The 111,876-nt window shown below is 69.1% G+C and carries 104 protein-coding genes and 2 pseudogenes (1 of these 106 only partly in view); 60 read left to right on the top strand and 46 right to left on the bottom strand.

Translation table 11 applies throughout. The annotated features are described in order from the left end of the window. A protein-coding gene (rimO, locus tag MKK63_RS12610; RefSeq protein ID WP_244002142.1) for a 30S ribosomal protein S12 methylthiotransferase RimO crosses the window boundary here: on the top strand, positions 1-816 show its 3' portion. Its footprint begins 561 nt before the window's first position; the window shows 816 of its 1,377 coding nt (coding positions 562-1,377); its start codon lies off the left edge, out of view; it ends in the stop codon at positions 814-816. A 156-nt stretch (positions 817-972) separates the two neighbouring features. Further along, positions 973-2,115, top strand: a complete 1,143-nt coding sequence (locus MKK63_RS12605) for a hypothetical protein (RefSeq protein ID WP_244002140.1) — start codon at positions 973-975, stop codon at positions 2,113-2,115. A 122-nt stretch (positions 2,116-2,237) separates the two neighbouring features. Here MKK63_RS12605 and MKK63_RS12600 read toward each other — a convergent pair whose 3' ends face one another. Beyond that, complete coding sequence (locus MKK63_RS12600; protein ID WP_244002138.1) at positions 2,238-3,773, bottom strand: sensor histidine kinase; 1,536 nt, start codon at positions 3,771-3,773, stop codon at positions 2,238-2,240. Positions 3,774-4,045: 272 nt separating this feature from the next. Between MKK63_RS12600 and MKK63_RS12595 the strand changes: the two genes are divergently transcribed. The 3 genes from MKK63_RS12595 to MKK63_RS12585 all read left to right on the top strand — a co-directional run bounded on the left by MKK63_RS12595 (position 4,046) and on the right by MKK63_RS12585 (position 7,496). Continuing rightward, the gene (locus MKK63_RS12595) at positions 4,046-4,501 is read left to right on the top strand and encodes a (2Fe-2S)-binding protein (RefSeq protein ID WP_243916478.1); all 456 of its coding nucleotides are present in this window, start codon (positions 4,046-4,048) and stop codon (positions 4,499-4,501) included. A gap of 49 nt (positions 4,502-4,550) precedes the next feature. Next, positions 4,551-6,746, top strand: coding sequence for a xanthine dehydrogenase family protein molybdopterin-binding subunit (locus tag MKK63_RS12590; protein ID WP_244002136.1), 2,196 nt, complete (start codon positions 4,551-4,553; stop codon positions 6,744-6,746). Positions 6,747-6,881: 135 nt separating this feature from the next. Beyond that, positions 6,882-7,496, top strand: coding sequence for a uracil-DNA glycosylase family protein (locus tag MKK63_RS12585; protein WP_244002134.1), 615 nt, complete (start codon positions 6,882-6,884; stop codon positions 7,494-7,496). A gap of 179 nt (positions 7,497-7,675) precedes the next feature. On the opposite strand, the pseudogene MKK63_RS32215 reads toward MKK63_RS12585, so the two are convergent. Both MKK63_RS32215 and MKK63_RS12580 read right to left on the bottom strand, forming a co-directional pair. Continuing rightward, a pseudogene (locus MKK63_RS32215) lies at positions 7,676-8,146 on the bottom strand (zeta toxin family protein); the annotation flags it as partial. After that, entirely contained in the window at positions 8,130-8,348 is a 219-nt protein-coding gene (locus tag MKK63_RS12580) for a hypothetical protein (protein WP_244002132.1), read from the bottom strand. The gene MKK63_RS12580 and the pseudogene MKK63_RS32215, both read right to left, overlap by 17 nt. A gap of 182 nt (positions 8,349-8,530) precedes the next feature. Between MKK63_RS12580 and pyrF the strand changes: the two genes are divergently transcribed. Further along, a complete protein-coding gene (pyrF, locus tag MKK63_RS12575) occupies positions 8,531-9,223 on the top strand; it encodes an orotidine-5'-phosphate decarboxylase (protein WP_244002130.1) in 693 nt (230 codons plus the stop codon). An 83-nt stretch (positions 9,224-9,306) separates the two neighbouring features. Further along, positions 9,307-9,651: a DUF1330 domain-containing protein gene (locus MKK63_RS12570; RefSeq protein ID WP_244002127.1), complete on the top strand. Its 345-nt coding sequence runs from the start codon at positions 9,307-9,309 to the stop codon at positions 9,649-9,651. A gap of 70 nt (positions 9,652-9,721) precedes the next feature. On the opposite strand, the gene MKK63_RS12565 is transcribed toward MKK63_RS12570, so the two are convergent. Both MKK63_RS12565 and MKK63_RS12560 read right to left on the bottom strand, forming a co-directional pair. Next, complete coding sequence (locus tag MKK63_RS12565) at positions 9,722-10,000, bottom strand: type II toxin-antitoxin system RelE/ParE family toxin (protein ID WP_244002125.1); 279 nt, start codon at positions 9,998-10,000, stop codon at positions 9,722-9,724. 300 nt (positions 10,001-10,300) lie between these two features. Then, positions 10,301-10,930 carry a TetR/AcrR family transcriptional regulator gene (locus MKK63_RS12560; RefSeq protein WP_244002124.1) on the bottom strand — a complete coding sequence of 210 codons (630 nt, stop codon included), beginning with the start codon at positions 10,928-10,930 and terminating at the stop codon, positions 10,301-10,303. Positions 10,931-11,082: 152 nt separating this feature from the next. Here MKK63_RS12560 and MKK63_RS12555 point away from each other — a divergent pair, with 152 nt between their 5' ends. Next, positions 11,083-11,853 carry an SDR family NAD(P)-dependent oxidoreductase gene (locus tag MKK63_RS12555; protein WP_244002122.1) on the top strand — a complete coding sequence of 257 codons (771 nt, stop codon included), beginning with the start codon at positions 11,083-11,085 and terminating at the stop codon, positions 11,851-11,853. A 66-nt stretch (positions 11,854-11,919) separates the two neighbouring features. Here MKK63_RS12555 and MKK63_RS12550 read toward each other — a convergent pair whose 3' ends face one another. The 3 genes from MKK63_RS12550 to MKK63_RS12540 all read right to left on the bottom strand — a co-directional run bounded on the left by MKK63_RS12550 (position 11,920) and on the right by MKK63_RS12540 (position 13,149). Further along, positions 11,920-12,117, bottom strand: coding sequence for a hypothetical protein (locus tag MKK63_RS12550; RefSeq protein ID WP_243916471.1), 198 nt, complete (start codon positions 12,115-12,117; stop codon positions 11,920-11,922). 193 nt (positions 12,118-12,310) lie between these two features. Further along, a complete protein-coding gene (locus MKK63_RS12545) occupies positions 12,311-12,484 on the bottom strand; it encodes a hypothetical protein (protein WP_244002120.1) in 174 nt (57 codons plus the stop codon). Positions 12,485-12,639: 155 nt separating this feature from the next. Beyond that, positions 12,640-13,149 (bottom strand): ferritin-like domain-containing protein, encoded by a 510-nt coding sequence (locus MKK63_RS12540; RefSeq protein WP_244002118.1) that lies wholly within the window; start codon positions 13,147-13,149, stop codon positions 12,640-12,642. 382 nt (positions 13,150-13,531) lie between these two features. Here MKK63_RS12540 and MKK63_RS12535 point away from each other — a divergent pair, with 382 nt between their 5' ends. Beyond that, positions 13,532-15,223: a hypothetical protein gene (locus MKK63_RS12535; protein ID WP_244002116.1), complete on the top strand. Its 1,692-nt coding sequence runs from the start codon at positions 13,532-13,534 to the stop codon at positions 15,221-15,223. Positions 15,224-15,347: 124 nt separating this feature from the next. Next, the gene (locus tag MKK63_RS12530) at positions 15,348-15,521 is read left to right on the top strand and encodes a hypothetical protein (protein WP_244002114.1); all 174 of its coding nucleotides are present in this window, start codon (positions 15,348-15,350) and stop codon (positions 15,519-15,521) included. Between the two features lie 66 nt (positions 15,522-15,587). On the opposite strand, the gene MKK63_RS12525 is transcribed toward MKK63_RS12530, so the two are convergent. After that, positions 15,588-16,187, bottom strand: a complete 600-nt coding sequence (locus tag MKK63_RS12525; RefSeq protein ID WP_244002112.1) for a PAS domain-containing protein — start codon at positions 16,185-16,187, stop codon at positions 15,588-15,590. A 173-nt stretch (positions 16,188-16,360) separates the two neighbouring features. Here MKK63_RS12525 and MKK63_RS12520 point away from each other — a divergent pair, with 173 nt between their 5' ends. After that, on the top strand, positions 16,361-16,534 hold the full coding sequence (locus MKK63_RS12520; protein WP_244002110.1) for a hypothetical protein: 174 nt from the start codon (positions 16,361-16,363) through the stop codon (positions 16,532-16,534). A 138-nt stretch (positions 16,535-16,672) separates the two neighbouring features. Then, positions 16,673-17,242: a hypothetical protein gene (locus tag MKK63_RS31695; protein WP_267426190.1), complete on the top strand. Its 570-nt coding sequence runs from the start codon at positions 16,673-16,675 to the stop codon at positions 17,240-17,242. Between the two features lie 36 nt (positions 17,243-17,278). On the opposite strand, the gene MKK63_RS12510 is transcribed toward MKK63_RS31695, so the two are convergent. The 3 genes from MKK63_RS12510 to MKK63_RS12500 form a co-directional block, all read right to left on the bottom strand. After that, complete coding sequence (locus tag MKK63_RS12510) at positions 17,279-20,725, bottom strand: PAS domain S-box protein (protein WP_244002108.1); 3,447 nt, start codon at positions 20,723-20,725, stop codon at positions 17,279-17,281. 164 nt (positions 20,726-20,889) lie between these two features. Continuing rightward, positions 20,890-21,564, bottom strand: a complete 675-nt coding sequence (locus MKK63_RS12505; RefSeq protein WP_244002106.1) for a hypothetical protein — start codon at positions 21,562-21,564, stop codon at positions 20,890-20,892. A gap of 61 nt (positions 21,565-21,625) precedes the next feature. Further along, the gene (locus MKK63_RS12500; RefSeq protein ID WP_244002104.1) at positions 21,626-23,362 is read right to left on the bottom strand and encodes an outer membrane beta-barrel protein; all 1,737 of its coding nucleotides are present in this window, start codon (positions 23,360-23,362) and stop codon (positions 21,626-21,628) included. 519 nt (positions 23,363-23,881) lie between these two features. Between MKK63_RS12500 and MKK63_RS12495 the strand changes: the two genes are divergently transcribed. The 7 genes from MKK63_RS12495 to MKK63_RS12465 all read left to right on the top strand — a co-directional run bounded on the left by MKK63_RS12495 (position 23,882) and on the right by MKK63_RS12465 (position 31,051). Beyond that, on the top strand, positions 23,882-24,142 hold the full coding sequence (locus tag MKK63_RS12495; protein WP_244002102.1) for a hypothetical protein: 261 nt from the start codon (positions 23,882-23,884) through the stop codon (positions 24,140-24,142). Positions 24,143-24,292: 150 nt separating this feature from the next. Next, on the top strand, positions 24,293-24,616 hold the full coding sequence (locus MKK63_RS12490; RefSeq protein ID WP_244002100.1) for a hypothetical protein: 324 nt from the start codon (positions 24,293-24,295) through the stop codon (positions 24,614-24,616). 471 nt (positions 24,617-25,087) lie between these two features. Next, the gene (locus MKK63_RS12485; RefSeq protein WP_244002098.1) at positions 25,088-26,221 is read left to right on the top strand and encodes a branched-chain amino acid ABC transporter substrate-binding protein; all 1,134 of its coding nucleotides are present in this window, start codon (positions 25,088-25,090) and stop codon (positions 26,219-26,221) included. A gap of 179 nt (positions 26,222-26,400) precedes the next feature. Next, positions 26,401-27,291 (top strand): LysR substrate-binding domain-containing protein, encoded by an 891-nt coding sequence (locus tag MKK63_RS12480; RefSeq protein WP_244002096.1) that lies wholly within the window; start codon positions 26,401-26,403, stop codon positions 27,289-27,291. A 126-nt stretch (positions 27,292-27,417) separates the two neighbouring features. Then, entirely contained in the window at positions 27,418-28,188 is a 771-nt protein-coding gene (locus MKK63_RS12475) for an HpcH/HpaI aldolase family protein (protein ID WP_244002094.1), read from the top strand. Between the two features lie 11 nt (positions 28,189-28,199). After that, positions 28,200-29,768: a galactarate dehydratase gene (gene garD, locus MKK63_RS12470; protein ID WP_244002092.1), complete on the top strand. Its 1,569-nt coding sequence runs from the start codon at positions 28,200-28,202 to the stop codon at positions 29,766-29,768. A gap of 80 nt (positions 29,769-29,848) precedes the next feature. Continuing rightward, positions 29,849-31,051, top strand: coding sequence for a PepSY-associated TM helix domain-containing protein (locus MKK63_RS12465; RefSeq protein ID WP_244002089.1), 1,203 nt, complete (start codon positions 29,849-29,851; stop codon positions 31,049-31,051). 111 nt (positions 31,052-31,162) lie between these two features. On the opposite strand, the gene MKK63_RS12460 is transcribed toward MKK63_RS12465, so the two are convergent. The 5 genes from MKK63_RS12460 to MKK63_RS12440 form a co-directional block, all read right to left on the bottom strand. After that, a complete protein-coding gene (locus tag MKK63_RS12460) occupies positions 31,163-31,351 on the bottom strand; it encodes a hypothetical protein (protein WP_244002088.1) in 189 nt (62 codons plus the stop codon). Beyond that, on the bottom strand, positions 31,348-33,528 hold the full coding sequence (locus tag MKK63_RS12455) for a TonB-dependent siderophore receptor (protein ID WP_244002086.1): 2,181 nt from the start codon (positions 33,526-33,528) through the stop codon (positions 31,348-31,350). The genes MKK63_RS12460 and MKK63_RS12455 overlap by 4 nt, the downstream gene beginning before the upstream one ends. A 309-nt stretch (positions 33,529-33,837) precedes the next feature. After that, positions 33,838-35,688 (bottom strand): NADPH-dependent assimilatory sulfite reductase hemoprotein subunit, encoded by a 1,851-nt coding sequence (locus tag MKK63_RS12450; RefSeq protein WP_244002084.1) that lies wholly within the window; start codon positions 35,686-35,688, stop codon positions 33,838-33,840. A gap of 152 nt (positions 35,689-35,840) precedes the next feature. After that, positions 35,841-37,610, bottom strand: coding sequence for a sulfite reductase flavoprotein subunit alpha (locus MKK63_RS12445; RefSeq protein ID WP_244002082.1), 1,770 nt, complete (start codon positions 37,608-37,610; stop codon positions 35,841-35,843). A gap of 111 nt (positions 37,611-37,721) precedes the next feature. Continuing rightward, positions 37,722-38,237: an Lrp/AsnC family transcriptional regulator gene (locus tag MKK63_RS12440; RefSeq protein ID WP_161393443.1), complete on the bottom strand. Its 516-nt coding sequence runs from the start codon at positions 38,235-38,237 to the stop codon at positions 37,722-37,724. 267 nt (positions 38,238-38,504) lie between these two features. Between MKK63_RS12440 and MKK63_RS12435 the strand changes: the two genes are divergently transcribed. Genes MKK63_RS12435 through cysN form a run of 3 tightly spaced genes read left to right on the top strand, consistent with a single transcriptional unit; the run spans position 38,505 to position 41,718 of the window. Then, positions 38,505-39,356 carry a phosphoadenylyl-sulfate reductase gene (locus tag MKK63_RS12435; RefSeq protein WP_244002081.1) on the top strand — a complete coding sequence of 284 codons (852 nt, stop codon included), beginning with the start codon at positions 38,505-38,507 and terminating at the stop codon, positions 39,354-39,356. Next, a complete protein-coding gene (cysD, locus tag MKK63_RS12430) occupies positions 39,353-40,312 on the top strand; it encodes a sulfate adenylyltransferase subunit CysD (protein ID WP_244002079.1) in 960 nt (319 codons plus the stop codon). The genes MKK63_RS12435 and cysD overlap by 4 nt, the downstream gene beginning before the upstream one ends. Further along, complete coding sequence (gene cysN / locus MKK63_RS12425) at positions 40,312-41,718, top strand: sulfate adenylyltransferase subunit CysN (protein ID WP_244002077.1); 1,407 nt, start codon at positions 40,312-40,314, stop codon at positions 41,716-41,718. Before cysD ends, cysN begins: the two co-directional genes overlap by 1 nt. 140 nt (positions 41,719-41,858) lie before the next feature. Here the strand turns inward: cysN and MKK63_RS12420 are convergent, their stop codons facing one another. The 3 genes from MKK63_RS12420 to MKK63_RS12410 all read right to left on the bottom strand — a co-directional run bounded on the left by MKK63_RS12420 (position 41,859) and on the right by MKK63_RS12410 (position 43,570). Then, positions 41,859-42,896, bottom strand: a complete 1,038-nt coding sequence (locus tag MKK63_RS12420) for an LLM class flavin-dependent oxidoreductase (protein WP_244002075.1) — start codon at positions 42,894-42,896, stop codon at positions 41,859-41,861. A gap of 67 nt (positions 42,897-42,963) precedes the next feature. Next, a complete protein-coding gene (locus tag MKK63_RS12415) occupies positions 42,964-43,299 on the bottom strand; it encodes a type II toxin-antitoxin system RelE/ParE family toxin (protein WP_244002073.1) in 336 nt (111 codons plus the stop codon). Next, a complete protein-coding gene (locus MKK63_RS12410; RefSeq protein ID WP_313901766.1) occupies positions 43,286-43,570 on the bottom strand; it encodes a type II toxin-antitoxin system ParD family antitoxin in 285 nt (94 codons plus the stop codon). The genes MKK63_RS12415 and MKK63_RS12410 overlap by 14 nt, the downstream gene beginning before the upstream one ends. Positions 43,571-43,735: 165 nt before the next feature. On the opposite strand from MKK63_RS12410, the gene MKK63_RS12405 reads away from it, so the two are divergent. Beyond that, on the top strand, positions 43,736-44,938 hold the full coding sequence (locus MKK63_RS12405) for a pyridoxal phosphate-dependent aminotransferase (protein ID WP_244002071.1): 1,203 nt from the start codon (positions 43,736-43,738) through the stop codon (positions 44,936-44,938). Positions 44,939-45,016: 78 nt separating this feature from the next. Here MKK63_RS12405 and MKK63_RS12400 read toward each other — a convergent pair whose 3' ends face one another. After that, positions 45,017-45,259, bottom strand: coding sequence for a type II toxin-antitoxin system PemK/MazF family toxin (locus MKK63_RS12400; protein ID WP_244002069.1), 243 nt, complete (start codon positions 45,257-45,259; stop codon positions 45,017-45,019). 74 nt (positions 45,260-45,333) lie between these two features. On the opposite strand from MKK63_RS12400, the gene MKK63_RS12395 reads away from it, so the two are divergent. Genes MKK63_RS12395 through MKK63_RS12380 form a run of 4 tightly spaced genes read left to right on the top strand, consistent with a single transcriptional unit; the run spans position 45,334 to position 47,856 of the window. After that, on the top strand, positions 45,334-46,287 hold the full coding sequence (locus MKK63_RS12395) for an IS1595 family transposase (RefSeq protein ID WP_244002068.1): 954 nt from the start codon (positions 45,334-45,336) through the stop codon (positions 46,285-46,287). Further along, positions 46,271-47,080: a hypothetical protein gene (locus MKK63_RS12390; protein WP_244002065.1), complete on the top strand. Its 810-nt coding sequence runs from the start codon at positions 46,271-46,273 to the stop codon at positions 47,078-47,080. Before MKK63_RS12395 ends, MKK63_RS12390 begins: the two co-directional genes overlap by 17 nt. Before the next feature lie 3 nt (positions 47,081-47,083). Continuing rightward, the gene (locus MKK63_RS12385) at positions 47,084-47,650 is read left to right on the top strand and encodes a type II toxin-antitoxin system VapC family toxin (protein ID WP_244002063.1); all 567 of its coding nucleotides are present in this window, start codon (positions 47,084-47,086) and stop codon (positions 47,648-47,650) included. After that, positions 47,647-47,856: a hypothetical protein gene (locus MKK63_RS12380; protein WP_244002061.1), complete on the top strand. Its 210-nt coding sequence runs from the start codon at positions 47,647-47,649 to the stop codon at positions 47,854-47,856. The genes MKK63_RS12385 and MKK63_RS12380 overlap by 4 nt, the downstream gene beginning before the upstream one ends. On the opposite strand, the gene MKK63_RS12375 is transcribed toward MKK63_RS12380, so the two are convergent. Together MKK63_RS12375 and MKK63_RS12365 are read right to left on the bottom strand one after the other, a co-directional pair. Beyond that, complete coding sequence (locus MKK63_RS12375) at positions 47,853-48,116, bottom strand: hypothetical protein (RefSeq protein ID WP_244002059.1); 264 nt, start codon at positions 48,114-48,116, stop codon at positions 47,853-47,855. The genes MKK63_RS12380 and MKK63_RS12375 overlap by 4 nt on opposite strands. A gap of 167 nt (positions 48,117-48,283) precedes the next feature. Continuing rightward, positions 48,284-48,505 (bottom strand): antitoxin MazE-like protein, encoded by a 222-nt coding sequence (locus tag MKK63_RS12365; RefSeq protein ID WP_279574636.1) that lies wholly within the window; start codon positions 48,503-48,505, stop codon positions 48,284-48,286. Positions 48,506-48,590: 85 nt separating this feature from the next. Between MKK63_RS12365 and MKK63_RS12360 the strand changes: the two genes are divergently transcribed. The 3 genes from MKK63_RS12360 to MKK63_RS12350 all read left to right on the top strand — a co-directional run bounded on the left by MKK63_RS12360 (position 48,591) and on the right by MKK63_RS12350 (position 51,305). Next, on the top strand, positions 48,591-49,433 hold the full coding sequence (locus MKK63_RS12360) for a DUF1932 domain-containing protein (protein ID WP_244002055.1): 843 nt from the start codon (positions 48,591-48,593) through the stop codon (positions 49,431-49,433). A 417-nt stretch (positions 49,434-49,850) separates the two neighbouring features. Next, positions 49,851-50,237, top strand: a complete 387-nt coding sequence (locus MKK63_RS12355) for a hypothetical protein (RefSeq protein WP_244002174.1) — start codon at positions 49,851-49,853, stop codon at positions 50,235-50,237. Between the two features lie 114 nt (positions 50,238-50,351). Then, the gene (locus MKK63_RS12350) at positions 50,352-51,305 is read left to right on the top strand and encodes a DMT family transporter (RefSeq protein WP_244002053.1); all 954 of its coding nucleotides are present in this window, start codon (positions 50,352-50,354) and stop codon (positions 51,303-51,305) included. A gap of 19 nt (positions 51,306-51,324) precedes the next feature. Here the strand turns inward: MKK63_RS12350 and MKK63_RS12345 are convergent, their stop codons facing one another. Further along, entirely contained in the window at positions 51,325-51,594 is a 270-nt protein-coding gene (locus MKK63_RS12345) for a hypothetical protein (RefSeq protein WP_244002051.1), read from the bottom strand. 359 nt (positions 51,595-51,953) lie between these two features. Here MKK63_RS12345 and ileS point away from each other — a divergent pair, with 359 nt between their 5' ends. From ileS to MKK63_RS12320, 5 genes are all read left to right on the top strand, one after another. Beyond that, complete coding sequence (gene ileS / locus MKK63_RS12340; RefSeq protein WP_244002049.1) at positions 51,954-54,920, top strand: isoleucine--tRNA ligase; 2,967 nt, start codon at positions 51,954-51,956, stop codon at positions 54,918-54,920. Between the two features lie 244 nt (positions 54,921-55,164). Continuing rightward, entirely contained in the window at positions 55,165-55,677 is a 513-nt protein-coding gene (lspA, locus tag MKK63_RS12335) for a signal peptidase II (RefSeq protein ID WP_244002048.1), read from the top strand. 160 nt (positions 55,678-55,837) lie between these two features. Further along, positions 55,838-56,500, top strand: a complete 663-nt coding sequence (locus MKK63_RS12330; protein WP_244002046.1) for a hypothetical protein — start codon at positions 55,838-55,840, stop codon at positions 56,498-56,500. A gap of 160 nt (positions 56,501-56,660) precedes the next feature. After that, entirely contained in the window at positions 56,661-58,070 is a 1,410-nt protein-coding gene (locus MKK63_RS12325) for a M16 family metallopeptidase (RefSeq protein ID WP_244002044.1), read from the top strand. A 112-nt stretch (positions 58,071-58,182) separates the two neighbouring features. Continuing rightward, entirely contained in the window at positions 58,183-59,475 is a 1,293-nt protein-coding gene (locus MKK63_RS12320; protein ID WP_244002042.1) for a M16 family metallopeptidase, read from the top strand. A gap of 3 nt (positions 59,476-59,478) precedes the next feature. Here MKK63_RS12320 and MKK63_RS12315 read toward each other — a convergent pair whose 3' ends face one another. Continuing rightward, positions 59,479-59,799 (bottom strand): HigA family addiction module antitoxin, encoded by a 321-nt coding sequence (locus MKK63_RS12315; RefSeq protein WP_244002040.1) that lies wholly within the window; start codon positions 59,797-59,799, stop codon positions 59,479-59,481. Between the two features lie 36 nt (positions 59,800-59,835). Next, positions 59,836-60,120 (bottom strand): type II toxin-antitoxin system RelE/ParE family toxin, encoded by a 285-nt coding sequence (locus tag MKK63_RS12310; protein ID WP_313901765.1) that lies wholly within the window; start codon positions 60,118-60,120, stop codon positions 59,836-59,838. A 208-nt stretch (positions 60,121-60,328) separates the two neighbouring features. On the opposite strand from MKK63_RS12310, the gene MKK63_RS12305 reads away from it, so the two are divergent. Next, positions 60,329-61,279: a ring-cleaving dioxygenase gene (locus MKK63_RS12305; protein WP_244002036.1), complete on the top strand. Its 951-nt coding sequence runs from the start codon at positions 60,329-60,331 to the stop codon at positions 61,277-61,279. A gap of 284 nt (positions 61,280-61,563) precedes the next feature. Beyond that, positions 61,564-62,337 carry a ferredoxin--NADP reductase gene (locus tag MKK63_RS12300; RefSeq protein ID WP_244002034.1) on the top strand — a complete coding sequence of 258 codons (774 nt, stop codon included), beginning with the start codon at positions 61,564-61,566 and terminating at the stop codon, positions 62,335-62,337. Positions 62,338-62,569: 232 nt separating this feature from the next. On the opposite strand, the gene MKK63_RS12295 is transcribed toward MKK63_RS12300, so the two are convergent. Then, positions 62,570-66,004, bottom strand: a complete 3,435-nt coding sequence (locus MKK63_RS12295; RefSeq protein WP_244002032.1) for a DUF3971 domain-containing protein — start codon at positions 66,002-66,004, stop codon at positions 62,570-62,572. Between the two features lie 183 nt (positions 66,005-66,187). On the opposite strand from MKK63_RS12295, the gene MKK63_RS12290 reads away from it, so the two are divergent. The 7 genes from MKK63_RS12290 to MKK63_RS12260 all read left to right on the top strand — a co-directional run bounded on the left by MKK63_RS12290 (position 66,188) and on the right by MKK63_RS12260 (position 72,535). Continuing rightward, positions 66,188-66,655 carry a peroxiredoxin gene (locus MKK63_RS12290; protein WP_244002030.1) on the top strand — a complete coding sequence of 156 codons (468 nt, stop codon included), beginning with the start codon at positions 66,188-66,190 and terminating at the stop codon, positions 66,653-66,655. 85 nt (positions 66,656-66,740) lie between these two features. After that, complete coding sequence (locus MKK63_RS12285; protein ID WP_244002028.1) at positions 66,741-67,928, top strand: M23 family metallopeptidase; 1,188 nt, start codon at positions 66,741-66,743, stop codon at positions 67,926-67,928. A 57-nt stretch (positions 67,929-67,985) separates the two neighbouring features. Then, positions 67,986-68,546, top strand: a complete 561-nt coding sequence (locus MKK63_RS12280) for a Uma2 family endonuclease (RefSeq protein ID WP_244002026.1) — start codon at positions 67,986-67,988, stop codon at positions 68,544-68,546. 60 nt (positions 68,547-68,606) lie between these two features. Next, a complete protein-coding gene (locus MKK63_RS12275; protein WP_244002024.1) occupies positions 68,607-69,170 on the top strand; it encodes a Uma2 family endonuclease in 564 nt (187 codons plus the stop codon). Positions 69,171-69,226: 56 nt separating this feature from the next. Further along, entirely contained in the window at positions 69,227-69,568 is a 342-nt protein-coding gene (locus tag MKK63_RS12270; protein WP_244002022.1) for a hypothetical protein, read from the top strand. A 100-nt stretch (positions 69,569-69,668) separates the two neighbouring features. Next, entirely contained in the window at positions 69,669-70,520 is an 852-nt protein-coding gene (locus MKK63_RS12265; RefSeq protein ID WP_244002021.1) for a DUF1206 domain-containing protein, read from the top strand. Between the two features lie 77 nt (positions 70,521-70,597). Beyond that, entirely contained in the window at positions 70,598-72,535 is a 1,938-nt protein-coding gene (locus MKK63_RS12260) for an SDR family NAD(P)-dependent oxidoreductase (RefSeq protein WP_244002019.1), read from the top strand. 71 nt (positions 72,536-72,606) lie between these two features. On the opposite strand, the gene MKK63_RS12255 is transcribed toward MKK63_RS12260, so the two are convergent. The 4 genes from MKK63_RS12255 to MKK63_RS12240 form a co-directional block, all read right to left on the bottom strand. Next, a complete protein-coding gene (locus MKK63_RS12255; RefSeq protein ID WP_244002017.1) occupies positions 72,607-73,536 on the bottom strand; it encodes an NAD-dependent epimerase/dehydratase family protein in 930 nt (309 codons plus the stop codon). After that, entirely contained in the window at positions 73,533-74,570 is a 1,038-nt protein-coding gene (locus MKK63_RS12250) for a glycosyl transferase (RefSeq protein WP_244002172.1), read from the bottom strand. Before MKK63_RS12250 ends, MKK63_RS12255 begins: the two co-directional genes overlap by 4 nt. Before the next feature lie 71 nt (positions 74,571-74,641). Continuing rightward, positions 74,642-76,327, bottom strand: a complete 1,686-nt coding sequence (locus tag MKK63_RS12245) for a methyl-accepting chemotaxis protein (protein WP_244002015.1) — start codon at positions 76,325-76,327, stop codon at positions 74,642-74,644. Between the two features lie 110 nt (positions 76,328-76,437). Next, a complete protein-coding gene (locus tag MKK63_RS12240; RefSeq protein ID WP_409564507.1) occupies positions 76,438-78,480 on the bottom strand; it encodes a protein meaA in 2,043 nt (680 codons plus the stop codon). Positions 78,481-78,942: 462 nt separating this feature from the next. Here MKK63_RS12240 and ccrA point away from each other — a divergent pair, with 462 nt between their 5' ends. Next, positions 78,943-80,229: a crotonyl-CoA carboxylase/reductase gene (ccrA, locus tag MKK63_RS12235; RefSeq protein ID WP_244002011.1), complete on the top strand. Its 1,287-nt coding sequence runs from the start codon at positions 78,943-78,945 to the stop codon at positions 80,227-80,229. Between the two features lie 175 nt (positions 80,230-80,404). Further along, positions 80,405-80,704 (top strand): annotated as a pseudogene (locus tag MKK63_RS12230) (alkylphosphonate utilization protein). 148 nt (positions 80,705-80,852) lie between these two features. On the opposite strand, the gene MKK63_RS12225 reads toward MKK63_RS12230, so the two are convergent. The 3 genes from MKK63_RS12225 to MKK63_RS12215 form a co-directional block, all read right to left on the bottom strand. Continuing rightward, positions 80,853-81,053, bottom strand: coding sequence for a hypothetical protein (locus MKK63_RS12225; protein WP_244002009.1), 201 nt, complete (start codon positions 81,051-81,053; stop codon positions 80,853-80,855). A 68-nt stretch (positions 81,054-81,121) separates the two neighbouring features. After that, positions 81,122-82,441, bottom strand: a complete 1,320-nt coding sequence (locus tag MKK63_RS12220) for an MFS transporter (RefSeq protein WP_244002007.1) — start codon at positions 82,439-82,441, stop codon at positions 81,122-81,124. A gap of 117 nt (positions 82,442-82,558) precedes the next feature. After that, complete coding sequence (locus tag MKK63_RS12215) at positions 82,559-83,119, bottom strand: cupin domain-containing protein (RefSeq protein ID WP_244002004.1); 561 nt, start codon at positions 83,117-83,119, stop codon at positions 82,559-82,561. A gap of 167 nt (positions 83,120-83,286) precedes the next feature. Between MKK63_RS12215 and MKK63_RS12210 the strand changes: the two genes are divergently transcribed. Both MKK63_RS12210 and MKK63_RS12205 read left to right on the top strand, forming a co-directional pair. After that, entirely contained in the window at positions 83,287-84,621 is a 1,335-nt protein-coding gene (locus tag MKK63_RS12210) for an aspartate aminotransferase family protein (protein ID WP_244002002.1), read from the top strand. Positions 84,622-84,861: 240 nt separating this feature from the next. Then, positions 84,862-85,923, top strand: a complete 1,062-nt coding sequence (locus tag MKK63_RS12205) for an SDR family oxidoreductase (protein WP_244002000.1) — start codon at positions 84,862-84,864, stop codon at positions 85,921-85,923. A 102-nt stretch (positions 85,924-86,025) separates the two neighbouring features. On the opposite strand, the gene MKK63_RS12200 is transcribed toward MKK63_RS12205, so the two are convergent. Beyond that, the gene (locus tag MKK63_RS12200) at positions 86,026-87,318 is read right to left on the bottom strand and encodes an ArgE/DapE family deacylase (protein WP_244001998.1); all 1,293 of its coding nucleotides are present in this window, start codon (positions 87,316-87,318) and stop codon (positions 86,026-86,028) included. Positions 87,319-87,641: 323 nt separating this feature from the next. Between MKK63_RS12200 and MKK63_RS12195 the strand changes: the two genes are divergently transcribed. The 3 genes from MKK63_RS12195 to MKK63_RS12185 all read left to right on the top strand — a co-directional run bounded on the left by MKK63_RS12195 (position 87,642) and on the right by MKK63_RS12185 (position 89,731). Next, on the top strand, positions 87,642-88,271 hold the full coding sequence (locus MKK63_RS12195) for a L,D-transpeptidase (RefSeq protein ID WP_244001996.1): 630 nt from the start codon (positions 87,642-87,644) through the stop codon (positions 88,269-88,271). A 432-nt stretch (positions 88,272-88,703) separates the two neighbouring features. Further along, complete coding sequence (locus tag MKK63_RS12190; protein ID WP_243919873.1) at positions 88,704-89,189, top strand: SRPBCC family protein; 486 nt, start codon at positions 88,704-88,706, stop codon at positions 89,187-89,189. Positions 89,190-89,386: 197 nt separating this feature from the next. Then, positions 89,387-89,731: a hypothetical protein gene (locus MKK63_RS12185; protein WP_244001994.1), complete on the top strand. Its 345-nt coding sequence runs from the start codon at positions 89,387-89,389 to the stop codon at positions 89,729-89,731. Positions 89,732-89,882: 151 nt separating this feature from the next. On the opposite strand, the gene fdhE is transcribed toward MKK63_RS12185, so the two are convergent. From fdhE to MKK63_RS12160, 5 genes are all read right to left on the bottom strand, one after another. Next, positions 89,883-90,866 (bottom strand): formate dehydrogenase accessory protein FdhE, encoded by a 984-nt coding sequence (fdhE, locus tag MKK63_RS12180; protein ID WP_244001992.1) that lies wholly within the window; start codon positions 90,864-90,866, stop codon positions 89,883-89,885. A 3-nt stretch (positions 90,867-90,869) separates the two neighbouring features. Continuing rightward, complete coding sequence (locus tag MKK63_RS12175; protein WP_244001990.1) at positions 90,870-91,592, bottom strand: formate dehydrogenase subunit gamma; 723 nt, start codon at positions 91,590-91,592, stop codon at positions 90,870-90,872. Between the two features lie 312 nt (positions 91,593-91,904). Beyond that, positions 91,905-92,840 carry a formate dehydrogenase subunit beta gene (gene fdxH / locus MKK63_RS12170; RefSeq protein WP_244001987.1) on the bottom strand — a complete coding sequence of 312 codons (936 nt, stop codon included), beginning with the start codon at positions 92,838-92,840 and terminating at the stop codon, positions 91,905-91,907. Positions 92,841-92,853: 13 nt separating this feature from the next. Continuing rightward, complete coding sequence (fdnG, locus tag MKK63_RS12165) at positions 92,854-95,934, bottom strand: formate dehydrogenase-N subunit alpha (RefSeq protein WP_244001985.1); 3,081 nt, start codon at positions 95,932-95,934, stop codon at positions 92,854-92,856. Between the two features lie 164 nt (positions 95,935-96,098). Continuing rightward, entirely contained in the window at positions 96,099-96,440 is a 342-nt protein-coding gene (locus MKK63_RS12160; protein WP_244001982.1) for a hypothetical protein, read from the bottom strand. Between the two features lie 193 nt (positions 96,441-96,633). Between MKK63_RS12160 and MKK63_RS12155 the strand changes: the two genes are divergently transcribed. From MKK63_RS12155 to MKK63_RS12125, 7 genes are all read left to right on the top strand, one after another. Next, on the top strand, positions 96,634-96,819 hold the full coding sequence (locus MKK63_RS12155) for a hypothetical protein (RefSeq protein WP_244001980.1): 186 nt from the start codon (positions 96,634-96,636) through the stop codon (positions 96,817-96,819). Positions 96,820-97,183: 364 nt separating this feature from the next. Continuing rightward, positions 97,184-98,221 (top strand): sulfate ABC transporter substrate-binding protein, encoded by a 1,038-nt coding sequence (locus tag MKK63_RS12150; RefSeq protein WP_244001978.1) that lies wholly within the window; start codon positions 97,184-97,186, stop codon positions 98,219-98,221. Between the two features lie 12 nt (positions 98,222-98,233). Continuing rightward, complete coding sequence (cysT, locus tag MKK63_RS12145; RefSeq protein ID WP_244001976.1) at positions 98,234-99,088, top strand: sulfate ABC transporter permease subunit CysT; 855 nt, start codon at positions 98,234-98,236, stop codon at positions 99,086-99,088. A 25-nt stretch (positions 99,089-99,113) separates the two neighbouring features. Then, the gene (gene cysW, locus MKK63_RS12140; RefSeq protein WP_244002170.1) at positions 99,114-99,962 is read left to right on the top strand and encodes a sulfate ABC transporter permease subunit CysW; all 849 of its coding nucleotides are present in this window, start codon (positions 99,114-99,116) and stop codon (positions 99,960-99,962) included. A gap of 70 nt (positions 99,963-100,032) precedes the next feature. After that, a complete protein-coding gene (locus MKK63_RS12135) occupies positions 100,033-101,016 on the top strand; it encodes a sulfate/molybdate ABC transporter ATP-binding protein (protein ID WP_409564508.1) in 984 nt (327 codons plus the stop codon). 140 nt (positions 101,017-101,156) lie between these two features. Beyond that, positions 101,157-102,206 carry a cysteine synthase A gene (locus MKK63_RS12130; RefSeq protein WP_244001972.1) on the top strand — a complete coding sequence of 350 codons (1,050 nt, stop codon included), beginning with the start codon at positions 101,157-101,159 and terminating at the stop codon, positions 102,204-102,206. 121 nt (positions 102,207-102,327) lie between these two features. Beyond that, positions 102,328-102,483, top strand: coding sequence for a hypothetical protein (locus tag MKK63_RS12125; protein ID WP_007563230.1), 156 nt, complete (start codon positions 102,328-102,330; stop codon positions 102,481-102,483). A gap of 237 nt (positions 102,484-102,720) precedes the next feature. Here MKK63_RS12125 and MKK63_RS12120 read toward each other — a convergent pair whose 3' ends face one another. After that, positions 102,721-104,127, bottom strand: coding sequence for a serine protease (locus MKK63_RS12120; RefSeq protein ID WP_244001970.1), 1,407 nt, complete (start codon positions 104,125-104,127; stop codon positions 102,721-102,723). Positions 104,128-104,333: 206 nt separating this feature from the next. Between MKK63_RS12120 and MKK63_RS12115 the strand changes: the two genes are divergently transcribed. Next, positions 104,334-104,510: a hypothetical protein gene (locus tag MKK63_RS12115; RefSeq protein ID WP_243919840.1), complete on the top strand. Its 177-nt coding sequence runs from the start codon at positions 104,334-104,336 to the stop codon at positions 104,508-104,510. 184 nt (positions 104,511-104,694) lie between these two features. Here MKK63_RS12115 and MKK63_RS12110 read toward each other — a convergent pair whose 3' ends face one another. From MKK63_RS12110 to MKK63_RS12100, 3 genes are all read right to left on the bottom strand, one after another. Beyond that, positions 104,695-105,564, bottom strand: a complete 870-nt coding sequence (locus MKK63_RS12110; protein ID WP_244001968.1) for an amidohydrolase family protein — start codon at positions 105,562-105,564, stop codon at positions 104,695-104,697. Positions 105,565-105,566: 2 nt separating this feature from the next. Next, the gene (locus MKK63_RS12105) at positions 105,567-106,871 is read right to left on the bottom strand and encodes an MFS transporter (protein WP_244001966.1); all 1,305 of its coding nucleotides are present in this window, start codon (positions 106,869-106,871) and stop codon (positions 105,567-105,569) included. Between the two features lie 130 nt (positions 106,872-107,001). Further along, positions 107,002-107,517, bottom strand: coding sequence for a hypothetical protein (locus MKK63_RS12100; RefSeq protein WP_244002168.1), 516 nt, complete (start codon positions 107,515-107,517; stop codon positions 107,002-107,004). A 209-nt stretch (positions 107,518-107,726) separates the two neighbouring features. Between MKK63_RS12100 and MKK63_RS12095 the strand changes: the two genes are divergently transcribed. Further along, positions 107,727-108,479: a phosphodiester glycosidase family protein gene (locus tag MKK63_RS12095; RefSeq protein WP_244001964.1), complete on the top strand. Its 753-nt coding sequence runs from the start codon at positions 107,727-107,729 to the stop codon at positions 108,477-108,479. 130 nt (positions 108,480-108,609) lie between these two features. Here the strand turns inward: MKK63_RS12095 and MKK63_RS12090 are convergent, their stop codons facing one another. Both MKK63_RS12090 and MKK63_RS12085 read right to left on the bottom strand, forming a co-directional pair. Further along, positions 108,610-110,088: a methyl-accepting chemotaxis protein gene (locus tag MKK63_RS12090; RefSeq protein ID WP_244001962.1), complete on the bottom strand. Its 1,479-nt coding sequence runs from the start codon at positions 110,086-110,088 to the stop codon at positions 108,610-108,612. Between the two features lie 365 nt (positions 110,089-110,453). Then, positions 110,454-111,572 (bottom strand): NADH:flavin oxidoreductase/NADH oxidase, encoded by a 1,119-nt coding sequence (locus MKK63_RS12085; protein ID WP_244001960.1) that lies wholly within the window; start codon positions 111,570-111,572, stop codon positions 110,454-110,456. Positions 111,573-111,876 lie beyond the last annotated feature (304 nt).

The raw sequence follows: 111,876 nt of genomic DNA, 5'->3' as shown, positions 1-111,876 counted from the left end.
GCCGCCGACGTGCTGCGCGAGGCGGAAAAGCTGGTCAAGGCCGGCGTGAAGGAGCTGCTGGTGGTCTCGCAGGATACCAGCGCCTACGGCGTCGATATCCGCTACAGTGAAAGCCCGTGGCAGGACCGTCAGGTCCGCGCGAAGTTCTACGACCTCACCAAGGAACTCGGCGAACTCGGCGCCTGGGTGCGGCTGCACTACGTCTACCCCTACCCGCATGTGGACGAGGTCATCCCGCTGATGGCCGAGGGCAAGGTGCTCCCCTATCTCGACATGCCGCTCCAGCACGCCAGCCCCGCGGTGCTCAAGCGCATGCGCCGGCCCGGCAACCAAGAGCGCCAGCTCGACCGGATCCGCAGCTGGCGGCAGATCTGCCCGGACCTCGCGATCCGCTCGACCTTCATCGTCGGCTTCCCCGGCGAGACCGAGGCCGAGTTCGAGGAGCTGCTGGGCTGGCTGCAGGAGGCCAAGCTCGATCGCGTCGGCTGCTTCGAATACGAGCCGGTGGCGGGCGCCACCGCCAACGCGCTGGGCGACCTCGTGCCGCCGGACGTGAAGGCCGAGCGCAAGCGCCGGTTCATGGAAGCCCAGAACGGCATCGCGCTCCGGCTCCAGCGGGCCAAGGTCGGCAAGCGGATGCCGATCATCGTCGACGCCGTCGAGGGCGGGGTCGCCCACGGCCGGTCGAAGGCCGACGCGCCGGAGATCGACGGCACCGTCCACGCCGCCTTCCGGCGGCCGGTGCGGGTCGGCGACATCGTCACCGTGAAGATCGAGCGGGCCGAGGCGTACGACCTGTACGGCAGCGTGGCCTGAAAGCGGTCACGCGCCACGGCGCAATTGTCCAACCCGCTCTCTCATCCTGGGAATGTCCCCTCCTTGGGCAGGGAAGCGTCATAAACCTTCCTGGGCGCTCATAGAGCTATTATAGGCCACATGAGGATAAATTCTTCCGGCTGATTCGGGATGAGTATGGCTAATCAATCCGGTGTATTTCTTATACAAAACGATGAAACACTTGTGGCTATGCAGCCCGCAGAATTTTCCAAAGAAGTCGATTTCCAGACCCTTCTATCGAAATTTCCGGCCTTGCTGGTTGGTGATCAAATCAATCCTGAGCAGCCTCGACGCTTTGTCTTGGTAAAACAAGAACAGGCGATCGGCCACGAAGACAATGAGGCGCGATGGTCAATCGATCATCTTTTCCTGGACCAAAGTGGCACGCCCACATTGGTTGAGGTCAAGCGTCAAAATGACACAAGATTACGCCGGGAAGTCATAGGGCAAATACTCGATTACGCCGCGAACTATCAAGTCTCCTGGACCTGGGAGACCATCAGGTCGGCGTTCGAGAGCACCTGCGCGGACAACGGGGCGCAACATGACGTCGTATTGGCTGAATTCCTCGACAAGGACGTAACGCCCGACCAATTTTGGGCCAACGTGAAAACGAATCTGCAGGCCGGCAAAATCCGTATGCTGATCGTGGCCGACCATATTCCGACGGAGGTCCGGCGCATTGTCGAATTTCTGAACAAGCAAATGGATCCGGCGGAATTCCTTGCTGTGGAACTTAGGCAATACGCGGCCGGCAATCTGAGAACACTCGTTCCGATGGTGTTCGGACAGACGCAAGAAGCCACAAAGAAGCAAGTTTCGTCCTCAGGGCCACGCTGGACGGAGGAGAGGTTCATCGAGGCTCTGGCATCGAAATGCTCGCCTGCCGAAGTTGATGTCGCGCGCGCCTTGATCGCCTGGATGAAGGCCAGCGGTTTTCCGCTGGTTTACGGGGTCGGCCGTGAATTCGGGTCTGTCTATCCCTTGATGAAGGTGCGGAACGTAACGATCAATCCGGCCTACTTATCCACCGATGGTAAGATATGGTTTCAGATTAATTCACTATCCAACAAGCCGTTATTTGATAATCTGGAGACTAGGCGTGAATTGATCTATAAATTTGCCTCCATCGATAATTCAAAAATAACCGACAAGCTGCTGGATCGTTTCGGTACGTTGCCTTACGGCACGGTTGCGCTCGACCCCGATGGCACGAAGAAGCTCATCGACGCCTTCGAGTGGATCGCCACCAAGATCAGATCCGCACCGCAGGCCTGATGGGCCTACGCACTGCCCATCCGATGCGGGCGGCGCAGCGACATCCACGAGGCCTGCACCTCGCTGCAAGCCTGATCGCCGTCAACCAGATCAGCGATTCTGTCAGGCGCTTGAAGCGGAACTCACGCTGCTCGGTTGAGGGCACCCCGAGCCGGTGCCGAGGGCTCGGGGTCGATCTCGACCGGCGCCAGCGTGTCCATCACCCGGGAGATCGGCAGGGTCACCACCACCTCGGTGCCCTCCCGGGGCTTCGAACTGAGCTGGAACTGGCCGCCATGCAGCTCCACCAGCCCCTTCACGATCGGCAGGCCGAGCCCCGAGCCCTGCTCGGCGGTCTTGATCGCCAGCGAGCCGCGCCCGAACGAGGACAGGACGGTGCCGAGCTCGTCCTCGGGGATGCCGGGGCCGCTGTCCTTGACCGAGACGTATTGCCCGCCCGAGGCGGTCCAGCCGACTTTCAGCCAGATCTCGCCGCCGGGCGGCGTGAACTTCACGGCGTTCGACAGGAGGTTCAGCACGATCTGGCGCAAGGCGCGCTCGTCCGCCCAGAGCCGCGGCAGGGCGTCGTCCACGAGGTCGTGGAAGGTCTGGTTCTTGGCCTTGGCGCGCAGGCCCATCATGTGGCGGCACTCCTCGACCACGTGGGCGAGCTGCACCGGCTCCTCGTTCAGCTCGTACCGCCCCGCCTCGATCCGCGAGAGATCGAGGATCTCGTTGATCAGGTTGAGCAGGTGCATCCCGCTGTCGTGGATGTCGTTGGAGTATTCCCGGTAGGACGGCGCGGTGTGGGTGCCGAACACCTCGTTCTTCATCACCTCCGAGAAGCCCAGGATGGCGTTGAGCGGCGTGCGCAGCTCGTGGCTCATCGTGGCCAGGAACCGGGACTTGGCGAGGTTCGCCTCCTCGGCCCGGCGGCGGGCCTCGTCGGAATTGGCCTTGGCCTGCTCCAGTTCGCCGAACACCGCGTCCTTCTCGGCGCGCGAGCGCAGGGCGCCCATCGTGGCGGCGTAGAGGCGGCGAGACAGGCCGAGGAAGAACAGCTGCGCGCCGCCCGCCATCGTCACGAGCAGGAGCCCGTCCGCCGAACGGGAGAAGCTGGCCAGCGACGCGGTGGCCAGCGCCAGCGGCACCAGGGCGGCGACGGCCGCGAGCGGTACGGTCGCGGCCAGCATGGTGGTGACCGCCGAGGCGATGACAAGGCCGAGCAGCGCGAAGGTCCAGCCGCCCGTGGCGCCGAGCCCGATCATCGCCGCCCACGACAGGCTCTGCAGCACCTCGCCGATCAGAAAGAGGCGGCGCCAGTGCCTCAGGGGGATCGTCTCGGGATCGGCGTGCAGGAAGCGCCGGCTCAGGGTCGTGTTGAGCAGGATCATCAGGACAACGCCGAACGCCCAGCCCATGGCCACCGGCGGCGCGATCCAGAACGTCGCCGCCGCGGCGAGCGCCGCCGCGAAGCCCGCCAGCGGGATGCCGGCCCCGGCCCGGTACTGCGCGTAGTGGCGCAGCAGCTCGTAGTCGAAGGCCCGTTCCAGGCCGGTCAGCGAGGTCAGCTTCTCGCGCGCCGAGCGGATCTCGCGGGCGACCCCGAGGCGGCGGGCGGCCTCCTCCGTCGAGGGGCCGCGACCGCGCTGGACCATCTCGACAGTGAGATCGGGCATACGCGTCTTGAAACTCGGAGGTGGCGGTGTCGACCGGGATTCGCTCCTCAAGGATGCGGCGGATATGTTAAGAAGCCGCTGCCGGTATCGCTCGGATCTTAAGCATCCCGGGCTGTGGCGAGGCTGACCGACCTCCGGGCTCCGTGTGCGATCGCGCACATCCCGCCGGCGGCAGCGCTCGTTACGGTCGCGGGCTCGACGGTCCGGCCAATCACGCGGTGCGCCGCCATCCGGGGCGCCCGGGCTCACGTGACGATCAGAGGGCGCCGATCATGCCGAAGCTCACCGTCAACGGCGTCGCGCACGAGATCGACGCCGATCCCGACATGCCATTGCTCTGGGTCCTGCGCGACCGGCTCGATGCCACCGGCACCAAGTACGGCTGCGGCATCGCGCAATGCGGCGCCTGCACGGTCCATCTCGACGGCCAGCCGGTCCGCGCCTGCCAGACCAAGCTCGGCGATGTCGGCACCGCGCAGGTGACCACCATCGAGGGCGTCAACGGCCGGGTCGCTGATGCCGTCCAGGCCGCGTGGCGCAAGCTCGACGTGGTCCAGTGCGGCTACTGCCAGTCCGGCCAGATCATGTCGGCGATCGGCCTGCTCGCGGGCAATGCCAAGCCGAGCGATTCCGACATCGACGGCGCCATGGACGGCAACATCTGCCGCTGCGGCACCTATCAGCGCATCCGCGCGGCGATTCACGAAGCCGCGCGCAGCCTCGCCTGATCCGCCCCGGCGCCCACCTTCCCTCCGCGGTCCTGACCGGAGCCTCGCCATGCTGAACGCCCGTCGACCGAGCCCCCTCCCCGCCCGTCCCAGCCGCCGCGGCCTTCTGGCCGGCGCCGGTGCCCTCGTGGTGGCGTTCCGGCTCGACCCGAAATCCGCCCGCGCGGCCGCCGGCCCGAACCTCGCCGACGTGAAGGCGCAGCCCAACGCCTTCGTGCGGATCGGCGCGGACGACACCGTGACGGTGGTGATCAAGCACCTCGACATGGGCCAGGGGAACACGACCGGGCTCGCCACGATCCTGGCCGACGAGCTCGGCGCCGACTGGGCCAAGGTCCGCACCGAGTTCGCCCCCGCGGACGCGACGCTCTACAACAACAGCCTGATGGGCCCGATCCAGGGGACCGGCGGCTCCACCGCGGTGGCCAATTCCTGGTTCCAGTTGCGCAAGGCAGGGGCCGCCGCCCGCGAGATGCTGATGGCCGAGGCCGCCTTCCGCTGGAAGGTGCCGGTCTCCGAGATCACGGTCGCCGACAACGTCGTGCGCCACGGCCCGTCCGGCCGGCAGGCCCGGTTCGGGGAGCTCGCCGCCTCGGCGGCTTCGCTGCCGGTGCCCTCCGAGCCGCGGCTCAAGGACCCCAGCGAGTGGCGGCTGATCGGCCAGAAGGTGCCGCGCCTCGATTCCGTCGCCAAGACCGACGGCACGGCGGTCTACTCCCTGGACATCCGCCGCCCGAACCAAGTCACCGCCGTGGTGGCCCGGGCGCCGCGCTTCGGCGCCACGGTGAAAAGCTTTGATGCCGCCGCCGCCCGGAAGGTCGCGGGCGTCCTCGACGTGGTGCGGGTGCCGACCGGCGTGGCGGTCATCGCCCGCGACACGTGGTCGGCCATGAAGGGCCGCGAGGCGCTGACCGTCGCCTGGGACGACAGCACCGCCGAGACCCGCTCGTCCGACGCGATCCTGGCCGAGTACCGGGAGCGGGCCAAGGGCCCGGGCCTCACGGCGTCCGAGCGCGGCGATCCGCAGGCGGCGCTCAAGGGCGCGGCGAAGGTCATCGAGGCCGAGTTCACCTTCCCGTACCTCGCCCACGCCGCGATGGAGCCCCTGAACGCCACGATCGAGAAGGCGGCCGACGGCGGCTACGACGTCTACGCGGGCTTCCAGTTCCAGACCGTCGAGCAGGCCACCATGGCGGCGATCCTCGGCGTGACGGCCGACCGGGTGCGGCTGCACAGCAACTGGGCCGGCGGCTCGTTCGGGCGCCGGGCGACCCCCACCGCCGACTACCTCGCGGAGGCGGCCGCCGTCTTCAAGGCGTCGGGCGAGAAGGCTCCGATCCACCTCGTCTGGACCCGTGAGGACGACATGGCCGGCGGCTATTACCGCCCGACCGTGCTCCACAAGGTCCGGGCCGGCATCGACGCCAAGGGCGCGGTGGTCGGCTGGGACCACGTCATGGTCGGCAAGTCGATCATGATCGGCTCGCCCTTCGAGGCGATGATCGTCAAGAACGGGATCGATTCCACCACCGTGGAGGGCGCCTCCGACACGCCCTACGCGCTGCCGGCCTACCGGTTCGGCGTCCATAACGGCCGCGAGGGCGTGCCGGTCCTGTGGTGGCGCTCGGTCGGCCACACCCACACGGCCCACGTGATGGAGGTGATGATCGACGAACTGGCCCATGCCGCGAACGTCGATCCGGTGGCCTACCGGCTCTCGCTCCTGGCCCAGGCGCCGCGGCTGTCCGGCGTGCTGAAGCTCGCCGCCGAGAAGGCCGGCTGGAGCGCCAAGCCGCGGGAGCCGGGCCGCGGCCTCGGGGTGGCGGTCCACGAATCCTTCGGCTCCTACGTCGCCATGGTGGCGGATGTGACCGCGCAGGACGCGGCGATCCGGGTCAACCGGATCGTGGCCGCGGTCGATGTCGGCGTGCCGGTCAACCCGGACGTGATCCGGGCGCAGGTCGAGGGCGCGGTCGGCTTCGCCCTGTCGGCGGTGCTGCGGAACCGCATCACCCTCAAGGACGGACAGGTGCAGGAGCACAATTTCGACGCCTACGCGCCGACCCGCATGAGCGAGATGCCGAAGGTCGAGGTCCACATCGTGCCGAGCCAGGTCGCGCCGACCGGGATCGGCGAGCCGGGGGTGCCCGTTCTCGGTCCGTCGATCGCCAACGCGGTCTTCGCCGCCACCGGCCGGCGCCTGCGCTCCCTGCCCCTCGACCTCTCCGGCGTGAAGGGCGCGTGAGAAATCGCACCGCCCGCCGCCGCGCGGCGGCGTAGGACGGTTGGGTCTTCCCCCAAGACAAGAGACCGACTGACAACGGCGCGGCGCGACACCGCGCCGTTTCTTTTTTGGGCCGTCCGGCGCCATCTCCGGGGGATGCCGTTCGAAGACACTGCCGCCCGCCTGCGCGCCTGCCGCCTCTGCCGGGACAGCCCGCTCTACGGTCCGCCGCTGCCCCAGGAGCCCCGGCCGATCGTCCAGGGCAGCACCGGCGCGCGCCTCTGCATCGCGAGCCAAGCCCCCGGCACCCGCGCCCACCGGACCGGGATGCCGTTCCGAGATCCCTCGGGCGTCCGGCTGCGGTCCTGGCTCGGACTCGACGAGACGCGGTTCTACGATGCCGCCCGGGTCGCCATCCTGCCGATGGGCGCATGCTTCCCCGGGTTGGACGCCAAGGGCGGCGACCGGCCGCCCCGCCGGGAATGCGCCGAGCGCTGGCGGGCGGAGCTGTTCTCCGGGCTGCCGGACCTCGCGCTGACCCTGGTGATCGGCCAGTACGCGCAAGGGTGGCACCTGGGGAAGCTGGAGGATGGCCTCACCGGCACGGTGCGGCGCTGGCGGGAGATCCTCGCCGAGCCCCGGCGCCCGCGGGTGCTCCCCCTGCCCCACCCGTCCTGGCGCAACAACGGCTGGCTCAAGCGCGAGCCCTGGTTCGAGGCGGAGCTGCTGCCGGTGCTGAAAGCGGAGGTGGCGCGGGTGCTGGCGGGGTGAGGCGGAAGCCTCACGGATCGCGCGCCGCCCCGAACACGGCCTCCGGACTGATATCCGTCGCTTCCGCTACGGCCCCGCAGATGAAGGGGCTGAGACGCGTCGAGCCGGTTCTCGTCGATGAGGCCGCCGACGATACGCAGGGGCAAATTCGGCGCACGCCCGGTGTTGTCGAAGATCGCCGTCGCGTCGGAATAGCGTATGGCACGCGCAAGCTTCTCGAAAGCCGCGTCGTAACGGCGCCGAATGACGGTCTCCGGGATAGGGGGGCCGCCTTGGCTGACTCTCTGAGCGACACGATCCACATTCAGATCCACGCCGGCGAGCGTAACGAAGACGGGTCCGATTTCATAACCGGCATCGAAAGCCCGGCGCATGAGCGCGAGCGCTTGGTTCGAACTGAGCGTGGTCTCCCAGACGAAATCGCGCCGTTGATCGATAAGCTCTTCGAGGCGGCGAAGCACCGCTCGGCCCGCCTGAAGCGACGCACCGTCCGGGTTTTCGGGGCTCAACGCGCGCGCGATCAGGTCCGTGTTCGCGGACTCTCCGGGTGGAGCGAGCGCCCGGTAGAGACTCGACTTTCCGGATTCGCTGGGACCACCGGGGATGGTACAAACCGGGCTGGATTCGCGTCCCTCAGGTCCGCGGGTCATAAGTTTCGACGACGGTTCTTCGGCCGTCACGACGTTCGACGCGCTCACATGTGCCGTCGGGCATGTCACGGACGATACCGTCCCCGAGGGCTGGATCCATGTAGTAGGCCGGTACGCCCGCCCGCCGGGCCTCGTCGCGGGCATCGGTCCCGACCCGTCGGATGGCCTCCGAGTTCTGGCGAAGCAGTGTCGTGAGGATCATGACCGGTTCCTGGTGTTGACCCCAGCATCCTGCGACGCCTGCACCATATTCCCGGGGCCCGCCGCCTGAAAGCCTCTCCGTGTCACGCGTCACCGGAGCAACCCGGATCGCCGGCCAGAACCCTGTCGCATTGACAGGCCTCGCCCGGCCGTGATCCGTGCCGCGACCCGGAAGGACGCCCGATGCCCGAGACCGCCGACCCCCGCGACCGCCTGATCGTGGCCCTCGACCTGCCGGGCGTGCCCGAGGCCGAGGCGCTGATCGACCGGATCGGCGATGCCGCGACCTTCTACAAGATCGGCTATCAGCTGGGTTACGCGGGCGGCCTTGCGCTCGCCGAGCGTCTGGCGGCGCGGGGCCTCAAGACCTTCCTCGACCTGAAGCTGCACGACATCGGCAACACCGTCGAGGCGGGGGTGCGTGCGGTCTCGAATTCAGGGGCCACCTTCCTCACCGTCCACGCCTACCCGCAGACCATGCGGGCGGCTTTTCGTGGTCGGGGTGCGGACCTGAAGATCCTCGCCGTGACGGTGCTGACCTCCTACGACGATGCCGACGCGGCGGAAGCCGGCTACGGCCTGCCGGTGGCGGAGCTGGTCGCCCGGCGCGCCGCCCAGGCCGCCGAGATCGGCATCGACGGCCTCGTCTGCTCGGCGGCGGAGGCGGCCGCGGTCCGGCGGATCGTCGGGCCGGACCGGCTGATCGTCACCCCGGGAATCCGTCCGGCGGGCGCCGAGGCCGGCGACCAGAAGCGGGTGATGACCCCCGGCGAGGCTAGGCAGGCCGGGATCGACCATGTCGTGGTCGGGCGCCCGATCACCGGCGCCGCCGACCCCCGTGCGGTGGCGCAGGCGATCTTGGCCGAGATGGCCTGATCAGAACGGGGATTGCTTTCGTGCGGCCCGGAGCCACTTCGCCCGGCAAGATCCAATTGGCTCGGCAAGGCAGGAGACGCAGCATGACGAAGGGCTACTGGATCGCGCGGGTCGATGTCCGCGACGCGGAGGCCTACAAGGACTACGTAGCGGCCAACGGCGCGGCTTTCGCCAAGTTCGGCGGGCGCTTCCTCGTGCGCGGCGGCGCCCACGAGGCGGTGATGGGGCCGGCCCGCTCCCGCAACGTGGTGATCGAGTTCCCGAGCTACGCCGACGCCCTCGCCTGCTGGAACTCCGATCTCTACCAGGCCGCCAAGGCCAAGCAGCGCGGCGGCGTCGAGGCCGAGATCCTGGTGATCGAGGGTTATGACGGCCCGCAGCCCAAAGCCTCCAAGCCCGTGCCGGAGGCCGGGGCGGCGTCCGAGTAGGTCTCTCCGCGGAGAGGATCCGTCCGTCGCATCGTCCCGGAAGATGGAAGCCGCCTTTCGGGACGATGCTCTAACCATCCCGCGATGGATGCAGGATCGCGAGCACCTGAACGACGCCGTTGCCTGCGTCGACGGCGTAGAAGATCCGGTATCGGTAGCTCGGCGAGACGGCCTTGCGCACGGTCGCCTCGTCCTGCTGCCGTCCGCTGAAGGGGTGCACGGTCAGTCTGTCGATGGTGGCCCTGATGTCCCTCTCGACCTTGGCTGCACCGTCGGGATTGCGATGGATGAGGTAGTCCGCGATGCCGTTCAGATCCGTGAGCGCTGCCTGAGTGTAGACGACGATCACGGCCTGAAGCGTCGGAACGCGGCCTCGATCTCCGCCTCGGTGGCGAGGTGGCCCGCCTGCACGTCGGACAATCCGCGCCGGACGGCAGCCCGCTCCTCGACCGTCATTGTCTCCGGCAGCGTGACGTCCGTATCGGCGGTCGACGGCGCGCCAGCGCTCCTGTCCGGCGGGACAGCGCGGGGGGGCGTGCCGATTCTGGGACGGCGCATCATGCGAGCACCATACCGCAGGGCCTCACGTATCGAAACGGGGGTAAGGCCGTGCTGCGATCGACCGTATCGGGTCCCTGCGCCCACAGCCCTATGGCCGGCGCCGGGCCGGCGCCAGGCTCCGCAGCAGGAACGCCGTCATGGCCTCCACCGACGGCGCCGGCTGGAGCGGCGACTTCCCGACCAGGACCGGGTGCGTGTAGCGGGCGATCGCGGCGTGGACGCAGGCCGCCGCCTCGGCGGGATCCGCGGCCTCGAAGACGCCGCGGGCCACGCCTTCGACGATGATGCGCTCGATCCCGGCGGTGATCCGGGCGACGTGGTGGCGGCAGACATCCCAGCTCTCCGCCATCGCCGCCTCGATCATCTCGTGCAGCCGGGGAAACGCCTCGCACCGCCGGGTGCAGTCGCGGTGCAAGGTCTCGATCGCCGCCACGAACCGGGCGGTCGGATCGAGGCCGGGCCGGTCGGCGATCTCCGAGATCAACGCCTCGACCTCGCCGATCAGGCGCTCCAGCACCGCCTCGTTGATCGCCTTCTTCGAATCGAAGAAGCGATAGACGTTGGCCGGGCTCATCTTGAGCGTACGGGCAATGTCGGCCACCGTCGTCTTCTGGTAGCCGATCTCGCGGAAATACGCGTCCGCCGTCGCGAGGATGCGGCTGCGCGTATCGGGGGCGCTCTCCTCGGTCGGGCAGGGGATCGTGTCAGCCAGAGACATGCTCCTCACTAGGACATGCGGGCGCGGAGCGTCAAAGACGCCGGCCCGGCTGAGGTTCCCCTGCGGCCGGTGCGCACCGCGCGGAACTGCGCCGGGCGGCGCCGATTGCTTCGGCATCCGGCCGCGACCGCGGTGCACCCCATGGATCGACGATGAGCTTCACCGACACCCGTGCCCTGATCACCGGAGCCGATTCCGGCATCGGGCAGGCGACCGCCGAGCTGTTCGCCCGGGAGGGGGCTGACGTGGCGATCACCTACCACACCGACGAGGCCGGCATCCGCGAGACCGCCGCCCGGGTCGAAGCCGCCGGGCGCCGGGCCTTGGTGCTCCAGCTCGATGTCGGCGATCCGGCGGCGGTCAACGCAGCCTTCGACCGGATCGGCAGCGAGTTCGGCACCCTCGACGTCCTGGTGGCGAATGCCGGCCAGGCCATGAGCGGCGTGCCGGTGGCCGAGATGGACGACGCGCTGCTGGAGCGGATCCTGCGGGTGAACCTGATGGGCCCGCTGTTCTGCGCCCGCCCCTTCATCAAGATGCGCAAGGCGCAAGGGGGGAACGGCAAGATCGTGTTCGTCTCGTCCGTGGCCCAGCACCTGCCGACGCCCGAGAGCGCACCCTACGGCATGTCCAAGGCCGGGCTCGGCTCCCTGTGCCGCTCCCTATCGCGGGAGCTTGCCGAGGACCGGATCAACGTCAACAGCGTCGCTCCGGGCCTGATCGAGACCCCGATGACCGCCGACCGGTTCGAAAATCCGGAGACGCTCGACCAGTCCCTGGAGCGGATCCCGTTCCACCGGGCCGGCCAGCCCGAGGAGATCGCCCGGGCGATCCTCTATCTCGCCTCGGACGCCTCCGCCTATGTGACGGGCCACACCCTGGTGGTCGATGGCGGGCTGACCATGCAATGGGGCGGCGCCTGAACGCGAAAAGGCGCCGGACCCGGTCCGGCGCCACGCATGTTCGACGTGTCGGAAGTCGGTTCGCGCTTACGAACCGAACTGCGAGCCCAGGCGCTCCAGGTATTCGGCGAGATCGACGCCGCCGATCCGCTTGCCATAGTCGAACCGCATGCCCTGGCGGATATCGATGCTGGCATCCCGCGTCGTCAGGGTGAAGGGCCGGGTGCAGATCCAGGCGCCGTCGCGGCGGTGCTCGAAGTAGCCGAGGATCTCGTGCTTGGCCATAACCTGTCCTCCGGTACGGTGTTTGGAGACATAACGGTCACATCGGCCACAGGTTCGCGCGGTGCGACTGTTTTTCGTGCCTGGTTTCGGAGGTCTCGCGTATTCGGAGGTCGAAGGTCGACGGAACCGACCGGTGCTGATCTCGTTTGAGCTTGACCGTAACTGGTTCGGAGCCGTGCGCGGCCCGCGCCGCTCACCGCCAGCGGTCGAGGATCTCGGCGGTGGTCGGCGTCTCGACCTGATGGCCGTAGCGCATGCGGTACATCAGCAGCAGCGCGTCGTGCGCCTCGTCGCAGGAACTGCGCAGGGTGTCGGTGGCCAGCACGATGCGGTAGCCGGGTGAGTGTCGTACGAAGCGCGCTGCCACGTCGCACCGGAGGCGCGCGGCGTGCCCTCCGGCTGGATGCGGCTCGACCATGCGCAAGGCTGCGCCCGATCGCGTCGCGACCGGGCGCAGCCCTGAAGCCTTGCGTCGACGTGCTCTCGTGTGCCGAGCCGGTGTCCGCCTCGACGAAGCGAACCCTACCGGTCGGCCTTCGCGCCGGACGTGGTCAGCTGGAGGTAGCGCTCGGTGGTCGGCCCGATCAGCTTCCGCACCGCTTCCGCCATGCCCTGCTCTTCCTTGAGCGACTGCTGAAACGCCGTCCGGTGCCCCTGCTGGCCGGCGGCATCGGCGATGACGAGCAGCGACTCGTAGGCCGCGATCTCGAAGTTCTCGAAGGCATGGTTGGCGTAGGTGTTCTTCAGGATCTCGTCCTGGGCCGGGGCATGACCGAGAGCCATCATGTTGCCGACGAAGCCCAAAAACCCTTCCTTGAGGGCCGAGGGGCTGTCGCCCAGGCTTTGGAGCGCCTCCTCCAGGCGGTCGCGCTGGCCGTGCGTTTCCGCGATGTGGCGGCGCAGGGCCTGCTCCATCTCCGGATAGCGCTCCAGGCGCTCGACCTGCCGCTCCATGATCTGCAGCGCCTGCATCTCGACGGCATGGGTGTTCTTGAGGGCCGTGACGTAGATTTCGCGTACGTCCGTGGTCATGGCGTTACCTGTGTTGCGGTGCGGGCTCTGGGGTCCCATTCGCTCAGGGAACGCGGGCGCCGCATGGCCAAGTTCCTGGCTGCGCACCCCGGGCAGGAGATCGCGGGCGCCGCCATGGCGATGGCGCGCCGACCCGACGCCGTGGCGGCGCCGCCCGCGGGCCGCGATCCCTGCGACTTTAACATGTGTTTTGACAACGGGTTATTCGCCGTGGCGGCAGCGCCACAGCGGTTTGGAACCAGCGGCCGGCGGACGGTTTCCCACCGCCGCCGGGGTACCCTGCGGCGAGTCGTCGTGCGAGCGTCGTATGTGGCATCCCACCACTTTGGGCTGTTCGCCCCGGATCCGACCCCAGGGATCCCACCTCCTCGGCTGAGTGCCCATGCTGCGCCTGATCCTGCCGAGCACCCGCGCCACAGCGGCCGCGACCGGGCTCGCCCTCGGCCTCGGGGGCCTGCCGGCCCAGGCTCAGAGCGTCGCCGAGATGGCGGCCCGGATGGACGCGATGCAGCGCCAGATGCTGGCCATGCAGCAGGAACTCGCTGCCCTGCGCCGGCAATCCGGAACGCAGCGGGCCGCGATCGCCGGGGAGGCCCGGGAGCGCCGGGTGCTGTCGCGGGAGCAGGCGCGCTTGGCCGCCCGCACCGAGCATCAGCAGCGCGTGGCCCAGGTGGGTGGCCCCGGTGGGGCGCGCCCGGCCATGAGCGCGCACACGCCGGTCATCCTCGCCAACGACCTCGCCTGCAACGTCGGCAGCTACGCCCTCGGGCCGGCGGTCTGCTTCACCCCGGGCGGCTTCTTCGAACTGGCGGGCATCGTCCGCCATCCCAACCTCGACTCGGATGTCGGCACCGATTTCGGCGGCATCCCGTTCCGCAACGATCCCCGCTCGCGGGAGAACGAGTTCCGCTTCTCCGCCCGGCAAAGCCGCCTGAGCGGTTTGTTCACCGCGAAGGTCGAGCCCACGCTCCAGGTCTCGGGCTATTACGAGATCGATTTCCTGGGGGCTGCCACCAACGCGAACTCGCGCGAGAGCAACAGCTACAACCCACGCATCCGGCAGCTCTTCGCCACGGTCGAGACCCTCGATTCCGGTTGGCACGTCCTGGCCGGCCAAGCCTGGAGCCTGCTCACCACGGACCTGTCCGGCATCACCCCGCTCAAGGAGCAGATCCCGCTCACCATCGACGTGCAGTACGTGCCGGGCTTCAACTGGACCCGGAACCCGCAGCTGCGCGTGGTCAAGGACATCGCGCCGGGCCTCTGGGCCGGCCTGTCGGTGGAATCGCCCCAGAGCGTGCTGCCGCCGAGCCCCTTCGCGGCGCCCGGCATCGTCAACGTCAGCAATGCCGGCGACGCGGTCGGCCAGCTCAACACCTCCACCACCTACTCGAACAACAGCGTCCCCGACGTCATCGGCAAGCTCGCCCTCGAGCCCGGCTTCGGCCACTTCGAGCTCAAAGGTCTGGTGCGGTTCTTCGACGACCGGCTGAGCCCCACCAACCTCACCGCCGCGACCCGCCTCCCCGGCCGCACCGACACCGCGCTGGGCTACGGCATCGGCGGCGCCGCGACCCTGCCGGTGATCGACAAGCGCCTGGACCTGCAGGTCAGCGGCCTCGTCGGCCAGGGCATCGGCCGCTACGGCTCGGCGCAATTGCCGGACTTCGCCCTGAAGGCCGACGGGTCGGTCGCCCCGATCCCGGCCTTCCAGCTGCTCGCCGGCGGCGTCGCCCACATCCAGCCCGGCACCGACGTCTACCTCTATGCCGGCTGGGAGCACGCCGCGCGTGCCGGCGCGCTCAACGCCACCGGCTACGGTTCGCCGACCCTGGTGGTGACCGGCTGCGACGTCGAGGGCGCGGCGAGCGGGACCTGCCAGGCGGAGAGCCGCGACATCCGCCAGATCACCGGCGGCTTCTGGCACGATCTCTACAAGGGCGATTTCGGCCGCCTCGTGGCGGGCGCGCAGGTCTCCTACACCGAGCGCGACGCCTTCCGGGGCGCCTACGGGATCGCCCCGTCCACCCACCTCGTCACCGGCCTGACCTCGCTGCGCTATTACCCGTTCTGATCGACGGAGCCGGGGGAGTCCGCCAACCCCTCCTCCCGGAGCGCACGCCGCACGGCCGCGCGACCGCCGACCGGCGCAGTGCGGGTTGAGCCGAGGCGACGCTGTCCCGCGCCAGGAGGGGCCGATGGATCAGGAACGCGACAGGTCGAAGGAGCCGCCGATCTCGGACGGGCAGAGCGGGCGCCCGCGCGACGCGACCATCGCGCAGACGGGGCCCGGCCTGCCCGACGACACCGGGCGGCCGGTGGAGGTCGACGAGGCCGCGCGCATCGCGCGGACGATCCGGGAGCTTTATTAGGGCGCTCTCCGCCGAAGTGGCCCCCGGTTCGGCGCAGAGCGTGTCACGACAAGGGCTCGGGGCCGGTCAATGCAGGGCATGGCCGCGCGCGATCCGCTGCCGCGCCGCCAAGTGCCGGCCGATCTCGATCAGCAGGGTCTCGGCCAGCGCCAGCATGGGCGCCTCACCGAACTTCGAGAGCGCGTCGTGCAGGGACAGGCACAGGTCCGCGGCTCGGTTGAGGGCGTCGATCAGGGTTCCATCGCGTTGCGCGAAGGCCGTGCCGGCGGACTTGCTGTCCGAAATCTCGACGATCACCCCGCAGCCCGTGGTCGGGCGGCCCTGCTCGTCCAGGTGGAAATGCCCGCGGGTGAAGAGCCAGCGCAGCCGGCCCGTCGGCGAGCACACGCGGTACTCGGCCGTGTAGGAGCCGCCGGACTGAACACAGTCCAGGATGACCTGCGAGATATGCGCCTGATCGCCCGGATGGACCGCCTTCAGGATCTCCGAGAGGCTGACGCCGGCGCGCGAGCGGGCGGGGCTGATGTTGAACAGCAGGGCACTCACCGGATCGGCGCGCGCCGTGTCCTCGGGAATGTCCCACCTCCAGAAGCCGACGCCGCCGGAGGCTTCGAGGGCTGCGGCGAGCGCGGCCTCGGATACGACGTCGTCCGCCGCTTGATCCATCTGAACCGTCCCTTGCCCGACCAGGCCGTCCCGTTTCCCGTCGCCCGTGCGCCCCCGCGACATTTCAACTGGAAATCGATGATCGGGCGCAGCCTGTCTACAGCAGGTGTATGCCTCGCCTGCATTCAGCCTGCGCGTGCGGCGCCGGGCTCGACGGGCGGCACGCGGCGGCGATGCGTTCCGATCCCGGACCGCGCCGCGGCAATCGCCGGGCGACCGTTAGACGGCAAACCTGGGTACAGGCTCTGTCCTTCGCGCAGGACATGAATGCCCGGCCCGGGTTCGCACGGATCCCGGCCGCCGCCCTGCGCGGTCTGTGCCTGACTGATCTCCGCAACCGCTACTGAGACGCAGTCGTATTCTTAGTGTTGGCCGTGAGTTGGCGGAACTGGCGAGTGATTTTGGATATTCCGCAGAAAAATTAGGTGTAGGGAACCTGCAGATTTGACGCTATGTGAAGAGGTCCACGCAGACCGGAGACCAGGATGCGCCGTTTCGCGCTCAAATCCGCAGTGCTGTCCCTGCTGGCGTCGATGGTCGTCCTCCCGGTCCCGGTCCATGCGAAGCCGAAGCAGGTTCGGCTGCCGATGCTGGAGGTGCCCGACGATCTCGGCCTCATCCTCAAGAAGCCGAATTTCGGAAGCCGCGCGACGCTGCTGCGGTCGCCGGTCGAATTGTCGGACGTGAAGGACCGGCATGTCCTGGAGCGGGAGCAGCGCCTCTGGAGCCGCCTCAACGGGTCCCTCTGCGTGGGCTGCGGCGGGGCGCCGAGCGCGATCTATAGCAGTGCCTCGGCCGTGCGCCGGGTGAACTACGTGGATCCGGTCGCCGTCCTGAACGCGAGGCCCGCCGCCGTGGCGCCGACAGCCCTGGCGAGCCGCGTCGCCGCCCCGGCGCGGTCCGCCCGCATCCATCTCGCTCACCGGCGCCAGCACCGGTCGCGCCTCTACGCCTATTACAGCCGGCTGCGCTATGCCGTGCTGAAGTGGCGCCGGCACCCCCACCACCGCCGCCGGATCCGCGCCGTCCAGCACGTGCCGCTGTCGCCCGCGTAGGCGCCGGTCCGGCCGGCTTCAGGCCGCCCCCGGCCTTCAGGCCGCCCGCAGGGCCTCGATCTCGGCGAGCGTGACCGCCGTGCGGGCCCGGAGCGTGCCGAGCATCGGCGCGACATCCGCCCCCGTCCGGCAGGCGGCCTCGACCGCCCGGCAGGTCTCGGCGAGACCGGCGAAGCCCACCATGCTGGCCGCCGACACCATCGCGTGGGCGTCGAGCATGAGCCGGTCGCGGCTCGCCTCCGGCGCGGCCGCCCCGAATCGCTGGGTGAGTTCCTTCGCCAGCATCGCCAGCAGGTCGTTCATCCGCGCGCGGCCGACCATTTCGGTCATCTCGTTGAGGACGGCGTGGTCGATCGTGCCGGCGGGGCGCTCCGGCTCCCCAGGCGCGCCGGTCCAGCGGTCGATCACGGCGAGCAGGGTCTGGACCCGGAACGGCTTGCCGACATGGTCGTCGAGGCCGGCGGCGCGCAATTCGGCCACCTGCTCCGGCAGGACGTTCGCGGTCATCGCCACGATCGGCAGCCGGCCCCGCGGGGCGCCCAGCGCGCGGATCCGCCGGGTCGCCGCGATCCCGTCCATCACGGGCATCTGCACGTCCATGAGCACGAGGTCGTAGGTCCGGGCCTGGACGGCGGCGACCGCGTCGACCCCGTCGCCCACCACGTCCACCGCGTGCCCCGCCCGTTCGAGGATCGTCCGGGCGAGATCCTGGTTCAGCGGCACGTCCTCGGCCAGCAGCAGGCGCTTGCCGGTCGCGCGGACGGTCGCGGCAGAGGCCGCCGCGACCGGGGCTGCCGGCATTGCCGCGGGCAAAACCGCCTCGAACCAGAAGATCGAGCCGCACCCCACCGCACTCGCGACGCCGATCGTTCCGCCCATCAGCTCCACGAGCGACTTCGAGATGGCGAGGCCCAGCCCGGTTCCGCCGTATTCGCGGCTGATCGAGCCGTCGACCTGCGAGAACCGCCGGAACAGGCGGTCGCACTTGTCCGCCGGGATGCCGATCCCGGTATCGTGGATCTCGAAGCGCAGGCTGTGCAGGCCGGTCAGGATCGTCAGACCGATGCGTCCCGCCGCGGTGAACTTCACCGCGTTGGTGAGCAGGTTGAGCAGAACCTGACGCAGGCGGTCCTCGTCGCCCTCGACCCAGTCCGGCAGGTCCGACCCGCAGGTGACGGCGAGGGTGAGGCCCTTGCGCTCGGCCGAGGGGCGCACGATCGAGACCGCGTTGTCGATGAGCGCTTCGAGGGCGAACGGCCGGGGCACGATCTCGATCTGCCCGGCCTCGACCTTCGAGAAGTCGAGCACGTCGTTGACCACCGTCAGGAGCGCCGCCCCGGCGGTGCGGATGCGGTCGGCATGCCGGCGCGCCGCCGGCCCGAGATCGGTCTCGTCGAGGAGCAGGTCGGCATAGCCGATCACACCGTTCAGCGGTGTGCGGATCTCGTGGCTCATCGCGGCCAGGAACTCGCTCTTGGCCGCGCTCGCGCGCTCGGCCTCCAGCCGCGCCGCGTCCGCCACGGCCTTCGCGGCGAGGAGGTCCGCCTCGGCGACCTTCCGGGCGGTCACGTCGAGGTTGAGGCCGATGACCCGCCGCGCGCGCCCGTCCGGTCCGGGGGCGGCGCGCCCGACGCCGTTGATCCAGCGCACGCCGCCCTTCGGATCCGGGACCCGGAACTCGATCGAGAACGTCTCGCCCGTTTCGGCGGCCGCCGCGGCGGCCTCCAGGGCGCGGGCGCCGTCCTGCCGGTCGATCAGGGTCAGCCAAGTCTGCGCGTCGAGTTCGTACTCCCGATCGGTCTCGATCCCGTGCAGGCGCGCGCTCTCGACGGACCACGTGATCCGGCCGCTGTCGAGGTCGAGGTGCCACGTGCCCGCCTTGGCGGCCTGCTGGGCGAGGCGCAGCAGGCCGCTCGCCTCCTCGACGGCGCGCCGGGCCGTCACGATCTCGTCGATGTCCAGGGCGGTGCCGAGCATCCCGACCATCGCCTCGCCCTGCCAGATCGGCAGGACCACGACCTTGTGCCAGCGATAGGCGCCGTCGTGCCGCCGCATCCGCCCCTCGACCTCGTAGCCGGTCCGCTGCGCGCGCGCATTGCGCCACAGCTGCTCCATCCGCTCCGCATCCTCGGGATGGTTGCAGGCCAGGCGTGCGGCCCGGGACGGCCCGATCGGGCCGTAGTAATCCTCGAAGCGCCGGTTGACGTAGGTCGCCTCCCCGGTCTCGGTGCTGGCGATCCAGACGAGCTGCGGCAGCGCGTCCGCGAGCGCCCGGTAGCGCGCCTCGCTCAGGCGGAGCGCATCCTCGGCGGCCTTGCGGCCGCTCACGTCCCGCAGGGTCGCGACGTAGCCATCGGCCGCCCCGGTCGCCCGATCGTGGGTCAGGCTGAAGGAGATCTCGAGCCAGACCCACGTTCCGTCCCGGTGCCGGTAGCGCTGGCAGGTCAGGGCCTGTTCGGTGCGGCCGCCGGTGAGGTCATCGAGGACGGCGCGGTAGGCCGCCACGTCGTCGGGATGGACGAAGTCGAGGGGCTGCGTGCCGACCAGATCCTCCGGATCGTAGCCCAGGACGGCGCGCATGGCGGGCGAGACGTAGCGGCGGCAGGTGCTGAGGTCCGACCAGATCACGATGTCGGTGCTGTTCTCGGTGAGCAGCCGGTAGCGGCGCTCGCTCTCCTCCATCGCCTGCTCGGCGATCCGGTGCTGCGTCACGTCGGTGAAGGTCAGGACCGCGCCGCCATCGGCCAGGGCCGAGCGGCGCACCTCCAGGGTGATCCCGGTGGGCAGGCGCCAGTCGAACAGCGGCGGGAGCGCCCCCAAATCGCGGCCGGCGAGCCCGAGCCGCAGACCGGATTCCGCCGCCGCGAAGTCGCCCCGGGCGCGCTGGTAGGCGTGGATATCCGGGAAGGCGACGCCGACGCGCAGCACGTCGCCCGGCAGGTCGAGCAGGTCCGCGGCGCTGCGGTTGAACACGCGGACCCGCTGCGCGGCGTCGAGCACCACAAGGCCCTGGTCCATGCTGTCCAGCGTCCCGTGCAGGAGCCGGTCGGTCTCGTGGGCGCGCCGCTCGGACCGGACGAGGTCGCTCACGTCGAGGAGCATGCCGTGCAGGGCGACGAGCGCGCCGTCGGGCCCGCATTCGGGCACGCCCTGGATGATCGCGTCGAGGACGGTCCCGTCCGGACGCACGATGCGGGTTCGCACCTGATAGGGAACCGCCGGCCGGTCTCCGGACAGGATTTCCTCGACCCGCGCGATCACGGCGGGGCGGTCATCCGGATGATAGCTGGCGAAATGGTCCTCGAACGCGAGATCGCGGCTCTCTGGCACCCCGAGAAGGCGCGCGAGCCCGGCCGAGCGGGTGACGCGGCGCGTGCGCGGGTCCAGGCGCCACTGGCCGAATCCGGCGGCGGCGTCCCAGGGCTCCGGTCCGCGCGTGGCCTGTGGGCCGTCAGAGTCCGGTGGCGGCGCGTCTGTGTGCATCTGCGCCGGCGGATCCGTTCGACCGGCGCGAACCGCGCCCCAACGCACCGACGGTGCTGTTGGGCCGCAGCTTTCTCACCCGATAGTTGCGGATTCCTTGCCAGCTCCCTGCGGCATCCGCGCCGGACGATCGCGCCGCGATCGGGCGCGGCCCCGGACACGCGCTACTGCCGGGCCGTGCACCGCTTCGTGCCGCTGCCCTCGACCGTGCCGCTCGCAAAACGGAACACCGACCGCTCCTCGAGCGCGGCCGAGCCGGTGGTCTTCATGAAGCCCGCATAGCCCCGGCAATTCTTGGGCGTGGGCTTCTCGTCGATCTGCCGCCAGAAGGTGAGGCCGGTGTCGTCGATCCGGAAATCGTCGCTCTGGCACCCGGAGGTCGGTTCGCAGGATCCCGCGACCGAGTAGCCGACAGCGAGGCGCTTGCGGCCCGCTGGAACCGCGTAGATCACGAGCCCCCGGTCCGGCCCCGTCCCGTTGTCGAGGATCAGGAACGCCTTGGCGAGGGCGATGTAGGTGTACGACCCTTCGTCCGTGGTGTCGTCGACGCCGAGCACGCGGTCGCTCGGCCGCTGCTCAACGGCGCAGTCGGTCTTGAGATCGGCCGTGGGCTTGCGCACCAGGAGCTTGCTGCCGACCGAGTCGGTCTTCTCGGTCGCCAGCACCGTAGCCGCGCCGTTGCGGTAGCAGTGCCACGCCACAATGGTCTCGGGGACGGCCTGCGCCCGGGCGGGGGCGAGGCCCGGGATCAGGCCGAGCCCGAGGCCGGCCGCGAGTCGGACGGCGCGTCCCGCGGCGCGCCGCAGGGCGGGCCGCCGCGATGGGTGTCGGAACGGCATCGTCGTCTCCTCGGGCCGGGGGCTGCCCATCCTGTACGGCAGACAGCCTGTGTCGCGCGCCTCAATCCTTGCGGATCAGGGCCGGCTGGGCGCCCGCTTCGCCGAGACCGAAATCAGCCAGCCTGTAGGAGAGCTGCACGAAGCCGCCGTAGCGGTTGGTCTCGAACCTGATCGGGCTCGGCGGCGAAAACGGGAACGTCGTCTGCGCCTTGTCGGCCTGCATCCGCCAGTAGCGCCCGCCGACGCCGACGCTGACAGCGGGCGTCAGGTCGTAGGAGACGATGCCCTCCAGGAAATAGCCGTCGCCCCGGCCCCCTTCGGGCCCCGGGTTGATCGATGGCCGGAGCCAGTGGCGATCGACGCCGTCCACGGCCACGACCGGCAGGTAGGCGCCCTCCAGGCTCAACCGGACGCGATCGAACCGCGCCTCGCCGATCACGCCGACGCGCAGGGCGTTCCACTGCATGGTCTCGCCGAGGCTTTTGAGGTTGGCCGGGTATGAGGGGACGCAGCCCGGGCTCTCGGCGATCTGCCGGCAGCCGTACCCGTTGTACAGCTCTGAGAAAGACTGGTAGCCGAAGAAGCCCCCGAGCTTGAAACCGTCCCGGTGCAGCAGATCGTAACCGAAATCGACCGCGCCATAGCTGATGTCGCCGTCCTTGATCGTCGAGATCGTCTTGGAATACGGATTGAGAGCGGGCGGGAAATCCTCGTCCGAGAGGCGGCCGTCCGTGACGCCGCCCGTCCCGAGGAAGCCCTTGACGAACAGGCCGGTGGGATTGTGGTCGAGCCGGGCGAAGCTCTCGCCGGCATGGGCCTGCGAACCGCCGTAGATCAACCGGGAATTCACCTGCGTCGGTCGGTAGTTGTCGTTCAGCGTCTCGCGGGGGCTGCCGGAGCTGAAGAAGTAGCGCAGCCCGCCCTCGAGCGTCCAGGTTACGGGGCCGGCGAGTCCGTCGGCTGCTGTCGGCGGCAGATCGGGCGCGGCTCCGAACCGGTAGTTCAGGCCGGCCCGGGCCAGGAAGCCGTCCGTCGTGACGCGGGTGCCGGCGCGATAGCCGGGCAAGTCTCCGGCCGTCTGCCCGGGCACGACCGCCCGGGAGCCGAGATCGTAATACAGACCCTCGACCTTCGCGGAGAGGCGCGCACCCAAGGCATGCTCGATGCCGGCGCCGACCACGTAGCCGAGGCGCACCGCACCGCCGCGACCGTCGAACGTGGCCACGGGCGGCAGCCTCAGGCCATCGCGCAAGACCAGGGACAGGTTGTTGTCGATCCGGACGTTGCCGACGGCCAAGCCGGCGGTCGCGTAGACGAAGGTCCGGTCGATGGCGAAGCCGAGCTTACCCCGGACCGTCGTCAGGTCGTCCAGCCGCTGACCGAAATTGGCGACGCTGTCCGGGATGGGGAAGCCCCCGGCGGTCGAGAAGTCGCCCTGCTGTCGGCGGTAGCCCCACAGCCGGGTGAACTGGTGATCCGCGGCGGCACCGGCCACGAGGCCGACGGGCGCCTGCCAGTTGTAGCCGATCTCACCGCCCCCGATGAAGCTCCCATCCGTGGCTGACCGCGACGGGAGGATCGGGCAGTCGCCACCCGCTCGACCGGCCTGATCCGTGCAGATGAAGCGCGCGGCGCCGCCGAGCGCACCGTACCCGGCGAACAGGCCGCCATAAGCGCCCGACCACGTGAAGTGCGGCGCCAGGACGAGATCCGGCTGCGAAGCACGCGGGAGATCCGCGGCCAGCGCAGTCTGCGACAGCAGGATGAGGAGGAGTCCCGAACCGACGGTGCGATGCATTGTAGAGCCTCCAATCGTGCGCAGACTTAATCGCGCGGCGATTGTTGTGGATTCGTTTATCGAATGCAATATATTGCCAGTAACGCATGGTCCATTGGTCATGCGTCGGTCTTGGCGCGTGTCTCGCGACCTACGATGGAAAACTTGATTTGAAAAGTCATCTTTTCGATCAAATATGACGTCGGTTTCTGGAAAGTATAAGTCATATGTACCAAATTATATCCGTAAAATAATTGGAATTAGAATAGATGTAGTAATCTAAGGCTGGGTTCTTCGAGGAAAATTCCAATCCTCGCCGTTCCTGTGTTCCGGGTTGGGATGCGGAGCTTGGCGAAGTCGGCGATCCCTGATGCAAGTCGGCATCACCGGCCCCGGACGCGCGAACGGCGATCCGGATCCGGCCGTGGAACCATCCTGTCGGTCCGCGGCTTCCTGGGCGGTGCCTCGGGATATTCTGCTCCCGCGACGGCGCCACAAAGGATGTCCGTCCCCTCCGGGGCGGCGAGAAAGGATGCTTCCGTGCGTCGTTCGATCATTACCGCCGCCCTGATCGCCGTTCTGGGCAGCGCCGTCGCGGTGCCGGCCTCGGCCGCGCCGATCGCCCCCGGGGCCGTTGCCGCGCCCGCCGACATGGTCAGCACCGTTCAGATGGACCGGATGGAGCGCCACATGATGCGCCGTCGTATGGAGCATCGCATGGAGCATCGGATGATGCGCCATCGGATGGAGCGCCGCATGATGCGTCGCGACATGCGCCACCGCATGATGCACCGGATGTAAAGTCCGACCCGCCGCGGACCGGGTCGACGGCCTGTCCGCGGCGGCCACGATGGGGGCGGGACGTCGCTGCCTCTACGGTCAAGACGCTCGAACCATTCCCGGCGCGGTGCGTTTCAGCCGACCGATTTGAGGATGGGGAGGATTAAAACGATGAAGGCGCTTCTGACGGCGGCTGCGGTGAGCATCGGCATTCTGGGCGTGGTTGGCCCGGTCACCGCGCAGCCCCGCCCCTATGATGACGGTTACGGCTACCGCGACCGTGGCTATCGGGACCGCGACTACGATGACCGGGACCGCGGCTACCGCGACCGGGACGATGATCGCGGCGGGCGGGCCGCCTACGGGTTCGACGAGCGCGAGTATCTCCGCTGCAACCCGGATGTCCGGCGCGCCATCGCGAACGGTCAGATGGAATCCGGCGCCGCGCATTGGCGCGTCTTCGGGCGCAAGGAAGGCCGGCGGCTGAGCTGCTGATCGAGCGCCGATCGCGCCGGCTCCGGACGGATCGCCCCCGGGACCGCAGGACGAATCCATGATGGTCCGGCTGGGAAGCCGCCCCCGATCGCGCAACGATCGGGGGCGGCTTCCGTTTGTCTGCCCTTGGAGTGCGCGGATAGAATCCGGAGCGCGCGGATCGAATAAGGCCCCGGCTCCCCCGGATGAACGCTCGGGCATCGCCCCGCGCCCGGCCCTGCGGGCCCTCGCTGGCGGGCGGCATTCCTCCTGACATTGGATCGGCTGCGGCGATCCTCTCAAGCCGGCAAGGACGAGCTCTTATCGCCGCGCGTGCGAGTATGGAAATACACAACTGGAAGTATAGTCAAGAATTCTTGACGTTGAATGCCCTGCGCTTCAGGATGACGTACGCTGTATGATGGCGTCGGGCCCGGATATCCTTCGCCGACAGGTTCCGCGTCCCGTGTCGTCTTCTCTGCCGGGGGTGATATGAGGCGATTGCTGCTGTCCGGTCTCGTCGTCCTGTCTGCCGTGACCGGATCCCTGGCTCAAGGGACTGGTGCGCCGGGGAAGATCGGTATCGCCCTGGGACTCACGGGTTCCTATGCGGCCTTCGGTGCGCAGGTCCGGACCGGCGCCGCGCAGGCGATCGAGGACATCAACAAGGCCGGCGGGATCAAGGGGCGCCCGCTGGAACCGGTGATCGGCGACGACGCGTCCGATCCGAAGCAGGGCGTCTCGGTGGCCAACAAGCTCGCCAGCGCGGGCGTGACGATGGTCGTCGGATCGTTCAGCTCCGGCGTGTCGATCCCGGCCTCGGACGTCTACCTCGATGCCGGCATCATCCAGGTCACCCCGGCCTCCACGAGCGTGAAGTTCACCGAGCGCGGCCATTGGAACACCTTCCGCACCTGCGGCCGCGACGACCAGCAGGGCAAGGTGGCGGGCGCCTACCTCGGGGAGCACTTCAAGGACAAGAAAATCGCCCTCGTCCACGACAAGTCGCCCTACGGGAAGGGCTTGGCCGAGGAGACGCAGACCGCCCTGAAGGCCAACGGCGTCAAACCCGTGCTGTACGAGGGTATCAACCCGGGCGAGAAGGACTATTCGGCGCTCGTCTCCAGGCTGAAATCCGCAGGTGTCGATGTCGTCTATTACGGCGGCTACCACATCGAAGCCGGCCTGATCGTGCGGCAGATGCGCGGCCAGGGCCTCAACGCATTGCTGGCGGGCGGCGACGGCCTCGCCCCCAAGGAATTCGTGCAGATCGCCGGCCCCGGCGCGGACGGGACGCTGATGACCTTCGCGCCGGATCCGCGCAGGAACCCGGGCGCCCAGGCCACCGTGGCGGCGTTCAACGCCCGGGGCATCGATCCCGACGCCTATACGCTCTACGGCTACGCGGCCGTGCAGGTCCTGGCGCGGGCCATGGCGGAGACCAACTCCAGCGACGGCAAGACGCTCGCCGAATGGCTGCACCAGGGCAAGACGATCGATACCGTTGTCGGCCCGATCGCCTACGACACGAAGGGCGACATCACCCGGCCCGACTATGTCGTGTACGCGTGGAAGAAGGGCCCGGACGGCAAGATCGACTACGCCGGCAACGAGCTGACCCCGTAGAGGCCGGCCCCGCGGCGGCGTGACAGGCTGGCGCGGGTCGGCTGCGGACGCACCCGAGGCCCATCTTCGACGGCCGCCGCCAGCATCCGGAAAAGATGATCGGCTTCAGGTCTTTGAGGGAGCGTTCGGGTTTCCGGCGCGATCCCTTATGGTCCCCCGCGGCACGCCTGGGAGCCCCCATGTTCGACTTCAGCCAGCTCCGGTGCTTCGCGGCGGTCGCGGAGGAGTTGCACTTCGGGCGCGCGGCCGCCCGGCTGAACATGACGCAGCCGCCCCTGTCGCGGCAGATCCAGGTGCTGGAGCGCATCCTCGACGTGCAGCTCCTGGAGCGCACCAGCCGCTCCGTCCGGCTGACCGCGGCCGGGCGCAGCTTCCTGCCCGAGGCCCAGCGGATCCTGCGGCTCGCCGAGAGCGCGACTCACGTGACCCGGCAGGTCGCGGCGGGGCGCGGCGGCATCCTGAAGCTCGGCTTCACGGCGGCCTCGGCGTACGATTTCCTGCCGCGCCTCGTCATCGCGCTCCGGCGGGCGCTGCCGGACGTCACGCTGTCGCTGCGCGAGATGGTGAGTCAGGATCAGGTCGAGGCCCTGCGCGCCGGCAGCCTCGACGCGGCCCTGGTGCGCCCGCCCGTGACGCATCCGGACCTGCAGGCCGTCCAGGCGCTCGCCGAACCCCTCGTGGTCGCGCTGCCCGCGGGCAATCCCCTGGCCGGGCGCGACCGCCTCGTGCCCGGCGACCTCGGCGGCGAGCCGTTGATCGCCTATGCGCCGAACGAGGCCCGTTACTTCCACGACCTCGTCCTCGGGCTGCTCACCGAGGCGGGAATCCAGCCCCGGATCGTGCAGCAGCTCACGCAGATCCACGCGATCCTGGCCCTGGTCCGAGCCGCTTTGGGGATCGCCCTGGTCCCGGCCGCGGCCGAGCACCTGCGGTTCGAGGGCGTGGTGTTCCGCCCGCTCGCGCTGCCCGCCCCGTGGCCGGTCGAGCTGCACCTGGCTTGGCGGCGCGGGGCGGACGATCCGCTGATCGCGCAACTGCGCGCGATCCTGTCGAACCTGCCGTCCCGCTGAGGCGAGCCGATCGATGCAGGACGCGCATCGGTCGATCCAGTCTTTGGCTTTGACCTCCCGGTCAAAGGCTGCGCGTGATGGCGCGGACGGCGCGCAGACGCCCGGAGCCGCAGGGAAGGACTCGCGATGGACAGCCTCACCAACCGCTTCAAGGCCGCCCTCCGGGAGGACCGCCAGCAGATCGGCCTGTGGTGCAGCCTCGCGAGCCCGATCTCGACCGAGATCGTCGCCGGGGCCGGGTTCGACTGGCTGCTGCTCGATATGGAGCACTCGGCCAACGACCTGCGGGATATCTACGTCCAGCTTCAGGCGATGATGGAGAACGCCACCCACCCGGTGGTGCGGGTGCCGAGCGACGATCCCATCACCATCAAGCGCATCCTGGATGCGGGCGCGCAGTCGCTGATGATCCCCAACATCGACGATGCCGCGCAGGCCGAGCGGGTGGTCGCGGCGACCCGCTACGCCCCCCGGGGTATCCGCGGCTTCTCGCAGGCGCCCCGGGCCGCCCGGTTCGGCCGCGTGCCGGACTACCACAAACGCTGTGAGTCCGAGATCTACGTGATCGTTCAGGTCGAGTCGCGCCGCGCGCTGGACAATCTGGACGCGATCGCCGCCGTAGAGGGCGTGGACGGCGTGTTCATCGGGCCCGGCGACCTCTCCACCAGCCTCGGCTATCTCGGCCAGCAGGGCCACCCGGAGGTGGTCCGCACCATCGAGGAAGCCGTCGCCCGGATCGTGAAAGCCGGCAAGCACGCCGGCATCCTCACCCCGAGGGAGGAGCTGGCCAAGCGCTACATCGCGGCCGGCACCCGCTTCACCGCGGTGGGCTCGGATCTGGGCCTGCTCGCCCGCAACGCCGAGGCGCTGGCCGGGCGCTTCCGCTCCGCGACCTGAGGGGATTTCCGATGCAGGCCGAGATCGAAGCTCCGACCCGTCCTCACGGCGCCGGCGACGTGCCGCGCACGATCCGCCTGAGCGACCGCGACAACGTCGCCATCGTGGTCAACGCCTTCGGGCTGCCGGCCGGCACGGTGTTTCCGGACGGGCTGGAACTCGTCGCGTTCGTGCCGCAGGGCCACAAGGTGGCGCTCACAGACATCCCGGAGGGCGGCGAGGTCCGCCGCTACGGCGAGGTGGTGGGCATCGCGACGCAACCGATCCCCCGGGGCGGCTGGGTCGAGGAATCCTGCGTCGCGACGCCGGTCGCCCCCGCCCTCGACGCTCTGGAACTCGCCACCCGGGTGCCGGCCCCCCTGCCCCCGCTGGAGGGCTACACCTTCGCGGGCTACCGCAACCCGGACGGGTCGGTCGGCACCAAGAACATCCTGGCGATCTCGATCAGCGTGCAATGCGTCGCCGGCACCCTCGACGTGGCGATCCGCCGGATCAAGCAGGAGCTGCTGCCGCGCTACCCCAATGTCGACGAAGTGGTCGGCCTGACCCACGCCTATGGCTGCGGCGTCGCCATCAACGCCCCCGAGGCGGTGGTGCCGATCCGGACGCTGCAGAGCCTCGCGCAGAACCCGAATTTCGGCGGCGAGGTCATGGTCGTCGGCCTCGGCTGCGAGAAGCTCGTCTCGGAGCGCCTGCTGCCGGATGGCGGCGCGGCCGGCGACGGGGTGGTGCGCCTTCAGGACGAGCGCCACCGCGGCTTCTCGGCGATGATCGACAGCATCCTGGCGATGGCCGAGGCCCGCCTGGAGGTGCTGAACCGCAGGGCCCGAGAGACCTGCCCGGCCTCGGACCTCGTGGTCGGCCTGCAATGCGGCGGCAGCGATGCCTTCTCGGGGGTGACCGCCAACCCGGCGCTCGGCTTCGCGGCCGATCTGCTGGTCCGCTGCGGCGCCACCGTGATGTTCTCGGAGGTGACGGAGGTGCGCGACGCGATTCACCTCCTCACCCCGCGGGCCAAGACCCCCGAGATCGCCGAGGCCCTGATCCGCGAGATGGCGTGGTACGACGCCTATCTGGCCAAGGGCGAGGCCGACCGCCGCGCCAACCCGTCGCCCGGCAACAAGAAGGGCGGCCTCAACAACATCGTCGAGAAGGCCCTGGGCTCGGTCGCCAAATCCGGCACCAGCGCGATCTCCGGCGTGCTCGCACCGGGCGAGCGCGTACGCGAAAAAGGCCTGATCTTCGCCGCGACCCCGGCGAGCGACTTCGTCTGCGGCACGCTGCAGCTCGCCTCCGGGATCACCCTGCAGGTCTTCTCGACCGGCCGCGGCACGCCCTACGGCCTCGCTCAGGCGCCGGTGATCAAGGTCGCCACCCGCACGGAACTCGCCGAGCGCTGGTCCGATCTGATCGACCTCGATGCCGGCCGGATCGCCACCGGCGAGGCGACGATCGAGGAGGTCGGCTGGGAGCTGTTCCACCTGATCCTCGACGTGGCGAGCGGGCGCAAGCGCCCCTGGTCCGACCAGTGGGGCCTGTTCAACGACCTGACCCTGTTCAACCCCGCGCCGATCACCTGACGGGCGCCGCCTCGGCCGCCGGGCATGCGCCCCGCGCCGTCGTCAGCGTGGCCGGTTTCTGGTAGGCAGCCGGCATTGCCATGCCGCGCCTGATTCCCTCCCTCCGGACCGTCCTGTTCCGCCTGCACTGGGCGCTTGGCCTCACGGCTGGCCTCGTGCTGGCGCTGATGGGCCTGACCGGGGCGCTGATGAGCTACGAGGAGGCGGTCACCGCCTTCGCCAACCACGACCGGCTCACGGTGACCGCCGGTGACCGGCCGGCGCTCGCCCCCTCGGCCCTCGTGGCGCGAATCGAGGCCCAGGCCGGCCTGAAGGTGAACATCCTCACCCTGGCGGACGATCCGGCGGCGAGCGTCCATGTCCGCTTCGCCCGGGATCCCGCGACCCGCGCGCGGCCACCTGCGGTCTATGCCGACCCCTACGACGGCGCCGTGCTCGGCCCGGTGCGGCTGGAGGGGGTGTTCACCACGGTGCGGGACCTGCACCGCTGGCTGCTCCTGCCCGGCGGCTCCAAGGGCTGGGGCCGGACCATCACGGGCGCCTGCGTGCTGGCGCTCCTCGTCTTTCTGGGGACCGGCCTCTACCTGCGCTGGCCCAAGGTCCATCGCTGGCGGATCTGGCTGAAGCCGAGCCTGTCCCGGCCCGGCCGGCCGCGCTGGTGGTCGCTGCACGCCGTGGCGGGGACATGGCTGATACCGGTCTACCTCGTGATGGCGTTGACGGGGCTGACGTGGTCCTACCCATCCTTCAAGGATGCCGCCACGGGGCTTCTGGTGGGCGAGCGGGAGACGGCAAAGCCGATGCGCGCCGCCGGCCGCAGGGCCGCCGCCGAGGCGCCGGCCGACGCATCCGGGCCCGCGGCCGTCGACCGCGCCTGGGCGGCCTTCCGGGCCGGCGAGGGGCGTGAGGCGGGCACCACTCTGCTGACCCTGCCGAGCCCCGACGCGAGGGCGATCCGGATCCGCTGGCTGCCGAAGGGTGTCGATGACCTGAGCGCCCGCAACGAGGCTCGCTACGATGCCGCCACCGGTCTGCTTCTGGCGACCGAGGGCGCCGCCGACCTGCCGCTGGGCCGGCGCCTCATGGACAACATCCTGGAGGTCCATCGCGGCCGCTTCTTCGGCGACCTGTTCGCCCTGCTGTTCTGCCTCGCGGCGCTGGCCCTGCCGGGCTTCGCGGCGACGGGCCTGACCCTCTACGTCCTGCGTCGCCGCGCGGCGGCGCAGCGGCGGCCGGCGAAACCGCGGACGGCGCCCCCTGCCCTCCGCGAGGCGAGCCGCTGAGGCACCCGCCAGGTGCTCGAACATCAGGGTTTCAAAAGGTCTTCGACCTTTTGCGGGTGCGGGCAGAGCCCGCTGTCGGGCTTCAGCCCTTCGGAAACCTCAGATCGAAGGTTATCGGGTGAGCCGATAGCCGCGCCCCTCGAGATGGGCTGCGATCAGCCGGTCGGTCGCGACCCGCGGGTTGTCCGGCTTGACCACGATCAGCACCGACCAGGACTGCTCGGCCGCGGACGCGGTGAGCGTCAGCGCCGCGAGGCCGGCCCCGGCGAGAAGGCCGCGGACCCGCCGCGCCCGGCTCACAGCCGTGCCGTGATCGTCGCCAGCAACGTAAAGGGCGCGCCGGGGGCGTTGTTGAATTGGTTGAACGGCTGCTCGATGTAGCGCGTGTTCGTCAGATTCCGGATGTTGACTGAGAAACGGTAATGCGCGTCGATGTCGTAGTACACGGCCGCATCAACGCGATTGTACGCCCCGACTTTGTAGCTGTTGTTGAGGTCGCCGAAGCGTTGGCCGACATGGGTGATGCCGATGCCGAGTCCGAGACCGCGCAGGAAGCCGGCCTGGAAGTCGTAGGTGGTCCACACGCTGCCGCTGAAGGCTGGCGCACCCACGAGGCGGTTGCCGATCGCAAAGACCCTGTCCTTGGTGATCCGCGCGTCGAGATAGCCGACGCCGCCGATAACCCTCCAGCCTGGAAGGATCTCGCCGGCCAGGTCCGCCTCGACACCCTCCGAACGTTGCTGGCCGGTGATCACCGAGAAGCCGGTATTGACGGGGTCGTTGCCGGCGACGTTATCCCGGGTGATCCGGAAGGCGGCCGCGCTCAAAGTCAGGTCGGGGCTGATGTCGATGCGGGTTCCGACCTCAACTTGCTCGCCGGTCTCGGGTGTTGGGTTGACGACGTTGAGCACGTTCGCGGTCTGCGGCGCGAAGGATGTGGCATAGCTGGCATAGAGGGTCAGCGGCTCGAACGGGCGATAGATCAGGCCGACGCGTGGCGAGGCGCCGAACAGGTTCTGCTCGGGGGGCTGGGTCTGCGAAGCGGGCACCCGGGCGAAATAATATTGGCTGCCGAGATCGAACCGGGCGCCGAGCACGAGCTGCAGCTCAGGCGTAAGGGCGATCTGGTCCTGCAGGTAGAACCCGAACAGCTCGAGCCTCTGCTTCAGGTCTTGCTGGAGCGAGAGCGCTCCTGGCGTGCCGCCGAAGACCGGGTTGAAGAAGCTGACCGGAGTGTAGGAGCCTTGCTGGGAATAGGGGTGGCGGAAGCCGTTGGTGTACTCGAACCCCGCCAGGGCGGTGTGGGAGAAGCCGAACGTGTCGAACTTCAGGATCGCTTCGGTCTGCGTATCCAGGGCAGCAAAATGCGAATCGACCGAGGTGTCGCGCCTGGTGACCTGCGTGCCGGCATTATTGACGCCGGTGGCGCGGGCCGCGAACAGATTGAACGCACCCCACTGCCCATTGATCACTTGCCGCAATGTCAAATTTTCATTGACATCGTGCTCAGCTCGCATCGTGATCCCGTTGAACTCGCCATAATAGCGCGAGGACGGCTCACCGTAATATCGGCGGATGTTGTCCAGCGGCACGCGGCCGCGAAAGGCAATGAGCCCCTCGTCGTACTGGGTGCGCTGGCTGGTGGCTTCTGCGTTGATGTAGACTCGGGTGTCGGCGCTCGGCGTCCAGCTTAAGGCCGGCGCAATGAAGACGCGCCGATTGGTGTTGTCGCCGATATTGCGGAAGGTCGGATCCTCCTGCGCGGCGAAGCTGAGGCGTGCGGCGAGTCCATCGATAGACGGGATCGCGCTCGAGACCGAGCCCTGAAACCGCCGGAAGCCGAAGCTGCCACCTTGGACGCTCGCATCCGCGGTCGGCTCCAGGGTTGGCCTGCGGGTCACGATGTTGACGACACCGCCCGGATCACCCCGGCCGAACAGCACGGAAGCCGGTCCCTTGATCACCTCGACCCGTTCGGCGTTCGCAAGGTCGCGTTCCACCGGATAGAAGTTGATCGCCGGATTGGTCAGGATGCCGTCGACAGCGAAGAGCTGCGTGGCGAAACCGCGAATGACGTAGTTCTGCGAGCGACCCTGCACGGTGCTGCCGGGCGTGACGTTGCTGACATTGGTGACGGCATCCGTCAGGCGCAGATCCTGCTGATCGGTAATGACCTGCCGGGGGACGATGTTGATCGATTGCGGCGAGTCGCGCACGGGCGTGTCGGTCTTGGTCGCGGTGGCCGAGCGCGTGGCGCGGTAGCCGATCACTGGGCCGTCCGCCCGCTCCACCGCAGGGCCGGTACCGGTGACGCTCAGCTCCGAGAGCGAAACCTCATCGGCTGTACTGGTAACCTCCGCGCGAGCCGAAATCGTCGAGATGACAAGCAGGGATGTCGTCAGCGCTGTGTAGAGTGATAGACTGTTGTTGCGGGTGTTTGAAATGCTTCGAAGGCTGCGCCTGCCGTGCCCGGACATCGTTTATAATCGCTCTCAAGAAGATTCGCACCGCCAGGGCACAGGGATCCTTGAGAGGAAGGGCTGTGATTTTTCAATGTGTGCGCTGAGATCGATGCGCGGATTCGGCTGTAACTTCGCAAACGTGGCGAAGTAGCCACATTATCACATTGGAATAATTTAAATTTTTGGACCTGTGCGCCTGAAAAATGGATTGGCGCAGAGGATCTACATCTACAACGTATCGGCCGATGGTGAGCCGTCACGATCTTCCGAGTGGCGACCGGTCGTCTGCATGGGCGGCCTCGCCGGCCGCCCATGCAGCTCGAATCAACCCTGCGTGGCCGGCTTCAGGGCGCCGGTGCGCTTGTGGAAATCCGGACCGTTGGTGGTCCGCGCCACGTGCCCGGCCCGGATCAGGTAGTCGCCGAAATGCTCGCCCGGCTGCCGGCCCTTCGCGTAGTCGGCAAACAGCGGGTCGAGGGTGCCGCGGATCTCGGAGGCCGCCACGTCCTCCTTGTAGAGCTTGCTGAGCCGCGAACCGTCGTGGGCGGCGCCGAGATAGAGATGGTAGCGCTCGGGACCACGGCCCACGAGGCCGATCTCGGAGATGAACGGCCGGGCGCAGCCGTTCGGGCAACCGGTGGAGCGGATCGTGATCTCCTCCTCGGCCAGCCCGTGGGACGCGAGGCTCTGCTCCAGCTCGGTCATCAGGTCCGGCAGGTAGCGCTCGCTCTCGGCGAGGGCGAGGCCGCAGGTCGGCAGCGCCACGCAGGCCATCGAGTTGCGCCGGAGCGCGCTCGCTCCGCGCGTCAGCCCGTATTCGTCGACCAGGGCGTCGATCTCGGCCCGCTTCTCGGCCGGGACGTTGGCGATGATGACGTTCTGGTTGCCGGTGAGGCGGAAATCGCCCTGATGCACCTCGGCGATGCGCCGCAGCCCCGTGAGGAATTGCGGCCCGTCCTCGATGTCCTTGATCCGGCCCGAGGGCACGTACAGGGTGAGATGGAAGCGCCCGTCATCGCCCGCGACCCAGCCGTAGCGGTCGCCGTTGTTGGCGAACGTGTAGGGCATCGGCGCGCCGAGTTTCTTGCCGATCCGCTTCTCGACCTCGGCCCGGAAGGCGTCGAGGCCGTAGCGCTCGATCGTGTACTTGAGCCGGGCGTTCTTGCGGTTCTTGCGGTTGCCCCAGTCGCGCTGGACGGTCATCACCGCCTCGGCGACCTTGATGGCATCCTCGGGGGCCACGAAGCCCATCACGTCGGCGGTGCGCGGGAAGGTGTCGGGCTCGCCATGGGTCATGCCCATGCCGCCGCCCACCGTGACGTTCCAGCCGGTCACCTGATTCTTCTTATCGAGGATCGCGATGAAGCCGAGATCGTGAGCGAAGATGTCAACCTCGTTGGAGGGCGGCACCGCGATGACGGTCTTGAACTTCCGCGGCAGGTAGGTCCGGCCGTAGACCGGCTCGATCTCGGCCGCGTCCTCACCGCCGACCACGCGCTCGCCGTCGAGCCAGATCTCGCGCCACGCGCTGGTCTTCGGCAGCAGCGAGTCGGAGATGTCCTTGGCGAGCTGGTAGGCGGCCTTGTGGGCGCCGACTTGGGCCGGGTTGGTCGCCGCCATGACGTTGCGGTTGACGTCGCCGCAGGCCGCGATCGTGTCGAGGAGCGCCGCGTCGATGGCCGCCATCGTGCGCTTCAGGTTCGCCTTGATCACGCCGTGATACTGGAAGGTCTGGCGCGTCGTCGCCCGCAGGGCGCTGCCCGCATAGGTGACCGCGATGTGGTCCAGCGCCAGCCACTGCTTCGGGGTGATGACGCCGCCGGCGATGCGCAGGCGGATCATGAAGCTGTAGGCCTTGTCGAGCTTCTTCTTGGTCCGCTCGGGGCGCAGGTCGCGGTCGTCCTGCATGTACATCCCGTGGAACTTCACGAGCTGTCCGTCATCCTCCGAGATCGCCCCGGTGGCGTGCTTCAGGAGCCCGTCCGCGAGAGTCCCGCGGAGATAGCCGCTGGCGATCTTGATGTGCTCGTTCGCCGCGAGCTGGGCCGCGCGGGCGGCGTCCGCCTCGGTGATCGGCCGCTCGGTGGGCGGGGTCTCGTAGACGCGCTTGGCCGGGGCGGAGGCCGAGCTGGCGACCGGGGTCTCGGCGGTGTCGCGGGGGCTGTGGTCGTCCATGGGATAAATCCGTCTGTCTGAACGCGTCTCCCACCCCTCGCGTCAGGGGTGGGTGCCGAGCGGAACGCGTGCCGGTCTACGGCAGGGTCGGGACCCGCGCCCCGTCCTGCTCCGCTGCAATCTCGATCCTGCGGCCTTGGAAGGCCGGTCCGTTAGTAAACGTCCTGCTGGTAGCGGTGGCTGCGCTCCAAAGCCGCGACCTGTGCCTCGGCCTCGGCGGCGCTCGAGGATTTGACGGTCTCGTAGGCCTTCACCACCGCGGCACGCACGTCCTTGGCCATGTTCTTGGCATCGCCGCAGACGTAGAAATGGGCACCCCCGTCCAGCCAGGAGACCAGCTCCTTGGCGTTCTGGACGATCCGATCCTGCACGTAGATCTTCTCCGGCTGGTCCCGGGAGAAAGCCACGTCGATCTTGGTGAGCGACCGGTCCTCCAGGGCGTCCTGCCATTCGAGCTGATACAGGAAATCGTGGAGGAAGTGCCGGTCGCCGAAGAACAGCCAGGACCGTCCCGGCGCCTCGATCGCCCGGCGCTCCTGCACGAAGGCGCGGAACGGCGCGACGCCGGTGCCGGGGCCGACCATGATGATGTCGGTGGCCGGATCCTGCGGCAGGCGGAAATGCCGGTTCGGCTTCAGCCGCACCCGCAGCTTCGCCCCGTCGCGGATCCGGTCGGCCACGTGGACCGAGGCGACGCCGGATCGGGCGCGGCCGTGGGTCTCGTAGCGCACCGCCACGATGGCGAGGTGGACCTCGTCGCCCACCTCCTTGCGCGAGGAGGCGATCGAGTAGGCCCGCGGCGGCAGCGGCCGGGTGATCGTGTTCACGTGCTCGGGCGTGAGCTTGGCCGGATAGGCCGCCAGCAGATCGATCAGGTGCCGGCCCTCGATCCAGGCCTTGGCCTCGCCACTGTCGATCAGCTTCTGCGCCTCCGTGTGGCCGGTGGCCTTGACGAAGCGCTCGATCGTGGCGGCCGACAGGGTCGTGATGTCCCGCTCGGCGAGCAGCGCGTTGCGCAGGGCCTCGTCTCCCGAGAGACCGGCGGCGTCGAGGATCTCGTCCACGAGTTGCGGGTCGTTCTCGGGGAAGAGCTCCAGCGAATCGCCTGGCTCGTAGGCCGGGGCGCCATCCTCGAAGGCGAGCGCGAGGTGGATCGTCTCCTTGTCAGAGCGCGAGGAGTTGAGGTTCACGTGCTCGACGACCTCGACCACCAGGGGCTCGCGGCTCGGCTCGGCCTCGTCGTCCTCGCCGGTCGCGGCGCGGGCGAAATCCACCGCCACGACGTTGTCGGACGTGTCCGCCGGGGCCAGCGCCTTGAGCGTGCTCTTGATCCAGTCGGCGGCGGGCTTCTCGAAGTCGAGGTCGAGGTCGGCGCGCTCGGCGACGCGCTTGCCGCCCAGGGCCTCGAAGCGCGCGTCGAGCGCCTTCCCGATGGCGCAGAACTCCACGTACGACGTGTCGCCGAGCGCCAGCACCGCGAACTCGACGCCGTCGAGGCGCGGGGCGCCCTCCCCCATCAGCTCGCCATAGGCCCGCACGGCCCGGGCCGGCGGCTCGCCCTCGCCCCAGGTGGCGGCGATGGCGATCAGCTTGCCGGCCTTGGGCAGGGTCGCGAGGTCGAGGTCGGCGAAATCCACCACCTTCGGCTTGAAGCCCTGCTTGCGCGCGAGCTTCGCGATAGTGCCGGCCAGCGTCTCGGAATTCCCCGATTCGCTGGCGTAGATCACCGTCAGCGGCGCGGCGGCCTTGGGCGGCGCGGCCGGGACGGCGGCGGGCTGGCCGCCCGCGGCGTCGAGCCCGGCGAGGAACCCGGCCAGCCACGCGCGCTGCGTGGGGCTCGCGGCGCCGAGCACCGCATCAAGGCTGGCGCGCTCGCCATCCCCGAACGGGGCGGTGCGCGGAAGGAGATTCTGGCGGGACATTACCGGACCATGTCGGGGCCAACGCGGCCCGTGTCAATCGAGAGACGTTCTTTTTACAGAACGCGTGGAGTTTAGGAGATCACGTTCGCTGCGGTGCGAGAGAAGAGAAGATCATTCTCCTACAACCGCGAGCACCGGACCGGTCCCGGGCAGGTGCCGCCCGTTCTTCGGCGGCGCCGGCAGGGGCAGGGCCGTGGTGGATTTCACCTTCTCCATGGCGAACCGGGAGGTGACGTTCTTGAGTGGCAGCACCGCGATCAGGTGCTTGTAGAAGCTGTCATAGGCCTGCATGTCGGCGACCACGACGCGCAACATGTAATCCACGTCACCGGCCATCCGGTAGAACTCGAGCACCTCCGGCATGGCCGAGACGGTTGCGGCGAAGCGCTGCAGCCAGTCCTGCGAATGGTCCGCGGTCTCGATCGAGACGAAGACCGTCAGCCCGAGGCCGAGCTTCACCGGATCGAGCACCGCCACCCGCCGGTCGATCACCCCGTCGGCCTCCAGCTTCTGGATGCGCTTCCAGCACGGGGTCTGGGACAGGCCAACGCGCTCGCCGATCGCCGCGATGGACAGCGTCGCGTCCGTCTGCAGCAGGGCAAGAATCTTGAGGTCGATCGCGTCCAAGACTGTCTCCGTCGGATCCGTCCACGCGGCGCTGCCCGCGTCGGGTACAAGGTCTCTCAGGGGCCGTTAAGAAGATTTTTTCACCCGAGCGCCTTTGGGACTCGGGGAGAGCTGTGTGCAACCGCACGCCAGAGCCGGCCCTGAGGTCCCGCAAGCACGCCGAGGCGCCTTGACTTCGTTCGGTATAGCGAACATCTCGTCGCTTCGACAACAGGGTGCGGTTTCGTGCCCGCCGTTTCCTCCACACGAACCCCGGGACATGCCCCGATGACCCGTCCGGACCGACAGATGGCCGAAGCCCTTGCGGCGCGGCTGTCCGGGCTCGACCTCCCAGGCCGGCTTCACCTGATCGCCGCCGAGATCCCTGGCCGCCTCGTCTTCACCACGAGCCTCGGCGTCGAGGATCAGGCGCTGACCCACGCGCTGGCCATGGCCAAGCTCGCCACCGGGCTCACCAAGGGGCGCGTCGAGATCGTCACCCTCGATACTGGCCGCCTTTTCGCCGAGACCTACGACACCTGGGCGGACACCGAGTCGGCCTACGGGATCCGCATCACCGCCTACGCCCCGGAGCGCGCGGCGGCGGAGGATTTCGTGCGGGACGAGGGGATCAACGGCTTCCGGCGCTCGGTCGCCGCCCGGCAGGCCTGCTGCGGCTTCCGGAAGGTCGAGCCGCTGGGCCGGGCGCTCGAAGGCGCGAGCGGCTGGCTCACCGGATTGCGGGCCGGCCAGTCGGCCAACCGCGCCGAGACGCCGCTCGCGGAGTTCGATGCCGCGCGCGACCTGATCAAGCTGAACCCCCTGGCCGATTGGTCGCGGGCGCAGATCGACAGCTTCGTGCGCGACAACGTCGTGCCCTACAACGTCCTGCACGATCGCGGCTTCCCGTCGATCGGCTGCGCCCCCTGCACCCGGGCCGTGAAGCTCGGCGAGCCCGAGCGGGCCGGCCGCTGGTGGTGGGAGCAGGAAGACAAGAAGGAATGCGGCCTGCATGTCGGACGCCAAGCCGCACACCATGCGGCGTCGGTGCAGCCGGGCCAAGAGCCTGCAGTTCTCGAACCTGCCGCCTTCGAGACCGTCCAGACCGAGACCCATCGCCAGCCGGAGTTCGCCCGATGAGCGCCGCCCTCGCCGCCGCCGTGCAGCCGAGCGCCCCCACGCCCGCACAGACCGCCGACCGCCTCAGCCATCTCAAGCGGCTGGAGGCCGAGGCCATCCACATCTTCCGGGAGACGGTCGCCGAGACCGAGAACCCGGTGATGCTCTACTCGATCGGCAAGGATTCCTCGGTCCTGCTGCATCTCGCCCTCAAGGCCTTCGCGCCCGGGCGGCTGCCCTTCCCGCTGCTCCACGTCGACACCACGTGGAAGTTTCGCGAGATGATCGCCTTCCGCGACGCCCGCGCGAAGGAACTCGGCCTCGATCTCCTGATCCACACCAATCCGGACGGGCTCGCCCGCGGTGTCGGCCCGGTGAGCCACGGCTCCGAGGTCCATACCGACGTGATGAAGACGCAGGCGCTGCGGCAGGCGCTCGACAAGTACAAGTTCGATGCGGCCTTCGGCGGCGCCCGCCGCGACGAGGAGGCGAGCCGCGCCAAGGAGCGGATCATCTCGTTGCGCACCGCGCAGCACCGCTGGGACCCGAAGCGCCAGCGCGCCGAGCCCTGGCATCTCTACAATCTCAAGAAGAAGCGCGGCGAGTCCCTGCGGGTGTTCCCGCTGTCGAACTGGACCGAGCTCGACATCTGGCTCTACATCGAGCAGGAAAATATTCCGATCGTACCGCTCTACTTCGCGAAGGAGCGGCCGGTGGTGGAGCGCGACGGCCAGCTCATCATGGTGGACGACGACCGTCTGCCGCTGGAGCCGGGTGAGACCCCGCAGCAGCGCCTCGTCCGCTTCCGGACGCTCGGCTGCTACCCGCTGACCGGTGCGGTCGAGAGCGACGCCGCCTCGCTCCCCGAGATCATCGGCGAGACGCTGGCCGCCCGCACCTCGGAGCGCCAGGGCCGGGTGATCGACAAAGACGGGGCCGGCGCCATGGAGCGCAAGAAGCAGGAGGGGTACTTCTGATGACCGTGCACCAGGCTCCCACGGCGTTTGCCGACCGCGTCGCCGGCTACGCGGCCTTCCTCACGGCCCACCGCCACAAGGCGGTGCTGCGCTTCATCGCCTGCGGCTCGGTGGATGACGGCAAGTCGACCCTGATCGGGCGGCTGCTGCACGACACCAAGCAGATCTTCGACGACCAGATCTCGGCGCTCCAGCGCGATTCGCGCAAGCACGGGACGCAGGGGCAGGAGGTGGATCTGGCGCTGCTGGTGGACGGCCTCCAGGCCGAGCGCGAGCAGGGCATCACCATCGATGTCGCCTACCGGTTCTTCTCCACCGACAAGCGCTCGTTCATCGTCGCCGACACCCCCGGCCACGAGCAGTACACCCGCAACATGGCCACCGGCGCCTCGACGGCCGACGTAGCGGTGATCCTCGTTGACGCCCGCCAGGGCCTGACTCGCCAGACCCGGCGCCACGCGCTGCTGGTGTCGAATCTCGGGATCCGCCGGGTGGTGCTGGCGGTGAACAAGATGGATCTCGCCGGCTGGGCGCAGGGCACCTTCGACGGCCTCGTGGCCGGCTTCTCGGACTTCGCCCGGGGTCTGAACTTCTCCGAGGTCAAGGCGATCCCGCTCTCGGCCAAGAACGGCGACAACGTCGTGGATCCGGGCATTGCGGCGCCCTGGTACACGGGCGGCACGCTGCTGAACTACCTGGAGACCGTGCTGGTCCACGCGGAGGCGCTCAACGCGCCGTTCCGGATGGCGGTGCAGTGGGTCAACCGGCCGAATTCCGAGTTCCGCGGCTATAGCGGCCGGATCGCCAGCGGCCGGGTCCGCCCGGGCGATTCGGTGACGATCCAGCCCTCCGGCCGGACCTCCACGGTGGCGCGGATCTACACCGCCGACGGCGACCTGCCCGAGGCCGGCGAGGACGAGTCGGTCACCCTGGTGCTGGCCGATCAGATCGACGTCTCGCGCGGTCAGGTGATCGTGGCCACCGACGCGCCGATGCGGGTCACCGAGACCCTGGACGCCCGCCTGTTCTGGGCGGCCGAGACCGATCTCAGCCCAGGTGCCAGCCTGTTCGCCAAGATCGGCACCGCCACGGTCACCGCGACGGTGGAGCGGATCGTCTCGCGCATCGACCCCGAGACCGGCAAGCCCGGCCCGGCCGAGCGCCTGTCGGCCAACGATATCGCGGACGTGGCGCTCCGCTTCGACCGGGCGGTGGCGGTGGATGCCTATGCCGAGAACCGCGAGACCGGCAGCCTGATCCTGATCGACCGCGAGACCACCGACACGGCGGCCCTCGGGCTGGTGCTGGCGCCGAAGGCGGAGACTGCGAAGGCGGTGACGCCCGATGCGAAACCCGCGGACGGGGGCGGCTTCCTCGCCCGGCTCGGCCGCCTGTTCGGGCGCTGAGATCCCGGTTTCAAAAAGCCGAGGCCTTTTGCGGGTTCAGGGCAGGGCCCTGATCGGCTCGGGCTAAGCCCTACATCGGGGCCCTGCCCCGATACCCCGCCAAAGGGCGGAAGCCCTTTGGAAACCCGGACTCTTCGCCGTCAGGCCGCCTGTGAGGCGGCGCCGAGCCCCCAAGCCTGCGCCAGCAGCGCGTATGAATCGTGCCGCGCCGCCTGGTCGGGGATCGCCGAGACGATCATCAGTTCGTCGGCCTGCGTGCGCGCCACCATGTCGGCGAGGTGCGCCCGCAGGGTCTCGGGGCCGCCCACGTGCAGCCGATCGCGGCCGCGCTCGATCTGCCTCCGCTCGGCATCGGAATACGGATAGGCCAGCGCCTCGCCGAGGCTCGGCAGCGGCCGGTATTCGCCCCGCTCCCGCCGCAGGGTCGCCAAGCGGGCGCTGGCGGCCAGCCGCTCGGCCTCGGCGTCCGTGGGCGCGCAGATCGCCGCGACGGCCAGGATCGCGTGGGGCGTCGCGCCGAGCCGCGTCGGGCGGAACCCACGGCGGTACTCCAGCATCGGCGCCTCGGCCGGCATCCCGGAGAAATGCTGCGCGAAGCCGAACCCGCAGCCGATCTCGCCGGCGAGCCGGGCGCTGTAATCGGACGAGCCCAGCAGGAAGATCGGCGGCAGCGGAACCCCGGCCGGGCTTGCCGTGATCCGTGCGAACGGGTGCCCCTCCGGGAAGCCGCCGTCCCAGAACAGCAATTCCTGCAGCCGGTCGAGGAAGTCGTCCCCGCCCCCTTGGCTGCCGCCCTCCCCCGGCGCCTCGCGGCGGCGCAAAGCCCGCGCGGTGACGCCGTCCGTACCGGGCGCGCGCCCGAGACCGAGGTCGATCCGGCCCGGAAACAGCGCCTCCAACACCCGGAAGCGCTCGGCCACCATCAGCGGCGCGTGGTTCGGCAGCATGATCCCGCCCGAGCCGACCCGGAGATTTCGGGTCGCGGCGGCGATCTGGCCGATCATGATCTCGGGGGCCGGGCTCGCCACGTTGGGCAGCGCATGATGCTCCGCCAGCCAGTAGCGCCGGTAGCCGAGGCCATCGACGTGGCGGGCGAGCGCCAGGGTGTCGTGCAGCGCCTGGGCCGGGGTGGACTCGGCGCTGACGAAGGAGAGGTCGAGGACGGAGAGCGGGGTCATACCAGGAGAGATGGGGGCCTGGGCCGGCCGGCGCGAGGGCATGGCGATCCGCGCCCTTCCAGACGCGTCACGGTGCGGGTTCGTCGTCCGGCCCGGCGGCCTGATACAGCGCTTCGAAATCGCGGCCGCCGTAGAACGCGTTGGTGATCGTCACCCGGTCGGCTTCGACCCGATAGGCGATGACGGCGGATCGCTCGAACGGCACGGTTCGGAGGCCCGGCTCCAGATCATGGCGCAGGCGCTCGCCATGGGGCGCATCGCCGATGCGCTCACACCGGCCGATGAGCTTGTCCAGAAACCGGCCGGCTCCGTTCGGATCGCGGCTCGCATCATAGACCCAGCGATAGATCTGAAGCAGGCCGGTCTCGGCTTCCGCTCCGAAGATGACCTTAAGACGCCGCATTCCGGTGAGCCTTCACGGTCTCGGCATGCAGGGCGTCGATGTGCGCCCTAACCTCTTCGAGGCTCCGTGGCGGCCGCGGGTCGTCCAACGATCGCCGGATGCGGGCGCGGATGTCATCGAGCCGCTCGGCAGTCTCCCGGCGCTGGCGCTGCAACGCGTGCACGGCTTCGTCGAGCAGCGCGTCCACCGAGGCGTACTCGCCGGCCTCGACGCTCGCGCGCACGGCCCGGAGCGTATCCGGCGCTAGGGTGATGCTGATGGTTTCCCCCATCGGCAGGGCCTCTCGTTCCGTCCCGACTCTCGTGACCATAGCAGAAAACGCGGTCTCGCGTGCCGTCGCGGCGACCGTGCTTGCCGGCTCAGCGTCCCGGGCCTAGGGTCCGCCGCGCCGCGAAGAGGCGGCGCCTGACCTCGACAATCCGGAGCATCGCACGCCATGGCTCTCCTCGCCGACGTCCTCTCGCGGGTGAAGCCGTCCGCGACCATCGTGATGACCCAGAAGGCCCGGGACCTGAAGGCGTCCGGCGTCGACGTCATCAGCCTGTCGGTGGGCGAGCCGGATTTCGACACGCCCGAGCACATCAAGCAGGCGGCGATCGAGGCGATCCACCGCAACGAGACCCGCTACCCGCCGGTCTCCGGTATCGCGCCCCTGCGCGAGGCGATCGTGCGCAAGTTCAAGCGCGAGAACGGGCTCGACTACAAGGTTTCGCAGACCATCGTGGGTACCGGCGGCAAGCAGGTGCTGTACAACGCCTTCCTCGCCACCCTGAACCCCGGCGACGAGGTGGTGATCCCCCGCCCCTACTGGGTGTCCTACCCGGAGATGGTCGGCCTGTGCGGCGGCACCCCGGTCTTTGCCGACACCGACATGGCGCACGGCTTCAAGCTCCAGCTGGAGGAGCTCGACCGGGTGCTGACCCCGAAGACCAAGTGGATCGTCCTCAACTCGCCGTCGAACCCGTCCGGGGCCGCCTATTCCCGCGCCGAGATGAAGACGCTCACCGATGTGCTGCTCCGCTACCCGGACGTGCACATCCTCACCGACGACATCTACGAGCACCTGACCTACGGCGATTTCGCGTTCGTCACCCCCGCCCAGGTCGAGCCGCAGCTGACCGAGCGGACGCTGACCATGAACGGCGTCTCGAAGGGCTACGCCATGACCGGCTGGCGGATCGGCTACGCGGCCGGGCCCGAGAAACTCATCAAGGCGATGGACTTCGTCCAGGGCCAGCAGACCTCAGGCGCCAGCACCATCGCGCAGTGGGCCGCGGTCGCCGCCCTCGACGGCCCGCAGGACCATCTGGCCACGTTCCGCGCGGCGTTCCAGGGCCGGCGCGATCTCGTCGTGTCGATGCTCAACCAGACCAACGGCCTGACCTGCCCGACGCCGGAGGGCGCGTTCTACGTCTATCCGTCCTGCGCGGCGCTGATCGGCAAGACGACCGAGTCCGGCAAGACCATCGAGACCGACGAGGATTTCGTCACGGAGCTGCTCCAGGCCGAGGGCGTGGCCGCGGTGCACGGTTCGGCCTTCGGGCTCGGACCGAACCTGCGGATCTCCTACGCCACCTCCAACGCCGTGCTGGAGGAGGCTTGCCGGCGCATCCAGCGGTTCTGCGGCTCGCTGCGATAGGATTGAGGGCCCGCGTCGGTCGTCCCGCGGAGCGTCACCAAGCCCGCGGGATCACGTGTTCGGGACCGTCTCGCTGCCTCAGTCGGCGAGGCCAAGCACGAGGGCGAGCATCCGGTTCAAGGCTGCGAGCGTGTCGCGTTCGAGCCGGCCGATGACGGCACCGCATTTCGCCCGCGGCAGGGCGATGATCTTGTCGACCATGATCTGTGAGGTGCTTCGCAATCCATTGGCCGGGCTCGGCTCGACGGTGAGCCGGAAGAGCGGTGCCTCGCGCAACGTGCTCGTGACGAGGCAGACGAGGATGCTGTCGGTTCCGGCCAACCAATCGGATTGGCGATTATATCGTTGACACATACGGCCTGACGGTCTAGCTTCTCTATCAAGGAGTTAGCCCGATGTCCGCCCTGTCCGCAGCCTTCTTTCACGACGAAGCCGCAGCCTTCGCCAAGCTGGAAAGCGTCCTGTGGGCCGATGGTCCCGTATGCCCTCACTGCGGCGGCATGGGCCGGATCACGAACGTTAAGGGCGGTCGCATGGGCCTTCGCCGTTGCGGCGACTGCAAGAAACAGTTCACCGTCACGGTCGGCACGGTGTTTGAGGCCAGCCACGTCAAGCTGCACCTGTGGCTTCAGGCGGCGCACCTGATGTGCTCCTCCAAGAAGGGCTTCTCCGCGCACCAGCTGCATCGCATGCTCGGCGTCACCTACAAGACGGCGTGGTTCATGGCCCACCGTCTGCGCGAGGCCATGCGTGACGGTTCTCTGGCTCCTATGGGCGGCATTGACGGCATGCCCGGCGCCTCTGGCACCGTCGAGGCTGACGAGACCTTCATCGGCCGCGAGCCCGGCGCCCCGAAGAAGCGCGCCTATCATCACAAGATGAAGGTGCTGTCCCTTCTCGACCGCGGCGCCGGTCAGGTCCGCTCTGTCGTGGTGGACGACATCAAGCCCGAGACAATCCGTCCCATCATCGAGGCCAACATCGTCAAAGAAGCGAGCCTCTACACCGACGAGTCCAGCATCTACACAAAGGTTGGAGCGTCCTTCGCTGACCACCAGACGACCGCTCACGGCGCCAAGGAGTACGTTCGCGGCATCGTTCACACGAATACGATTGAAGGTTACTTCTCTGTGTTCAAGAGGGGCATGAAAGGTGTCTATCAACACTGCGGAAAGCAGCACCTTCATCGCTATTTGGCAGAATTTGACTTCCGCTACAACAACCGGGTGAAGCTGGGCGTTAACGACTCGGAGAGGACAGAGCGCGCCCTACATGGTATCGTTGGCAAGCGGCTGACTTATAAGTCACCTGACGAAGGGTTAGCGACCGGCCATGTCCGGAGAGGATGAAGCCACTCTCACGATCCACGGCCTCCAAGCACACAATGAGGCCGTGGACGGCGAGGTATTTGCGGAGAAGCTAAAAGCTTTTCTGACAGCGCTAGCTATTGCCGACGTGTCCGCAAACGGCGCGCGTCGTCATAGATATATGATTAGCGCACTCGCCAAGAATACGGCGACCGCTAGCTTTAGAGAACATTTGGTTTCCAATGGTCCACCTCCCTTATCTTCTGTAGATTATTACCGAGATGGACTTGGTAAGATCCAGCGGGGCGATCCGTCTGCGAAGGACCTGCCAAAAAACTTTGTCAAACAAGTCGCCCTTCTCAATCGAGGGGTCGGGAAGAACTTCGATTTCGGTGAAATCAAATTTTCCAAATCCGACATTGTGCGTATAGATGATTTAATGAGGCACCAAGCAGTAACTTTGTTAAACCAGATTGAGAGGGCTGAGAAAAGCACAAGGTCCTATTATAAGGGGCAGGCTTTCGTGAATTTCGACGGAGTACTAAAAGCCGTCGATCTGCGTGGCGAAATTAAAACCGCATATCTTATTTTGACAGCCGGGGGGCGGCAAATCGATTGCGTAATTACGAACCTTGATTCTGAACAATTGCGCGATGCGCTGGACAAGCGTGCGATTATTGGTGGTTTGGCACTGTACAGGGGTGATAGCGGCTTACCGTCTCGGATAGACGTTCGGGCGGCGAGAGTTATCACGGAAAAGAGAAATCTCAGTCGGTGGCGGGGCGCCTTTGCAATCGAAGCAAGGGACGATGAGCTTGAATGGAGCCGAGATTAACCGATGGCTCCGATCGAGGTGTATTGGGATACGTGTGTGTTCACGGCCTTCCTAAACAATGAGATTGCCGCATATGGTAACTACATATCTCATATAGAGCAGTATCTAGAAGAAGCGAAAGCGGGCAAATTTAAGATTTATTGCTCGACCATTACACTGGCAGAGATAACCCGTGGAAGCATGAGAAACTCAAGTTTCGGGACCTTCGAGGAGTTTCTTGAGGATTATTCGGCGGCGATCATTCAGATTACCCCGGACCCAAATATCATGTCTCTAGCTGGCGCCCTTAGGAGCCTACAATACACAAAGGACAACGGAAAACGGAAACTTTTAACACCGGATGCAATCCACCTTGCGTCCGCGATATATTTGAAAGACGAATTTAAGGTGCCGCTCGCTGCTTTGCACACGTTTGACGACGGGAAATCAAAAGGGCCTGAAGGGAAGTCGATACCGATATTGTCGGCCGAAACTTGGTGTGGCGCTATTGCCAACGATCCAACAGCCAAAAGACTCATCAATTTGATCCGCTCAAAGCCTGAGCATCCAACTCCTAGGCTACCGCTATGAGCAAGCCTCCACTCACGCAAGCGCCCTTCGTCGCGCAACGTCGCCAGTCATCAGGCGGGACCAAGCTCGGCGCCGAGAAGCTGACGCCCGAGGAACAGCGCCGCCGGTTCATTGAAGCTGCGCGCGAGGCGGGTGCTAGCGAGGATGAAGCAGATTTTGATGCCGCATTAAAGAAAATAGCTAAATCACGACCTAAGGAAAGCTAGATAAGGTCGCCGTGAGCAGGGTCCCAGAGTTTCTGATGGTCTAAAACAACAACGTCGCATTTTTTTGATTTTGCACGACGTTGTGCCGCCTCGATAGCTTCTTTGATCGGCATTCGTTCAGACTCGAATAGATCTTTGTTTTTCTCAAAGGGCCCTAAAAAGACGGCTGTTATCTCCCCGCCGGGATGAGGGCAGTACGGCACTAACGTGACATGATCCTCGTGCATTTCGGGGACTTCAAGGAAGCTCGGCATTTTCATCGTAGCTCCGTCTCGCAGATGGCTTCAGGGACCGCCAAGTGGGGAGCGCGGCCACTTGCGTCAACTGTATGTGCGAACGGTATAATCGCCATCGGATTGGACGACGATAGCGGGACGCGGCTTGCCGTAGGCGCCCGGCGGCGAGACGGTGACGATGTCACCGCGGGTCACGGTTCAGGCCAGTCGAACGCAGATTCGATGAAGGTCAGGGCCTCGGCTTCCTCGGCGGCTCCCTTCAGAAAGGCGGCTTGCCGGGCGGCCTCCTCCTTGAACCCCGACCGCGATGGATCCGGAACCCAGAGGCGTAGGAGCTTCATGCCGTCGCGTCGTGGCGCCCGGCGATAGCGGGGGGCATCCGGGGAGCCTGCCCTCGGCCTGATTTGAGTCATGGCGCGGATCCAATGGTGCCGCACTCTAGGCTCTGCCAAGACCGCTGACTACCATGTCCGGGTCGCAGTCCGGGGGAGCCTTGTCATGTCCACAATCGCAGTGATCGCCCCCGGCGCCATGGGCAGCGCCATCGGGGCGCGGCTGTCCGAGCACGGCGCCCGCGTCCTGACCTCCCTCGACGGGCGCGGGGCGGCGAGCCGCGCCCGGGCCGAGGTCGCCGGCATGGTCCACGCCGCGGACGCCGATCTCGCCGCCGCCGACATCCTGCTCTCGATCGTGCCGCCCGCCGACGCGGAGGCGCTGGCCCGGCGGCTCGCGCCCGCCCTCGCGGCGGCCCCACGCAAGCCGGTCTACATCGACGCCAACGCGGTCAGCCCGGAGACGGTCGGCCGCATCGCGGAGATCGTCGCGGCTACCGGCGCGCCGTTCCTCGACGGGGCGATCCTCGGCCTGCCGCCGAAGCTTGGCACGCCGGGGCCGCGCGTCTACGTCTCGGCTCCCGACACGACCCCGGCGCTGATCTTGCGCGACCTCGGCCTCGACCTGCGCGTCTGCGTCGGCTGGATCGGTGCCGCCTCCAGCCTGAAGATGAGCTATGCCGGCCTGAACAAGGGCCTGACGGCGCTGGCCGCCATCATGATCCTGGCCGCCGAGCGCGCCGGGGCCGGCGAGGCGCTGCTGGCCGAACTCGCCGAGAACGAGCCGGCGCTCCTCGCCCGGTTCGCCAAGGGCCTGCCCGACATGGCGCCGAAGGCGTATCGCTGGGCACCCGAGATGGCGGAAATCGCCGATTTCCTCGGCCCGGACGCGGCTGGCCGGCAGGTCTTCGACGGCTATGCCGCGCTCTACCGGCACCTCGCCGCGGAGGCGGGCGGGTCCGACATCGCCGCGCTGATACGCTTCGCCGCGGACGCTGCGGCGCGCTGATCGCCGCGGGGGCCGCCGAAACCGTCCCGCCTCTGTTGCCGGCTCGGCTGTCACCCTCTACACGGGCGGTCCCCAGCGGCCGATGCGCCTGAAGGTTTCGCGAGCCCGCTCGGGCCTGCATGGCGGCGGGGTCGGCAGTGACGGAGCGGTCCGGACCAGTTCTCTGGGCCGTTTCTGTGAGGCTCAGTGGGCCGAGTCGCTGCAGGAGTGTCGGGTGCGCGGGGAACAGGAACCGCGGATCCGGCGCAAGGCCCACATAGATTTCTCCTCTCGCCCGGACCTTTGAGGACGGCGCGCTGCCCCGTTCCGGGACAGGTTTCGGCTGGGCGATTGCAGCTTCGTTCACGCTCCGCGGCGATGATGAAGTGGGGCCGGGATCCGGTCCGGCGTAACCGCGTTCTCTCGGGCCTGACGACCATGCGAGCCCTGCTCACCAGCGGCATCAAGGCGATCCTGGCGGTCGCCGCCCTCTCGACGGCAGCGCACTGGACCCTGCGCGTCCAGCGCGAATCGACGGCGGCCCCGGTGCCGGTTGCCAGCCTTGCCGATCCGGTCGCCACGGGATCCATCGAGCCGCGCCCGATCGAGCGTCCCGTTGAGCGCTCGGTCGCGGCGGCCAGCATGCCGGTATCCGCGACGCAGCCCGCGCCGCGTCCGGCCGTGGCATCTGGGCTCGACCAGTCGCATCTCGCGGCGCTGATCGCGGGGGCTGCGCCGGCGAAGCCGAAGGTCGCGAAGGCGACGACCCGGACCGCCTCCGCCGAGAAGGCCCCGGCGGTCGAGAAGGTCGCGGCCAAGCGGTGAGGCGGCGCCGGCCCGCATGACCGTGCCGGCTGCATGGTCCCCCTGCGCGGCGACGGATACCGCAACGCGGTCGAGGGTGGCACAAATACCGGCCTCCACCGGGATTTGGCAGGCATGAGCACGCAGGTCGCGACGTCCGTCACCGATGACATCGCACCCGCGCAGGCCGCTGCCGAGACGGCCCTGGCCGGCCGTCAACGGCTCGTCGGCATCGCCCTGATGTGCGGGGCCGTCGCGTTCTTCGCGAGCCTCGACGCCAGCGCCAAGACCCTGGCGCGCGCCGGCGTCGACCCGCTGGTCACCACCTTCATGCGCTACGCCGCGAGCGTCGCGATGATCTCGCTGTTCGTCAACCCGGTGCGCACCCCGGGCGTGGTGAAGAGCCGGCGGCTGACGCTCCAGATCGTCCGCTCGCTGCTGCTGTTCGCCTCGACGGCCCTGAACTTCCTGGCCCTGCGCTACCTGCAGATGGCCGAGACGATCTCGATTCAGTTCGCCGCGCCGCTCACCGTGGCGCTGCTCGCCGGGCCGCTGCTCGGCGAGTGGTCCTCCCGGGCGCGGATGGCGGCGATCGGCGTCGGCTTCCTGGGCGTGCTGGTGATCGTGCGGCCCGGCGTCGGCGGGATGCATCCGGCCGCTTTGCTCTGCGTGGCCAACGTCGTGGTCTACGCCTTCTACGCGATCATCACGCGCAAGCTCGCGGCCTATGATTCGACCGCGACGACCATGTTCTACACCGGGCTCGCGGGCCTCGCGCTGATGGCGCCGCTCCTGCCGTGGATCTGGACGAGCCCGGCGAGCCTGACCCACTGGGCGCTGCTGATCGGCGTCGCGCTGTTCGGAACGCTCGGCCACTGGCTGCTGGTGATGGCCCATGCCCGCGCGCCGGCCAACGTGCTGGCGCCGTTCATCTACACGCAGCTCCTCTGGTCGGTAACGCTGGGCTTCCTGCTGTTCGGCGACGTGCCGAGCCGCTGGACCGTGGCGGGTGCCATGATCGTGGTCGGCTCAGGGTTGTACCTCCTGGCGCAGGAGACGATCCGCCGGGACGCGCGGCCGGCCGCTTGAGGCGACCGGCCGGATCGAATCAGCGGCCGCGGTGCTCCTGACGCTCCATCCGCTCCTCGCGGCGCTCTTCCCGGGCGCGGCGGGCCGGATCGGGATCCGTGCCGAGCACGCCGCCGACCGTGCCGGTCGCCGCGCCGACGGCACCGCCGACGATCCCGCCGACCGGGCCGGCTGCAGCCGAACCATCCTCGACGCCGCGCTGAGCGCCGCGGGCCGTGCCCTGGGCCTGCGCGGCCCCCGCGAAGGCGAGGGGTGCGAGGGCGAGGGTGGTGATCAGAATCTTCTTCATGGCCTACTCCTGGCAGATCGATTGGCAGATCGATCGGGGTCGTCTCCGCACCCGTTCGGAGCGCGGAGGGCGTACCCGATCAACGGTTCAGGCGCCGAAAGGTCTCATCCGGGCTCGCGTTTCCGTGAGCGGCCGCGGAGCCGAACCCTGCCGCTGGCCTCGCGCCGGAGCGGCTGATAGAGATCGCGGCATGCACGCTTCGCGCGCCCTGCGCGGCCCCGGCCGCCCGATTCGAATTACCGGCCCGGCCTCCGCCTGAGGGCCCGCTTCGGCGCGGCCGCGGGGAGGTCCGGGTTCCTCCTGCCGCCTGATCCGATTCCGCCGGCCTGCCGCCGGCCCGACCGCCGATGCGAGATCCGATGACCACCCCCGAGACCGCGCCCGCCCGCGACTATTCCAAGACCCTGTTCCTGCCGCAGACCGAGTTCCCGATGCGCGCCGGTCTGCCGGTGCGCGAGCCGCTCCTCATCGAGCGCTGGAAGCGGATCGACCTCTACGGGACGCTGCGTGCCCGCGGCCAGGGCCGGCCGAAATTCGTGCTCCATGACGGCCCACCCTACGCCAACGGCAACATCCACATCGGCACGGCGCTCAACAAGATCCTGAAGGACGTGGTGGTCCGCTCGCAGGCCGCCCTCGGCTTCGACGCCAATTACGTCCCCGGCTGGGACTGCCACGGCCTGCCGATCGAGTGGAAGATCGAGGAGCAGTACCGCGCCAAGGGCCGCAACAAGGACGACGTGCCGGTGATCGAGTTCCGGCAGGAATGCCGGACGTTTGCGGCGCACTGGCTCGACGTGCAGCGCGAGGAGTTCAAGCGCCTCGGCGTCACCGGCGACTGGGACCATCCCTACGCCACCATGGCCTACCCCGCCGAGGCCGTGATCGCCGACGAGCTGATGAAGTTCTCGATGAGCGGCCAGCTCTATCGCGGCTCGAAGCCGGTGATGTGGTCGGTGGTCGAGAAGACCGCTTTGGCCGAGGCCGAGGTCGAGTACGAGGAGCACGTCAGCGACACGATTTTTTGCGCTTTTCCGATCCGCTCCGGCGCACAGGGGGACCTCGCCGCCGCGCGCGTCGTGATCTGGACGACCACCCCCTGGACGATCCCCGGCAACCGCGCGGTCGCCTACTCCAAGAAAATCGCCTACGGCCTGTACCGGGTCACGCAGGCGCCGGCCGACAATTGGGCGGTGCCCGGCCAGAGCTACGTGCTGGCCGACAGCCTGGCCGCGACCGTGTTCAAGGCCGCCCGGGTCGAGGCGTTCGAGCGCGTCGCCGACGTGAGCCCGTCGACGCTCGCCGGCCTGACCCTGGACCATCCCCTGGCGAAGCTCGGCTACGGCTTCGCCGTGCCGATGCTCGACGGCGACCACGTCACCGACGAATCCGGCACGGGCTTCGTCCATACGGCGCCGAGCCACGGCCGCGAGGATTTCGAGCTCTGGATGGCGAGCGGCCGGCTGCTGCTCGAGCGCGGCATCGACACCACCATCCCCTACACCGTGGACGCGGACGGCGTGCTCACCGAGGCCGCGCCGGGCTTCACCGGCACCCGCGTTCTCACCGCCAAGGGCGAGAAGGGCGATGCCAACAAGGCGGTCATCGCCGCGCTGACCGAGGCCGGGGCGCTGGTCGCCCGCGGCGTGCTGCGCCACCAGTACCCCCATTCCTGGCGCTCCAAGAAGCCGGTGATCTTCCGCAATACGCCGCAATGGTTCATCGCCATGGACCGGCCGGTGGATTCGCTCGGCAACCGCTCCCTGCGTGAGGTGGCGCTCCAGGGCATCGACGACACCCAGTGGGTGCCGACGCAAGGCAAGAACCGCATCACCGGCATGGTCGGCAACCGGCCCGACTGGGTGGTCTCGCGCCAGCGCGCCTGGGGCGTGCCGATCACCGTGTTCGTCCACCGGGAGACCGCCGAGATCCTGAAGGACGACCGGGTCAACGCCCGCATCCGCGATGCCTTCGCGGCCGAGGGGGCCGATGCGTGGTTCCGGGACGAGGCCGCCGAGCGCTTCCTGGCGCCGGACCACGACCCGGCGTCTTACGAGAAGGTCACCGACGTCCTCGACGTCTGGTTCGATTCGGGCTCGACCCACGCCTTCGTGCTGGACGATCCGGAGGCTTTTCCAGGGCTCGCGGGCGTGACGCGCATCCGCGACGGCGGGCAGGACCGGGTGATGTACCTGGAGGGCTCCGACCAGCATCGCGGCTGGTTCCAGTCCTCGCTGCTCGAATCCTCGGGCACGCGGGGCCGGGCGCCCTACGACATCGTCCTGACCCACGGCTTCGTGCTCGACGGCAAGGGCCTGAAGATGTCGAAGTCGAAGGGCAACGTCGTCGCGCCGCAGAGCATCATCAAGGATTCGGGTGCCGACATCCTGCGCCTGTGGGTCGCGGCTTCGGATTACACCGATGACCTGCGCATCGGCCCGGAGATCATCAAGACGTTTGCCGAGACTTACCGGAAGCTGCGCAATTCCCTGCGCTGGATGCTCGGCTCCCTGGCGCATCGGGTCGAAGGCGACGATGTGGATCCGGAAAAAATGCCGGAGCTGGAGCGGCTGATCCTGCACCGGCTGGCGGAGCTCGACGGCGAGATCCGCGAGGCCTACGCGACCTTCGACACCAAGCGGGTGGTGGCGCTGCTCAACGGTTTCATGACCGGCGACCTGTCATCGTTCTATTTCGACGTGCGCAAGGACGCGCTGTACTGCGATCCGATCTCGTCGGTGCGCCGCCGGGCCGCGCTTCAGGTGATCGACGCGGCCTTCCGGCGGGTGACGGTCTGGCTCGCCCCGGTGCTGGCCTTCACGGCCGAGGAGGCGTGGCTCGACCGCTACCCGTCCGAGGACGGCTCGGTGCATCTCGAGACCCTGCCGGAGACCCCGGCCGCCTGGCTCGACGCGCCCCTCGCGGAGCGCTGGCACAAGATCCGGCGGGTCCGGCGGGTGGTCACCGGGGCGCTGGAGATCGAGCGCGCGGCCAAGCGGATCGGCGCGAGCCTGGAGGCGGCCCCGACGGTCTACGTGGCGGATCCGGACCTGCTGGCGGCGCTGGAGGGCTGTGACTTCGCCGATACCTGCATCACCTCCGCCATCACCGTGGTGGCGGGCGAGGGCCCGGCCGAGGCCTTCCGACTCGACGAGGTCCGCGGCGTGGCGGTGGTGCCGAGCCCGGCCGAGGGCCGCAAATGCGCCCGCTCCTGGCGGGTCAGCCCGGAGGTGGGCGGCGATCCGGATTTCCCGGACGTGACCCCCCGCGACGCAAAGGCCCTGCGCGAGTGGGATGCGGCGCATCCGGAGGCGAGCGCGGCGTGAGGGTAATGTGCTTCGCGTCCCCCTCTCCCCGCGGGCGGGGAGAGGCCCGCACGGACCTCGCCGTCCGTGCGGGAAGCGCAGGCGAAGCCGGAGCGGTGGTGAGGGGGTGGCTCCGGAAGAGTCTCTCCCTTGACCGCCCCCTCACCCCCGGCTGCCGCCTCGCTTCGTCGACGGCAAGGTCGCCGAAGCTCTCTCCCCGCGCGCGGGGAGAGGGGCTTTCCGCCCTCGGCCGTGCGGTCGCCGCATGACCCCCTTCCGCGCCGGCCTTCTGGCCCTCCTGCTCACCCTCCTCCTCGACCAAGCCTCCAAGCTCGGTCTGTATTTCGGCACCGACCTCGTGCTCTCGCAGCCCTGGCGGTTCGGGCCCTTCGCCGACTTCGTCGTGGTCTGGAACCGGGGCGTCTCCTACGGCCTGTTCCAGCAGGAGGGCGGCTTCGGCCGCTGGCTTCTCGTGGCCCTGTCGCTCGCTGCCGCCCTCGGCCTCGGGCTCTGGATGCGGCGGGCCACGTCGCGGCTGCTCGGCGTTGCCCTGGGCCTCATCGTCGGCGGTGCGCTGGGCAACGCCATCGATCGCGCCGCCTACGGGGCGGTGTTCGATTTCGTCCACCTGCATGCCGGCGGCTGGTCCTGGTACGTGTTCAACGTCGCCGACGCGGCGATCGTGGCCGGCGTCATCGGGTTGATCCTCGACAGCCTGTTCCCGGCCGGGCGGCATCAGCGCGATCCGGCCCCGGGCGATCCGGCCCCACGCCTGTGATGCGCGCAACACATCGGTCCGGCCACATCTCCGCCCTGGCGCGATGTGGCCAAGGCGCCATACGATCGCCGGAAACCGGCCTCAGGCCGGGTCCCGTCGGATCAGGCCGCGTATCGGCCATCCCCGAGCCGGACTCCCCGGCCGGAACCCGTGAGGCAGCATGACCGGGTATCGCAGGCTTCGACTCCTCCTCCCCGCCGCGTTCGCCCTGACGCCGCTGATCTCCGTCGGCGCCCAGGCGCAGGAGCGCGGCGAGTTCATGCGCGACGCGCTATCGGGCATCGGCCTTCTGGAGAAGCGCCAGGATCCGATCGACTACCACGAGCGCCCGCCGCTGGTGATGCCGCCCAAGCTCGACGGCAAGGCCCTGCCCCAGCCCCGGGCCCGCTCCACCAGCGCCGCTTGGCCGAAGGATCCCGAGATCGCCGAGCGCGAGCGCGCCGCCAAGGAGCGCCGCAACCCCAAGGGCGTCCAAGCCCAGGGTCGCTACGACGACAACAACGCCACCCTCTCGGTGGACGAGATGCGCAACGGCCGCCGGGCCGGCGCGGGCCTGACCACCGAGGCCGAGCGCAAGCCCGGCGACAACAACCGCGACGACAGCCTGCTCAGCCCGTTCGACCTGCTCAAGGGCAAGAGTGCCAACGCGGAGCCCTCGGACGTCGAGCCGAACCGGGACGTGCTGACCGATCCGCCCACCGGATACCGGCAATCGCCCAAGAAGCTGGCGCGCCCGCCCTCCAGCGACCCAATCAACAACGCCAGCCGCGAGCGCGAAGAGGCCGACCCCCAGGTCTATCTCCGTCAGCGGGCGCAGCAGTAGCGGAGTCGCTGTGTCGCCGTTGCAACGGCGACTCGACGTGGCAACATGTGATGTTCGTCCCGGTGCGGTTCTTGCCCGCCGGAGACTAGGACGGTTCCGATCCGCACGCGCATCCGGAGATGCGGCGCACTGGGCGCGGGGCCGGCAGAAGGAAAGCGGAATGCACCTGTTCAGGACGGCGACGCCCCCCCTCTTCCCGCAGCGTCCGGGCCCGGCCTTCGGCGCCAGCGCCGGCCGGGGCGATGCCGCGCCGTTCGGGCGGTCCGAGGCGGGTGGCCCCGAAGTGACGGCTTTCACCCTCGACAACGGCCTCGACGTGGTGGTCGTGCCCGACCACCGGGCCCCCGTCGCGACCCACATGATCTGGTACCGCAACGGCTCGGCGGATGATCCGCTCGGCCAGTCGGGCATCGCCCACTTCCTCGAGCACCTGATGTTCAAGGGCACCGAGAACCACCCGGTCGGCGCCTTCTCGAAGGCGGTGTCGGGCCTCGGCGGCCAGGAGAACGCCTTCACCAGCTACGATTACACCGCCTATTTCCAGCGGGTCGCCCGGGACCATCTCGGCACCATGATGGCGTTCGAGGCGGACCGCATGAGCGGCCTCGTCCTCGACGACGCCGTCGTGGCCCCCGAGCGCGACGTGGTGCTGGAGGAGCGCCGGATGCGGGTCGAGACCGACCCCTCCGCCCAGCTCTCCGAGGCGATGGCGGCCGGCCTGTTCGTGCACCATCCCTACGGCACCCCGATCATCGGCTGGATGCACGAGATCGAGGGGCTGAACCGCGAGCACGCGCTGGCCTATTACAAGCGCTTCTACACGCCCGAGAACGCCATCCTGGTGGTCGCCGGCGACGTGACCCCGGACGAGGTCCGCCGGCTGGCCGAGACCACCTATGGCCGCGTGACGCCCCAGGGCACCCGGCCCGAGCGTATTCGGGCCCGGGAGCCGGAGCCGAAGGCGCTGCGCCGCGTCGCGGTCGCCGACCCGAAGGTCGAGCAGCCGACCCTGCAGCGGCTCTACCTGACCCCCTCCTGCATCACCGCCCGCGACGGCGGCTGCCACGATCTGGAACTGCTCGCCGAGGTGCTGGGCGGTGGCTCGACCTCCTACCTCTACCGCAAGTTGGTCATGGAGACCGGCCTCGCGGTGAATGCCGGTGCCTGGTACATGGGCTCGGCGATCGACGACACCCGCTTCTCCGTCTACGCGGTGCCCGCCGAGGGCGTGCCCCTGGAGAAGCTGGAGGAGGCCGTCGACAAGGTGCTGCGCCGCGCGCCTTCGGAGGCCCTGGATCCCGAGGCGATCGAACGGGCCAAGACCCGGCTCGTGGCCGAAACGGTCTACTCCTCCGACAGCCAGTCCTCGCTCGCCCGCATCTACGGCTCGGCTCTGGCGATCGGCGAGACCATCGAGGAGGTCCGCCGCTGGCCGACCGATATCGAGGCGGTGTCGCAGGACCGCCTGAAGAGCGCCGCCGAGCGCTGGCTGACGCCGGCCCGCTCGGTCACCGGCTACTTGACCAAGGCGCAGGATCCCGACGCCCCCGTGGCGATGGCCGCCGAGTAGGTTTTTCCGGGGCGCGTCCCGGCGGGTGGTTTCCCAGGCCCCATTGGGACCGCATCAGCCCGGATGCGCTGAGCTGCTCCGCCGCCCGTGAAGCGATAAAAAAGAGGTTCTCATGAGCTTGACCGAGACCCTGGTCGAGACCGTAACCCCGGCCAACTCGCCGACCACGGCGCTGCCTGTGATGACCGCCCCCGGCATCGAGGCGTGGCACGTCGAATCCCCCGTCGTGCCCCTGATCGCCCTGGCCTTCACCTTCGAGGGCGGTGCCGCCCAGGACCCGGCCGGCAAGTCCGGATGCGCGCAGATGCTGGCGCGGCTCCTCGACGAGGGCGCCGGCGATCTGACCTCCGACCAGTTCCAGGAGCGGCTGGCCGCCCGGGCGATCGAGCTGTCGTTCCATGCCGGGCCGGACGCGGTCGGCGGCTCGCTGAAGATGCTGGTCAAGCACGCCGACGAGGCGATCGGCCTCCTCGCCCTGGCGCTGGCCAAGCCTCGCCTCGACCCCGATGCGATCGAGCGCGTGCGGGCCCAGATCATCGCCGGCCTGCGCTATCAGCAGAACGATCCGGGGGTGCTGGCCTCCCGCCGCTTCTTCAAGGAGGCGTTTGCCGGCCATCCCTACGCCCGCCCCTCCTCCGGGACGGTCGAGAGCGTCACGGCGATCACCCGCGACGATCTGCTGGCGATGCATGCCCGCATCATCGGGCGTGGCCGGGTGAAGGTCGCAGCGGTCGGCGCGATTGGCGCCCAGCAGCTCGCCGACGGCCTGAACCAGTCCTTCGGGGCTCTGCCGGAGGCCGGTGAGCTTAAGGCGGTGCCGCGCATTGAGGTGCAGGATCTCGGCAGGCGTATCGTGGTCGATCTCGACGTGCCGCAATCGGTGATCCGCTTCGGCATGGCCGGCGTGCCCTGGCGCGACCCGGACTTCATCCCGGCCTATGTGCTGAACCATATTCTCGGCGGCGGCGCCTTCACGTCGCGCCTGTTTCAAGAGGTGCGCGAGAAGCGCGGGCTTGCCTATTCGGTCGGCACCTCTCTGGTCAGCCATCGCTCGGCCGCGATGACCTGGGGCTACACCGCCACCAAGAACGAGCGCGTCGGCGAAGCGCTTTCGGTGATCGGCGACGAGATCGGCCGCCTGATCACGGAGGGCCCGGACGACGACGAGTTGCAGAAGGCCAAGGACTACCTGACGGGCTCCTACGCGCTGGGCTTCGACACTTCGACCAAGATCGCGCACCAGCTGGTGCAGATCGCCTTCGAGGAATTGGGCATGGACTACATCGCCCGGCGCAACGCCCTGGTGGCGGCGGTGACGCAGGCGGACATCCGCCGGGCCGCCGCGCGGACCTTCGCGGATGGCAAGATGCTGGTGGTCGCCGCGGGGCGTCCGGTCGGGCTCTGAGGCTCAGGCGGCCACGGGGGCGAGCGGAGCGATCTGCTCGATCTCCGGTCCGAGGGTGCGCGTGAGCGTCTCCATCTCGTACTGGCGCTGAAGGTTGAGCCAGAAATCCGCACTCGTTCCGAAATAGCGCCCAAGACGCAGCGCTGTATCGGTCGAGACACCGATCTGTTCGGCGGCAATCCGCTCGATCCGTGTTCGCGGCACCAAGCACGCACGTGCCACCGTGCCGGCCGACAATCCAAGGGGGATAAGAAAGTCTTCGCGTAGCACCTCGCCGGGATGCAGAGGCGGCAGCACGGTCTCGGTTTCGTACGCGACAGCCATTGGGTATCTCACATCAGAGTGGGGCAACGCCCCCGGTCAATGATAGTCGACGATCTCGACCTCGGTCGGACCTCTCTCGGTCCAGCGTAGGCAGATCCGGAACTGGTTGTTGATCCAAATGGCATGTTGCCCGGCACGGTCGTGCGTCAGGGGATGAAGTTTGTTGCCCGGCGGCACTTTCAGATCATCCAGAGAAACGGCAGCATGGATCTGGCGTAATTTGCGCCGTGCCACCTTGATAATCGCGAAGGGTATGCCTTTCGGATGGCGCCCTTGGAAAACCGCCTCCGTCGCGGCGTCCGCAAAGGTTTGAATCGCCACGACATCGCTCCACCCGCAGGTCTGATGTATCGTCAAGTGATACATTTCGTCAAGGGCTATGTATCGTTCTGTGATACGGTCTTGGGGTGTACGTTGATCAAGCCACAGGACGAGCCTCTACGCTTCGCGCATCTCCAGCGTACGCTCGCAATGCCATCGTCCGATCCCCACGTGGTGCGCGTCGGAGCGGGGGCCTGAAGGAGAAGAGATGCAGCTCACCGGCATCCACCACCTCACCGCGGTGACCGCCCGCGCGGCGGAGAACGTCGCGTTCTACACCGGCACGCTGGGGCTGCGCCTCGTCAAGAAGACCGTGAATCAGGACGACGTCTCGGCCTACCACCTGTTCTACGCGGATGGGCTGGCGAGCCCCGGGACCGACATTACCTTTTTCGACTGGCCGGCGCCCCGGGAGCGGCGGGGCTCGAACAGCATCACCCGGACGCATCTGCGCGTGCCCGGCGCGGGCGCGGTGGCGTGGTGGCACGCGCGCCTGCGCGAGGCCGGGATCGTGGAGGCCGAGCCTGTTTTGCGCGACGGGCGGCTCACCCTGGATTTCGAGGATCCGGAGGGCCAGCGCCTCGCCCTCGTCGATGATGGCGGGACCGGGCCGGAGCATCCCTGGACCGGCTCGCCGGTGCCGGCCGCCTACCAGATCCGCGGCCTCGGACCGATCCGGCTCTCCGTGCCGGACCTCGGGCGCACCGCCGCCGTGCTCACCGAGGTGCTGGGCATGCGCCGGGATCGGGCGTTTCAGACGGAGGACGGACCGGTCGAGGTCTACGCCATGGGCCCCGGCGGCCCGGCCGCCGAGATTCAGCTCCTGGCCGATCCGTCCGCGCCGGCGCGGCAGGGCGCGGGGGCGGTGCATCACGTCGCCTTCCGCATTCCCGACACGGATTACGACGCCTGGGCCGACCGGCTGCGGGCCGCCCGCGTGCCGACCAGCGGGCCGGTCGACCGCTACTATTTCCGCAGCCTCTACTTCCGCGAGCCCAACGGCATCCTGTTCGAGATCGCCACCGACGGGCCCGGCTTCACCGCTGACGAGCCGCTGGAGACTCTGGGCGAGCGTCTTGCCCTGCCGCCGTTTCTGGAGCCGCGCCGGGCCGAGATCGAGGCGGGCCTCAAGCCGCTCCGGCCCAGCGGCACCGTTTGAGCGCCCCACCGAGGCACCGCCGGCCGGCAACCCTCCCATGTCCGGGGCGCGGCTGCGGCCGTGCGGCGAAGACGCTCAATATTCGAACGATTCCAGGCCGTTCACTTCTTTGGCGGGTGTGATCCCAGGGCGCCTTGACGGGCGTGCTGCAACTGCGAAAGAAGCAGCACGCGTCTGTTTGACATCCGGATCCCGGCGGACCGCCGCATGGATCCGCCCCCGTCCCGTGGGACGGCGGGGATCTGCCGAACCGGGCATCAGAGGATTCGAGGACTGATCCGTCGATGAGCAAGTTCTACGAGGAGCGCGTCCTGTCGGTCCACCACTGGACTGACAACCTGTTCTCGTTCCGCACGACCCGCGATCCGGCGTTCCGCTTCCGCAACGGCGAGTTCACGATGATCGGCCTGGAGGTCGAGGGGCGGCCGCTCCTGCGCGCCTATTCGGTCGTCTCGGCCAATTACGAGGAGGAACTGGAGTTCTTCTCGATCAAGGTCCAGGACGGGCCGCTGACCTCGAAGCTCCAGCATCTCAAGGTCGGCGATCCGATCATCGTCGGCAAGAAGCCCACCGGCACGCTGGTGCTCGACAACCTGCTGCCCGGCCGGCACCTCTACCTGCTCGGCACCGGCACGGGGTTGGCGCCGTTCCTGTCGATCGTCAAGGACCCGGAGACCTACGACCGGTTCGAGAAGGTCGTGCTGGTCCATGGCTGCCGGCAGGTGCAGGAGCTCGCCTACGGCGAGACCATCACCGAGACCCTGCCGAAGCACGAATTCCTCGGCGAGATGATCTCGAACCAGCTGGTCTACTATCCGACCGTGACCCGCGAGCCGTTCCGCAACCGCGGCCGGATCACCGATCTGATGGTTTCGGGCAAGCTCTTCTCCGACATCGGCCTGCCGGAGATGGCGATCGAGAACGACCGCTTCATGCTCTGCGGCAGCCCCGACATGATCCGCGACACCCGCGAGTTGCTGACCTCCCGCGGCTACGAGGAGGGCAACCACGGCGAGGCGGCCCACTACGTGATCGAGAAGGCCTTCGTCGAGAAGTAGTTTTTTGGGGCTTGGCTTTAAGCCCGGTGCGGCCGCCGCGCCGGGCTCTTTGTTTTTCGGGAGAATGGTTTCGCAGAGGAGCCGATCCAGGTCTAAGGCCGGGCGGTCCGCGTCGCCGACCTGGAGGACCCCGGCATGGCCGGTGTGATCGGCTTCGATGCCCTGGCCCCAGCCGTGATCGCGGCTTTCCTCCGCGCCTCAGGTCGCAGCGGGTCGGCCCTTGGCACTCGCCCTATTGCGGCACCGGCATCCCGTCCGCGAACGGCCCGCCCCCGGCGCTGAACAGCTTCCTCAGGAAGCCCGGCGCGATGGCCGAGAGCGGGTTCACGCTCACGTCCGGCGAGGCCAGCTTGCCCGAGACGCGGAAATTGACCGCGAACAGACCCTCGTTGTGGCCGCCGCCCAGCAGAGGCCCGAGCAGGGGCAATTGCGAAGCGACGTTGTTCAGCCCGTAGAGCGGCACGAAGGTGCCATCGATCAGGGTGCGCTCGCGGCCGGTATCGAGCCAGCCCGACAGGGTGAAGCCCATGGCGGCGTTCGAGATCGCCGCATCGCTGAAATCGACTCGGGTGCCCGTGCGGACGAAGTTGGCGCGCATCCGGTCGAAGGTGACATCGCCCGCCGCCCGGCCCGGGGCGACCCGGCGGCCGCGGGCGGAATCGGTGTCGGCCACCTCCGGACCCTGCGCGATGATGCTCGACAAAGCGGGCTCGTTGCGCAGGACGAAGTCGCGGATCTGCACGACCCCCGCCTGCGGGCCGTCGTTGAGGCCGATCCCGGCATTGAGCCGCCCGCCATGCATCCGTCGGTAGACATCGACGAAGCGCAGGGTCGCGCCGGCATCGGCCGTATCCACCGCCAGCGTCGGCACGCCCCGCTCGCCCCGGGTGACGGAGGCCGCGAAGGGCGCTGCGCGGAAGCGTCCGGAGATGGTGGCGGCCCGCAGGGTCTTGCCGTGCAGCGTCAGCCGCAGGTTGGCGCCGGTCAGCGCCTCGTCGTTGAAGCCCGTGACGATCGGCACCTGGATGTCGGCGTCGATATCCTTCGGGTTCGCTTCCTTGCCGCCCTTGCCGTCCGGCCCGCCCAGCGACTTCAGAAACGGTCGCGCATCCACCACTGCGCCCCGGACCACGAGCTTGTAGCCGTTGCCGGACCGGTCGAGCCCGACCCGCAGATCGTCGCCGGGCGAGAGCTTGACGTTCGTCAGCTCCGCCCGCTCCAGGCCGCCCTCAGGGGTGATCGTGACGGTGCCGCGGGCGGAGGCCGGGGCGGCGTCGAAGGCGAAGTCGCGCAGTTCGAGGCCCTGGCCGCCATCCACGAGGGTGAAGGTCAGCCGTCCCGGCTTGCCCACGGGCTTCGTGAAGCCCGGGAGCAGCCCGTCGATCCCGGCTTTGGCGAGATCGGCCTCGACCTTGATCGGCGGCTTGCCGGTTCCGGGCCGGCCGATCGGCACCACCGCGCGGACCGGGATCGTGCCGGTGAGCTGCGGCGCGGTCGGCAGGCCCTTCCGGCCCCGCACCGCGTCGTCGAGGGCGAGGTTGATGACCGCCTCGCCCGGCTGTCCCACCTTCGGCTGGCGCATGTCCACCGAGATCGGGGCGCCCGCGACCCGGCCGTCGCCCTTCAGCACGAAGGCGCCGCGGTCGTACGACAGGGAGAACTTGCCCGCCTCCAGCCGGTCCTTGCCCATCACCTTGTCGACCGACAGATCGGCCAGCGTGCCGGTCAGGGTCACGGGCAGGTCGGGCAGATCGGGGATGTGCTTGAGATTGAGGGGGAAATCGACCCGCAGGTCGGCGCTGCCCTTGATCGTGGCGGGGTCGAGATCGACGCTCATCAGGCTCTTGAACAGCTTGGCCTGCAGCACGGAGGCCATGCCGTCCGCCCCACCGGAGAGCCGCATGCCGATCTGCGCCACCACCCGGTCCGGGGTGAGCTGGGGGATGACGAAGCTGCCATCCGAGATTGCGAGGCCACGGCCGTCTGGCCCGCGGATTTCGGCGGTCACGTTGCGCACCGTGGTGGAGCGCCCGGTGATGGTCCCGAAGGCGTTGCCCTTGGTGACGGGGGGCGCGTCTGCCGTGACGTCGAGGGCCGCGTCGGAAACGTGGAAGTCGATATGGACCGCGTCGTCCGGGGCCGGATCGCCCCGGGTCGCGGCGGCCAGCACGGTGCCGGACATCGTCACCCGGATGTCCACCGCCTCGACGCGGCCGCGCCGCAGCTGGTCCACGAGATAGGTCCGGGCCGGGGGCGCGATGTGCTCCGGCCAGAGACGCAGGCCCGTGCGGACGTCGCCGTCATGGGCGGTGATGTGGAGGTTGAGGCCGCCATCGTCGGCCGCGGTGCCGATCGTCCCGGTAATCGTCCCGCTCATCCCCGGGGCGGACAGGTTCAGCGCGTCGATGGCGATGCCGCCGTCCCGGCCGGAGAGCTTCACGTCCAGGGCGTCGATCTTCACCGGCGCGTCCTGCGGCGTCGCCCCGCGCAAAGTGGCGTCCCGGCCCGCAAGCGTCGCCGTCCAGTCCGTCGCCGCATCCGCCGGGCTGCCCTTCCAGGCGCCGGTCAGGTGTACGGCGTTGCCGGCTCCGCGATAGTCCAGGCCGGTCAGCGCCATGACGCGGCCGGCCTCGTCCCAGTCCAGATTCGCGTCGAGGCTCTCGACCGTGACGGGGTTGAAGTCCTTCTCCTCGATCAGGACGGTGCCGTCGCCGGTATGGACCCGGGCGGTCATCGCCTGGATGCGCCCGGCCGCCAGTTTCACGTCGGCCCGGGCCGAGACCTTGAGATCGGTGGTCAGCGGCAGGCCCGACTGGCCCGAGAGCAGCAGCAGATCGGTCACCGGCAGATCGTCGAGGGTGATGATGCCCGAGCGGTCCTGCCCCTCCCCGCCGTCGCGCAGGGAGCCACCGAACCGCCACTCGCCGTGTGGCCCGTCGAGCCGCAATTCGAAGGTGCGCGATCCGTTCGCCGAATCGCGCCCGAACAACCCGTTGACCCGGGCGAAGACCGCACGCTCGCGGCCGTCCTCGTCGATCAAGCGCAGGCGCGCATCGGTGATCCGGGCCCGGTCGAGGGCGCCCACCACGCCGCTCGGATCGAGCACGATGCCGAAGATCGACGCGATGCCCGCCGACAATGGCGAGACACTGCCGCGCACCGCATCCACGCTCGGCGGCGTGTGCGGCTGGATGTCGACCGGGTGGTTGGCCTCCGAGGCCGCGAACGCGATGGAGCCGTCGCGGTGCAGCAGCGCGGTGGTCTGCGTCTCGCGGAACTCGATGGAGCGTGGCTGCAGGTTGAGCCGGAGCAGCCCCCAGAGGTCGAGGCTGACGAGCGCCAGGGGCGCACGGACCACGAGGTCGCCCTGCGGATTGCGGATGTCGAGCCCGGAGAAGCGCAGGCTCAGGGCATTCTCGCGGTCGAGTTCGAGGCTGCTGCCGCGGATGCCGATGCTCCAGCCGGGGCCGATCCGCTCGGCCACGGCGGCGGCGACGCGACGCGACAGGCCGTCGATCTGCAGCGGCCCGTTCGACAGGCGCAGGGCCACGAGGCCGATCCCGGCGCCGAGGACCAGCACCAGGGCGAGCGCGGTCACGAGGCAGGCGCCTCCCACGCGCCGTGCCCTCCCCCGGGGGTTGCCTGCCGACGTCGTCTCGTCCGCCATCGGGACCCTTGTTCCGGGGACTCTGCCCGCGGAGCCCGCAGGCTTCGCGGCCGGTGGATCGAAGCGCGCCTGCGCTTTACAGCGGCCGCGACTCCGGTTTTGGCTCAGGTGTGCGCGGCGCGCTAGCGTGTTGCCGGGCACGAGATCGGTTGCACATCATCATTCGGCCGAAAGGAAGGCACGATGCCGCTGTCAGAGGGCGATCCGGCCCCGGATTTCGACCTGCCCGCCTCTGCGGGAGGCCGCATTGCGCTGGCTGCGCTCAAGGGTCACAAAGTCGTGCTCTACTTCTACCCGAAGGACGACACGAGCGGTTGCACCCTGGAGGCGCAGGACTTCAACCGCCTGCTGCCGGATTTCGCGGCGGCCGACGCGAAGATCGTCGGTCTGTCGCCGGACCCGGTGAAGAGCCACGACAAGTTCTGCGGCAAGTACGGGCTCGCCTTTCCGCTCGCCTCCGACGAGGACAAGGGCGCGCTCGAAGCCTACGGGGTCTGGGTCGAGAAGAGCATGTACGGGCGCACATACATGGGCGTCGAGCGCACCACCGTGCTGGTCGATCGCGAAGGCCGGATCGCCAAGGTCTGGCCGAAGGTGAAGGTGCCGGGCCACGCCGAGGCGGTGCTGGAGGCCGCCCGGGCGCTTCCCTGAGGAAAGTTTCGGCGGACCGATATTGGTCTCGACGGATCCTTAACCTTACCCAGTCTTGAATGACGGCTCTCGCGGGGCCGTCCCGATGCATCGTTTGAAGATCTCTTCGCCCTCCACTCCGCGCCGGGCCGCGCCGTGGCTCGCCGGGGGGCTCGCGCTCGCGCTGCTCTGGGCGCTGGGCGCGACCTATCTGATCGTCTTCCACGATGAGGTGCTGGCCGGTTTCGTGGCCCGGCAGGCGGCGATGCGCGACGCCTACGAGGTGCAGCTTGCCGAACTGCGCGACCGCCTCGACCGCGACGGGCGCGACCGGGCCGGCACCGAGGCCGGGCTGGCAGACCGCGTCACGGCGGCGCTGGAGCGGCAGGCCGAGTTGGAGCGGCGTGCCGCCGCCCTGGCCGGCCTCGCGCGGCAGACGCCCCCCGACCCGACCACCACCGGCACGCTGTCCCCACGCCCCGGCGCGGGCCTCGCGCCGGTCGACGATGAGCCGAACCTGCGCTCCGATGATGGGGCCGAGCCCGCCCGCGCCCTGCCGCGCCGGAGCGACATCGAGGTCGAGACCGGGCTGATCCGGCTGGAGGCCCGCCTCGAGGGCCTGCAGGCGGCTCAGGGCGAGCGCCTTGCCGGCCTGGCCGCGCGGGCCGGCGAGGAAGTCCGGCGGCTGCGTGGCCTGATCCGCCGGACCGGCCTCGATCCCGGACGCTTTGACGCGCCGTCCGCCGGGGTTGGCGGCCCGCTGGTCCCCCTCGACAGCCGCGTCCTGGACGGCGCCGGCTTCGAGGCCGGCCTCGCGCTGGCCCGTCGGGCTCAGACGGAAAGCGAGCGCCTGCGCCGGAAAGCTGCCGGACTGCCGCTCGGCCGGCCGATCCGGGGCGAGGCCCTCGTGTCGAGCCCGTTCGGAACCCGGCTCGACCCGTTCACCCGCGGCCTCGCGCTCCACACCGGACTCGACCTCAAGGCCGAATACGGCGAGCCCGCCCGTGCGACCGCCGCCGGCCGGGTGATCGCCGCCGAGGCCGCGGGCGGCTACGGCAACATGGTGGAGATCGACCACGGGAACGGCCTGACCACCCGGTTCGGCCATCTCGCCCACATTGCGGTCTATCCCGGGCAGCGCGTCGCCGCGGGCGATACGGTCGGCTCCGTGGGTTCGACCGGGCGCTCCACCGGGGCGCACCTGCACTACGAGACCCGCATCGACGGCGTGCCGGTCGATCCCCAGCGCTTCCTCACGGCCGGCGCGACGCACGCGCGAGGCGGCGCCGACTGAGTCCGTCGTCGCGGGACCCGGCCCGTGCTAAGCTCCGAGTCGCGATCGGAGGCCATCATGGCACTGGCTGTGAAGCGCGACACGCGCATGAACGTCGCCGAATACAGGCGCTGGGTGGAGCCCCGCCCGGATGAGGAGCGCTGGGAGCTGCTCGACGGCGAGCCGGTGCTGATGGCGCCCCCGAGCGCGCGGCACCAGCGCATCGTCACGAACCTCGTCAAGCGTCTCGATTCATTGGCCGAACCGCGCGGCTGCGGCGCCTATCCGGGTCTGGCGATCCTCAGCGCGGCCATGGACGATTACGCGCCCTACCCGGATGTCGTGGTCCATTGCGGGCCGATGCCGCCCACCGGCTTCGTCGACGATCCCCTGGTGATCGTCGAGGTTCTCTCGCCCGGCACCATGACCAACGACCGGGGGCGCAAGCTCGCCTTCTACGCCACCGTGCCGAGCCTCCAGTCGCTGCTGATCGTCTACCAGAACGAGCCCCGGATCGAGGTCTGGCGCCGCGATGCCGACTGGTCCATGCGGGCGGCCGGATCGAAGGATGTCGTGGACCTGCCGGAACTGGGTGGTGCCCTGCCGGTGACCGAGATCTACGACCGCGTGACCTTTTGAACCGGCGCTGGCGCGCGTCGGCGCGCCGGTGCTAACCTCGCCCGGGATCGGAGGTCGGCGATGTCTCTGGCCGTTAAGCGTGACGTGGGGATGGACGTGGCGGCGTTCCGGCTCTGGGCGGAGGCCCGCCCGGACGCGGAGCGCTGGGAACTGCTCGACGGCGAACCGGTGCTGATGGCGCCGCCGCGGGAACGGCATCAGCGCATCGTCATGAACCTCGCGGGACGCCTCGATGCATTGGCTGAGCCACGGGGCTGCCGCGCCGTGCCGAATCTGGCGATCCTCAGCGCCGCGATGGACGATTTCGCGCCGATCCCCGACGTGGTGGTGCGCTGCGGGCCGCCCCTGCCGGACGGCTATGCCACGGATCCGCTCCTCGTCGCCGAGGTGCTCTCGCCCTCGACCATGAGCCTGGACCGCGGTCGCAAGATCGACTTCTACCGGACGGTGCCGAGCCTCAAGGTCCTGCTGATCGTCTATTCCGACGAGATCCGGATCGAGGTCTGGCGGCGGGCGGGTGAGGATTGGGGCGTCACGGCGCTCGGGCCCGATGGTACCGTGACGCTGCCGGAGCTTGATGGCAGCGTGCCGGTGCGCGACATCTATCGCGGCCTCACCGTCTGAGCCGCACCCGACTCAAGGGCCGGCCCCCCGGCCCCGCAGAGCACCAAGGCACCGACTTGCCCCATTTCGAAGACTTCTACGCGGCCAAGCTGCGCGGCTCCCTCGGTGTGACGGATGCGGATTCGGTGCTCGACCTGCGTGGCGCCAACCGCACGCGCGCGGAGGCCTCGCTCAAGGACATGCTGGAGCGCAGCCGCTTCGCCAAGGGCAAGACCGTGGCGATCCGGCTCGATCCGCCCCCGGAGGGCGGCGGCGAGACCCTGTTCCAGCCGGCGGGTCGCCTGCTCCTCGACGCGAAGCGCCGCGGCCTGATCGAGCGGCTGCAGACCCTGCCGGCCCAGGACGGGCTCGGCTTCTACGTGGCGCTGTCCGGGCGGGCCGAGCGGACGCCGATGTAGCGCGGCGCCGGGTTCTGCGCCGGCAACGGATCGAGCCCGCGCCGCCGGACGTTGACCGGTCCAGCATCGGACGCCCGACTCACCGAACGCAGATCCCGGCATGAGCACCCTCCCCGGCGGCCGCAACACGATCGAGCGCGTCGCCCGTTTCGGCTACGGTGCCCGTGGCGTGGTCTACCTCGTGGTCGGCGGCCTCGCCTTGTTGGCGGCGCTCGGACAGGGCGGACGGGCCGGCGACAGCAAGGACGCCCTGCGCGCCGTGCTGGCCGGACCGTTCGGCGCGGCTCTCGTCGGCTTGATCGCCCTGGGGCTTGCCGGTTTCGCGCTCTGGCGCCTCGTCGAGGCCGTTACGGATGCCGACCGGCGAGGAACCGGGCTCAAGGGCCTGGGGGTGCGCGGCGCGCATCTGATCAGCGCCGCGCTCTATTTTGGCCTCGCCGCCAGTGCCGCATCGCTGAGTCTCGGGCTCGGTCTGAGCGGCGGCGACGGCATGCACGATGGCACCGCGTGGCTGCTTGCCAAGCCCTTCGGCCGCTGGCTCGTGGCGCTCGCCGGCCTCGCGGTGGTCGGCGGCGGCTTCGGCTTCCTCGGCAAGGCGTGGCGCGGGGACGTCACCGACCGGCTCGCCCTCGACGCCCAGGCCCGCGCGCGCTGGGCCGGGCCGATCGGCCGCTTCGGCTATGCGGCGCGGGGCTTGGCCTTCCTGATCATCGGCGGCTTCCTTGTCGCGGCGGCGTGGCACCAGCGCTCGTCCGACGCCAAGGGGTTGGCCGAGGCTTTCGCGCTGCTGCGCGCCCAGCCCTACGGTTCGGTCCTGCTCGGGCTGGTGGCCGCGGGCCACGCCGCCTTCGGGGCGTTCGGGCTGATCCAGGCCCGCTACCGGCACATCGAGGCCCCGGACATCGACCGGGTCGACGACGCGGCGGGCGCCGCGGCCCGGGCCCTGACCTGACACGGGTCCGGACGGCCCGTCGCGTTGACAGGACTGGTCCCGCGGCGGATACCCCGCGGCACCCCATCCGGCCCCCGATGCAGCAGCGCCACTACAAGACCGCGGTGATGGTGGCCCACGACCTCGCGGCGACCGCCGCCGCCGTGGTGCTCACCTTCCTGTTCCGATTCCAGGGCGGGATGCTGGACGAGCGCCTGCACGCCCTGCCCCTGCTGCTGCCGCCGTTCCTGGCCTTCGCGGGCTTCGTCTACGCGCGCTTCCGGCTCTACCGGACCAAGTGGCGCTTCGCCTCCCTGCAGGATCTCGCCGGAATCGTCCGGGCGGCGAGCGTGCTGGCGCTCACCCTGCTGGTGATCGACTGGGTCCTGGTCTCGGCCGATCTCTACGGGTTCTACTTCTTCGGCAAGATCGCGATCCTGCTCTACTGGGTCCTGCAGATCTTCTTCCTCGGCGGGGCGCGCCTCGCCTTCCGTTATCTCAAGGACACCCGCTCCCGGCAGTCGAGCGCCCGGGCCGCCACCGTGCCGACCCTGCTCCTCGGGCGCGGCGCCGATATCGACGTGCTGATCCGGGCGATCGAATCGGGCTCGGTGAAGAAGCTCGCGCCCCGGGGCATCCTGTCGCCGCGCGCGGACGAGCGCGGTCAGTTCATGCGCGGCGTGGCCGTGCTCGGCGGCTTCCCGGATCTGGAGCGGGTGGTGGCCGATCTTGCGGCACGGGGTGAGCCGGTGCGGCGCCTCGTGGCGACGCCGAGCGCCCTCGTGCCGGAGGCGTCGCCCGACGACCTGATCGCCCGCGCCCGCCGGCTCGGCCTCCCCCTCGCCCGGGTGGCCGGCCTCGGCGAGGGCGCACAGGGACCGGAACTGGCGCCGCTGGAGATCGAGGATCTGCTCCTGCGCCCGACCGTGCCCATCGACCGGGCGCGGTTGGAGGCGTTCCTCACCGGCCGCCGGGTTGTGGTGACGGGGGGCGGCGGCTCGATCGGCTCAGAGATCTGCCTGCGCGCCGTGGCGTTCGGGGCCGCCGCCGTGCTGGTGCTCGATGCCTCCGAGCCGGCGCTCCACAGCATCCTCACGCATCCGGCGATCCTGGCCGCGAAAGCCACGGTCACGGGGGTTCTCGCCGACATCCGCGACCGGGAGCGGACGCATCAGGTCATCGCGGAGTTCCGGCCGGATTACGTGCTCCACGCCGCTGCGCTCAAGCAGGTGCCCTACCTGGAGCGGGACTGGCAGGAGGGCATCAAGACCAACGTGTTCGGCTCGATCAACGTCGCCGAGGCCGCGGTAGCGGCCCGCGCCCGGGCGCTGGTGATGATCTCCACCGACAAGGCGATCGAGCCGGTTTCGCAGCTCGGCGTCACCAAGCGCTTCGCCGAGATGGTCGCCCAGGCCCTCGATGCGGCGCAGTCGGGTCAGCCCGGTCACCCGACCCGGCTGATCGCCGTGCGGTTCGGCAACGTCCTGGGCTCGGCCGGCTCGGTGGTGCCGGTGTTCAAGGCGCAGATCGCCCGGGGCGGCCCGGTGACGGTCACCGATCCCGACATGGTCCGCTACTTCATGACCGTACGCGAGGCCTGCGACCTCGTCCTGACGGCCGCCTCCCACGCCGACGGCGAGGCCCGCACCGGGCCGGATTCGGAGCGCGCCGCGGTCTACGTGCTCAAGATGGGCCAGCCGGTGCGGATCGCCGACCTCGCCGACCGGATGATCCGGCTGGCCGGCTTCGAGCCCGGGGAAGAGATCGAGATCGCGTTCACCGGTGCGCGGCCCGGCGAGCGGCTCAACGAGATCCTGTTCGCCCGGGATGAGCCGCGCGTGGCGCTTGCGGGGATCGACGGCGTGATGGCGGCGCGCCCGGTTTTCGCCGACCGGGCGCGGCTCGATGCCTGGGTGGCAGAGCTACGCGCGGCCGTGGCGGCCGGCGACCGGGCGGCCGCGGAGGCGGTGTTCGAGACGGCCGTGCCGCATTTCCGCGAGCGCCACGCCCAGCGGGTGGAGCGAAGCGCGGCGTAAACCGCAGCGGGTAAAACCCGGGTTTCGAAAGGGATCATCCCTTTGGCATCCCGGATTTGGGGCTTCGTATCTTAACCGCCCGCTCGCGCCAGCCGCGCCAGCCGCGCCAGCCCGTCCCGGGTCGATCCCGCTGGGCGCCAGCCGAGCGCTGCGAGGCCGTCGGCGCGGGCCACCAGCCCCTCGGCGATGCGGGCGAACTGCTCGTCTCGGCCGGTCATCCGGCAGGCGAGTCTCAGGAGGCTGGCTGGGACCGGGACCAGCCCCGGACCGCGGCCGAGGCCCGCGCGGAGCGCCGCGATCATCTCGGGCAGCCTCAGCGGATCCGGATCGGCCGCGATCAGCGCCGCCCGCACGGGGCCCGGCGCCCGCAGCACCGTATCGACGGCCCCCGACAGGCTCTCCAGGGAAATCAGCGAGCGCCGGGCCGCGAGGCCGCCGAGCGGCAGCGGGTACGGGCCGCGGGCGAGCCGCAGGAGCGCGGCCATGTTGCCCTTCACACCGGCGCCGTAGACCAGGACCGGGCGCAGGGCGACCCAGTCGAGCCCGGTCTCGGCTAAGGCCCGCTCGGCCTCCAGCTTGGAGCGGCCATAGGCATCGGTCGGCACCGCGGGATCGCCCTCCCCGACCGAACCCGGCGCGCTCGGGCCCACCTGCGCGCGGATCGAGGACAGGAACACGAACCGGCGCACCTTTGCACGCGCGGCCGCCTCGGCGAGCTTGCGCGTCGCCTCGGTGTTGAGGGTGCGGTAATCGTCCTCGGGCGCGCCCGACATGGCATGGGCGAGGCCCGCCGAATGCACCACCGCGTCGACGCCGGCCAACGCCGCGGCCATGTTGATCGGGCGCGTCAGGTCGCCCACCACCGCGCTCGCGGCGCCCTCCGGCAGGGCGGTCGGCCGGCGCAGCAGCACCCGGACTCGGTAGCCGCGGGCGGTGAGGTCGGCGAGCAGGTGGCGGCCGATGAAGCCGGTCGCCCCGGTGAGCGCGATCAGTCCGGTCACGGGTGGGCGGCACCTTCGGCGGGGGCCGGCGCCGGGGCGCGGGCGAAGCGGCGGAGCAGGCCAGCGACCAGGGCGAGCCCGGCCACGAGCGCCGCGAGGGTGACCGGCCAGGACGGCCAAAACAAGGTCGCGGCGGCCAGCGCCGCAAGCGCGAGATTGACCGCGAAGACCCGCCCCACCACGCCCGGAACCGTGAGCCCGTTCACGGTCGCCCGCTGGTAGAAGTGGCCCCGATGCGCCTCCCAGATCCGCTCCCGCCGGCCGGCCCGGGCGGCGAGCGTCAGGCTGGCATCGGCGAGATAGATGAGCGGCAGCAGCAGAGCCGCCGCGAGACCGCCCGCCGTGGCGAGATGCCAGAGCAGCCACGCGGTGACGAGCCCGATCGGCAGTGCGCCGACATCCCCGAGGAAGAGCTTTGCGACCGGCCGGTTGAACGGCGCGAAGCCCAGCACCGCGCCGAGCAGGCAGGCTGCCACCAGCGTCGGCAGCGGCGGCAGGAGCCCGGCGAGGCCGAACAGCAGCAGGGCGCCGGAGACCGGGACGATCTCCGCCACGATCATCCAGTCGAGCCCGTCCATGAAGTTCGTCAGGTTCACGAACCAGAGGCCAGCGACGAGGGCGAGGCCGCGTTCGAGGCCGAGGGGGAGGCCGGGCAGCAGCCGTCCGTCCAGGTGCCAGACCAGCAGGCCGACCGCTACGGCCTGCGTGACGAGCCGAACGCCGGCCGGCAGCGGGCGCACGTCGTCCACGGCCCCGAGGAGTGCCAGGGCGAGGGCGCAGCCGGCAAGCCAGATCCAGTCCGGCCGGCCGCCGATCTCCGGCGCCGCGATGAGCAGGCCCGAGATGGTCACGAGCGCCGTCACCACGGCGATCCCGCCCCCCTGCGGCGTCGGCACCCTATGGCTGGAGCGGGCGTTCGGGCGCGCCAGGGCGTAGCGCTGCAGGAGCGGGAACAGGCGCAGGATCAGCCCTGCCGAGAGGGCTGCGGCCAGCGGGACGGCGAGGAGGAGAAGCGTGGGCAAGGCGGATGGCATGGCGGACGGCATGGCGGACGGCATGGCGCCGTCCTACGCGATCCGGAGCGCCACCGTGAGGGGCCGGTGGCTCACGCCGCCCGCACCGTGGCGAGGAACCGACCGACCTCGGCGGTGAGGTGCTCGGACTGGCGGGACATGTCGGAGGCCGCGCCCAGCACCTGGGCGGCGGCCGCGCCGGTCTCCTCGGCCGCCTGGGCGAGGCTCGCGATGGTGCCGGTGACCGCGCCGGTGCCCGCCGCCGCCTCGGCGACGTTGCGGACGATCTCCTGGGTCGCCGCGCCCTGCTGCTCCACGGCGGCGGCGATCGAGGCCGCCACGCCGTCGATCTCGCGGATGCGCCGCCTGATCCCGTCGATCGAGCTCGCGGCCTGCCCCGTGGAGGCCTGGATCCGGGTGATCTGGCCGGTGATCTCCTCGGTCGCCCGGGCCGTCTGGCTGGCCAGTTCCTTGACCTCGGTGGCGACCACCGCGAAGCCGCGCCCCGCCTCGCCCGCGCGGGCCGCCTCGATGGTGGCGTTGAGGGCCAGAAGGTTGGTCTGGGCCGCGATGGTCGAGATCAGGCCGACCACGTCGCCGACCTTCGCGGCGGCGGCGCTCAGGTCCTGCACCAGGGCGACCGTGTCGGCCGCCTCGGCGACGGCGATCCGCGCCAGTTCCGCCGAGCCGCTGACCTGCCGGCCGATCTCCTGGACCGACGAGCCCAGCTCCTCGGCCGCCGCCGCCACGGTGTTGACGTTGGCGGCGGCCTCGTTGGCAGCCGACGCGACCGTGCCGGACTGTCCGGCCGAATCCGCTGCGCTTCCGGTCAGGGACCGGGCGGTCGCCTCCAGCTCGGTGGCGGCCGCCGAGACGCCGCCGACGATGCCGCCGATCGCCTGCTCGAAGGCGTCGGCCATGGCCCGGGTCGCGGCCCGGCGCTGGGTCTCGGCATCCGCGCGGGCCAGCGCGGTCTCGGCCTCGAGGGCGCGGCTCCGGATCAGATTGTCACGGAACACCACCACGGAACCGGCCAGCGCGCCGATCTCGTCCCGGCGGCCCTGGCCCGGGATCTCGGCCTCGATGTCACCGGCGGCGAGGCGCTGCGTCGCCGCGGAGATCGCCCGCAGCGGCCGGCTGACGCCGCGCAGCACCATCACCAGGGCGCCCAGGGCGACGATCAACGCGAGGCCGGCGAGGGCCAGAATGTCCCGGTTGGCGGCCGCGTAGGTCTCCGCGATCCGCGTGCCGCTCGCCTGCGAGCCGGCGGCGTTCAGGTCGACCAGCCGGTCCCACTCCGAGAGCACGGCGTTGATGCCGGCCGACATCGTGGTGTTGTAGATCCGCTGCCCGCCGGCGATGTCGCCCGCAGTGGCCTTGTCCAGGGCCTGCTTCTGCAGGCTGTTGTAGGCTTCGAGGTTCCGGCGCAGTGCCGCGTAGCTCTCGCGTTCGGCCTGCGTGAGCGGCTCGGCCTCGTAGCGGGCGAACTGGGCCGCGAGCTGCTCGCCGCGCTTGGCGATAAGGGTGGAGACCTCTGCCCGCAGCTCCGGCGTGTCGGCCGTGATGAGCCGGCCGCCATTGACCCGTTGGCGCATGATGAGGACACCCATCCGGCCCAGCGCATCGGTCGTCGGCACGCGCACGTCGCGGAGTTCCGCCGCGGTGGCGTTGACGCTGCGCAGCTCCGCCAGGGAGAGACCGCTCGTCGCGGCGATCAGGAGAACCAGGGCGGCAAGGCAGGCCCCGAGCTTGGCCGCGATCGAAATACCGGTGCGCATGTGATGTCGCCTTCGGTCCCGGGAGGCAGGACCGAAGGCGGTATGACGGTGAAACAGTTAAACTTGTTTGAGATTCCTGATTGGTCGATTCAACCTGTGCGTACAGCCTCTCAGTAGACCTGGGCCTCCTCGCGTGGCCTGTCGGACGGGCCGTCCCGGCGATCCAGGCTCTTTTCCACCACCTTGGCGAGCCCGACCATGATCTGGTCGATGGCGTAATCCTTCGGCGTGTAGACGGCGCGCACACCCATGTTCTTGAGGACCAGCTCGTCCTCCGGCGAGATGATGCCGCCGACCACGACGGGGATATGGTCGAGGCCCGCCTCCCGCATCTTGGCCCGGACCTCGCGCACCAGCGGCACGTGGGAGCCGGACAGGATCGACAGGCCGACCACATGGGCGCCCGTCTCCTTCGCCTTGGCGACGATCTCGGTCGGGGTCTGGCGGATGCCGTCGTAGGTTACGTCGAAGCCGACGTCGCGGGCGCGCAGCGCGATCTGCTCGGCGCCGTTGGAATGGCCGTCGAGGCCCGGCTTGCCGACCACGATCTTGGGCGTCTCGCCCAGCCGCTCGCCGAGATCGGCGATCAGCAGCTTGGCGTCCTCGGCGGCCCCGGCCGAGACCGTCTCGAGGGTCACACCGGTGGGCGCGCGGTACTCGCCGAACACCGTGCGCAGGCGCTCGCCCCACTCGCCGGTGGTGACGCCGGCCCTCGCGGCTTCGATGGAGGGCGGCATGATGTTGGCGCCCGAGCGCGCCGCCTGCTCCAGGGCGTCGAGGGCTTGGCCCACGGCCTGCTCGTCGCGGCGGCTGCGCCATTCGCGGATGCGGGTTTGCGCTTCCATCTCCACCGTCTCGGAAACCGAGAAGATGGCGCCCTCCCCGGCGGTGAGCGGCGAGGGCTCGCCCTGCTGCCACTTGTTGACGCCGACGACGATCTGGTCGCCGGCCTCGATCGCCGAGATCCGCCGGGCGTTCGACTCCACCAGCGCGCGCTTCAGCGCCCCGGTCTCCACGGCCGCGACCGCACCGCCGATGCCGCCGATCCGCTCCAGCTCGGCCCGAGTCTCGACCTTCAGCGCCTCGACCTTGGCCTCGATCACGTGGCTGCCGTCGAAGATGTCGTCGTATTCGAGGAGGTCGGTCTCGAAGGCCAGGATCTGCTGCATGCGCATCGACCATTGCTGGTCCCAGGGCCGCGGCAGGCCGAGCGCCTCGTTCCAGGCCGGCAGCTGCACGGCGCGGGCGCGGGCGCGCTTCGAGAGTGTCACGGCCAGCATCTCGATCAGGATGCGGTGGACATTGTTCTCGGGCTGCTGCTCGGTGAGCCCGAGGGAGTTCACCTGCACGCCGTAGCGAAAAATCCGCTTCTTCGGATCGTCGATGCCGTAGCGCTCCTGGGCGATCTCGTCCCAGAGTTCCGAGAACGCCCGCATCTTGCAGATCTCGGTGACGAACCGCAGCCCGGCATTCACAAAGAACGAGATCCGGCCGAAGACGTCGGAAAAACTCGCGGCGTCGAACTCGGGATCATCGCGCACCGTGTCGAGCACCGCGATGGCGATGGCGAGCGCGTAGGACAGCTCCTGGACCGGCGTCGCCCCCGCCTCCTGCAGGTGGTAGGAGCAGACGTTCATCGGGTTCCACTTCGGCACGTTCTTGGTCGTGAACAGGATCACGTCCTTGGTGAGCCGGAGCGAGGGCGCGGGCGGGAACACGTAGGTGCCGCGCGACAGGTATTCCTTGATGATGTCGTTCTGGGTCGTGCCCTGGAGGGCGGCGAGCGGTGCGCCCTGCTCCTCGGCCACCGCCAGATAGAGCGCCAGCAGCCAGGGGGCCGTGGCGTTGATCGTCATGGAGGTGTTCATCTGGGCGAGCGGGATGTCCTGGAACAGGGTCCGCATGTCGCCGAGATGCGCGATCGAGACGCCGACCTTGCCGACCTCGCCGCGGGATAGCTCGTGGTCCGGGTCGTAGCCGGTCTGGGTCGGCAGGTCGAAGGCCACCGACAGGCCGGTCTGTCCCTTGGCGAGGTTGCCCCGGTAGAGCGCGTTGGACTCCGCCGCGTTGGAATGTCCCGCATAGGTGCGGATGATCCACGGCTTGTCGCGGCTGGACTTGTCGCTCCGGGTTTCCGCGGCGCTCGCGCCCATCCTGGCCTCCATGTGATCTTTGTATCCGCGCTCGGGGCGCAGCGTTGCCGCCACCGTAGCGAAGGCTTGGCCACGCGTCATCCGAGACGGACGTGCAAGAGGCCCCTGCGCGCGGCCGCGGGGCTTTAAAAAACTTGGTCGCCGGAACAGCGCGATTTGAGGGCACGCGTCTACGCGACTGGCCGCACGCTGGTCGTTCCCTGGTATAAAGTCCACCTGAGCGACATGGCAGCGCCGTGCAAGGTCTCGGATCCGGTGCCGGCCCCAGGCGCGCGGAATAATACTTGGTCTCCCCGAAAGCCGAATTTGAATACGTGGGCGCCGTCCCTGTGTCGGCGGCTTCTTCACGTCGAAAACCTCTGGGTTTCGACTTTCGACCCACTTGGAGGCCTTTCGCATCGCCGCTATAGCGCGAGGGAGAACCGCGGCCGTGAGCAACACGCGGGACGAGAGGAGAGCGAGATGGCGGCGAGCGCTGCGGTCAGTCCGACGACCGGTGAGGTCAAAGATCTCTACGAGATGGGTGAGATCCCGCCGCTCGGTCACGTGCCGGCCAAGATGTATGCCTGGGCGATCCGGCGCGAGCGCCATGGACCCCCGGAACAGTCCCACCAACTCGAAGTGCTGCCGGTCTGGGAGATCGGCGACGACGAGGTGCTGGTCTACGTCATGGCGGCGGGCGTCAACTACAACGGCGTCTGGGCTGGCCTCGGCGAGCCGATCTCGCCGTTCGACGTCCACAAGGGCGAGTACCACATCGCGGGCTCCGACGCCTCCGGCATCGTCTGGAAGGTCGGCTCGAAGGTGAAGCGCTGGAAGGTCGGCGACGAGGTCATCGTCCACTGCAACCGCGACGACGGCGACGACGAGGAGTGCAACGGCGGCGACCCGATGTTCTCGCCCTCGCAGCGCATCTGGGGCTACGAGACCGGGGACGGCTCCTTCGCCCAGTTCTGCCGGGTGCAGTCCCGCCAGCTCATGGTCCGGCCGAAGCACCTCACCTGGGAGGAGGCGGCCTGCTACACGCTGACGCTCGCCACCGCCTACCGCATGCTGTTCGGCCACGCGCCGCATACGGTGAAGCCGGGCCAGAACGTGCTGATCTGGGGCGCCTCCGGGGGCCTGGGCGTGTTCGGCGTGCAGCTCTGCGCGGCCTCGGGCGCCAACGCGATCGCGGTGATCTCGGACGAGTCGAAGCGCGACTACGTGATGAGCCTCGGCGCCAAGGGCGTGATCAACCGCAAGGACTTCGACTGCTGGGGCCAGCTGCCGAAGGTGAACTCGCCTGAGTTCCACGCCTGGACGAAAGAGGCGCGGAAATTCGGCAAGGCGATCTGGGACATCACCGGCAAGCAGGATGTCGACATCGTGTTCGAGCATCCCGGCGAGGCGACCTTCCCGGTCTCGGCGCTGGTGGTGAAGCGCGGCGGCATGGTGGTGTTCTGCGCCGGCACGACCGGCTTCAACATCACCTTCGACGCCCGCTACGTCTGGATGCGCCAGAAGCGCATCCAGGGCTCGCACTTCGCCCACCTCAAGCAGGCCTCCTCGGCGAACCAGTTCGTGCTGGACCGGCGGATCGACCCCTGCATGAGCGAGGTGTTCCCCTGGGACAAGATCCCCCAGGCGCATACCAAGATGTGGAAGAACCAGCACCCGCCGGGCAACATGGCCTGCCTGGTCAACGCGCCCCGCGCCGGTCTGCGGACCGTCGAGGACGTGATCGAGGCCGGGCCGCTCAAGCGGTAAGGCCCCCTCCGAAGCCCCCTCCCCGGCCCCGCCGCCCTCGCGCGGGGCCGGCCCGATCGGTTAAGCTCGACCGTCCCCCGCCGAATCAGTGATCGGTTCGGTGTGGCGGGATGCGCGGATGCGGGCCTGAGAGATCCTGACGGACCCGGCCCGATCCGAACCGGAGGTTTGGGATTTGACGGGCGACGACGAGACTTACGTGTACGACGAGGCCACCGGCGAGTGGCTCCCACCCGGTCAGGCAGCCGCGGCGCCGGCTCGGGCCGAGGTCCGCGATGCGGCCGGCAACGTCCTCGCCGATGGCGATTCGGTCACGCTCACCAAGGACCTGAAGGTCAAGGGCGCGAACTAGACTCTCAAGCAGGGCACGGTCATCCGGTCGATCCGCCTCACGGACGATCCCGATGAGATCGACTGCCGCCACGACACCATCAAGGGCTTGGTCCTGCGCACGGAGTTCGTGCGCAAGCGCTGATCCCAGCTGGGCGAACTGCCATACGCGCTGGCCAGGGCGGTGTTGACCCGGTCTCCGTTCTGGACCCGCAAAAGGTCTCGACCTTTCGAAGCCACGACTCGATCGGTCCGCGCGGCGGAAAATCCGGTGCTCCGGGTCGGGCAGGCTCTCAGACCCGCAGGTCGACGCTCAGGCCCTGGCCGGGGGGCGCTGGCGGCGCGGCACTCGCCGCGCTCTGGGCGCCCTCCGCCACGAGGCCGGCCACGGCCTTGTCGGCCGCGAGCTGCTGCCGGGCGAGTGCCACGCCGATCTGCTGGTTCTGGGCCGCGCCCAGCATCTGGACGGCGGATGCGACGGAGACGGGATCCATGCGGTGGAGGCTAGACCGCTCGCCTGAATCCGAGGTTACGCGGATCGACGGCTTTCGATCGATCCGCCTCAGTCGTCGAGAAAGCCGCGCTGGCGCGCCCGGTAGCCGCCGATCAGCGTCACGCAGATGAAGGACACGCCCGCCAGCACCGTGCCGAACACGGCGATCGGCCACCAATGGCCCTGGAAGCGCTCGGCCAGCACGGTGCCGACGATCGGCGTCAGGCCGCCGGCCAGCGCGCCGCAGAACTGGTAGGCCATGGAGATCGCCGTATAGCGCACCCGGGTCGGGAAGGCGCCCGCGAGGTAGCCCGCGATCACCGCGTAGAAGGTCGCGCTGCCGATCACGTTCAGCGCGAGGCCCACCACGATCAGCGGCACCGATTTGGTCTCGACCAGCCAGAACAGCGGATAGGGCGCCAGCATCGCCCAGATCAGCGTGCCCTGCAGGAACAGGCGCTCGTTGCGGATGAGTTCGGCGATCCGGGCGCCCACCGGGGTCATGATCAACTGCACCACGGCGGCGATCAGCAGGGCGTCGAGGATCGTCGCCCGGGCGATGCCGAGATACTGCGTGGTGAAGGCGATCATGAAGGTGTTGAACAGGTAGACCGAGGCGATCGCGAAGGTGTTGGCGCCGGCGGCCAGCAGCACCGGCTTGAGGCAGGTCGTCAGCACCTCGCGCACGGGGGCCGGCGGCGGGCCACCGGCGGCCCGGGCCTTCTCGAAGGCCGGCGATTCCGCGACGCCGAGGCGAATCGCGAGCCCGACCGCGAGCAGCAGGATGCTGACGAGGAACGGCACCCGCCAGCCCCAGGCCAGGAAACTCTCCTTGTCGAGCAGGCCCGCGAGCCGGAAGGCCAGCAGCGACAGGATCTGCCCGGCGGGGCTGCCGAGCTGCGCGAAGGAGGCGAAGAAGGTGTTGCGCCCGGCCGGCGCGTGCTCGGCGGCCATCAGCACCGCCCCGCCCCACTCACCGCCGACCGCGAGCCCCTGGATCAGCCGCAGGACGACCAGCATCACCGGTGCCCACAGGCCGACCGATGCGTAGGTCGGCAGCAGGCCGATCCCCGAGGTGGCGATGCCCATCATCACCAGCGTCGCCACGAGCGCCCGCTTGCGCCCGAACCGGTCGCCCAGATGCCCGAAGATCAGGCCGCCCAGCGGCCGCGCCAGGAACCCGACCGCGAAAGTGCCGAAGGCCGAGAGCGTGGCGATGTAGGGCGATTCCGCCGTGAAGAAGAGCGGCCCGAACACCAGGGCCGCCGCCGTGCCGTAGATGAAGAAGTCGTACCACTCGATCGTGGTGCCCACGAACGCCGCCAGCGCCGCCCGGGCGGACTGGTTCGTTCCGGATCCGGCGGCCGGGGCGGCGGTGGTGACGGCCATCGATCCTCGCGCAGCATGATGAATTCAGACGACACCTGCATGCGCCCGTCTGCCGGGCGACCGCAACGTCTGCACGCGACAGGACGGGTGTTTCATCCGGACCCGTGGGACGCCGCCTCAGAAACTCGGCGGCGTGCAGGCGCTCACCACCTCGCAGGGGATCGGGCCCACGCAGCGGAAGCGGTGCGGCCGCCGGCTGTCGAAGCTGTAGGCGTCGCCGGGGCCGAGGATCCGGCGCTCGGCATCCACCGTGACCTCCAGCCGGCCGGAGAGCACGATGCCGCCCTCCTCGCCCTCGTGGGAGAGCGGCACCCGGCCGGTATCGGCGCCGGGCTCGTAGCGCTCCTTCAGGATCTGGAGCTTGCGCCCGAACAGGCTGTCGCCGACCTGACGGTACGAGATCGCCCCCTTGGCGGCCCGACGGCCGATCTCAGTGAGCTCCTCGGCGGCGAAGAACGCCTTGCGCTCGAGCTCCGGCTCCAGGGCGAAGAATTCGGCCATGCCGATCGGCACCCCGTCGAGGATCCGCTTCAGGGCGCCCACCGAGGGGTTCACCCGGTTGGCCTCGATCAACGAGATCGCGGAATTCGTCACCCCGGCCCGCTTGGCCAGCGTCCGCTGCGACAGGCCGTGGCGGGCACGCACGAAGCGGAGGCGCGCGCCGACATCGATGCTCATCCGGCTTAGGCCCGTTTCAGGTGTTGCGGATTCCGCAACGGTGCCACCCGCGGCCCCGTTCCTGCAAGGGGTTGGCGGCGACCAGAAAAGGACTTGTTGTCCGATCGGCGAAGGTGTCCCCTGGTCTCGTTGCCCGATCCGCGCCGCCTGCCCCGGAGAGCCGCCCCATGACCGACCATCCGCTCCGCAACACGCCCGCGATGGACGCCTTCTGGATGCCGTTCACGGCCAACCGCCAGTTCAAGGCGGCGCCGCGCCTGCTCGTCTCCGCGGAAGGCATGCACTACACCGCCGATGACGGCCGCAGGATCCTCGACGGTTCCGCAGGCCTCTGGTGCGTCAATGCCGGCCACGGGCGGCGGGGCATCGCGTCGGCCGTGGAGCGCCAGCTCGCGACGCTCGATTTCGCCCCGACCTTCCAGATGGGCCACCCCATCGCCTTCGAGTTCGCCGAGCGCCTCGCCGAGATCGCCCCGGGCGGCCCCGATCAGCGCCTCGACCGGGTGTTCTTCACCAATTCCGGCTCGGAATCGGTCGACACCGCCCTGAAGATCGCGCTCGCCTATCAGCGGGCGATCGGCCAGGGCACCCGCACCCGGCTTGTCGGCCGCGAGCGCGGCTATCACGGCGTCGGCTTCGGCGGGTTGTCGGTGGGCGGCATCGTGTCGAATCGGCGGGTCTTCCCGCAGCTCAACGGCACCGACCACCTGCGCCACACCCACGACCCGGCCCGCAACGCCTTCGTGAAGGGCCAGCCCGAGCACGGGGCGGAGCTCGCCGAGGATCTGGAGCGGCTGGTGGCCCTCCACGGGGCCGAGACCATCGCGGCCTGCATCGTCGAGCCGGTGGCGGGCTCGACCGGCGTGCTGGTGCCGCCGAAGGGCTATCTGGAGCGCCTGCGCGAGATCTGCACCAAGCACGGCATCCTGCTGATCTTCGACGAGGTCATTTCCGGGTTTGGCCGCCTGGGCGCGCCCTTCGCGACGGATTTCTTCGGCGTCGTCCCGGACCTGGTGACCAGTGCCAAGGGTCTGACCAACGGCACGGTGCCGATGGGCGCGGTGTTCGCGAGCCGGGCGGTGCATGACGGGCTGATGAACGGTCCGGACGGGATCGAGCTGTTCCACGGCTACACCTATTCCGGGCACCCGATCGCCTGCGCGGCCGGGATCGCGACGCTGGACATCTACCGGGAGGAGGGTCTGCTCACCCGCGTCGCCGACATCGCCGACGATTGGGCCGCGGCGATCCACGACCTGCGCGGGCGCAAGAACGTCGTCGACATCCGCACGATCGGGCTGGTCGCCGGCGTCGAACTGGCGCCGCGACCGGATGCGCCGGGCAAGCGCGCCTACGAGGTGTTCGTGGATTGCTTCGAGCGCGGCCTGCTGACCCGGATCACGGGCGATATCCTCGCCCTGTCACCGCCGCTGATCATCGAGCGCGGCCAGATCGGCGAAATCGTCGACATCCTCGGCGCGGCGATCGACCGGGCCGCCTGAAGGCTTTTGATCTGGGTTTCCAAAGGGCTCGCCCTTTGGTGGGTTGTCAGGGCGGAGCCCTGACCGTCTCGGGCGAAGCCCGACGCCAGGGCTCCGCCCTGGACCCACGAAAGGTCTCGACCTTTCGAAACCCGCACTCGAGCCCTGCGCATGGGTGCCGCCCTACAGCGTGGGGTTGTTGCGACACCGCCCGTGCCCATCTGCCCGAGACCCGGATTTGTGCCGGGCACGAGGCTTTGCATGTCGAACACCGCCCTGATCGTCGGCGCCAGCGGGATCGTCGGCAGCGCCACCGCGGCGCTGCTCACCCGAGAGGGCTGGCGGGTTGCCGGCCTCGCGCGCAACCCGGTGGCCCAGGCGGGCGTCGAGCCGGTGGCCGGCGACCTGCAGGATCCGGCCTCGCTGGAGCGAGCGCTCGCCGAACTCGCACCGACCCACGTGTTTCTGGCGACCTGGCAGCGGCGGCCCACCGAGGCGGAGATGATCCGCGTCAACCGGGCCATGATCGAGAACGTCCTCGATGCGCTGCGCCCGAAGAAGAGCATCCGTCACGTCGCCCTGGTGACCGGGCTGAAGCACTATCTCGGCCCGTTCGAGACCTACGGCAAAGGCACCCTGCCGCAGACGCCGTTCCGCGAGGACCAGGGTCGCCTCGACATCGAGAATTTCTACTACGCGCAGGAGGATGCGGTGTTCGCGGCCAGCGCGCGCGACGGCTTCGCCTGGAGCGTCCACCGCCCCCACACGATCATCGGCAAGGCGGTCGGCAATGCCATGAACATGGGCACGACGCTCGCCTGCTACGCCACCCTGTGCCGGGAGCTGGGGCGCCCGTTCATCTTCCCGGGCTCGGCCGCGCAGTGGAACGGCCTCACCGACATGACCGACGCGCGGCTGCTCGCCCGTCAGCTGCTCTGGGCCTCCACCGAGCCCAAGGCCGCCAACGAGGCGTTCAACGTCGTCGATGGCGACGTCTTCCGCTGGAGCTGGATGTGGGGGCGGATCGCCGCCTGGTTCGGGATCGAGGCGGTGGCGTTCGACGGCACGCACCGGCCGCTTGAGCCCCGGATGGCGCAGGACGGTCCGGCCTGGGCGGAGATCGCGCAGCGCTACGGACTGGCCGAGCCGAACCTCGAAAAACTCGCTTCCCCCTGGCACACGGACGCCGATCTCGGCCGGCCGATCGAGGTCGTGACCGACATGAGCAAGAGCCGCCGCCTCGGCTTCACGGCCTACCAGCCGACCGACGACGCGTTCTACGACCTGTTCGCCGAACTCCGCGCGGACCGGTTGGTCCCCTGAGGCACCGCGAGCGGGATATCCGCGCCTCGGTGCCCTTCGAGCGCGACATGCCCCTCTCCCGCACGGGAGAAGGGGCCCGCGCTGAGCCCCGGCCGGTCGACGTTACCCGGCCTTGCGCTCCGTCCCGCACCACTCGGCCACGAACAGCGCCATGGTGGTCGTGATTCGTTTCACCGAGGCGAGGCTCACCCGCTCGTCGAAGCCGTGGATGTTCTGGGACGTCGGGCCGTAGCACAGCGCCGGCACCCGGTCGTAGAGGGCGTGGACCCGGGTATCGAGGTAGCCTGCCGTCATGAAGCTCTGGAGCGGTGACCCGATCGCCCGCTCGTGCGCGCGGCCGAGCGCCGCCTCGGCCGCGGAGCCCTCTTCCAGAACGTAGCCCTCCGCGAAGAAGCCGTTGAACACCACCCGTGGCGGGCTGTTGGCTAGGAACGGGTCGGTGCGGGAGAAGCTCGCAACGGCGGCCTCGATCTCGGCGGCGGCCTGCGCGGCGGTCACGCCCGGATAGAGCGCGACCCGGCAATGGATCCGGCACCAGGCCGGGACCGAGGAGGCCCAGTCGCCGCCCTCGATCTTGCCGATGTTGAGGTTGATCGGGTGCTCCTCGGCCTCGAAATGCGGGTGCGACGCCTTCTCGGCGTTCCAGCGGGCCTCGACGGCGCGCAGCGCCCCGATCACCCGGTAGGTCGCGTCGATGGCGTTGGCGCCCGCCCCCATCTCGCGGACGTGGACCGGCACGCCCCGGACCTCCACGGTGAACCAGAGTACGCCGGTATTGGCGCGCACCAGCTTCTCGTCCTCCGGCTCGGGGATCAGCACGGCGTCGGCCCGGTAGCCGCGCAGATGGGTCATCAGGGCACCGTTGCCGGTGGATTCCTCCTCGACCACCGACTGGACCGTCACGGAAGCTGCCGGCTGCAGGCCGAGCCGGGCCAGGGCATCGAGGGCGAACAGGTTGGCGGCGTGGCCGGCCTTCATGTCGCCGGCGCCGCGCCCGTACAGCCAGTCGCCTTGGATCACCGGATCGAACGGCCGATGGCTCCAGAGGTCGAGGGGACCCGGCGGCACCACGTCGACATGCGCCTGGAGGATCAGGGAACGACCCGTCTCGGTGCTCGGCCGGTGGTGGCAGACCACGATCGGCGCGTCCGAATGGAGCGCGGCGTCGATCTTCGAGCCGCCCGGATGGGCCGCGATGGCGTCCCGGTCCATGGCGAAGCGCTCGGTGGCGTAGCCGCGGGCACGGAACTGATCGAACACGTAATCCTGGCAGGCATGCTCTTCGCCCCGCAGGGAGGCGAACCGGACCAGCGCCTGCGTGTGGGCGACCTGATCGGCAAACCCCTCCGCCACGGAGGTTTCGATCTCGGCGGCGAGGGCGGGGTCGAGGGCCATGGGAACTCCGAACCGGTTTCAGAGCGCTCGCCGCCGAAATGGACGCCGGTTCGGCGCAGGAGAGCGCGGCCAAGCAAACACTGAGAGCGGATCGCAACGCGATCGGCTCCCAGCCGGAGGAGGCGCCCGGGCCCGGGCCGCTGTCAACCGGCCGGTCGGCAACAGCACGGTTCGTGCCGGACCGCCCGAACCCGGATCAAGGCGGCGCCGGGCCGGCACTCAGCACAGCGTGACTGCGCAGGGTTGGGGCCCGCCGGAACCTTGGCGTTGCCAAAGGCTTAGCGTGTCGGCAAACCGTCGCGGTTTTCCGGTCGGAGTCTCACATGCGTATCGGTCTGGTCTCGGTCCTGTCCGGCCTGCTCCTGTGGGCCACCGTCCCGGCGTCGGCCTCCGCGGACGTGCTGATCAACGTCGACAAGAGCGCCCAGCGCATGGAGGTCACGGTCGACGGGCAGCCCCGCTATTCCTGGCCCGTCTCCACCGGCGTCGAGAGCCACGACACCCCCTCGGGATCCTATCGTCCCTTCCGGATGGAGCGCACGCACTTCTCGAAGGAGTGGGACGACGCGCCCATGCCCTTCGCGATGTTCTTCACCAACCAGGGCCACGCCATCCACGGCACCAACCATGTCCGCAACCTCGGGCGGGCGGCCTCGCATGGCTGCGTGCGCCTGTCGGTGCGCAACGCCGCGACCCTGTTCACTTTGGTCAAGGCCGAGGGTATGGGCCGGACCCGGGTGGTGATCGACGGGATGGATGCCCCGGTGGCGGAGGGCCGGTCGCGCGGCACACGCGTCGCCCGGAACCCCTATGGGACGGACGACCCGCTGGCGGATGGCGACCAGATGGGCCGCCGCTCGCTGCCGGCCTATTACCGCCCCGTCGCCCCGCCCGCCTACGCTCCGGCCACGGGCTACGGTTACCCCGCCCAGGCCGACGACGACAGTTGGTAGGCCGAGCATCGCCCGGCTGATCGGCGCGACCCCGAGCCCCTAGGCCCGCCAGCGCCGCCAGATCGACGGCGGCCGCGCCGAGATCATTCGACGGCCCGGCGACCGCGCCCGGACCGTGGGCGACGGCGTCATTCTGGGCGACATCGCGGCCAGGACGGTCGTGGTCTATCTGGCGGGGCGCTTCCCCGAACGCGACGGGTGGGCCCGCCACCCGAACCTCGGCCGGTTGAGCGACCGAACGGAGGCATGTCCCTCCGTCCGAGGCTCCATGCCGTATGCGCAGACGATCAGCGATCGGGTCGTCTGAACCCGAAGGCCGGGTTCCGATGCCCTGCCCCATTGCCGCCGGGGCGATCCAGGCTTAGCTCCCCGGCGGCCCCAGAGCCCGCGCGGCGCCTGCCGCGACCTGAGACGGATGGAGACACCCCCGAGATGCCTTTCGCTTTCTGCCGGTCCCTTCCCCTCGCCGCCCTGGCGCTCGCCGCGGCCACCGTGCCGGGCTACGCCCTGGATGTGACGCGCACGGCCGACATCGCCGCGCCGCCGGCCAAGGTCTGGCAGACGATCGGTGAGTTCTGCGGCATCGGTGACTGGCACCCGGCCATCGAGAAATGCGCCCTGTCCGATCAGGATGGCATGAAGGTCCGCACGCTGAGCCTGAAAGGCGGCGGCACCATCAAGGAGGAGCAGGTCTCCCGGGACGACAAGGTGATGAGCTACACCTACACGATCCTGGAGAGCCCGCTTCCGGTCGCCGACTACAAGTCGACCCTCTCGGTCGCCCCCGAGGGCTCCGGCTCGAAGGTGACGTGGACCGGGACGTTCAACGCCAAGGGCGCCCCCGACACGGTCGCAGTCGACGCGATCCAGGGCATCTACGATTCCGGCCTGAAGGCGCTCGCCGACAAGGCAAAGTAGGCGCTCACGATTCGGCGCGCGCTGTTGAACCGAGCCGCTCGCAGCGCGCGCCAAACCATTTCAATGACAGCGGAATCCCACAGTTCCGGTGCCCAACGTCCCGCGTCGCGCGCCAGCATGGCGTGTCGTGGTGGCGATTGACCCACTGCCAAGGTCGGCCCAAAACCCTGGCGGCGCTGCCTCCGCGCCCCAACAGGATGATCGCCGTGCCCGCGTCCCGTCTCCCGATGCGCCTCAGCCTCGCCGCCCTTGCCGTCGCGGCGCTGGCGGCTTGCCAGCAGCGTACCACCCCGGCGGTCATGGAACCCTCGCCCGTCATCCCGGCCCCAATGGCCCTGCCCACCGGCAGTGGCTGCGGTCCCGAGATCGCGCGCACCAAGGCGATCGTCGACAGCGACGTGGCCACCGGCAACCTCAACAAGCCCGTGGGCGACCGCTTCAACGCCGACCTTTCGCAGGCCGCGGCCGAATGCTCGGCCGGTAAGTCGGGCGAAGCCCTGCACCTCCTGGCCGCCGCCAAGAGCCGGTACGGCTACCGCTGAGCAGGCAGCGGCAGGTTCCCCGGCCGCCCCTGGTCCCTATGAGCGTAGGGAAGCAAACCGGTCGGTGCCACGACGCCCGAGGTCGCGCTGCCTCGGGTCACGTCGCTTCGCTCACGACGACGCGGACCGAACCGTTCGGCCGGACTCGGTCTTAGATCACGAACAGCAGGTTCAGCCCGGCCCGCCGGAACCCTTCCTCGGCGATCTTCAGATCGAGCCCGTAGGACGCGATGTCGTCCGCCACCGGGTCGAGCCGCGGGGCTCGATGCTGATGCAGATGCTTGATGTAGCTGTGGCAAGTCGTGCAGGTCTCGACCTGGACATCCTTCGAGACCTCGTCGAGCCCGTAATAATTGATGTTCTCGCCGTCGCCGCAGGCGGTGCAGCGGATCCGGACGTGGTTCCAGTAGGTGCCGCAGAGCGAGCAGCTGAGATACCGGGCCTTGTCGGCCGGGGTCCAGGCGACGACGACGCTCGCCACCGGCGCGCCGCCGCAGCACGGGCAGACGCCGTCCGCAACCGGCTTCAGGATCTTGGGATCGAGGGCGGCCGCCTGCTCGGCGAGGCGGACCTGCAGCGCCGCGGAGACCAACACGCATTCCGCGATCCGATCGACCGGCAGCGCACCCTCGAAGACCTGCAGCACCAGATCGAGGCGATCCTCCCGGGATGCGGCGCGCAGGCTCTCCCGGGCCGCGGCGGAAGCCTCGGGCGCGGTCGTGAGATCCAGGGCGTCGAGCAGCGCCAGCAGGCACGCGTCGAGGCCCGGATCGGCCTCCAGTCCGTGCCGCGACAGCGGCGGCATCCCGTGCTCGCTGCGCAGCGCCAGATCGGCGCCGTCCGGCGGCGGCGGGAGCGCCACCTTGGCCTGGATCGCCGCCTGGGCGCGGGCGACTTCTGCCACGAACCGGAGATAGGCCTCCAGCGGGTGCCCGGGGGCGGCCTCGTCCAGGCGCGCCGCACGGTCGGCGAACAGGGTCGTGGGGTCGGGCAGGCGGACGAACGGGACCGAGCCGGAAATCCCGATCTTGTCGGGATCGGGCTTCAGCTCGTTGAAGTCCCGGCGGCGGGGTTTTGGCGCCTCCGTGGGTGTCGGGGTCTTGTCCGCGGATTTCCGCTTGAAGAAATTGGCCACCACTCAGGATCCGCGCTTGTCCACCGAGCCGTGGCGGGCCTTGCCGCCGGCGATCTGCCGGAACCACTTGCGGTGATGCCGGTAGGCCCAGCCGCCCGTGACCGTGCCGCGGACCATCGCCCGGCCAGTGCCGCGCACCCAGATGCCGGCGTAGATGTGGACCACGATGATCGCGATGGCGATCACGGCGGCGAGCGAGTGGGCGAGCAGCGCCCAGCGCTGGGTCTCGATGGAGGTCAATCCGCCGAAATAGGTGTTCCAGATCACCAGCCCGGTGACGAACATCACGCCGATCAGCGCGGTCTGGCCCCAGAACACGCCCTTCTGGCCGGCATTGTACTTGCCGAGTTCGGGCAACCGGTCCTCGCGGTTGGTGACCACGTCGCCGATCTTCATCGACCACGCGACATCGTCCTTGTTTGGGATGTTGAGCTTCCAGAAGCGCACGAACAGGAAGAAGAAGCTCACCGCCAGCGCCACGCCGAACCACGGGTGGATCGCCCGGGTCGCCTGCCCGCCGCCGAACAGGCCGGTCAGCGAGAACAGGTAGGGCGTGAACATCGCCAGCCCCGAGAGGGTCAGTACGGTGAACAAGATCGCGGTGATCCAGTGGTTCACGCGCTGCACCCCCGTATAGCGCGGGACGTACAGCACCTCCGGCGCCGCGGACTTGGCGTGGTGCAGGGGGCGGGACTCGCCGTCCCGGATGTCGGTCTGGATCGTCATCGGCCTTCTCGCGCCTGACGGGGCCGGCTCCACGGGGCGGCGGAGGCGGCTCTGTGCTTCAAGATAGGGCCTCTGAGCCCCGCCGTCTTCAGTCACCCGAGCCCTTCCGTTTTCGAAGGGATCGCGGGTCCCCTCTCCCGTGCGGGAGAGGGACAGGGTGAGGGATGAGAACGATCCGGAGAAGGCGCAACCCGAACCCGCGTCGATAACGGGCTCGATCCTGAACCTTCTCGACCCTCACCCCAACCCTCTCCCGCACGGGAGAGGGGCGCGTTGCGTCTCCCGGGCCGCATCGGCAGCCCGGGATGCCGATCAATGCGGCCGGGCCTCATCGCCGCCGGTCTCCCGGCGCTTGGCCTCGTCGTACTCGACCGCCTCTTCCTCTTCCTCCGGCACGACCTCGTTCGGGCCGGCCGTCACATAGTGGAAGAAGCCCGCAACCGCCGCAAAGCCCATCGCGGCAAGACCGAACACCTTGGCGCCGCCCTTCCAGAAGGCCACCAGCGGCGAGATCTTCGGGTCGTTCGGCAGGCCGGCGTAGAGGCTCGGCTGATCGGCATGGTGCAGCACGTACATGACGTGCGTGCCGCCGACGCCGGCCGGATCGTAGAGGCCGGCCTGCGCGAAGCCGCGCGACTTCAGGTCGACGACCCGGGTCTCGGCCTGCTCGATCATCGCCTGCTTGGTGCCGAACATGATCGAACCGGTCGGGCACGCCTTGGCGCAGGCCGGAGCCTGACCCACCGCCACCCGGTCCGAGCACAGGGTACACTTGTACGCCTTGTGGTCGGTCTGGCTGATGCGCGGGATGTTGAACGGGCAGCCCTTCACGCAGTAGCCGCAGCCGATGCAGTTTTCCTCGATGAAGTCGACGATGCCGTTGGAATACTGCACGATCGCGCCCGGCGACGGGCACGCCTTCAGGCAGCCCGGCTCGGTGCAGTGCATGCAGCCATCCTTGCGGATCAGCCACTCGAGGTTGTTGGTCTCCGGGTTCTCGTACTCGGTGAACCGCATCAGGGTCCACGACTTCGGCGTGAGGTCGTGGGGGTTCTGATAGCTGCCGGTGTTCACGCCGATGTCGTCGCGCAGGTCATTCCACTCCTCGCAGGCCGATTGGCAGGCTTTGCAGCCGATGCACTTCGACACGTCGATGAGCTTGGCGACCTCCACCTGGCGGCGGATCTCCGGCGGCGTCTCCGTGGAGGCGGAGCGCTGGCGGATGTCGAGGGAGCTGTAGTCGGCCATGATTCAGCTCCCCTTACGCGACCGCATCCGACGGGGGCGTGGTCGGCTCGATGTTCACGAGCCAGGCCTTGAACTCCGGCGTCTCGGTGTTGGCATCGCCCACGACCGGCGTCAGCGAGTTTGGATGCCATCCTTTCTTGGTGTGGCCCATGAAGCCCCAGTGCTGCGGGATACCGACGACGTGGACGGGCTTGCCGTCGCAGATCAGCGGCTTGATCCGCTTGGTCACCATGGCCTTGGCCTTGAGCGAGCCACGCTTCGACCAGACGCGGACCCAGCCGCCCCGGGCGATGCCCTTCTCCTTGGCGAGCTCCTCCGAGATCTCCACGAAGGCCTCCGGCTGGAGGATCGCGTTGATCCGGGCGTGCTTGGTCCAGCCGTGGAAATGCTCGGTCAGCCGGTAGCTCGTCGCCGCGTAGGGGAACTCCTCCGCGGTGCCGAGATCGGCCAGGTCGTCCTTGAAGATCCGGGACGCGGGCGCGCCCTTGATCGTTGGGAACGGGATGTTGGCCATCGGGGACTCGAAGGGCTCGTAATGCGTCGGGAACGGTCCGTCGCGCATGAGACCCCGGGTCCACAGGCGGGCGACGCCCTCCTGGTTCAGGATGAACGGCCCGACGCCCTTATCGGGAGCGACGGTGACGCCGTAATCCGGCACGTCGAAGCCGATCCACTGCTTGCCGTTCCACTCGATGAGCTTCTTCTTCTCCGACCACGGACGCCCCTCGGGGTCGCACGAGGCGCGGTTGTAGAGCACGCGCCGGTTGGCCGGCCACGCGAAGGCCCAGTTCGGGGCGATGCCGCGGTCGCCGGGATCGGTGTTGTCCCGGCGGGCCATGGTGTTGCCCTTCTCGGTGTAGCAGCCCGAGTAGATCCAGCACCCACAGGCGGTCGTCCCGTCGTCCTTGAGCTGGGCGAAGCCGTCGACCTGCTTGCCCGCCGGGATGATCGTCCCGTTGAGGTCCGGGGTCGGCGCCACCGTGTAGCCGTTGAGCTCGCGGGCGAGCTCCGATGGCGTCGGCGACTCGGCGATCGCGTAGTCCCACTTCAGGTTGACGATCGCATCCGGGAAGGCACCGCCGTCCTTTTTGTAGGCCGCCTTCACGCGAAGGAAGATCTCCGACATGATCTCGATATCCGAGCGGCACTCGCCCGGCGGCTCCTGCGCCTGCCAGTGCCATTGCAGCCAGCGGCTGGAGTTCGAGAGGGAGCCTTCCTCCTCCACGAACAGGGTGGTCGGTAGCTCGAACACCTCGGTCTGGATCTGGGTCGGATCGACGTCGTTGTACTCGCCGTGGTTCTCCCAGAACCGGGCCGTCTCGGTCTTGAGCGGATCCATCACCACGATGAACTTCATTTTGGAGAAGGCTTCCGTCATCTTGGCGCGGTTCGGGAACGACAGCAGGGGGTTGAAGCCCTGGATGACGTAGCCGGTCATCTTGCCCTGCTTGGCGAGCTCGAACCCACGCAGCACGTCGTAGGTTGGCACGTCGAGCTTGGGCAGGTAGTCGTAGGCCCAGTCGTTGTCCTTGGTGGCGTAATCGCCCCACATCGCTTTCTGGAACGAGACGAAGAACTTGTTGTAGTTCTGCCAATAGCTCGTCTGCCCCGGACGCAGCGGCTTGAACTGCCGCTTCGCGCTGTAGCTCGCGTAGGTCGGCTCCTTCTCCACCGGGATGTTCAGATAGCCCGGGATGAGGTTCGACATCAGCCCGATATCGGTCAGCCCCTGGATGTTGGAGTGACCGCGCAGCGCCTGCATGCCGCCGCCGAGCACTCCGATATTGCCGAGCAGCGTCTGCACGATGCACATCGAGCGGATGTTCTGCGAGCCCTTCGAGTGGTGCGTCCAGCCGAGCGCATAGAGCGAGGCCATCGACTTCTCGGGAGAAGCCGTGGTCGCCATCAGCTCGCAGACCTTCAGGAAGGTCTCCTTGGGCGAGCCGCAGATCCGCTCGACCATCTCGGGCGTGTAGATCGCGATGTGCTTCTTCAGGAGCTGCATCACGCAGCGCGGGTGCTGCATCGTCTCGTCGACCACGGCGTAGCCGTCGGGTCCGATCTCGTAATCCCAGGTGGTCTTGTCGTAGTCGCGCTTGTCCGCGTCGTAGCCCGTGAACAGGCCTTCGCTGAAGTCGTAGCCCTCGCGGACCACGTACCCGGCGTTGGTGTAGGCGGAAACGTAGCGGTGCTGCAGCTTGTCGTTGTCGAGCAAGTACTTGGCCACGCCCGACAGGAAGGCGATGTCGGTCCCCTGCCGGATCGGGCAGTAGAGATCGGCCACCGACGCGGTGCGGGTGAAGCGCGGATCGACGACGATCAGCTTGGCATTGTTATGGGCTTTCGCCTCGACGACCCATTTGAAGCCGCAGGGGTGCGCCTCGGCGGCATTGCCGCCCATCACGGTGATCACGTCCGCGTGCTTGATGTCCATCCAGAGGTTGGTCATCGCACCGCGTCCGAAGGAGGGCGCCAAACTGGCGACCGACGGACCGTGTCAAACCCTGGCCTGGTTATCGAAGACCAAGGCCCCCATGCTGCGGACGGTCTTGTAGGTGAGCCACGCCGTCTCGTTCGTGGTGGCCGATGCCCCGAGGAAGCCCATCGTGGTCCAGCGGTTGACCGTGAGGTCCCCGTTCTTGGCCACGAAGTTCTTGTCCCGGTCCTCCTTCAGGAGGGCCGCGATCCGGTCGAGGGCGAAATCCCACGAGACCCGCTTGAACTCCGACGTGCCCGGGGCACGGTGCAGCGGGTACTTGGTGCGGGTCTCGGCATGCACGAAGTCGAGCAGCGCCGAACCCTTCGGGCAGAGCGTGCCGCGGTTGACCGGATGATCCGGGTCACCCTCGATATGCATCACCGAGGAGCGTGCGTTCTTCGACCGGTCGCCCAGGCTGTACAGGATGACGCCGCAGGCCACCGAGCAGTACGGGCAGGTGTTGCGGGTCTCGCGCATCTGCGCGAGCTTGAAGGGCCGCACTGCGGCGGCCATGGCGGGCTCGAGTCCGCCGAATCCGAGTGCGCCCAGCGAACCGCCCGCGAGACCGGCGCCGGCCCCCTTGAGCAGGCCACGCCTTGAGACCTGGACCGTCATCTCCGCTCCATAAAGCGACTTGGTATAATTCCAGGGTGTCCCAAAAAAGCGTGCACGAGGCAAGTGCGGTTGCGTGACACAGACGTGACACGGCTCGAGTTGTGTTGCGGGCGACGCAGTACGTCCGCCTGAGCCGTTATCATCCTCTTAGGAAATGCGCTTTTTTACTTGCTCGGAACAGAGGGATTCGTGCCCGACGGGCTCGCCGTCCGGTGCTCGAGGGGCGCTTGCGGCTCCGTGGCCGCGGTGCCGCCGGGATCCGCCTTGGGGACCGGGCGGTCGGCGTTTTCCTTGATCGACTGGCCGCCGGGATTCGGCGCGTCTTTGGCGGCGGATTCCTCCCGGGGAACGGGGGCTTGGCTCCAGCCGTCCTGAGCGCTCCGGGACTTGTCGCCCATGGCGTCCACGCCCTTGATCTCACCGGGCTTCGTTTGGGCAAGACAGGGAGATCCGGCGAGGGCCGCGCCGAGGAACACCAACGTCGTCAGGGAGATCGGACGGGACACGAGGAGGCTCCGGGCAGCTTGGTTGTCTCAACGGCGGGGAACGTATCCCCCGGGGCGCCAGTTCCGGCCTGCGACAGCGCCGGCACAATCGCCGCGCCCACCCAGGGCGGGCCTGTCCAAGACGACAGGCAGTGACGGGTCCTTAACCAAGCTTTGCCAGTCTGTTGCAGAGCCACCGTGGGGATGTCCGATCATGTCGAAGCCGCATCCCGAGCGTCCGGCTCCGGTGGAGGCCACGGCCGACGTGCCGCCCCTGGCCCCTGGAATCCGCCGCCATCTCGGCCGGACTCTGCGTTCGCAATACGCGGATTCGCTGGCGGCGCCGGTGAGTGAGCGCCTGGAAGCGCTCATCGCGCAACTCGTGAAGCCGAAGGACTGACCGAGACGCGACCGATCGCGGTCCGCTTCCTGTCGGCTGGGCGTCGCAGCAGCATCCCGCATCACGACAGGATCCCGCAATTCGATGTGCGCCAAAGCACATCAGATCGTTCTTTCTGCGAAACTGCCGGAGACGCTTTGATTCTTCCCCGCATCCTGCGAGCGGGAGAAGATCCATGCGTTCCGCCCCCGTAGCGTGCTGCGGATGCTTGCCTTCTCGCCATTTCCGTCGATCTTGCGCTGGCCGACGGGCCCAGCAAGACAATGCTCGTGGCTTGACATCGTTCGATAAAAAGAACGATTTCGTGTGTTCCCGGGGGGTTGTTCCCCTGTGGCGCGATGCGACTGGCCGGGGATCGGACGTGATGAAGAACGTGGTGGGTCGAGGGCACGCCGTCCGGGCGATCGGGCTATCCCTGCTGGCCGGCGCCGGCCTCTGGGCCGGCGTGGTGCAGGCCTCCGCCGAAACGGCACTCCTGAACGTTTCCTACGATCCGACCCGGGAACTCTACCGGGAGATCAACGCCGTCTTCGCCGAGGACTGGAAGGCCAAGACCGGCGAGGCGATCACGGTCCGGGCGTCCCACGGCGGTTCGGGCGCGCAGGCGCGCACGGTGATCGACGGGGTCGACGCCGACGTGGTCACCCTCGGCATCCCGTCCGACATCGACGCCATCGCCAAGCTGACCCACAAGATCCCGGACGATTGGCGCAGCAAGCTGCCCAACACGGCCACGCCCTACACCTCGACGGTGGTGTTCCTGGTTCGCAAGGGCAATCCGAAGGGGGTCAAGGACTGGGCCGACCTCGTGAAGCCCGACGTCAAGGTGATCACCCCGAACCCGAAGACCTCCGCGGGCGGGCGCTGGAACTTCCTGGCGGCCTGGGGCTACGCCTACAATCAGGACAAGGATGCCGCCAAGGCCGATGCCTTCGTGGGTCAGGTCTACAAGAACGTGCCGGTGCTCGACACCGGCGCCCGCGGCTCGACCGTGACCTTCGCGCAGCGCGGTCTCGGCGACGTGCTGCCGACCTGGGAGAACGAGGCCTATCTGGTCCTTCAGGAATTCGGCGCCGACAAGTTCGATATCGTTTCGCCGCCGACCTCGATCTACGCCGAGCCGCCGGTGGCCCTCGTGGCCGCCAATGCCGAGCGTAAGGGCACGACGAAGGCCGCGCAGGCCTATCTCGATTTCCTCTACACCGACCGCGCCCAGGCGATCTTCGCCAAGCACCATTACCGGCCGATCAAGCGGGAGGCGGCGGCACCGGCCGACCTCGCGCAGCTGCCCGAGATCAAGCTGTTCAAGATCGAGGATCTGCAGGGCTCCTGGGACGAGATCCAGAAGCGGAACTTCGACGCCGGCGGCCTGTTCGACCGGTTGAGCCGCGCCGGCCGCTGAGGCTCCAGGATCATGGTCGAGACGCCCCGCCCCCGATGGACCTTCCGTCGACCGAGCGTGATTCCGGGCTTCGGGATCAGCTTCGGCTACACGCTGACCTGTCTCGGCCTGATCGTGCTGCTGCCGCTGGCCGGTCTGGTGGTAAAGGCCTCGGGGCTCGGTCTGTCCGGCATCTGGAATGTCGCCACCGATCCGCGGGTGGCGAGCGCCCTGCGGATCAGCTTCGGCGTCTCGGCAGTCGCGGCGCTGGTGGCCTCCACGTTCGGCTTCCTGGTGGCCTGGGTGCTGACCCGCTATCGGTTCCCGGGGCGTAAGCTCGTCGATGCGGCCGTCGATCTGCCCTTCGCGCTGCCGACCGCGGTGGCCGGCATCGCGCTGGCCTCGCTCTACGCGCCGGACGGGCTGCTCGGCGCACCGTTGGCCCGGCTCGGCATCCAGGCGGCCTACACGCCGGTCGGCATCTTCATCGCCATGGTGTTCATCGGCCTGCCCTTCGCGGTGCGGACCGTGCAGCCGCTGATCGCCGAGATCGACAAGGAGATCGAGGAGGCCTCCGCGACCCTGGGCGCCACGCGGATCATCACCCTCACCAAGGTGGTGCTGCCGCCGCTGATCCCGGCGGTGCTGACCGGCTTCGCCCTGGCCTTCGCCCGGGGGGTCGGCGAGTACGGCTCGATCATCTTCATCGCCGGCAACCTGCCCTACGTGTCGGAGATCGCGCCGTTGCTGATCGTGATCAAGCTCTCCGAGTTCGACTACGGCGGCGCGGCGGCCATCGCGACGATCATGCTCGGGATCTCGTTCCTGACGCTGCTCGCCATCAACCTCATCCAGGCCTGGTCACGGCGGCGGTTCGGCTATGTCTGAGATTTTCTCCCCGATCTCCGTGCCGATGGCCAAGCCGGCCCAGGCCGCCTCCGAGGGGGCCATCACCCGCGGGGTGCTGATTGGCATCGCGGTCACCTTCCTGGCGCTGTTCCTGGTGCTGCCGCTGTTCGCGGTGTTCACCCAGGCCCTCTCGAAGGGCATCGCCGCCTTCCTGGATGCCTTCCGGGAGCCCGACGCCTGGAGCGCGATCCGCCTGACACTCACCGTGGCGGCGATCGCTGTGCCGTTCAACGTGGTGTTAGGGCTGGCGGCCTCCTGGGCGATCGCCAAGTTCGAGTTCCCTGGCAAGGCGCTGCTGATCACCCTGATCGACCTGCCGTTCTCGGTCTCGCCGGTGGTCTCCGGTCTGATCTACGTGCTGCTGTTCGGCTCCCAGGGCCTGTTCGGCACCTGGCTGATCGATCACGGCATCCAGATCCTGTTCGCGCTGCCCGGCATCGTGCTGGCGACGGTGTTCGTGACCTTCCCGTTCGTCGCCCGGGAGCTGATCCCGCTGATGCAGGAGCAGGGCACCGCCGAGGAGGAGGCGGCGCTGACGCTCGGCGCCTCGGGCCTCCACGTGTTCCGCACGGTGACGCTGCCCAATATCCGCTGGGGCCTGCTCTATAGCGTGCTCCTCTGCAATGCCCGGGCGATGGGCGAATTCGGAGCGGTTTCGGTGGTGTCGGGCCACATCCGCGGCCTGACCAACACCATCCCACTCCACGTGGAGATCCTCTACAATGAGTACAACTTCGTCGCCGCATTCGCCGTCGCTTCGCTCCTTGCCGTCCTTGCCCTCATCACCCTCGTCCTCAAATCCGTCCTCGAATGGCGTTTCGCCGGTGAGCTCGCGCACGGCCGGGCACACTGACAGCCCCTCGGATCGCCCCTCCACGGCGATCCGGATCGAGGCCGTCTCGAAGACCTTCGACACGGCTGCGGTGCTGCACGACCTCTCCCTCGACGTGCGGGCGGGGGAGCTGATCGGTCTGCTGGGGCCCTCGGGCTCGGGCAAGACGACGCTGTTGCGGATCATCGCCGGGCTCGACGCGCCGGACCGGGGCCGGATCCTGTTCGGCGACGACGACGCCACCGGCCTCGCCGTGCAGGAGCGGGCGGTGGGCTTCGTGTTCCAGCACTACGCCCTGTTCAAGCACATGAGCGTCGCCGACAACATCGCCTACGGGCTGAACGCGCGGCGGCGCGCCGACCGGCCGGCCAAGGCCGAGATCAAGCGCCGGGTCGGCGACCTCCTCGACCTGATCCGGCTCTCGGGCTTCGGCGATCGCTACCCGTCGCAGCTCTCGGGCGGCCAGCGCCAGCGCGTCGCCCTCGCCCGGGCGCTCGCCGTCGAGCCGCGGGTGCTGCTGCTCGACGAGCCCTTCGGCGCGCTGGACGCCCAAGTCCGAAAGGATCTGCGCCGCTGGCTGCGCGAGATCCATGACCGCACCGGTCAGACCACGATCTTCGTCACCCACGACCAGGATGAGGCGCTGGAACTGTCCGACCGGGTGGCGGTGCTCGATCGCGGCCGCCTGGAGCAGGTCGGCACGCCGGACGAGGTGCAGGAGAACCCGGCCTGCGCCACGGTGATGAAGTTCCTGGGCGATTCCGTCGAGGTCGAGGCGATCGCCGAGGGCGGCCGGGTGCTGGTGCGCGGCCGGGAGACGCCCGTCGTCGCGCCGGCCGGCATTATCGGCCCGGTGAAGCTCTATGTCCGGCCCTGGCAGCTGCAACTCGCCGAGCCCGAATCCGCGCACCTGTCCGGCACGGTGCGCAGCTCGTACCGGACGCAAGGCCGCCAGCGGATCGAGGTGGTGGATACGGAGGGTCGCGTGTTCGCCGTGGAGGATTTCGATGGCGTCCGCCACCCGGCCGGGCACCCGGTCGGCCTGCGGATCAACGGCGGGCACGTGTTCGGGTGAGACTTGCTAGCCTCCGTGCAGCCTCTCAAGCGGACTCGTACATCGAGGCGAACGCTTCGTCCGCTCGGATCTTCGAGGGGTCAAAGATTTTTTTCGCGGAATTGGCGGCCATTTTCGCGAAATCTGCTTAGGCTTTCCCAATGACCGCACCGAGTCGCGTACCTGCCCCCGATGTCCTCGCCGCCATCGGCCAGACACCGCTGATCCGCCTGCGCCGGGCCTCGGAGGAGACCGGCTGCGCCATCTACGGCAAGGCCGAGTTCCTGAATCCCGGCCTGTCGGTGAAGGACCGTGCGGCGCTCTCGATCGTGCAGGACGCCGAGGCGAAGGGCCTGATCCGGCCGGGCGGCACCATCGTGGAGGGCACCGCCGGCAATACCGGCATCGGCCTCGCCCTGGTGGCCTCGGTGCGCAGTTACCGGACGTTGATCGTCATCCCGGTCACCCAGTCCGAGGAGAAGAAGCAGACCCTGCGGCTCGCGGGCGCGCGCCTCGTCGAGGTGCCGGCCGTGCCGTTCGCCAACCCGAACAACTACGTCCACGTGGCCCGGCGGCTTGCCGAAAAACTCGCCGCCACGGAGCCGGCGGGCGCCTTCTTCGCCGACCAGTTCGACAACGTCGCCAACCGGCAGGCGCATGTGGACGGCACCGGCCCCGAGATCTGGGCGCAGACCGGCGGCCGGGTCGACGGCTTCGTCTGCGCGGCCGGGACCGGCGGCACGCTGGCCGGCACCGCCGAGGCCCTGCGCGCCCGCAATCCGCAGGTCAAGATCGCGCTCTCGGACCCGGAGGGCTCGGCGCTCTACGCGCACTACACGACCGGCACCCTGAAGGCCGAGGGCTCCTCGATCACCGAGGGGATCGGCCAGGGGCGGATCACCAGGAACCTCGACGGCTTCACCCCGGATCACGCCTTCCGCATCCCGGACCGCGAGGCCCTCGACATCGTGTTCGGGCTGATGCGGGAGGAGGGGCTGTCGCTCGGCGGCTCGTCGGGGATCAACGTCGCCGGGGCGATCCGGCTGGCCCGGGAACTCGGGCCCGGCCACACCATCGTGACGATCCTGTGCGACGGGGCGGCGCGCTACGCCTCGAAGCTGTTCAACCCGGCCTTCCTCACCGCGCGCAACCTGCCCGTGCCGGGCTGGCTCGGCGCCCCGCAGGATCCGCTGCCGGACTGGCACGCCTGAGGCCTAAGGCCTCATCCGTATTTTTCTCACAAAAGCTGGGGCGGCGATTGAACGGAACGGATTGTCGCAGCGTTTGAACGGTCACGCTCGCACCAGCGCGACCGTTCGGAGTTCTCGCCAGATGTCCCTTGTTACCATCCTCCTTATCATCCTGATCATCCTGGCCTTCGGCGGCGGCGGCTTCCTCGGCGGCGGCGCCTATCGCGGTCCGGGCTTCGGCCTCGGCGGCATCCTGCTGATCGTGCTGATCGTCCTGCTGGTCACCGGCCGGCTCTAAGCCACGGCGTCGTTCCCGGCCGCCTCGTGGCCGGGAACGACCTCAGATCCCGGTTTCGAAAGCTCGAGACCTTTTGCGGGTCCTGGGCAGAGCCCAAGTCGCTCTCTCGAGCCCTGCTCTGAGCACCCGCGGCACCTAAGCAGATTTACGTTGGCAAGCCAACGCTTCATCCGCTTAGCTCTTTGTTATGTTACAGGTTTTTGTCGCAAAACCGGTGGCCACTTTTGCGAAACCTGCTTAGCGGCAGGCGATCCCCACCACCGCCTGCGCGAACGCCCCCGGCCCACCGTCCGGGGGCGTCTTCGCGTCGGCGATGCCCTGGCCCGCGAGGAAGGCGGTGATCGCCCCGCCCGGTACCAGCGGCAGGCGCGTGGGAGGCACGATCCCGGCAACCCGGCGTGGCGCCGCCGGATAACGGGCGATGAGCCCGACGAGCCGTCCGGACCGGTCGAGCACAGGCGCACCGGCCGAGCCCGGCTGAAGGGCCGCGACGACATCGCCCGCGACGGCGCTTCCGGGGGCGGCCACGAGTCCGTCCGAGCTCGGCGCGAGGGCGATCAGGTTATCCTCCGCGCCGACCGGCTCCGTCCGTCCTGCGGGTCGGATTGGCGCGGGGGCCCCGGGCGCATCGAGAAGCGCGAGGCCGGAGGGATCGGCGGCGAGCTTGCGGGCCGGCGCCGCGCCGATGCGGGGCGCCGCGCAGCCCTCCAGCACCGCGGAGGCCGTGAGCACCCGGCCCGGCGCCACCGTGAGACCGGCGCCCGCGACGGCAAGATCCTGCGCCACGACCGCGCTGGTCTCGGGGCGGGCCGGGGCCGATGGGATCGCGGCGACCGGGGCCGGTGCGGCGGCTTTCGGGAACGGCACGAACGCATTTGCCACCGCGATCACCAAACGATCGACCTCCGGCGCCAGGGCTTTGTCGTAGCCGAACAGGAAGCCGCGCACGCCCGCCGGCCCGGCGGCGTAGCGGATGTAGGACAGGCCGGCCCCGGTCTCGGCGGTCACCACCACGACGTCGGGCCGCTTCAGCCTGTAGGTCACCTTGCGGTTCGGCAGCGGCGTGGTCGCCTTCTCGAACAGGGTGTCGAGGGTCTCGGTCTCCAGCGGGTAGGCGCGGGTCTCCAGAGTGACGCGCCCGTCCGGGCTCTGCCAGCGGGTGCCGGAGGCCAGGGCGGTGCGCTTCGATAGCAGGCGCTCCGGCACCCCCATCACCGCAGAGCTGCCGGGATCCGGGGCGATCCGGAAGCGCGCCGCGGTCCGGGCCGCCGCCCCCGCTCCCAGCAGGGCCGCCCGGCCGCGCGGATCCAGGGGATCAACGCCATGGGTGCGGGCGCGATAGGCGTTGAGCGCCTCGAAGGTCCGGCGCCCGAACGTGCCCGACACCACGGCGTTGAAGTCGCCGGTCCAGACGAGGGCGTCCTGGATCGCCTTCCGTTCCGGCTCGGGCAGCGCCTCGAACGCGGCCTTCGCGCCCTCGAAGGCGGGATCGGCCGGCGCCGCAGCCGCGGGCGCCGCGCGGGACGGTCGCGGCTGATCCTGCGCGGCGGCGGGTCCGGCGGCGAGCAGAAGTGCCAGCAGAGCCGCAGCTTGCCGGCGGTCTGCCCCCGGCAAACGACCCCACCACGACGTACCCGAGGCCATGACCGCCCTCCCCGATCGGAATCACCCGGATCCTGGCAGAGGCGTCCGGGGCGGACCAGATCGAATCCTTGGGTTACGGCACCAGACCGCGGTGCGCCCGCCGCCGGGATGCGCTACAGGCGGATGTCCGGCCCGCGGCGGCATCCGGACAGCCCGATCGGCCCTCCGGCCACGCGATGCCGCCACGGTTCGACGCGGAGCCCGGCATGACCGATGCGAGCAACACCTTCAAGAAGGCGCCCAAGCGCAAGCCCGCCAAGGGCAAGAGCGTCAGCGTCTCCCCCGAAATGCGGCAGGCCTATGCCGACCTGATCCGCGAGCGCGCGGAGAAGCAGGAGGTCTACGGCCGCCACCTGCCGCAGGACGAATCACGGCGGCGCTGAGCGCTGCAAATCCGGGACTTGGAGCCGGTTCGACCTGGAACCCGGGTTTCCAAAGGGCATGCCCTTTGGCGGGTTCTTGGGGCAGAGCCCTGAGATCTTGACCAGGGCTCTGCCCTGGACCCGCGAAAGGTCTCGACCTTTCGGAACCGGGACTTGAGCCCGGCGCGGGATGCGGGCCCCGACCCTATCCGAAGCCGTAGAGCCGGCGCGGATTGTCGACGAAGACCTGTTTGCGCCGGCCCTCGTCCGGCACCCAATCGGCCATCAGGTCGAGGAGCGTCGTGGTCCGCGGCGGCCCATCCCAGGCCGCGACGTGCGGCCAGTCCGAGCCCCAGAGGCAGCGTTCCGGGGCGGCCTCATTGAGGGCGCGGGCGAAGGGGATCGTGTCGGCGTAGGGCGGCCCGGTGACGGAATCGCGGAAGGCGCCCGAGAGCTTCACCCAGTTGCCGTCGGCGACGAGGCTAAGCAGCGCCTGGAAGCCCGGATGATCCACGCCGGCCGAGGTCGGCATGTGCCCCATATGGTCGAAGACCAGCGGCACCGGTAGCCGCGACAGGCGACCGGCGATCGGCGGCAGATCCCGGGCATCGAGCAGGAACTGGAGATGCCAGCCCATCTCCCGGGCAAGCGCCCCGTAGGACTCGACCGCGTCGAGCCCGACCCCGCCGCCGAACAGCACGTTCAGCCGCAGGCCGACCACGCCGGCTTCCTTCAGGGCGGCGAGGTCCGCGTCGGGCAGTCCGAGCGGGATCACCGCGATGCCGCGCAGCCGCCGCCGGTTGGCGCGCAGCGTCTCGACCATCAGCCGGTTGTCGGTGCCGTGGACGCTGACCTGAACCAGCACGCCGTTGGCCATGCCGGTCCCATCGAGCATCGCGAGATAGGCCTCTGCCGGGGCCGCCGGAGGCGTGTAGCTGCGGTCGGGCACCAGCGGATAGGCGGGTGGCAGGCCGATGACGTGGGCGTGGGTGTCGACCGCGCCCGCCGGCACGGCGTAGCGGGTCGGTCCGCCCGGATGCGGGTCCGGGGCGGGGCAGTCTCGGATCTCGGGCATGATCAGATATCCGCGTGCAGGACCTTGCCGCGCGTCTCGGGCAGCGCGAAGGCCGCCACGAAGAACACCCCGTAGGCGACCGCCGCGAAGATCGCGATCGCCGAGGCGAGGCCGACGCGCTCGGAGATGTAACCCACGAGCGCCGGGAACAGGGCGCCGATGCCCCGGCCGAAATTGTAGCAGAACCCCTGCCCCGAGCCGCGCAGGCGGGTTGGGTACAGTTCCGTCAGGAAGGCGCCCATGCCGGAGAAATAGCCCGAGGCGAAGAAGCCGAGCGGGAAGCCCAGCACCCAGAGCACGCCGTTCGAGAGCGGGATCTGTGTGTAGGCCACCACCACCGCGATGGCGCCGAGCGAGAAGATCAGGAACAGCGGCCGCCGGCCCAGGCGGTCGGCGAGCCACGCGCCGACGAGATAGCCGGCGAACGAGCCGATGATCAGCGCCGAGAGGTAGCCGGTGGAGGAGACGATCGACAGGTGGCGCTCGGTGGTGAGGAAGCGCGGCACCCAGGTGGTGATCGCGTAATAGCCGCCCTGACAGCCCGCCGCCGCCATCGAGGCAAGCAGCGTCGTCTTCAGGATCGGGCCGGAAAAGATCTCCCAGATCTGCGGCCGGTCGCCGGCCGCTGCGGCCCTGGCCCGGGTCTCGGCGGCGACCTTCGGCTCCTCGACATAGCGGCGCAGGTAGAAGATCAGCAGAGCCGGCAGGGCGCCGACCGCGAACATCCAGCGCCACGCGGTCTCGGGCGGCAAGAGCGAGAACAGCACCGCCTGCGACAGCACCGCGAGCCCCCAGCCGATCGCCCAGCCCGACTGCACCGAGCCCACCGCCCGGCCGCGATACTCGGCCCGGATCGTCTCGCCGATCAGCACGGCGCCGGCCGCCCACTCGCCGCCGAAGCCGAGGCCGAGGATCGCCCGGGCGACGAGCAACTGCTCGAAACTCTGCACGAAGGCGCAGAGCAGCGAGAAGACCGAGAACCACAGGATCGTGATCTGGAGGGTGAGCACCCGGCCGATCCGGTCGGCGACGAATCCCGCGAGCCAGCCGCCGAGCGCCGAAGCCAGCAGCGTCACCGTGGCGGCCAGCCCGGCCGTGCCGGAATCCACGTGCCACAGGCTCATGATCGTCCCGATCACCAGCGGGTAGATCATGAAATCCATGCCGTCGAGACACCAGCCGGCGGCGCACGCCCAGAAGGTGTGCCGCTCCGGCGGCGTCATCGAGCGGTAAAAAGCGGTGAGGCTGGCGTCGCGGATCTCGACCGCCTCGACGCGTCCATCGCCCTGCCCGGTGGCCGTACTCATGCACCCTCCCCTGCCGTCCGATACCAGTATCGGCGTGCCAGGCGGCGCTGTCCAACGCCGCGGAGGGGCAGGCAAGGAAAAGGCCGCCCGAAGGCGGCCTCTCCTGACATTCGCACTGTCGCCATGCGGCTCAGTAGCAGCGCTCGACCAGCACCCGGCGGTAGCCGTAGGGGGTCCAGCGCACCCGCGGGACCGTGTAGCAGCCGCCGCCGTAGCCGTAGTCGCCGCCATAGCCGTAGCCGACCGGGGCGTAGCCGCCGCCGTAGCCGTAACCCGGGTAGCCGTAGCCACCGTAACCGCCGTAGAGGCCGCCGGCCGCCAGGCCGAGGCCGACGCCGAGACCCAGGCCGCCAAGGCCGTAGCCGTAGCCGCCGCGATAGCCATAGCCACGACCATAGAAGCCACGGCCGTAGCCGCCGCCGTAGCCGCCGCGATAGCCGAACCCGCCGCCACGGAATCCGGCGCCCCGGAAGCCGCCGCCGAACCCACCGCCGCGGAAGCCGCCGAAGCCACCCCCGTGGAAGCCGCCGCCGAACCCGCCGCCATGGAACCCGCCGCCGCCGAAGCCGCGCGCATCTGCGCTGGCAGGTGCGAACGCCAGAGCGCCCGCCGCCAGCAGGGTTGAGCAGAGCACTGCACCCTTCATCATGTCATCTCCGTCGAAAACCGCCCTCTAGCCGTAGAAACGTCGGACTGTACGAAACGGTTCAGGTGAGGACCGCGACGTGCCGCCGCTGTTCGGTCGGCACGGCGCCGCCGGGTCGGCAAGCCCCGGGACGGCTTCGGACTCGAAAATCGCCGCTTTCAGGGGCGACAGCCGCCGCCATCGCTTCTCCGAGCAGCATGGAACGCGTCATGACGCTACGCCCGGCTCACGCCCTGTTGATCGCGCTCGTCGCGCTGACCCTGCCGCCGCGCGCCCTGGCCGCGCCCGCGGCCTCCGAGCCCTGCCGGGCGGTGGAGACCCAGGGCGAGACCTTCACGGTCTGCACGATCGACCTGCGGCGGCAGCGGCTGAGGCTGTTCTGGATGCAGGCGGACGGGCGGCCCTACGGATCGCTCGGCACCCTCGCCGAGGCGCAGGGGCGGCACCTCGACTTCGCGATGAATGCCGGCATGTACGACAAGGATCAGGCGCCGGTGGGCCTCTACGTCGAGGGCGGGCGCGAGATGAAGCACGTCTCCACCGCGGACGGGCCCGGCAACTTCCACCTCAAGCCGAACGGCGTGTTCTGGGTGAAGGGCGAGCGGGCGGGGGTGCTCGATACGCCCCATTACCTCCGGGCGAAGATCCGCCCGGACTATGCGACGCAATCCGGGCCCATGCTGGTGATCGACGGCCAGATCCACCCAAAAATCTCCGCCGACGGGCCGAGCCAGAAGATCCGCAACGGCGTCGGCGTGGCCGAGGACGGGCACGTGGCGATCTTCGCGATCTCCGAGCGCCCGGTGACCTTCGGAGCCTTCGCGCGGCTGTTCAAGGACGACCTCGGCTGCCGCAACGCCCTGTTCCTCGACGGCTCGGTGTCGAGCCTCCACGCGCCCAATCTCGGCCGCACCGACATCAGCCGGCCGCTCGGGCCGCTGATCGGGGCGGCGCCGCGGTAGAGCCGTGCCCGATCGCATTGCAATCGAACGCGGCTCGGAGCCTTCGTTTCGGCGCGCGCTCCTGCGCCGAACCGATGTCCAGGTCGGCGGAGGGCGCTCGAGGACCTGATCCGATCGTCTCGGCGCGTGTTCAGCCGACGGCGCGGGCCGCCTCACGGACCTGACGCGTCGCGGCATCGACCTGCTCGCTCGCCCGCGCGATGGCTTCCATACCGTCCGCGATCGTCGCCACCCCGTGCGCCGCCGTGTGCATGCTGCCCGACATCTCCCGGGTCACGGCGGACTGCTCCTCGACCGCCGCGGCGATCGCGGCCGAGATCTCATCCAGGGCCCGGATCGTGCTCTGGATCGTATCAATCGCCCTCACCGCCTCGCGCGTGGCCGCCTGCGTGGCCGTGATCTGGCTCCGGATCTGGTCGGTGGCCTTCGCGGTCTGCTCGGCCAGCGCCTTCACCTCGGAGGCCACGACCGCGAAGCCCTTGCCCGCCGCGCCGGCACGGGCGGCCTCGATCGTGGCATTGAGGGCCAGGAGGTTGGTCTGCGAGGCGATCCCCTGGATCATCGTCACGACCGCGCCGATCTGCGCCGCCTGCCCACTCAAGCCCTCGACGATGCCGCCTGTGTGCTGCGCCTGCAAGACCGCCTCGCCGGCCATGCGTGCCGCGTGGCTGACCTGCTGACTGATCTCGCCGACCGAGGCCGACAACTCCTCCGCGCCTGAGGCGACGCTCTGGATATCGTTGGAGACCTGCCCGACCGTGCCGACCGCCTCGGCCGTCTGCCGCGTCACACGCTCGACCGCCGTGCCGATCGCATCCAGATCGGTGCTGATCGTCTGCTGGACCGCGACGCGGCGCTGGCGCTCGCGCACCTGCGCGGTGATATCGGTCGCGAACTTCACGACCTTGACGACTCGCCCGCCCGCGTCCGTGATCGGGTTGTAGGTCGCCTGGATGAACACCGTGCGTCCGCCCTTGGCGAGCCGCTGGAACTCTGCCGACTTGAATTTCCCCTGTGCCAGGGACGCCCAGAAACGCTGGTAGCCTTCGCTCGACCGTTCCGCCGCGTCCACGAACAGGCTGTGGTGGCGCCCCTTCACCTCATCGAACGAATAACCCATCGCCGCGAGGAAATTGGGGTTGGCATCGAGGATGGTGCCCTCCGGCGTGAACGAGATCACCGCCTGCGAGCGGTGCAGGGCCGAGATCTGTCCGTCCAGGTCGAGGCTGTGGGCCTTTTGCGTGGTGATGTCGGTTGCGATCTTGACGATCTTCGACACGCGCCCAGACCGGTTTCGAACGGGGTTGTAGCTCGCCTGGATCCAGATCTCCCGGCCGCCTTTGGCAATGCGCTTGAATTCGGCGGCGCGATAAGTCCCGCATCGCAGGGCATCCCAGAAGGCGCGGTATACTGTGCTGTCTCGGTGAGCCGGTTCCACGAACAGGCTGTGATTTTGACCTTGGATTTCCGCCAGCGTGTAGCTCACTGCGGACAGGAAATTGCGGTTTGCGGTGAGGATCGTTCCGTCTGGCCGAAACTCTATGATCGCTTGCGACAGTCCGATCGCATCCAGGGTTGCATGCGCCGTTTGGTCGCGCAGTCCGATCATGGCGTGTCTTTCGTTTCGGCCCTCTTTCTTCGACACTCAGCCAGAATGCATAATAATCTGCTCAATCCGCGGCATCAAAAATCGGTGACAAAGCTTCCGTCGATCAAAAATACATAAAGATGTATGCTACTTTACTGATGCAACTCCTGATACGTGGATTCCCGGGACGGGTCGCCGCCCATACGGGGTGCCGTCGTCTCGTCGGATCGCTGTCCGGAGGTAATGACGATCGTCAGCGCGTCTGTCCCGGGTCGACATAGCCCCCGCGTAGGGTCGAGCGCACTGGGTTTCACTGTGGATGCGCTCGCCGGACGGTGAGCCGATCCGGCGAGACCCGCGCGTCGACTCACCACGCGGGCGTCGCGTCACCGCTGGCCGAACGCCGTGTCCGTGAACAGATCCTTGTATTCCCGCGGCTGCGAGCGCCAGTACTGCTTGGGGGCCCGAACCCGGGCGCCCAGCTCGGCCGCCGCGTGCCAGGGCCAGCGCGGATCGTAGAGCATCGCCCGGGCGAGCGAGATCGCGTCCGCCCGTCCCTCCTGCACGATCGTCTCGGCCTGTTGGGCTTCGGTGATCAGCCCGACCGCGATGGTGGTCAGCCCGGTCTCGGCCTTGATCCGCTCGGCATAGGGCACCTGATAGCCCGGCCCGAGCTTGATCGCCTGTTTGGGCGAGACGCCCCCCGTGGAGACGTGGAGCGCCGGTGAGCCCGCACGCTTAAGGGCCTTGGCCAGCTCCACGGTCTCGTCGATGTCCCAGCCATCCTCGACCCAGTCGGTGGCCGAGACGCGCAGCCAGACAGGGCTCCCCGCGGGGACGACGTCGCGCACCGCGTCGTAGATCTCCAGCGGGAAGCGCATCCGGTTTTCCAGGCTGCCGCCGTACTGGTCGGTGCGCTTGTTGGCGATCGGCGACAGGAACTGGTGCAGCAGGTAGCCGTGGGCGCCGTGCAACTCCACGGCCTCGATGCCCAGCCGTACGGCGCGCTTGGCGGTGGCCACGAACTGGTCGCGGACCCGCTTCATGTCGGTGGCGTCCAGGGCATGGGGCGGCACCTCGCCCTCCCCGTGCGCCACCGCCGAGGGCGCCTCGGTGCGCCAGCCATAGGCCTGTTCCGGCGGGATCTGCTGGCCGCCGTTCCAGGGGGCCGCGCTCGACGCCTTCCGGCCCGCATGGGCGATCTGGATGCAGACCGGGATCGGCGCATATTCGCGGATCGCATCGAGCACGCGCCCGAGCGCGCGCTCGCAACCGTCGCTGTAAAGGCCGAGATCCCAGGCGGTGATCCGCGCCTCCGGCGAGACCGCGGTGGCCTCCAGGGTCAGCAGGCCGGCCCCCGACATGGCGAGCTGCCCCAGATGCATCATGTGCCAGTCGGTGGCTTCGCCATCCCGGGCCGAATACTGGCACATCGGCGCGATCAGAATGCGGTTCTCGAGCGTGAGCGCATCGAGCGTCAGCGGTTCGAACAGGCGAGCGGTCATCGGCAGCTCCTGGTGGAGCGGTTACTCTGGCGCAGGATCGGCTCGGGAGCCAGTGCGGTGCGACACAACACATCTGTGGACGGGCGTCGGTGGAACTTGCCGAGTGAGCCAACCGTTTTTTGGCTTGTCGCCACACGGCGGCCACCAACGCGAACCGCCTGAGGCACGGTACACGACTCACAAGGCTGGGAGGCGTTTTGGGCATCGATTGGCCCAGAGGGTCGCTGCGCTTTGAGGGGCATTGAGGAGATCGCCGCGTAGGGCATCGAGGCCGGTGCGGAACCAGGATTTCCCGCGCCGCCCA

The sequence above is a fragment of the Methylobacterium sp. J-088 genome (assembly GCF_022829295.1).
In the GTDB taxonomy this organism is placed as follows: Bacteria; Pseudomonadota; Alphaproteobacteria; order Rhizobiales; family Beijerinckiaceae; genus Methylobacterium.
This window is presented reverse-complemented; position numbering and strand designations above follow the sequence as displayed.

Coding starts and splice junctions, on each gene's coding strand:
- MKK63_RS12605 (WP_244002140.1), top strand. CDS start 973: ATGGCTAATCAATCCGGTGTATTTCTTATACAAAACGATGAAACACTT.
- MKK63_RS12600 (WP_244002138.1), bottom strand. CDS start 3,773: ATGCCCGATCTCACTGTCGAGATGGTCCAGCGCGGTCGCGGCCCCTCG.
- MKK63_RS12595 (WP_243916478.1), top strand. CDS start 4,046: ATGCCGAAGCTCACCGTCAACGGCGTCGCGCACGAGATCGACGCCGAT.
- MKK63_RS12590 (WP_244002136.1), top strand. CDS start 4,551: ATGCTGAACGCCCGTCGACCGAGCCCCCTCCCCGCCCGTCCCAGCCGC.
- MKK63_RS12585 (WP_244002134.1), top strand. CDS start 6,882: ATGCCGTTCGAAGACACTGCCGCCCGCCTGCGCGCCTGCCGCCTCTGC.
- MKK63_RS12580 (WP_244002132.1), bottom strand. CDS start 8,348: ATGATCCTCACGACACTGCTTCGCCAGAACTCGGAGGCCATCCGACGG.
- pyrF (WP_244002130.1), top strand. CDS start 8,531: ATGCCCGAGACCGCCGACCCCCGCGACCGCCTGATCGTGGCCCTCGAC.
- MKK63_RS12570 (WP_244002127.1), top strand. CDS start 9,307: ATGACGAAGGGCTACTGGATCGCGCGGGTCGATGTCCGCGACGCGGAG.
- MKK63_RS12560 (WP_244002124.1), bottom strand. CDS start 10,930: ATGTCTCTGGCTGACACGATCCCCTGCCCGACCGAGGAGAGCGCCCCC.
- MKK63_RS12555 (WP_244002122.1), top strand. CDS start 11,083: ATGAGCTTCACCGACACCCGTGCCCTGATCACCGGAGCCGATTCCGGC.
- MKK63_RS12550 (WP_243916471.1), bottom strand. CDS start 12,117: ATGGCCAAGCACGAGATCCTCGGCTACTTCGAGCACCGCCGCGACGGC.
- MKK63_RS12540 (WP_244002118.1), bottom strand. CDS start 13,149: ATGACCACGGACGTACGCGAAATCTACGTCACGGCCCTCAAGAACACC.
- MKK63_RS12535 (WP_244002116.1), top strand. CDS start 13,532: ATGCTGCGCCTGATCCTGCCGAGCACCCGCGCCACAGCGGCCGCGACC.
- MKK63_RS12530 (WP_244002114.1), top strand. CDS start 15,348: ATGGATCAGGAACGCGACAGGTCGAAGGAGCCGCCGATCTCGGACGGG.
- MKK63_RS12525 (WP_244002112.1), bottom strand. CDS start 16,187: ATGGATCAAGCGGCGGACGACGTCGTATCCGAGGCCGCGCTCGCCGCA.
- MKK63_RS12520 (WP_244002110.1), top strand. CDS start 16,361: ATGCGTTCCGATCCCGGACCGCGCCGCGGCAATCGCCGGGCGACCGTT.
- MKK63_RS31695 (WP_267426190.1), top strand. CDS start 16,673: ATGCGCCGTTTCGCGCTCAAATCCGCAGTGCTGTCCCTGCTGGCGTCG.
- MKK63_RS12510 (WP_244002108.1), bottom strand. CDS start 20,725: ATGCACACAGACGCGCCGCCACCGGACTCTGACGGCCCACAGGCCACG.
- MKK63_RS12505 (WP_244002106.1), bottom strand. CDS start 21,564: ATGCCGTTCCGACACCCATCGCGGCGGCCCGCCCTGCGGCGCGCCGCG.
- MKK63_RS12500 (WP_244002104.1), bottom strand. CDS start 23,362: ATGCATCGCACCGTCGGTTCGGGACTCCTCCTCATCCTGCTGTCGCAG.
- MKK63_RS12490 (WP_244002100.1), top strand. CDS start 24,293: ATGAAGGCGCTTCTGACGGCGGCTGCGGTGAGCATCGGCATTCTGGGC.
- MKK63_RS12485 (WP_244002098.1), top strand. CDS start 25,088: ATGAGGCGATTGCTGCTGTCCGGTCTCGTCGTCCTGTCTGCCGTGACC.
- MKK63_RS12480 (WP_244002096.1), top strand. CDS start 26,401: ATGTTCGACTTCAGCCAGCTCCGGTGCTTCGCGGCGGTCGCGGAGGAG.
- MKK63_RS12475 (WP_244002094.1), top strand. CDS start 27,418: ATGGACAGCCTCACCAACCGCTTCAAGGCCGCCCTCCGGGAGGACCGC.
- garD (WP_244002092.1), top strand. CDS start 28,200: ATGCAGGCCGAGATCGAAGCTCCGACCCGTCCTCACGGCGCCGGCGAC.
- MKK63_RS12465 (WP_244002089.1), top strand. CDS start 29,849: ATGCCGCGCCTGATTCCCTCCCTCCGGACCGTCCTGTTCCGCCTGCAC.
- MKK63_RS12455 (WP_244002086.1), bottom strand. CDS start 33,528: ATGTCCGGGCACGGCAGGCGCAGCCTTCGAAGCATTTCAAACACCCGC.
- MKK63_RS12450 (WP_244002084.1), bottom strand. CDS start 35,688: ATGGACGACCACAGCCCCCGCGACACCGCCGAGACCCCGGTCGCCAGC.
- MKK63_RS12445 (WP_244002082.1), bottom strand. CDS start 37,610: ATGTCCCGCCAGAATCTCCTTCCGCGCACCGCCCCGTTCGGGGATGGC.
- MKK63_RS12435 (WP_244002081.1), top strand. CDS start 38,505: ATGACCCGTCCGGACCGACAGATGGCCGAAGCCCTTGCGGCGCGGCTG.
- cysD (WP_244002079.1), top strand. CDS start 39,353: ATGAGCGCCGCCCTCGCCGCCGCCGTGCAGCCGAGCGCCCCCACGCCC.
- cysN (WP_244002077.1), top strand. CDS start 40,312: ATGACCGTGCACCAGGCTCCCACGGCGTTTGCCGACCGCGTCGCCGGC.
- MKK63_RS12420 (WP_244002075.1), bottom strand. CDS start 42,896: ATGACCCCGCTCTCCGTCCTCGACCTCTCCTTCGTCAGCGCCGAGTCC.
- MKK63_RS12415 (WP_244002073.1), bottom strand. CDS start 43,299: ATGCGGCGTCTTAAGGTCATCTTCGGAGCGGAAGCCGAGACCGGCCTG.
- MKK63_RS12410 (WP_313901766.1), bottom strand. CDS start 43,570: ATGGGGGAAACCATCAGCATCACCCTAGCGCCGGATACGCTCCGGGCC.
- MKK63_RS12405 (WP_244002071.1), top strand. CDS start 43,736: ATGGCTCTCCTCGCCGACGTCCTCTCGCGGGTGAAGCCGTCCGCGACC.
- MKK63_RS12395 (WP_244002068.1), top strand. CDS start 45,334: ATGTCCGCCCTGTCCGCAGCCTTCTTTCACGACGAAGCCGCAGCCTTC.
- MKK63_RS12390 (WP_244002065.1), top strand. CDS start 46,271: ATGTCCGGAGAGGATGAAGCCACTCTCACGATCCACGGCCTCCAAGCA.
- MKK63_RS12385 (WP_244002063.1), top strand. CDS start 47,084: ATGGCTCCGATCGAGGTGTATTGGGATACGTGTGTGTTCACGGCCTTC.
- MKK63_RS12380 (WP_244002061.1), top strand. CDS start 47,647: ATGAGCAAGCCTCCACTCACGCAAGCGCCCTTCGTCGCGCAACGTCGC.
- MKK63_RS12375 (WP_244002059.1), bottom strand. CDS start 48,116: ATGAAAATGCCGAGCTTCCTTGAAGTCCCCGAAATGCACGAGGATCAT.
- MKK63_RS12365 (WP_279574636.1), bottom strand. CDS start 48,505: ATGACTCAAATCAGGCCGAGGGCAGGCTCCCCGGATGCCCCCCGCTAT.
- MKK63_RS12360 (WP_244002055.1), top strand. CDS start 48,591: ATGTCCACAATCGCAGTGATCGCCCCCGGCGCCATGGGCAGCGCCATC.
- MKK63_RS12355 (WP_244002174.1), top strand. CDS start 49,851: ATGCGAGCCCTGCTCACCAGCGGCATCAAGGCGATCCTGGCGGTCGCC.
- MKK63_RS12350 (WP_244002053.1), top strand. CDS start 50,352: ATGAGCACGCAGGTCGCGACGTCCGTCACCGATGACATCGCACCCGCG.
- MKK63_RS12345 (WP_244002051.1), bottom strand. CDS start 51,594: ATGAAGAAGATTCTGATCACCACCCTCGCCCTCGCACCCCTCGCCTTC.
- ileS (WP_244002049.1), top strand. CDS start 51,954: ATGACCACCCCCGAGACCGCGCCCGCCCGCGACTATTCCAAGACCCTG.
- lspA (WP_244002048.1), top strand. CDS start 55,165: ATGACCCCCTTCCGCGCCGGCCTTCTGGCCCTCCTGCTCACCCTCCTC.
- MKK63_RS12330 (WP_244002046.1), top strand. CDS start 55,838: ATGACCGGGTATCGCAGGCTTCGACTCCTCCTCCCCGCCGCGTTCGCC.
- MKK63_RS12325 (WP_244002044.1), top strand. CDS start 56,661: ATGCACCTGTTCAGGACGGCGACGCCCCCCCTCTTCCCGCAGCGTCCG.
- MKK63_RS12320 (WP_244002042.1), top strand. CDS start 58,183: ATGAGCTTGACCGAGACCCTGGTCGAGACCGTAACCCCGGCCAACTCG.
- MKK63_RS12315 (WP_244002040.1), bottom strand. CDS start 59,799: ATGGCTGTCGCGTACGAAACCGAGACCGTGCTGCCGCCTCTGCATCCC.
- MKK63_RS12305 (WP_244002036.1), top strand. CDS start 60,329: ATGCAGCTCACCGGCATCCACCACCTCACCGCGGTGACCGCCCGCGCG.
- MKK63_RS12300 (WP_244002034.1), top strand. CDS start 61,564: ATGAGCAAGTTCTACGAGGAGCGCGTCCTGTCGGTCCACCACTGGACT.
- MKK63_RS12295 (WP_244002032.1), bottom strand. CDS start 66,004: ATGGCGGACGAGACGACGTCGGCAGGCAACCCCCGGGGGAGGGCACGG.
- MKK63_RS12290 (WP_244002030.1), top strand. CDS start 66,188: ATGCCGCTGTCAGAGGGCGATCCGGCCCCGGATTTCGACCTGCCCGCC.
- MKK63_RS12285 (WP_244002028.1), top strand. CDS start 66,741: ATGCATCGTTTGAAGATCTCTTCGCCCTCCACTCCGCGCCGGGCCGCG.
- MKK63_RS12280 (WP_244002026.1), top strand. CDS start 67,986: ATGGCACTGGCTGTGAAGCGCGACACGCGCATGAACGTCGCCGAATAC.
- MKK63_RS12275 (WP_244002024.1), top strand. CDS start 68,607: ATGTCTCTGGCCGTTAAGCGTGACGTGGGGATGGACGTGGCGGCGTTC.
- MKK63_RS12265 (WP_244002021.1), top strand. CDS start 69,669: ATGAGCACCCTCCCCGGCGGCCGCAACACGATCGAGCGCGTCGCCCGT.
- MKK63_RS12260 (WP_244002019.1), top strand. CDS start 70,598: ATGCAGCAGCGCCACTACAAGACCGCGGTGATGGTGGCCCACGACCTC.
- MKK63_RS12250 (WP_244002172.1), bottom strand. CDS start 74,570: ATGCCATCCGCCTTGCCCACGCTTCTCCTCCTCGCCGTCCCGCTGGCC.
- MKK63_RS12245 (WP_244002015.1), bottom strand. CDS start 76,327: ATGCGCACCGGTATTTCGATCGCGGCCAAGCTCGGGGCCTGCCTTGCC.
- MKK63_RS12240 (WP_409564507.1), bottom strand. CDS start 78,480: ATGGGCGCGAGCGCCGCGGAAACCCGGAGCGACAAGTCCAGCCGCGAC.
- ccrA (WP_244002011.1), top strand. CDS start 78,943: ATGGCGGCGAGCGCTGCGGTCAGTCCGACGACCGGTGAGGTCAAAGAT.
- MKK63_RS12225 (WP_244002009.1), bottom strand. CDS start 81,053: ATGGATCCCGTCTCCGTCGCATCCGCCGTCCAGATGCTGGGCGCGGCC.
- MKK63_RS12220 (WP_244002007.1), bottom strand. CDS start 82,441: ATGGCCGTCACCACCGCCGCCCCGGCCGCCGGATCCGGAACGAACCAG.
- MKK63_RS12215 (WP_244002004.1), bottom strand. CDS start 83,119: ATGAGCATCGATGTCGGCGCGCGCCTCCGCTTCGTGCGTGCCCGCCAC.
- MKK63_RS12210 (WP_244002002.1), top strand. CDS start 83,287: ATGACCGACCATCCGCTCCGCAACACGCCCGCGATGGACGCCTTCTGG.
- MKK63_RS12205 (WP_244002000.1), top strand. CDS start 84,862: ATGTCGAACACCGCCCTGATCGTCGGCGCCAGCGGGATCGTCGGCAGC.
- MKK63_RS12200 (WP_244001998.1), bottom strand. CDS start 87,318: ATGGCCCTCGACCCCGCCCTCGCCGCCGAGATCGAAACCTCCGTGGCG.
- MKK63_RS12195 (WP_244001996.1), top strand. CDS start 87,642: ATGCGTATCGGTCTGGTCTCGGTCCTGTCCGGCCTGCTCCTGTGGGCC.
- MKK63_RS12190 (WP_243919873.1), top strand. CDS start 88,704: ATGCCTTTCGCTTTCTGCCGGTCCCTTCCCCTCGCCGCCCTGGCGCTC.
- MKK63_RS12185 (WP_244001994.1), top strand. CDS start 89,387: ATGATCGCCGTGCCCGCGTCCCGTCTCCCGATGCGCCTCAGCCTCGCC.
- MKK63_RS12175 (WP_244001990.1), bottom strand. CDS start 91,592: ATGACGATCCAGACCGACATCCGGGACGGCGAGTCCCGCCCCCTGCAC.
- fdxH (WP_244001987.1), bottom strand. CDS start 92,840: ATGGCCGACTACAGCTCCCTCGACATCCGCCAGCGCTCCGCCTCCACG.
- MKK63_RS12155 (WP_244001980.1), top strand. CDS start 96,634: ATGTCGAAGCCGCATCCCGAGCGTCCGGCTCCGGTGGAGGCCACGGCC.
- MKK63_RS12150 (WP_244001978.1), top strand. CDS start 97,184: ATGAAGAACGTGGTGGGTCGAGGGCACGCCGTCCGGGCGATCGGGCTA.
- cysT (WP_244001976.1), top strand. CDS start 98,234: ATGGTCGAGACGCCCCGCCCCCGATGGACCTTCCGTCGACCGAGCGTG.
- cysW (WP_244002170.1), top strand. CDS start 99,114: ATGGCCAAGCCGGCCCAGGCCGCCTCCGAGGGGGCCATCACCCGCGGG.
- MKK63_RS12130 (WP_244001972.1), top strand. CDS start 101,157: ATGACCGCACCGAGTCGCGTACCTGCCCCCGATGTCCTCGCCGCCATC.
- MKK63_RS12125 (WP_007563230.1), top strand. CDS start 102,328: ATGTCCCTTGTTACCATCCTCCTTATCATCCTGATCATCCTGGCCTTC.
- MKK63_RS12120 (WP_244001970.1), bottom strand. CDS start 104,127: ATGGCCTCGGGTACGTCGTGGTGGGGTCGTTTGCCGGGGGCAGACCGC.
- MKK63_RS12115 (WP_243919840.1), top strand. CDS start 104,334: ATGACCGATGCGAGCAACACCTTCAAGAAGGCGCCCAAGCGCAAGCCC.
- MKK63_RS12110 (WP_244001968.1), bottom strand. CDS start 105,564: ATGCCCGAGATCCGAGACTGCCCCGCCCCGGACCCGCATCCGGGCGGA.
- MKK63_RS12105 (WP_244001966.1), bottom strand. CDS start 106,871: ATGAGTACGGCCACCGGGCAGGGCGATGGACGCGTCGAGGCGGTCGAG.
- MKK63_RS12100 (WP_244002168.1), bottom strand. CDS start 107,517: ATGAAGGGTGCAGTGCTCTGCTCAACCCTGCTGGCGGCGGGCGCTCTG.
- MKK63_RS12095 (WP_244001964.1), top strand. CDS start 107,727: ATGACGCTACGCCCGGCTCACGCCCTGTTGATCGCGCTCGTCGCGCTG.
- MKK63_RS12090 (WP_244001962.1), bottom strand. CDS start 110,088: ATGATCGGACTGCGCGACCAAACGGCGCATGCAACCCTGGATGCGATC.
- MKK63_RS12085 (WP_244001960.1), bottom strand. CDS start 111,572: ATGACCGCTCGCCTGTTCGAACCGCTGACGCTCGATGCGCTCACGCTC.